The organism is Sedimentitalea todarodis (assembly GCF_032595355.1).
In the GTDB taxonomy this organism is placed as follows: domain Bacteria; phylum Pseudomonadota; class Alphaproteobacteria; order Rhodobacterales; family Rhodobacteraceae; genus Sedimentitalea; species Sedimentitalea todarodis.
In genome coordinates this window covers 1-110377 of record NZ_JASMWN010000016.1, presented here as the reverse complement: position 1 = coordinate 110377, position 110377 = coordinate 1, and the positions used below count along the sequence as shown (strand labels likewise).

119 protein-coding genes, 2 tRNA genes, 1 pseudogene and 2 riboswitches (1 of these 124 cut by a window edge) are annotated in these 110377 nt (G+C 61.1%); of the genes and pseudogenes, 79 read left to right on the top strand and 43 right to left on the bottom strand.

What is annotated here, in order from left to right; all coding sequences use genetic code 11:
* The 13 genes from QO231_RS18135 to QO231_RS18075 all read left to right on the top strand — a co-directional run.
* Nucleotides 1-19 carry the end of an HK97 family phage prohead protease gene (locus tag QO231_RS18135; RefSeq protein WP_316779642.1) on the top strand. It extends 485 nt beyond the left edge of the window, so the window shows 19 of its 504 coding nt (coding positions 486-504); its start codon lies off the left edge, out of view; it ends in the stop codon at nucleotides 17-19.
* 6 nt (nucleotides 20-25) lie between these two features.
* Nucleotides 26-1183, top strand: a complete 1158-nt coding sequence (locus QO231_RS18130) for a phage major capsid protein (RefSeq protein WP_316779639.1) — start codon at nucleotides 26-28, stop codon at nucleotides 1181-1183.
* A gap of 11 nt (nucleotides 1184-1194) precedes the next feature.
* Nucleotides 1195-1581 (top strand): hypothetical protein, encoded by a 387-nt coding sequence (locus QO231_RS18125; protein ID WP_316779637.1) that lies wholly within the window; start codon nucleotides 1195-1197, stop codon nucleotides 1579-1581.
* Between the two features lie 158 nt (nucleotides 1582-1739).
* Nucleotides 1740-2093: an HNH endonuclease gene (locus QO231_RS18120; protein WP_316779634.1), complete on the top strand. Its 354-nt coding sequence runs from the start codon at nucleotides 1740-1742 to the stop codon at nucleotides 2091-2093.
* Between the two features lie 3 nt (nucleotides 2094-2096).
* On the top strand, nucleotides 2097-2567 hold the full coding sequence (locus QO231_RS18115) for a hypothetical protein (RefSeq protein ID WP_316779631.1): 471 nt from the start codon (nucleotides 2097-2099) through the stop codon (nucleotides 2565-2567).
* Entirely contained in the window at nucleotides 2567-2884 is a 318-nt protein-coding gene (locus QO231_RS18110; RefSeq protein ID WP_316779628.1) for a head-tail connector protein, read from the top strand. The genes QO231_RS18115 and QO231_RS18110 overlap by 1 nt, the downstream gene beginning before the upstream one ends.
* The gene (locus QO231_RS18105; protein WP_316779625.1) at nucleotides 2884-3294 is read left to right on the top strand and encodes an HK97-gp10 family putative phage morphogenesis protein; all 411 of its coding nucleotides are present in this window, start codon (nucleotides 2884-2886) and stop codon (nucleotides 3292-3294) included. The genes QO231_RS18110 and QO231_RS18105 overlap by 1 nt, the downstream gene beginning before the upstream one ends.
* Complete coding sequence (locus QO231_RS18100) at nucleotides 3291-3707, top strand: DUF3168 domain-containing protein (RefSeq protein ID WP_316779623.1); 417 nt, start codon at nucleotides 3291-3293, stop codon at nucleotides 3705-3707. Before QO231_RS18105 ends, QO231_RS18100 begins: the two co-directional genes overlap by 4 nt.
* Nucleotides 3704-4024, top strand: a complete 321-nt coding sequence (locus tag QO231_RS18095) for a phage head closure protein (RefSeq protein ID WP_316779620.1) — start codon at nucleotides 3704-3706, stop codon at nucleotides 4022-4024. The genes QO231_RS18100 and QO231_RS18095 overlap by 4 nt, the downstream gene beginning before the upstream one ends.
* Nucleotides 4024-4413 (top strand): phage terminase small subunit P27 family, encoded by a 390-nt coding sequence (locus QO231_RS18090; RefSeq protein WP_316779617.1) that lies wholly within the window; start codon nucleotides 4024-4026, stop codon nucleotides 4411-4413. The genes QO231_RS18095 and QO231_RS18090 overlap by 1 nt, the downstream gene beginning before the upstream one ends.
* A complete protein-coding gene (locus tag QO231_RS18085; RefSeq protein WP_316779614.1) occupies nucleotides 4391-5995 on the top strand; it encodes a terminase large subunit in 1605 nt (534 codons plus the stop codon). The genes QO231_RS18090 and QO231_RS18085 overlap by 23 nt, the downstream gene beginning before the upstream one ends.
* Nucleotides 5996-6005: 10 nt before the next feature.
* On the top strand, nucleotides 6006-8297 hold the full coding sequence (locus QO231_RS18080) for a phage tail tape measure protein (protein WP_316779611.1): 2292 nt from the start codon (nucleotides 6006-6008) through the stop codon (nucleotides 8295-8297).
* Nucleotides 8298-8299: 2 nt separating this feature from the next.
* Nucleotides 8300-8641, top strand: coding sequence for a phage tail assembly chaperone (locus QO231_RS18075; protein WP_316779609.1), 342 nt, complete (start codon nucleotides 8300-8302; stop codon nucleotides 8639-8641).
* Between the two features lie 3 nt (nucleotides 8642-8644).
* Here the strand turns inward: QO231_RS18075 and QO231_RS18070 are convergent, their stop codons facing one another.
* From QO231_RS18070 to QO231_RS18060, 3 genes are all read right to left on the bottom strand, one after another.
* On the bottom strand, nucleotides 8645-8866 hold the full coding sequence (locus QO231_RS18070; protein WP_316779606.1) for a hypothetical protein: 222 nt from the start codon (nucleotides 8864-8866) through the stop codon (nucleotides 8645-8647).
* 64 nt (nucleotides 8867-8930) lie between these two features.
* Nucleotides 8931-9251, bottom strand: coding sequence for a hypothetical protein (locus QO231_RS18065; protein ID WP_316779604.1), 321 nt, complete (start codon nucleotides 9249-9251; stop codon nucleotides 8931-8933).
* A 14-nt stretch (nucleotides 9252-9265) separates the two neighbouring features.
* Entirely contained in the window at nucleotides 9266-9562 is a 297-nt protein-coding gene (locus QO231_RS18060) for an Arc family DNA-binding protein (RefSeq protein ID WP_316779601.1), read from the bottom strand.
* Between the two features lie 81 nt (nucleotides 9563-9643).
* On the opposite strand from QO231_RS18060, the gene QO231_RS18055 reads away from it, so the two are divergent.
* From QO231_RS18055 to QO231_RS18030, 6 genes are all read left to right on the top strand, one after another.
* Nucleotides 9644-9787, top strand: a complete 144-nt coding sequence (locus QO231_RS18055) for an Arc family DNA-binding protein (protein ID WP_316779599.1) — start codon at nucleotides 9644-9646, stop codon at nucleotides 9785-9787.
* A 16-nt stretch (nucleotides 9788-9803) separates the two neighbouring features.
* The gene (locus QO231_RS18050) at nucleotides 9804-10256 is read left to right on the top strand and encodes a hypothetical protein (RefSeq protein ID WP_316779596.1); all 453 of its coding nucleotides are present in this window, start codon (nucleotides 9804-9806) and stop codon (nucleotides 10254-10256) included.
* Nucleotides 10257-10331: 75 nt separating this feature from the next.
* A complete protein-coding gene (locus tag QO231_RS18045) occupies nucleotides 10332-10802 on the top strand; it encodes a hypothetical protein (RefSeq protein ID WP_316779594.1) in 471 nt (156 codons plus the stop codon).
* Between the two features lie 129 nt (nucleotides 10803-10931).
* The gene (locus QO231_RS18040) at nucleotides 10932-11438 is read left to right on the top strand and encodes a hypothetical protein (protein WP_316779591.1); all 507 of its coding nucleotides are present in this window, start codon (nucleotides 10932-10934) and stop codon (nucleotides 11436-11438) included.
* A 35-nt stretch (nucleotides 11439-11473) separates the two neighbouring features.
* Entirely contained in the window at nucleotides 11474-11623 is a 150-nt protein-coding gene (locus QO231_RS18035) for a hypothetical protein (RefSeq protein ID WP_316779588.1), read from the top strand.
* The gene (locus QO231_RS18030; protein ID WP_316779585.1) at nucleotides 11620-12735 is read left to right on the top strand and encodes a tyrosine-type recombinase/integrase; all 1116 of its coding nucleotides are present in this window, start codon (nucleotides 11620-11622) and stop codon (nucleotides 12733-12735) included. Before QO231_RS18035 ends, QO231_RS18030 begins: the two co-directional genes overlap by 4 nt.
* Before the next feature lie 5 nt (nucleotides 12736-12740).
* Here QO231_RS18030 and QO231_RS18025 read toward each other — a convergent pair.
* Nucleotides 12741-12817: transfer RNA gene (locus tag QO231_RS18025), tRNA-Arg, on the bottom strand.
* Nucleotides 12818-12930: 113 nt separating this feature from the next.
* On the opposite strand from QO231_RS18025, the gene QO231_RS18020 reads away from it, so the two are divergent.
* The 4 genes from QO231_RS18020 (at nucleotide 12931) to QO231_RS18005 (ending at nucleotide 16205) form a co-directional block, all read left to right on the top strand.
* Entirely contained in the window at nucleotides 12931-13956 is a 1026-nt protein-coding gene (locus tag QO231_RS18020) for a LacI family DNA-binding transcriptional regulator (protein WP_316779583.1), read from the top strand.
* Nucleotides 13953-15155, top strand: coding sequence for a winged helix-turn-helix domain-containing protein (locus tag QO231_RS18015; protein ID WP_316779580.1), 1203 nt, complete (start codon nucleotides 13953-13955; stop codon nucleotides 15153-15155). The genes QO231_RS18020 and QO231_RS18015 overlap by 4 nt, the downstream gene beginning before the upstream one ends.
* 46 nt (nucleotides 15156-15201) lie before the next feature.
* Entirely contained in the window at nucleotides 15202-15819 is a 618-nt protein-coding gene (locus tag QO231_RS18010; RefSeq protein ID WP_316779576.1) for an SOS response-associated peptidase, read from the top strand.
* 155 nt (nucleotides 15820-15974) lie between these two features.
* Nucleotides 15975-16205 (top strand): glycine zipper 2TM domain-containing protein, encoded by a 231-nt coding sequence (locus tag QO231_RS18005; protein WP_316779574.1) that lies wholly within the window; start codon nucleotides 15975-15977, stop codon nucleotides 16203-16205.
* A gap of 22 nt (nucleotides 16206-16227) precedes the next feature.
* On the opposite strand, the gene QO231_RS18000 is transcribed toward QO231_RS18005, so the two are convergent.
* From QO231_RS18000 to QO231_RS17990, 3 genes are all read right to left on the bottom strand, one after another.
* Nucleotides 16228-16304 (bottom strand) — tRNA-Arg (locus QO231_RS18000).
* A gap of 21 nt (nucleotides 16305-16325) precedes the next feature.
* The gene (locus tag QO231_RS17995; protein WP_316779571.1) at nucleotides 16326-16757 is read right to left on the bottom strand and encodes a GNAT family N-acetyltransferase; all 432 of its coding nucleotides are present in this window, start codon (nucleotides 16755-16757) and stop codon (nucleotides 16326-16328) included.
* Between the two features lie 50 nt (nucleotides 16758-16807).
* On the bottom strand, nucleotides 16808-17119 hold the full coding sequence (locus tag QO231_RS17990) for an ETC complex I subunit (protein ID WP_316779568.1): 312 nt from the start codon (nucleotides 17117-17119) through the stop codon (nucleotides 16808-16810).
* 195 nt (nucleotides 17120-17314) lie between these two features.
* On the opposite strand from QO231_RS17990, the gene uvrB reads away from it, so the two are divergent.
* Complete coding sequence (gene uvrB / locus QO231_RS17985; RefSeq protein ID WP_316779565.1) at nucleotides 17315-19507, top strand: excinuclease ABC subunit UvrB; 2193 nt, start codon at nucleotides 17315-17317, stop codon at nucleotides 19505-19507.
* Between the two features lie 418 nt (nucleotides 19508-19925).
* Here the strand turns inward: uvrB and QO231_RS17980 are convergent, their stop codons facing one another.
* The 4 genes from QO231_RS17980 to QO231_RS17965 all read right to left on the bottom strand — a co-directional run bounded on the left by QO231_RS17980 (nucleotide 19926) and on the right by QO231_RS17965 (nucleotide 23820).
* Nucleotides 19926-20978, bottom strand: coding sequence for a ketopantoate reductase family protein (locus tag QO231_RS17980; RefSeq protein WP_316779562.1), 1053 nt, complete (start codon nucleotides 20976-20978; stop codon nucleotides 19926-19928).
* Between the two features lie 225 nt (nucleotides 20979-21203).
* Nucleotides 21204-22103 carry a succinate--CoA ligase subunit alpha gene (gene sucD / locus QO231_RS17975; protein WP_316779559.1) on the bottom strand — a complete coding sequence of 300 codons (900 nt, stop codon included), beginning with the start codon at nucleotides 22101-22103 and terminating at the stop codon, nucleotides 21204-21206.
* Between the two features lie 4 nt (nucleotides 22104-22107).
* The gene (gene sucC, locus QO231_RS17970) at nucleotides 22108-23301 is read right to left on the bottom strand and encodes an ADP-forming succinate--CoA ligase subunit beta (protein ID WP_394356625.1); all 1194 of its coding nucleotides are present in this window, start codon (nucleotides 23299-23301) and stop codon (nucleotides 22108-22110) included.
* 27 nt (nucleotides 23302-23328) lie between these two features.
* The gene (locus QO231_RS17965) at nucleotides 23329-23820 is read right to left on the bottom strand and encodes an isochorismatase family protein (protein WP_316779557.1); all 492 of its coding nucleotides are present in this window, start codon (nucleotides 23818-23820) and stop codon (nucleotides 23329-23331) included.
* A 243-nt stretch (nucleotides 23821-24063) separates the two neighbouring features.
* On the opposite strand from QO231_RS17965, the gene QO231_RS17960 reads away from it, so the two are divergent.
* The 10 genes from QO231_RS17960 to QO231_RS17915 all read left to right on the top strand — a co-directional run bounded on the left by QO231_RS17960 (nucleotide 24064) and on the right by QO231_RS17915 (nucleotide 34765).
* Nucleotides 24064-24780, top strand: a complete 717-nt coding sequence (locus tag QO231_RS17960; RefSeq protein ID WP_316779554.1) for a GntR family transcriptional regulator — start codon at nucleotides 24064-24066, stop codon at nucleotides 24778-24780.
* Nucleotides 24781-24808: 28 nt separating this feature from the next.
* The gene (gene oxc, locus QO231_RS17955; protein ID WP_316779551.1) at nucleotides 24809-26572 is read left to right on the top strand and encodes an oxalyl-CoA decarboxylase; all 1764 of its coding nucleotides are present in this window, start codon (nucleotides 24809-24811) and stop codon (nucleotides 26570-26572) included.
* Nucleotides 26573-26596: 24 nt separating this feature from the next.
* Entirely contained in the window at nucleotides 26597-27871 is a 1275-nt protein-coding gene (gene frc / locus QO231_RS17950) for a formyl-CoA transferase (RefSeq protein ID WP_316779549.1), read from the top strand.
* Complete coding sequence (locus QO231_RS17945; protein WP_316779546.1) at nucleotides 27868-28800, top strand: methionyl-tRNA formyltransferase; 933 nt, start codon at nucleotides 27868-27870, stop codon at nucleotides 28798-28800. Before frc ends, QO231_RS17945 begins: the two co-directional genes overlap by 4 nt.
* A gap of 8 nt (nucleotides 28801-28808) precedes the next feature.
* Nucleotides 28809-30485 carry a formate--tetrahydrofolate ligase gene (locus QO231_RS17940; protein ID WP_316779543.1) on the top strand — a complete coding sequence of 559 codons (1677 nt, stop codon included), beginning with the start codon at nucleotides 28809-28811 and terminating at the stop codon, nucleotides 30483-30485.
* Nucleotides 30486-30496: 11 nt separating this feature from the next.
* A complete protein-coding gene (locus tag QO231_RS17935; protein ID WP_316779541.1) occupies nucleotides 30497-31351 on the top strand; it encodes a universal stress protein in 855 nt (284 codons plus the stop codon).
* A 118-nt stretch (nucleotides 31352-31469) separates the two neighbouring features.
* Nucleotides 31470-32432, top strand: a complete 963-nt coding sequence (locus QO231_RS17930) for a Bug family tripartite tricarboxylate transporter substrate binding protein (RefSeq protein WP_316779538.1) — start codon at nucleotides 31470-31472, stop codon at nucleotides 32430-32432.
* Nucleotides 32433-32474: 42 nt separating this feature from the next.
* On the top strand, nucleotides 32475-32978 hold the full coding sequence (locus QO231_RS17925) for a tripartite tricarboxylate transporter TctB family protein (protein ID WP_316779535.1): 504 nt from the start codon (nucleotides 32475-32477) through the stop codon (nucleotides 32976-32978).
* A gap of 42 nt (nucleotides 32979-33020) precedes the next feature.
* Nucleotides 33021-34535 (top strand): tripartite tricarboxylate transporter permease, encoded by a 1515-nt coding sequence (locus QO231_RS17920; RefSeq protein WP_316779533.1) that lies wholly within the window; start codon nucleotides 33021-33023, stop codon nucleotides 34533-34535.
* Between the two features lie 59 nt (nucleotides 34536-34594).
* Nucleotides 34595-34765, top strand: a complete 171-nt coding sequence (locus tag QO231_RS17915) for a hypothetical protein (RefSeq protein ID WP_316779531.1) — start codon at nucleotides 34595-34597, stop codon at nucleotides 34763-34765.
* A 52-nt stretch (nucleotides 34766-34817) separates the two neighbouring features.
* On the opposite strand, the gene QO231_RS17910 is transcribed toward QO231_RS17915, so the two are convergent.
* From QO231_RS17910 to QO231_RS17900, 3 genes are all read right to left on the bottom strand, one after another.
* Nucleotides 34818-36479, bottom strand: coding sequence for an IS1634 family transposase (locus QO231_RS17910; RefSeq protein ID WP_316779529.1), 1662 nt, complete (start codon nucleotides 36477-36479; stop codon nucleotides 34818-34820).
* Between the two features lie 222 nt (nucleotides 36480-36701).
* Complete coding sequence (locus QO231_RS17905; RefSeq protein ID WP_316779527.1) at nucleotides 36702-37226, bottom strand: porin family protein; 525 nt, start codon at nucleotides 37224-37226, stop codon at nucleotides 36702-36704.
* 108 nt (nucleotides 37227-37334) lie between these two features.
* Entirely contained in the window at nucleotides 37335-38324 is a 990-nt protein-coding gene (locus tag QO231_RS17900; RefSeq protein ID WP_316779523.1) for an NAD(P)H-quinone oxidoreductase, read from the bottom strand.
* 192 nt (nucleotides 38325-38516) lie between these two features.
* On the opposite strand from QO231_RS17900, the gene cobO reads away from it, so the two are divergent.
* Together cobO and QO231_RS17890 are read left to right on the top strand one after the other, a co-directional pair.
* Nucleotides 38517-39125: a cob(I)yrinic acid a,c-diamide adenosyltransferase gene (cobO, locus tag QO231_RS17895; protein ID WP_316779521.1), complete on the top strand. Its 609-nt coding sequence runs from the start codon at nucleotides 38517-38519 to the stop codon at nucleotides 39123-39125.
* Between the two features lie 6 nt (nucleotides 39126-39131).
* Nucleotides 39132-40577, top strand: a complete 1446-nt coding sequence (locus QO231_RS17890) for a cobyric acid synthase (protein ID WP_316779517.1) — start codon at nucleotides 39132-39134, stop codon at nucleotides 40575-40577.
* Here QO231_RS17890 and cobF read toward each other — a convergent pair.
* The 7 genes from cobF to cbiE all read right to left on the bottom strand — a co-directional run bounded on the left by cobF (nucleotide 40574) and on the right by cbiE (nucleotide 46709).
* Entirely contained in the window at nucleotides 40574-41314 is a 741-nt protein-coding gene (cobF, locus tag QO231_RS17885; RefSeq protein WP_316779516.1) for a precorrin-6A synthase (deacetylating), read from the bottom strand. The two genes, QO231_RS17890 and cobF, sit on opposite strands and share 4 nt — an antisense overlap.
* A 59-nt stretch (nucleotides 41315-41373) precedes the next feature.
* On the bottom strand, nucleotides 41374-42051 hold the full coding sequence (locus QO231_RS17880) for an energy-coupling factor ABC transporter permease (RefSeq protein ID WP_316779514.1): 678 nt from the start codon (nucleotides 42049-42051) through the stop codon (nucleotides 41374-41376).
* Nucleotides 42052-42100: 49 nt separating this feature from the next.
* Nucleotides 42101-42290: riboswitch (cobalamin riboswitch) on the bottom strand.
* A 38-nt stretch (nucleotides 42291-42328) separates the two neighbouring features.
* A complete protein-coding gene (cobA, locus tag QO231_RS17875) occupies nucleotides 42329-43048 on the bottom strand; it encodes a uroporphyrinogen-III C-methyltransferase (protein ID WP_316779512.1) in 720 nt (239 codons plus the stop codon).
* Complete coding sequence (locus QO231_RS17870) at nucleotides 43045-44367, bottom strand: cobyrinate a,c-diamide synthase (RefSeq protein WP_394356624.1); 1323 nt, start codon at nucleotides 44365-44367, stop codon at nucleotides 43045-43047. The genes cobA and QO231_RS17870 overlap by 4 nt, the downstream gene beginning before the upstream one ends.
* On the bottom strand, nucleotides 44354-45148 hold the full coding sequence (cobM, locus tag QO231_RS17865) for a precorrin-4 C(11)-methyltransferase (RefSeq protein WP_316779505.1): 795 nt from the start codon (nucleotides 45146-45148) through the stop codon (nucleotides 44354-44356). The genes QO231_RS17870 and cobM overlap by 14 nt, the downstream gene beginning before the upstream one ends.
* Nucleotides 45145-45513 (bottom strand): cobalamin biosynthesis protein, encoded by a 369-nt coding sequence (locus QO231_RS17860; protein WP_316779503.1) that lies wholly within the window; start codon nucleotides 45511-45513, stop codon nucleotides 45145-45147. The genes cobM and QO231_RS17860 overlap by 4 nt, the downstream gene beginning before the upstream one ends.
* The gene (cbiE, locus tag QO231_RS17855; RefSeq protein WP_316779501.1) at nucleotides 45510-46709 is read right to left on the bottom strand and encodes a precorrin-6y C5,15-methyltransferase (decarboxylating) subunit CbiE; all 1200 of its coding nucleotides are present in this window, start codon (nucleotides 46707-46709) and stop codon (nucleotides 45510-45512) included. The genes QO231_RS17860 and cbiE overlap by 4 nt, the downstream gene beginning before the upstream one ends.
* On the opposite strand from cbiE, the gene QO231_RS17850 reads away from it, so the two are divergent.
* A complete protein-coding gene (locus QO231_RS17850) occupies nucleotides 46708-47460 on the top strand; it encodes a cobalt-precorrin-6A reductase (RefSeq protein ID WP_316779498.1) in 753 nt (250 codons plus the stop codon). The two genes, cbiE and QO231_RS17850, sit on opposite strands and share 2 nt — an antisense overlap.
* Here the strand turns inward: QO231_RS17850 and cobJ are convergent.
* The 7 genes from cobJ to QO231_RS17815 are packed head-to-tail and all read right to left on the bottom strand — an operon-like array spanning nucleotide 47433 to nucleotide 55415.
* A complete protein-coding gene (gene cobJ, locus QO231_RS17845) occupies nucleotides 47433-48185 on the bottom strand; it encodes a precorrin-3B C(17)-methyltransferase (RefSeq protein ID WP_316779496.1) in 753 nt (250 codons plus the stop codon). The genes QO231_RS17850 and cobJ overlap by 28 nt on opposite strands.
* Nucleotides 48182-48910, bottom strand: a complete 729-nt coding sequence (locus tag QO231_RS17840; RefSeq protein WP_316779493.1) for a precorrin-2 C(20)-methyltransferase — start codon at nucleotides 48908-48910, stop codon at nucleotides 48182-48184. The genes cobJ and QO231_RS17840 overlap by 4 nt, the downstream gene beginning before the upstream one ends.
* Nucleotides 48907-49536 (bottom strand): precorrin-8X methylmutase, encoded by a 630-nt coding sequence (locus QO231_RS17835; protein WP_316779490.1) that lies wholly within the window; start codon nucleotides 49534-49536, stop codon nucleotides 48907-48909. The genes QO231_RS17840 and QO231_RS17835 overlap by 4 nt, the downstream gene beginning before the upstream one ends.
* On the bottom strand, nucleotides 49536-50663 hold the full coding sequence (locus QO231_RS17830) for a cobalamin biosynthesis protein CobG (RefSeq protein WP_316779487.1): 1128 nt from the start codon (nucleotides 50661-50663) through the stop codon (nucleotides 49536-49538). Before QO231_RS17830 ends, QO231_RS17835 begins: the two co-directional genes overlap by 1 nt.
* On the bottom strand, nucleotides 50660-53956 hold the full coding sequence (gene cobN / locus QO231_RS17825; RefSeq protein ID WP_316779484.1) for a cobaltochelatase subunit CobN: 3297 nt from the start codon (nucleotides 53954-53956) through the stop codon (nucleotides 50660-50662). Before cobN ends, QO231_RS17830 begins: the two co-directional genes overlap by 4 nt.
* Before the next feature lie 14 nt (nucleotides 53957-53970).
* Nucleotides 53971-55026 (bottom strand): cobalamin biosynthesis protein CobW, encoded by a 1056-nt coding sequence (gene cobW / locus QO231_RS17820; RefSeq protein WP_316779482.1) that lies wholly within the window; start codon nucleotides 55024-55026, stop codon nucleotides 53971-53973.
* The gene (locus QO231_RS17815; protein ID WP_316779478.1) at nucleotides 55026-55415 is read right to left on the bottom strand and encodes a DUF1636 domain-containing protein; all 390 of its coding nucleotides are present in this window, start codon (nucleotides 55413-55415) and stop codon (nucleotides 55026-55028) included. Before QO231_RS17815 ends, cobW begins: the two co-directional genes overlap by 1 nt.
* Before the next feature lie 88 nt (nucleotides 55416-55503).
* Nucleotides 55504-55698: riboswitch (cobalamin riboswitch) on the bottom strand.
* Between the two features lie 376 nt (nucleotides 55699-56074).
* Here QO231_RS17815 and QO231_RS17810 point away from each other — a divergent pair.
* Nucleotides 56075-56320: pseudogene (locus QO231_RS17810) on the top strand (DUF6552 family protein); the annotation flags it as partial.
* A 75-nt stretch (nucleotides 56321-56395) separates the two neighbouring features.
* Here QO231_RS17810 and QO231_RS17805 read toward each other — a convergent pair.
* Complete coding sequence (locus QO231_RS17805) at nucleotides 56396-57316, bottom strand: manganese-dependent inorganic pyrophosphatase (protein WP_316779477.1); 921 nt, start codon at nucleotides 57314-57316, stop codon at nucleotides 56396-56398.
* A gap of 158 nt (nucleotides 57317-57474) precedes the next feature.
* Here QO231_RS17805 and QO231_RS17800 point away from each other — a divergent pair, with 158 nt between their 5' ends.
* From QO231_RS17800 to QO231_RS17765, 8 genes are all read left to right on the top strand, one after another.
* Nucleotides 57475-58104 carry a sulfotransferase family 2 domain-containing protein gene (locus QO231_RS17800; protein ID WP_316779475.1) on the top strand — a complete coding sequence of 210 codons (630 nt, stop codon included), beginning with the start codon at nucleotides 57475-57477 and terminating at the stop codon, nucleotides 58102-58104.
* Entirely contained in the window at nucleotides 58094-58771 is a 678-nt protein-coding gene (locus QO231_RS17795; RefSeq protein WP_394356623.1) for a DUF2161 domain-containing phosphodiesterase, read from the top strand. Before QO231_RS17800 ends, QO231_RS17795 begins: the two co-directional genes overlap by 11 nt.
* 300 nt (nucleotides 58772-59071) lie before the next feature.
* Nucleotides 59072-59383, top strand: a complete 312-nt coding sequence (locus QO231_RS17790; RefSeq protein ID WP_316779472.1) for a co-chaperone GroES — start codon at nucleotides 59072-59074, stop codon at nucleotides 59381-59383.
* A 49-nt stretch (nucleotides 59384-59432) separates the two neighbouring features.
* Nucleotides 59433-61076, top strand: a complete 1644-nt coding sequence (gene groL, locus QO231_RS17785) for a chaperonin GroEL (protein ID WP_316779470.1) — start codon at nucleotides 59433-59435, stop codon at nucleotides 61074-61076.
* Between the two features lie 130 nt (nucleotides 61077-61206).
* Nucleotides 61207-62016: an isocitrate lyase/PEP mutase family protein gene (locus QO231_RS17780; RefSeq protein ID WP_316779468.1), complete on the top strand. Its 810-nt coding sequence runs from the start codon at nucleotides 61207-61209 to the stop codon at nucleotides 62014-62016.
* Nucleotides 62017-62075: 59 nt separating this feature from the next.
* Entirely contained in the window at nucleotides 62076-62942 is an 867-nt protein-coding gene (locus tag QO231_RS17775; protein ID WP_316779467.1) for a DMT family transporter, read from the top strand.
* Between the two features lies 1 nt (nucleotide 62943).
* Nucleotides 62944-63720, top strand: a complete 777-nt coding sequence (locus tag QO231_RS17770) for an alpha/beta fold hydrolase (protein WP_316779732.1) — start codon at nucleotides 62944-62946, stop codon at nucleotides 63718-63720.
* Complete coding sequence (locus tag QO231_RS17765; RefSeq protein ID WP_316779466.1) at nucleotides 63717-64865, top strand: alpha-D-ribose 1-methylphosphonate 5-triphosphate diphosphatase; 1149 nt, start codon at nucleotides 63717-63719, stop codon at nucleotides 64863-64865. Before QO231_RS17770 ends, QO231_RS17765 begins: the two co-directional genes overlap by 4 nt.
* Before the next feature lie 244 nt (nucleotides 64866-65109).
* Here QO231_RS17765 and QO231_RS17760 read toward each other — a convergent pair whose 3' ends face one another.
* From QO231_RS17760 to QO231_RS17750, 3 genes are all read right to left on the bottom strand, one after another.
* Nucleotides 65110-66192, bottom strand: a complete 1083-nt coding sequence (locus QO231_RS17760; protein ID WP_316779463.1) for a 5-(carboxyamino)imidazole ribonucleotide synthase — start codon at nucleotides 66190-66192, stop codon at nucleotides 65110-65112.
* Nucleotides 66193-66233: 41 nt separating this feature from the next.
* Nucleotides 66234-66719: a 5-(carboxyamino)imidazole ribonucleotide mutase gene (gene purE / locus QO231_RS17755; protein WP_316779461.1), complete on the bottom strand. Its 486-nt coding sequence runs from the start codon at nucleotides 66717-66719 to the stop codon at nucleotides 66234-66236.
* Nucleotides 66720-66796: 77 nt separating this feature from the next.
* A complete protein-coding gene (locus QO231_RS17750; protein WP_316779459.1) occupies nucleotides 66797-67021 on the bottom strand; it encodes a YdcH family protein in 225 nt (74 codons plus the stop codon).
* Between the two features lie 163 nt (nucleotides 67022-67184).
* Here QO231_RS17750 and QO231_RS17745 point away from each other — a divergent pair, with 163 nt between their 5' ends.
* From QO231_RS17745 to QO231_RS17705, 9 genes are all read left to right on the top strand, one after another.
* Nucleotides 67185-67598, top strand: coding sequence for an Hsp20 family protein (locus QO231_RS17745; protein WP_316779456.1), 414 nt, complete (start codon nucleotides 67185-67187; stop codon nucleotides 67596-67598).
* Nucleotides 67599-67601: 3 nt separating this feature from the next.
* Nucleotides 67602-67826, top strand: a complete 225-nt coding sequence (locus tag QO231_RS17740) for a DUF1150 family protein (RefSeq protein WP_316779453.1) — start codon at nucleotides 67602-67604, stop codon at nucleotides 67824-67826.
* Nucleotides 67827-67968: 142 nt separating this feature from the next.
* Complete coding sequence (locus QO231_RS17735; RefSeq protein ID WP_316779450.1) at nucleotides 67969-68850, top strand: PhzF family phenazine biosynthesis protein; 882 nt, start codon at nucleotides 67969-67971, stop codon at nucleotides 68848-68850.
* Nucleotides 68843-69712, top strand: coding sequence for a glycosyltransferase family 10 domain-containing protein (locus QO231_RS17730; protein ID WP_316779448.1), 870 nt, complete (start codon nucleotides 68843-68845; stop codon nucleotides 69710-69712). The genes QO231_RS17735 and QO231_RS17730 overlap by 8 nt, the downstream gene beginning before the upstream one ends.
* Before the next feature lie 145 nt (nucleotides 69713-69857).
* Entirely contained in the window at nucleotides 69858-70637 is a 780-nt protein-coding gene (locus tag QO231_RS17725) for a uracil-DNA glycosylase (protein ID WP_316779445.1), read from the top strand.
* On the top strand, nucleotides 70634-71242 hold the full coding sequence (locus QO231_RS17720; RefSeq protein ID WP_316779443.1) for a metallophosphoesterase family protein: 609 nt from the start codon (nucleotides 70634-70636) through the stop codon (nucleotides 71240-71242). The genes QO231_RS17725 and QO231_RS17720 overlap by 4 nt, the downstream gene beginning before the upstream one ends.
* 3 nt (nucleotides 71243-71245) lie before the next feature.
* Nucleotides 71246-71788 (top strand): molybdenum cofactor biosynthesis protein B, encoded by a 543-nt coding sequence (moaB, locus tag QO231_RS17715; protein ID WP_316779441.1) that lies wholly within the window; start codon nucleotides 71246-71248, stop codon nucleotides 71786-71788.
* A 94-nt stretch (nucleotides 71789-71882) separates the two neighbouring features.
* Nucleotides 71883-73337, top strand: coding sequence for an efflux RND transporter periplasmic adaptor subunit (locus QO231_RS17710; protein WP_316779438.1), 1455 nt, complete (start codon nucleotides 71883-71885; stop codon nucleotides 73335-73337).
* A gap of 6 nt (nucleotides 73338-73343) precedes the next feature.
* Nucleotides 73344-76736, top strand: coding sequence for an efflux RND transporter permease subunit (locus tag QO231_RS17705; RefSeq protein WP_316779436.1), 3393 nt, complete (start codon nucleotides 73344-73346; stop codon nucleotides 76734-76736).
* Here QO231_RS17705 and QO231_RS17700 read toward each other — a convergent pair.
* Nucleotides 76712-77158, bottom strand: a complete 447-nt coding sequence (locus QO231_RS17700; protein ID WP_316779433.1) for an NUDIX hydrolase — start codon at nucleotides 77156-77158, stop codon at nucleotides 76712-76714. The genes QO231_RS17705 and QO231_RS17700 overlap by 25 nt on opposite strands.
* The gene (locus QO231_RS17695) at nucleotides 77139-77954 is read right to left on the bottom strand and encodes a protein-disulfide reductase DsbD domain-containing protein (protein ID WP_316779429.1); all 816 of its coding nucleotides are present in this window, start codon (nucleotides 77952-77954) and stop codon (nucleotides 77139-77141) included. The genes QO231_RS17700 and QO231_RS17695 overlap by 20 nt, the downstream gene beginning before the upstream one ends.
* 156 nt (nucleotides 77955-78110) lie before the next feature.
* Between QO231_RS17695 and QO231_RS17690 the strand changes: the two genes are divergently transcribed.
* Nucleotides 78111-78665, top strand: a complete 555-nt coding sequence (locus tag QO231_RS17690; RefSeq protein WP_316779427.1) for a YqgE/AlgH family protein — start codon at nucleotides 78111-78113, stop codon at nucleotides 78663-78665.
* A gap of 110 nt (nucleotides 78666-78775) precedes the next feature.
* Here QO231_RS17690 and QO231_RS17685 read toward each other — a convergent pair whose 3' ends face one another.
* Nucleotides 78776-79729 (bottom strand): L-threonylcarbamoyladenylate synthase, encoded by a 954-nt coding sequence (locus QO231_RS17685; RefSeq protein ID WP_316779730.1) that lies wholly within the window; start codon nucleotides 79727-79729, stop codon nucleotides 78776-78778.
* 124 nt (nucleotides 79730-79853) lie between these two features.
* Between QO231_RS17685 and QO231_RS17680 the strand changes: the two genes are divergently transcribed.
* The 7 genes from QO231_RS17680 (at nucleotide 79854) to QO231_RS17650 (ending at nucleotide 86402) form a co-directional block, all read left to right on the top strand.
* Nucleotides 79854-81557, top strand: a complete 1704-nt coding sequence (locus tag QO231_RS17680; RefSeq protein ID WP_316779426.1) for an acyl-CoA dehydrogenase — start codon at nucleotides 79854-79856, stop codon at nucleotides 81555-81557.
* A 2-nt stretch (nucleotides 81558-81559) separates the two neighbouring features.
* Nucleotides 81560-82618, top strand: a complete 1059-nt coding sequence (locus tag QO231_RS17675) for an MBL fold metallo-hydrolase (protein ID WP_316779423.1) — start codon at nucleotides 81560-81562, stop codon at nucleotides 82616-82618.
* Entirely contained in the window at nucleotides 82611-83063 is a 453-nt protein-coding gene (locus QO231_RS17670) for a DUF6173 family protein (protein WP_316779420.1), read from the top strand. The genes QO231_RS17675 and QO231_RS17670 overlap by 8 nt, the downstream gene beginning before the upstream one ends.
* Nucleotides 83064-83137: 74 nt before the next feature.
* Nucleotides 83138-84982: a glycerophosphodiester phosphodiesterase gene (locus QO231_RS17665; protein WP_316779417.1), complete on the top strand. Its 1845-nt coding sequence runs from the start codon at nucleotides 83138-83140 to the stop codon at nucleotides 84980-84982.
* The gene (locus tag QO231_RS17660) at nucleotides 84969-85550 is read left to right on the top strand and encodes a hypothetical protein (protein WP_316779415.1); all 582 of its coding nucleotides are present in this window, start codon (nucleotides 84969-84971) and stop codon (nucleotides 85548-85550) included. The genes QO231_RS17665 and QO231_RS17660 overlap by 14 nt, the downstream gene beginning before the upstream one ends.
* 93 nt (nucleotides 85551-85643) lie before the next feature.
* Complete coding sequence (locus QO231_RS17655) at nucleotides 85644-85778, top strand: aa3-type cytochrome c oxidase subunit IV (RefSeq protein WP_316779413.1); 135 nt, start codon at nucleotides 85644-85646, stop codon at nucleotides 85776-85778.
* A 15-nt stretch (nucleotides 85779-85793) separates the two neighbouring features.
* The gene (locus QO231_RS17650; RefSeq protein ID WP_316779410.1) at nucleotides 85794-86402 is read left to right on the top strand and encodes a hypothetical protein; all 609 of its coding nucleotides are present in this window, start codon (nucleotides 85794-85796) and stop codon (nucleotides 86400-86402) included.
* Here the strand turns inward: QO231_RS17650 and QO231_RS17645 are convergent.
* Nucleotides 86391-86726, bottom strand: a complete 336-nt coding sequence (locus tag QO231_RS17645; protein WP_316779407.1) for an AzlD domain-containing protein — start codon at nucleotides 86724-86726, stop codon at nucleotides 86391-86393. The two genes, QO231_RS17650 and QO231_RS17645, sit on opposite strands and share 12 nt — an antisense overlap.
* Nucleotides 86717-87433, bottom strand: coding sequence for an AzlC family ABC transporter permease (locus QO231_RS17640; RefSeq protein ID WP_316779405.1), 717 nt, complete (start codon nucleotides 87431-87433; stop codon nucleotides 86717-86719). The genes QO231_RS17645 and QO231_RS17640 overlap by 10 nt, the downstream gene beginning before the upstream one ends.
* Nucleotides 87434-87449: 16 nt before the next feature.
* Here QO231_RS17640 and QO231_RS17635 point away from each other — a divergent pair, with 16 nt between their 5' ends.
* The 4 genes from QO231_RS17635 to QO231_RS17620 are packed head-to-tail and all read left to right on the top strand — an operon-like array spanning nucleotide 87450 to nucleotide 91580.
* Entirely contained in the window at nucleotides 87450-88373 is a 924-nt protein-coding gene (locus tag QO231_RS17635) for a formate dehydrogenase accessory sulfurtransferase FdhD (protein ID WP_316779402.1), read from the top strand.
* Nucleotides 88370-88990, top strand: a complete 621-nt coding sequence (mobA, locus tag QO231_RS17630) for a molybdenum cofactor guanylyltransferase MobA (RefSeq protein WP_316779399.1) — start codon at nucleotides 88370-88372, stop codon at nucleotides 88988-88990. Before QO231_RS17635 ends, mobA begins: the two co-directional genes overlap by 4 nt.
* Nucleotides 88987-89478: a molybdopterin-guanine dinucleotide biosynthesis protein B gene (mobB, locus tag QO231_RS17625; protein ID WP_316779396.1), complete on the top strand. Its 492-nt coding sequence runs from the start codon at nucleotides 88987-88989 to the stop codon at nucleotides 89476-89478. The genes mobA and mobB overlap by 4 nt, the downstream gene beginning before the upstream one ends.
* Nucleotides 89475-91580, top strand: coding sequence for a molybdopterin-binding protein (locus QO231_RS17620; RefSeq protein WP_316779393.1), 2106 nt, complete (start codon nucleotides 89475-89477; stop codon nucleotides 91578-91580). Before mobB ends, QO231_RS17620 begins: the two co-directional genes overlap by 4 nt.
* A 25-nt stretch (nucleotides 91581-91605) precedes the next feature.
* Here the strand turns inward: QO231_RS17620 and QO231_RS17615 are convergent, their stop codons facing one another.
* The 5 genes from QO231_RS17615 to QO231_RS17595 are packed head-to-tail and all read right to left on the bottom strand — an operon-like array spanning nucleotide 91606 to nucleotide 97045.
* On the bottom strand, nucleotides 91606-92565 hold the full coding sequence (locus QO231_RS17615) for a 2-hydroxyacid dehydrogenase (protein WP_316779390.1): 960 nt from the start codon (nucleotides 92563-92565) through the stop codon (nucleotides 91606-91608).
* A gap of 1 nt (nucleotide 92566) precedes the next feature.
* Nucleotides 92567-93415, bottom strand: a complete 849-nt coding sequence (locus tag QO231_RS17610) for a fumarylacetoacetate hydrolase family protein (protein WP_316779387.1) — start codon at nucleotides 93413-93415, stop codon at nucleotides 92567-92569.
* 14 nt (nucleotides 93416-93429) lie between these two features.
* Nucleotides 93430-95217, bottom strand: a complete 1788-nt coding sequence (locus tag QO231_RS17605; RefSeq protein ID WP_316779385.1) for an IlvD/Edd family dehydratase — start codon at nucleotides 95215-95217, stop codon at nucleotides 93430-93432.
* A 30-nt stretch (nucleotides 95218-95247) separates the two neighbouring features.
* Entirely contained in the window at nucleotides 95248-95988 is a 741-nt protein-coding gene (locus QO231_RS17600; RefSeq protein ID WP_316779382.1) for an SDR family oxidoreductase, read from the bottom strand.
* Nucleotides 95975-97045, bottom strand: coding sequence for an L-idonate 5-dehydrogenase (locus QO231_RS17595; RefSeq protein ID WP_316779378.1), 1071 nt, complete (start codon nucleotides 97043-97045; stop codon nucleotides 95975-95977). The genes QO231_RS17600 and QO231_RS17595 overlap by 14 nt, the downstream gene beginning before the upstream one ends.
* A gap of 121 nt (nucleotides 97046-97166) precedes the next feature.
* On the opposite strand from QO231_RS17595, the gene QO231_RS17590 reads away from it, so the two are divergent.
* Genes QO231_RS17590 through denD form a run of 3 tightly spaced genes read left to right on the top strand, consistent with a single transcriptional unit; the run spans nucleotide 97167 to nucleotide 99810 of the window.
* Nucleotides 97167-97934 carry an SDR family oxidoreductase gene (locus tag QO231_RS17590; protein ID WP_316779376.1) on the top strand — a complete coding sequence of 256 codons (768 nt, stop codon included), beginning with the start codon at nucleotides 97167-97169 and terminating at the stop codon, nucleotides 97932-97934.
* 13 nt (nucleotides 97935-97947) lie between these two features.
* On the top strand, nucleotides 97948-98832 hold the full coding sequence (locus tag QO231_RS17585; RefSeq protein WP_316779373.1) for an NAD(P)-dependent oxidoreductase: 885 nt from the start codon (nucleotides 97948-97950) through the stop codon (nucleotides 98830-98832).
* Between the two features lie 3 nt (nucleotides 98833-98835).
* Entirely contained in the window at nucleotides 98836-99810 is a 975-nt protein-coding gene (gene denD, locus QO231_RS17580) for a D-erythronate dehydrogenase (protein ID WP_316779370.1), read from the top strand.
* Here the strand turns inward: denD and QO231_RS17575 are convergent.
* Nucleotides 99780-100454: a GntR family transcriptional regulator gene (locus tag QO231_RS17575; RefSeq protein ID WP_316779367.1), complete on the bottom strand. Its 675-nt coding sequence runs from the start codon at nucleotides 100452-100454 to the stop codon at nucleotides 99780-99782. The genes denD and QO231_RS17575 overlap by 31 nt on opposite strands.
* Before the next feature lie 185 nt (nucleotides 100455-100639).
* On the opposite strand from QO231_RS17575, the gene QO231_RS17570 reads away from it, so the two are divergent.
* The 9 genes from QO231_RS17570 to QO231_RS17530 all read left to right on the top strand — a co-directional run bounded on the left by QO231_RS17570 (nucleotide 100640) and on the right by QO231_RS17530 (nucleotide 109892).
* A complete protein-coding gene (locus tag QO231_RS17570) occupies nucleotides 100640-101665 on the top strand; it encodes a TRAP transporter substrate-binding protein (RefSeq protein WP_316779364.1) in 1026 nt (341 codons plus the stop codon).
* Between the two features lie 70 nt (nucleotides 101666-101735).
* Entirely contained in the window at nucleotides 101736-102302 is a 567-nt protein-coding gene (locus tag QO231_RS17565) for a TRAP transporter small permease subunit (protein WP_316779363.1), read from the top strand.
* 30 nt (nucleotides 102303-102332) lie between these two features.
* Complete coding sequence (locus QO231_RS17560) at nucleotides 102333-103919, top strand: TRAP transporter large permease (protein WP_316779361.1); 1587 nt, start codon at nucleotides 102333-102335, stop codon at nucleotides 103917-103919.
* Nucleotides 103920-103938: 19 nt separating this feature from the next.
* The gene (locus QO231_RS17555; protein WP_316779358.1) at nucleotides 103939-104883 is read left to right on the top strand and encodes a phytanoyl-CoA dioxygenase family protein; all 945 of its coding nucleotides are present in this window, start codon (nucleotides 103939-103941) and stop codon (nucleotides 104881-104883) included.
* A gap of 33 nt (nucleotides 104884-104916) precedes the next feature.
* On the top strand, nucleotides 104917-106425 hold the full coding sequence (locus QO231_RS17550) for a UxaA family hydrolase (RefSeq protein WP_316779727.1): 1509 nt from the start codon (nucleotides 104917-104919) through the stop codon (nucleotides 106423-106425).
* On the top strand, nucleotides 106422-107462 hold the full coding sequence (locus QO231_RS17545) for a Gfo/Idh/MocA family protein (protein ID WP_316779356.1): 1041 nt from the start codon (nucleotides 106422-106424) through the stop codon (nucleotides 107460-107462). The genes QO231_RS17550 and QO231_RS17545 overlap by 4 nt, the downstream gene beginning before the upstream one ends.
* Before the next feature lie 3 nt (nucleotides 107463-107465).
* Entirely contained in the window at nucleotides 107466-108353 is an 888-nt protein-coding gene (locus QO231_RS17540) for an NAD(P)-dependent oxidoreductase (RefSeq protein WP_316779354.1), read from the top strand.
* A gap of 3 nt (nucleotides 108354-108356) precedes the next feature.
* Nucleotides 108357-109265: a DMT family transporter gene (locus tag QO231_RS17535; protein WP_316779352.1), complete on the top strand. Its 909-nt coding sequence runs from the start codon at nucleotides 108357-108359 to the stop codon at nucleotides 109263-109265.
* A 27-nt stretch (nucleotides 109266-109292) separates the two neighbouring features.
* On the top strand, nucleotides 109293-109892 hold the full coding sequence (locus tag QO231_RS17530) for a LysE family translocator (protein WP_316779350.1): 600 nt from the start codon (nucleotides 109293-109295) through the stop codon (nucleotides 109890-109892).
* Nucleotides 109893-110377 lie beyond the last annotated feature (485 nt).

The window sequence follows — 110377 nt, the reverse complement described above, 5'->3', positions numbered from 1 at the left end:
GCAACTCGCAAAGAGGTAAATTCATATGCGACACCTGAAGACAAAAGACCTGCTTGGCAGCACCGCGCTGACCTTGAAAGATGGCGACCCTGCTGATCCCGGCGATATCGTCACCAAGGCGATTGAAGACCTGACCAAGACGGTAGACACGCGCCTGGGCGAGGTCGAGAAAAAGACCGATACCAGCAAGATCGTTGATCGACTGGACAAGCTGGAAGCCAAGGCCAACCGCCCGGAAGGCGGCGAAACCGAAGACGAACCATCCGTGGAACACAAGGCATTTACGGCGTATCTGCGGTACGGCGCGAACGCCCCGGCTGCTGATTTGAAAGCGCTGACGGTTTCGAGCGATCCGCAAGGCGGCTTCCTCGCCCCGGCGGAAATGAGTTCCGAATTCATCCGCGATCTGGTCGAGTTCTCGCCCGTGCGCACGGTTGCCAGTGTCCGGCAGACAGGTGCACCGTCGGTTATGTACCCCCAACGCACCGGGGTGACGAATGCGAGGTGGAAGGGCGAGACCGAAGAGCAAGAGGCGTCAGAGCCGGGTTTCGGTCAACCCGAATTGGTTCTGAAGGAGCTCAACACCTACGTTGATATCTCGAACCAGTTGCTTGCCGATAGTGCCGGTCAGGCCGAAGCAGAAGTGCGAACCGCGCTGGCGGAAGACTTTGGCCAGAAAGAGGGCTTGGCCTTTGTGTCTGGTGACGGCGTTCTCGAACCCGAGGGGGTCATGACCCATGACGATATTGCCGAGACCGTGAATGGCCACGCGACGGTTCTTGATCCTGATCGGCTGATTCAAATGCTTTATGCGCAACCGGCGATGTATCGCAACGCGGGCGCCTGGGCGATGAACGGCACCACCCTTGGTATCGTCCGAACTCTGAAAGACGGCGATGGCCGTATGCTGTGGCAACCAAGCTATGCCGCCGGACAGCCTGAAACGCTCCTGGGCCGTCCCGTGGTTGAGATGGTCGATATGCCCGATCTGGCAAGCGGAACTTACCCGATCATCTACGGCGATTGGTCAGGCTACCGCATTGTTGACCGGGTTGGCCTGTCCACCCTGGTGAACCCCTACATTCGCGCCACCGAGGGCATTACCCGCATTCACGCAACACGCCGCGTGGCTGGCGGTGTCTTGCAGGCCGCGAAGTTCCGCAAATTGCATATGTCGACATAAGGAGAATGACCATGCGTGATCTATATTCGAATATCAAAACGGAACCGGCAATCGCTCCTGCCGTTCAGACGGCGAACGTCAACGGTACTGCTGTTGACCTCAAGGGGGCCAACCGGGTTGCCTTCGTGTTGAACACAGGGGCCGTTGCCGGTTCCGGTGTTTTCAGCGCCAAGATCCAGGAAAGCGACACCACCACATCCGGCGATTTCGCTGACGTGGCAACGTCGCATGTGGACAGCGACGCCCCGACAACCCTTGAGGCCGCATCCTGCTACCGGCTCGGCTATCGCGGTCACAAGCGCTATGTGCGGCTGGTTCTGACCAGGGCCAGCGGGACAAGCATTGCTGCCGGGGCCGCTGCGGTTCTGAGCGACCTTGCAAACCGTCCGGTAGCGTAAATGAACAGCGGCGCAAACATCCTTCTTGAGGGCGATGTGATTAGCCCGACAAAGGCAAGCTGCTCTCCCCTTTGCGCCGTCGTAGCCAACGCGGGGTCAAGGGCAGCGCGATCACTGGGGCGGGGCCAGAGGCCCCGTCCGACACTGCGAGTTTCCCCATGCCTCAAAAGCCGCCCCGAATTTGCGCCTGTGGCCATCGCGTCGCCAACGGCATTCGCTGCCCCTGTGAGCGCAAGTCCGATGCTGAGCGCAAGGCGCGGCACGACAAGAACCGCAAGAGTTCCAGCGCCCGTGGATACACCGGCACGTGGGACAAAGAGCGGAAAGAATTTCTCAAGCGGCATCCACGCTGCAAGCGGTGCGGCGGCAAAGCCGACACCGTTGACCACATCATACCGCACAGGGGCAATTCCGAGATCTTCTGGGACCGGAGAAATTGGGCTCCATTGTGCACGAACTGTCATTCCAGCGCCAAGCAACGTGAAGAGCGGCGCTCAACAAAAAGGACTTGAACCATGATCTTCGCAAGTAACGGCGCTGAGATTTCGATCTGCACCACGGCGCAATCATCCGAACCGACCCTGACCGAATACCAGGCGCTTACCTGGGTGGGAATCAACGAGGTCGAAACGCTCGGCACCTTTGGTGACACATCCGAGGAAATCGATTTTACGGCGATGACAGATGCCCGCAAGCGGCGCATCAAGGGCGTTCGGGACGCGGGCACACTCGATATGGCCATGGGCGCGGACTATTCCGACGCGGGCCAAATCGCCCTGATCGCGGCTGAAAAGACCATCTTTGACTATGCCTTCAAGGTGGTGTTCAACGATGCCCCGCAAGGCGGCACACCCAGCGAGCGCTATTTCATCGCCACTGTTGCCAGCGCCAGCGAAAGCGTCGAAACCGCCAATTCGGTTGTGATGTTGAATTGCAGCCTTTGGGTGAACTCGGCAATCACGAGGGTCGAGGCAGCTGATCCGTAATGGCAATTGTGACCATCAGGGAACTGAAAGAGCATCTGGCGTTCACCGATGATATCGGGGGCGCTGATGATGCTTTGCTGGATCGGCTGAGAGTGGCGGCGCAGAACCACGTAGAACGTCTTCTGGGCTGCAAGATCGAGGAAGAATTCGGCGGTGAGGATCAAGACCCGGTGCCCGAAGCCCTGCACCAAGCCGTCGTTATGCTGGCTGCGTGGTGGTACGATCAGCGCGAGACGGCGTTGACCGGAACAATCGTTGCCAACGTGCCGTTTGATGTTCGCGAGATCGTCAACGAATATCGGGAGTTTACATTCTGATGGGTGATGGCGGGCTTTCCAGTTTTCAACGCCGCATGAATGCGATTCCGAAAGAGGTTCGCAAAGCGGTTGAGCCTGCGCTGATGAAAGGTGCAGAGGAAATCGCCGCCGCCCAAAAATCTCTAGCGCCCGAAGATAGCGGCGATCTGATCGAGAGCATCGAAGTGACCGGGCCGGGGCAGGTGACGCCGCCCTATTCGCAGCCGGGTGGTTCTTACGTGGTGCCTGAGAACGCAGCCGTTGTGACCGCTGGCAATACGGATGTGCGCTATGCCCATCTGCCCGAATTCGGAACCGCCAATGCAGCGGCGCAACCGTATTTCTGGCCGGGGTTCCGGCTCATGCGCAAGCGCGCTGCCAATCGCGTCAAGCGGGCCATGACCAAGGCCGTCAGGGAGGCAGGTAAATGAGCGTTGATCTTGCAGTACAGAAGGCCATCCGGATGCGTCTGGTGGCCACACAGGCCATTACTGACCTTGTTCCGGCAGTCAATATCCTTGACCGTAACCAGCGCCCCGCACCATCGCCGTCGATCATCATGGGCGAGGCGCAGGCGATTGATGAGGGCACCAGTCTGAAGCGCAGGCACACGCGCGTCTATCACACCCTGCACGTCTGGAAGCGTGAACTCTCTCTGGAAGGCGTCAAGGCAATCTGTGGGGCGATCCGCTCGGCAATTCAGTTTGGCCGGCTGTTTCTCGAACCCGGTTATCATGCCGCAGATATCAAGGTTTCCAGCATCCGAACCGTGCGCGACCCGGACGGCGAAACATCGCACGGAATCGTCACAATTGATGTTTTGGTGAGCGAGGATGCGCCATGAGGTCGGGCAAGATGCGGCGTGTCATCCAGGTGCAGCGCGTGGCCAGTGAGGTCAACGATGCCGGAACACCGCAAGAGGTCTGGACAGATCACCTGCGACTGAGGGCGGAACTGGTGGAGCGCACCGCATCCGAATTCATCAATGCTCAGGGGGCAGGCGACAAGGCGTTAACCGTGTTTCGGATACGGTATGTCGAGAATGTCACCAACTCTGATCGCGTGGTGTTTGGCGGGCAGACATTCAACATCAAGGAAATCAGCGAAATCGACCACATGCGCAGTCTGGAACTGCGCTGCGAAAAGATCGGGGCCGATTGATGCGTGGAACCAAGCCCCATCTGATCGAAGACGTTGAAGCGATAACCGACGCAGCCGCGCCGCATTGGTTTTCCGAGGAAGCGGTCGAGGAATGGAACCGCGTCATGCCGATCCTGACAGAACGGCGCATTCTGACGGTTGCCGATCTTGGATCACTGGAAAACTACTGCGTTGCCATGGGGGCAGTCCGGCAGATGGAAGATCATTTGCAGGTTCATGGTCATGTCATGGACGTGGACGGCACCTTCAAGCGCAACCCTGCGGTTGGCATCCAGTCCGACGCCATGACGCGCGCAAGGCTTCTGGCGGCAGAACTTGGCCTGACCCCGGTTTCTCGATCCCGGCCAGTGATAAGGGATGATGACGATGATGATTCCCTCCTGGATTGATGATCCGGCTGAAATTCCCGACCCACTTGGATACGGTCAACGGGCTGTGGATTGGCTCAGAAAGCTGAAGCACCCGAAGAACCCGGCACCCGGCCATCCCTTTCAGCTTGACCCATGGGCCGAACAAACCATCCGCCGCATTTACGGGCCACGCAATGAAAACGGCACCCGCGTTGTTCGCCGGGTTGTCCTGTTGCTGCCGCGCGGAAATCGCAAGACCTCGCTCTGCGCAGCCATCACGCTGTTGCACCTGATCGGGCCGGAACGTGAACCTGGTGGCCTGATTGTCTCGGCTGCATCGGCGCACGAACAGGCAATGGAACTGTTCAACGAAACCGCGTTGATCGTTGATACCGACCGAAGGCTGAGCAAGCACCTGTCCATTCGGGAATATGTCAGCCGCATCGCATTCCAGAAAGAGCGCACCCGCTATATCGCGGTGGCATCTGACGGCAAGGTCCAGCACGGCAAGACGCCCAATGTGGTCATTGCCGACGAGTTGCACGCATGGGAGGGCCGCGCCGGTCTGCGCCAATGGGAGGCGCTGGACTCTGCCCTGGTCAAGGTTCCCGGCACCCTGATGATTGTCGCCAGCACGTCAGGACGGGGGCAGGAAAATCTCGCATGGAACACGGTCGAGTATGCGATCAAGGTTCAGAAAGGCGAGATAGATGACCCGGCAACGCTGCCGATCATCTTCATGGCCGAACCTGAAGATGACTGGACAGATGAAGATCTGTGGTTTGCCGTCAATCCCGGCCTGAAACACGGCTACCCGGATATTGTCGGATTTCGGGACAAGGCGCGCAAGGCGGAACACAGCCCGTTTGAACGCGCCAGCTTCCAGCAATTCAACCTGAACCGCTGGCTTGATCAAAGCACATCGCCATTCGTGGAAATGCACGTCTATGACGAGGGCGCGGGCGCGGTTGATCTGGAAGAACTGGAAATTGTTCAGGCCCCGTGTTTTCTGGGGTTCGACCTGTCCAAGAATGAGGATCTGACCTGTGTCGTGGCCTGTTTCGAGGATGGAGAGGATTACGCGGTCTATCCGTGGTTCTTCTGTCCCGAAGACAACCTGCGCGAACGCGGTGAACGGCATGGCGTGGACTATGTGTCATGGGCAGAAGACGGGTACATCATCCCGACGCCGGGCAACGTGGTTGATTTGCGGGCGGTCGAAGACCAGATTCGCGAGCTCTGTGCACGGTTCAATGTCAAAGAGATTGCGGGCGATCCGACATACGGGCGGATCATGATGGCCAATCTGAATGACGATGGCCTGCCGGTGACTGAATTTCGGCAAGGCTGGGTTTCCATGGCCCCTGCGGTCAAGGAACTGGAACGGGCAATTCTGGCGCGCAGGTTCCGGCACGGCGGACACCCAGTTCTGCGGTGGAATTTCGAGAACGTCCAGCTTCATATCGATCAGGCTGGCAACCGTTCATTCCACAAAGGCAAATCGAAAAACAAGATTGATGGCGCGGTTTCGGCTGCGATGGCCGTGGCGCGATGCGCAGCGGGTGACGTGCAGTTCGTGACTGATGCGGATTGGTTTGATGATGACATGTATCTGGCGTGAGGTTTGAGCAATGGCAGACGATAAAGAACGGTTGATCGTTCAACTTGAGGCGCGGATCAACGAATTCGAAAAGCGGATGAAGCGGGCCGAAAAGACCGGCACCCGATCCTACAAGAAACTGCGGCGCGGGTCCCGATCTGCAACCGCAGCCATGGAACGGGATATGCTGCGCTCCACCACAGCCATCAACAAGGCGCTGGCCACCACGTCCGCGCGGATCGGCACGTTCGGCAAGACCATGGCCGCAGGTTTGGCGGGTGGTCTGGTGACGGCCGCACTGGCCGGTGTCACCGGCAGTCTGACCAGCGTGGTCAAGGGCATCGCCTCTGTGGGGGACGAAGCAAAGCGGTCCGGCCTTGATGTGAAAACCTTCCAGGAGTGGAAGTTTGTCGCCGAACAGAACCGCATCGGCATCGATCAGATGGTGGACGGGTTCAAGGAACTGAACCTGCGGGCTGATGAGTTTGCAGTCACCGGCAAGGGACCTGCGGCAGAGGCATTCCAGCGAATTGGCCTGACCGGGCAGGACCTGAAACGCAAACTGAAAGACCCGTCTGCGCTGATGCTGGAAATTGTCGAGCGCATGGAAGACCTGGACAACGCCGCACAGATCAGGGTGGCGGATGAGATATTCGGCGGCAGTGCTGGTGAGCGCTTTGTCGAACTCCTGAGCCAGGGCGAAGAAGGTCTGCGGCGCACAGTGAGCCGTGCGCATGAAGTTGGCGCGGTCATGGACAGCGAAATGATTGCCAAGGCTGACGAGTTGGACCGGAAATATGGCGAACTGGCTGAACGGGCGTCCCGGATTGGCAAGAGCCTTGCCGTCGGTCTGACGACCGGCTTGTCAGGCATTCTGAGCGCCAGCAGAGACCTTGAGGGCATGTTCGGTAGCATGGAACGCGCCGAGGCTGTTCTCGGCAAGGAACTGGCAGAGAGCCTGAGCAACACCAAGGGGGCGATATCCGAACACGCGGACGATTTGCGCGACCTTCACGGCACCTATGATGAACTGTTTGCGCTGATCAACCAGATGACCGGGCCGGACGGGGTGCGGGTGTTTGAGATCGATAACGTCGAAGCCAAGTTCGCATTGTCAGATATCATGACGGGTTTGAAAGATCTGGTTGTGGAACTGGAAAACGGGCAAATCTCGGCGAATGATTTTGAGGAAGAACTCAAGGCCCTGATTGGCGATGCACAGGACGTTGCCGACGATCTGGAAGCGATAGACGATGTGGGCTTTTCCAATGTCGTCACGGCCATTGGCCATATCGGGACGGCCCTGCAAAACGCAATCAGCAAGGCGCAGGCGCTCAAGGCCGAATTGCCCGGCGATGCGGGTGGTGCGACTCTCAGGCAAGGCCCACCAACGCGGGTAGGCAAGCGCAAGCGCAGTGATCTGGCACCGACCACATCAGTCCGGCCCAAGACAGCGCCTTCGCTACTTGGTGAGCCTGATATTGTGTCTGGCGGCGGCGGTGGTGGTGGCGGTGGTTCATCCCGTGGCGATGATTATGCAAGAGAGGTTGCGCAGATCAGGGAAAAGACTGCGGCGCTTGAGGCTGAGGCCGTTGCCCTGGTAGCTGCGGGTGCCAGTGGCCAGCAATACGGCAACGCGCTGGACTATGCCCGCAAACGCGCCGAACTGCTGCACGCCGCGCAACAGGCGGGAAAGGAAATCACGCCGCAATTGCAGGCCGAGATTGACGCGCTGGCAGCGGCCTATGTCTCGGCAGGGGATGCCGCAGACGACGCGGCTGACAAGCTGCAAGAAATCGAGGATTCGGCAGAACGTGGTGCCGATGCCCTGAGCGATGTTTTTCTGGGAATCATGGATGGTTCGCGATCAGCGAAAGAGGCTGTGGCCGAACTTCTGAAAGAAATGGCGCGGATTCAGATACAAAAGGGCTTTGCCAATCTGAGCGCGGCTGGCGGTGGCGGCGGCGCTCTGGGGTTCCTGGGTAGCCTTCTGGGTTTCGCAAGCGGCGGATATACCGGGCATGGTGCGACCAATCAGATCGCGGGCGCGGTTCACAAGGGCGAGTACGTCTTTGATGCAGCTGCAACCCGGCGCATTGGTGTTGGCAATCTTGAAGCCATGCGCTCAGGCCAGCCATCCGGCGGCGCTGGACACAAGGCCAAGGATAAGCCGCAACAGGTGGAACTCGTGGTTCATGCTGACCAGGGCATCACCATTGAACAGGTTCGCGGCGAGGCCGTGCGCATTGTTCAGGCGGGTATGATGACACAGGACCGCAAGACCGGGCAGAACATCCAGAACTACTCAAGGCGGGAAGGATAGACATGGCAGGGATCGACCGACTGAAACGCCAGCTTGTCTCTGCGCTGCAAGACCACATCGCAACCGGCAGACCCGCCAACCTGCCGGTAGGCGCGCGCGTGATCTGGAACGCCTTCACGGCGTTGAGCCGGTCACGGTCCTACAGCAACATGGGACCAAACCCGATCAGCTATGTCGAGATAGAGGCATGGTGCCGACTCATGCGAATGCCGCTGCAACCACACCACGTTGATATCATCTGCGCTCTTGATCGGGCCTGGATGAATCCCGGTTCGACCGGCGAGGCAAAGCCGCAACCCCGCTCAGGGCTGACTGCGGCTGTGTTCGATGCGGTGGTGGGGTAGGGGCTACAGAGCCACGGCAGCACCTGTTGGCAGGATGCAGTCCTGATTTCTCGCCTTGAGTTCGGCATAGATCGCTTGCCGCTCAGCGCCTGATACAATCCAAGTATTTGGGTCAAGAAACGAGCAAAGCTCGCCAGACGGCATATTTTTCACTGTAGTGCTATCAACGGTTGTGCAACCAGCCGCGAGCGTCATCAGTAGCGTTAGTGAAACTGCTTTCTTCATGGCTCTATCTATCCTCTCGTTGTTCGCAATATCACCCGGTGCCCTCGAACGGCTGTGGCCGGTCTTAAATGTCGTCTATTTTCAAATCAACGACAAAGCGATATTTCACATCCTGTTCAGTTTTTCCAGAGAACGTCACGATTTTACTCTCGCGAGCCATCGCCTTGGCCGAACGGTTGAGGATTAGTTGCGCCTCGTGTTTCGCATACGCGAGGGCAATCTTTGCGACCTCATTGACATCTGCAATATTTGCACAGGCGACACATCCAGCTTGACCCTCTTCAGTGTCAGGTTTTCCGACGAAACTTATGGGTTGATTGCACGTTCCGCAAAGGACCGAGTGGCTCACGCCATTTACGGTGATTCCGATTTCTGAATCGCTCATACTACTTCCTTTCGTCAATCTCTGTCGGCCCCTTTGCGCCGATGAGATTCAAGCGCATCAATCTTGGAGATAATCATTTTCAATTGGTCTTCGATGGAACGCCTTTGGTGGGTCATATTTTCGGCCTCTGCCTTGAGTTCCTTGAGGTGCGATTCTATCGGGTCTGCCCTTTCCAGCCACTTTTCGAGAGCCGCCACGACTTCCGCGTTCATCGAGCGGTTGCTGTTGGACGCCGCCAATTTGATTTTGTCGCGCATCCCGTTGGGAAGGCGGAGTACAAACTTATCCTGATTTTGTGCTGCATCTGTCATAGTGGCACATTGCCATTATTTTCTCTTGACGCAATGGTGGCATTTAGCCATATATGGCATATAGCCACTAAGGGGGGAATCATGAAACCGATGCAGCTACGCCTGCCGGAGGGCTTGAAAGATTGGATAAAGTCCGAAGCCGACAAGAACGCATCATCGCAGAACAGTGAAGTGATCCGCGCCATTCGGGAGCGGATGGACCGCACCGAGCAACCAACAACTTAACCAGGAGAACATGACAATGACAATTTGCAACGCGGATTCCGCGAACAATACCGGCTTGCCTCACGCTGATAAAAATCCAGTAATGGAATCACACCGCCACTACGAGTTCGGAACCTTTGCCGAACGCCTTGAGCATTTCTGTATGCTCTTTGAGGTTGATCCGCCTGAGATCGTCTATGAAGACGGTGAACCAACGCTCACAAAAGCCCTCATCGAATGGTCAAGCATTCACAGCGCGAACATGAACTGGCTCATCGGCGGCAGCCCCTGCACCATGCTCAAGGACTATGCCAAAAACGTTGAGTCAAAAATCAAGCTAGTTGGGGATTTTCAAAAAATGGTGCCCGAGGTGCAGACCGGGTTCTTGGCGTATTTGCGAGCGGTGGTAATCCACGGCATCCCCATGAAGGAGGCCGAACCGCTGCTTACACAGGTTTTGGAAGAGTTTCGGGCTAGCGAGACGGCATAGCGAGAAAGTGCAAATATACCTCTTGATATTTTCAACAGGGCAGATTACCTATTGGGATAATCAAGAGGTATCAACATGACAATCAAACCCAAACTCACCACGAAAGCCGCCTGTCGCGTTGCGCGCATCGACCGCAACCGTTTCAATGAGGAAGTCGCGGCTGGCACCTACAACTGCGCGCCCAAGACAATACCTGGACGTGCGCGCCTGTTTGACCCGGATGATATGATTGCTCTGTATCTGTTCAGAGAACTTATCGAAGACGGGTATACGAAGGCCCGTGCGGGCCGGGTCGCCTGTGCGGTTTCTGAGGCCGCGCGCCAGAACCCGGATTCGCCCGCCATCACCTTTGTTGAAAGCTACTTTGGCCCCAACTCTGGTGACGCTTTTCCCGCAGAAAGTGTTCCGACGCCTGACCGGTGGGTCGAGAGGATGTTCAGTGGTTCAGATATTCGTAAAACGACTACGTTCAATATCCGCAAGATGCGCGAACTGATCGCACATTACACCGCTGAAGAGGCGGCGATCATCGGAGAGGACGACTAAGTAGATGCCGTTCGTTCCATCTGTTGCAAAAAAAGGTGGCAAGTTGGGCATCGGTTAACGCTATAGCCTTGACTGTGGTGTTGTGCCACGTATATTGGTGGTACGATACCACAAACCCGAAAGAGCGAAATGGACTGGCTTGATCATTACCTAACTCCTGCGCGCATCGAAGAGTTAACCGGAATCAGCAACGTTGAGGTGCGAGATTTACGGCGAAGAGGAATGTTCGAACATCTCGGTGGTCAGGACGCGAACAAGCGGTGGAAATACTCATTGAAAGATGCGCTGCGCCTTTGGATTTACCGTTATCTAGCGGATAATGGAATGGCGCGCGAAATTGCTGATCAAGTCGCAGAAACAACCGCGATACAGATGTTTTTTTGCGAAGAAGATAATGCATCAGTATGGGGAGAACGGGCCAATTCAAATTGGTCAACCATCCGATTTTATCTTGTATATCCAGATAATGGAATGTGGAAAATGGATATAGTCGCAGATATCCAAAATGACCATCCTGCCAAATCTGGTCTATCTTTCCTGGTGGATATGAAGGCGGTTGCAGATCTTGTGCCGCGTGATCTGGTGCACGAAATTTTGAAGGCCCTTCATTTGCAGAATGAAGGAGAAGCCTACTAATGACCGCTCGCCCCGCCACCTTCAAACAGATTGACGTGACCCGCGCAATCAAAGGCGCGGTCAATGCTGATATGGAGGTTGGCGCGGCATTCATCGACCGCGAGGGCAACATCTTGGTTATCGCCAAAGGCGAAGCCATCCCAACCGCAAAAAGCAACATCGACAAAATGTTGGGGATCACATGAGCAAGCGCAAAAATCCATTCCCTGGTGTTGGCAATAAGCCGACCGTTGATCGCCACGGTGGCAAGAGGTGGCGGTTACGCAAAACCATTAAGGGCCGCAAGATCGACGTGTATCTGGCCGGTACTTATGGGTCTGCGGAATTTCGCGCCGAATATGACGCGGCGGTCAGTCCCCCAGCGGTGACCTCGGCGTCTGGCGCTGTCCCTGGCACCTTTGATCACGTGATTACTCACTATCTGAGCGGCAAGGGCTTCAAGAGCCTAGAGGCCAGCACCCGAAAGCCTAAGCGGGGTCGGTTGGACGCAATCCGTGCGCTGATCGGAACTGCACGCCTTGCGGATCTTGAGCCCTACCACGTTGAAAACCTAATGGACCGCAAAGGTGGTCCCGAGGCTGCAAACCGCCTGCACAAAGAACTTGGCGAAATGTATCGCCATGCCCAAAAGAAGTTGGGCTACAACGGGCCGCACCCTATTGACCAGGTAGAGCGCCGAAAAATCAAGAGCACAGGCTTTCACACTTGGACAGATGAAGAGGTTCAGCAATACCGCGAACATCACCCATCTGGCACACTTGCGCGTCTGGCACTTGAATTGATCCTTGGAACCGGCGCGGCACGGCAAGACGCATGTGCGATGGGCCGTCAAAACATCAAAGGGCCGAACATCTGGTATAGACGCGGCAAGACCGGCCAGGATGTAACCCTGCCGCTGAACCTGTTGCCGGAATTGCGTCACGAACTGCGTCTTGTCCCTAGTGATCAGGCTCTGTTCTTTGTTCACAGCAAGGGCAAGCAATTCACTGTTGAGAGTTTTGGCAACTGGTTTCGGGAGCAATGCGAAGCCGCGGAACTTCCAAAAGTCTGCCGCGCCCACGGACTGAGGAAACACGGCGCAACCCGCCTAGCGGAACGTGGCGCTACGGAATTTCAAGTGATGGCATTCCTTGCGCACAAAGACCCTCGTGAGGCACGACGCTACGTCCAAGCTGCCAATCGGACAAAGATGGTGGCCGATGGTTTGGCGTTGCTGAACCTCAATAATTTGTCCAACTACTCAGAGGGGTTGGACAATACAACCCCGCAAGCAATTGAAAAGGAACGGAAAAAATGAAAGTCTGGCGACCCCGGCAGGATTCGAACCTGCAACCTGCCCCTTAGGAGGGGGCTGCTCTATCCAGTTGAGCCACGGGGCCACGCCGCCCCTCTTAGCGCGGAAAAAAGCGATTGTCATGGGGTTTGCCACAGAGTTGATCCCGGCAGCATGTTCGCGATAACATCACCTCAGCATAGATAGAAAGATTTGCCCTTGTCGCTTGATTCCAAACGCCCTCTGACACTGCGCGATGTCTCTGAAGCATCCGGTGTCTCCGAAATGACGGTCAGTCGCGTACTGCGCAACAGGGGAGACGTTTCCGACGCGACCCGCAAACGTGTGCTTGCGGCGGCCAAGGAGCTTGGCTACGTCCCCAACAAGATTGCGGGGGCGTTGGCCTCAAGCCGGGTCAATCTGGTGGCTGTCATCATTCCGTCGCTATCCAACATGGTTTTTCCCGAAGTACTGACCGGTATCAACCAGGTGCTTGAGGACACCGAGTTGCAACCCGTGGTCGGGGTCAGCGACTATATCCCGGAAAAGGAAGAGCGCGTCCTGTATGAAATGCTGTCATGGCGCCCGTCCGGCGTGATCATTGCCGGGCTTGAACATTCGGATGCCAGTCGCGCCATGCTGCGCGCCGCCGGCATTCCGGTGGTCGAGATCATGGATACCGATGGCGTGCCGGTGGATGCCATGGTCGGCATATCGCATCGCCGTGCGGGGCGCGAAATGGCAAATGCGATATTGAAGGCCGGGTATGAGCATATCGGGTTCATGGGAACCAAGATGCCACTGGACCATCGGGCGCGAAAGCGGTTCGAGGGCTTTACCGAAGTTCTGGCCAAGAGCGGTATCGAGATCGAGGATCGGGCGTTTTACTCCGGCGGATCTGCGCTTGCCAAGGGCCGCGAGATGACACAGGAAATGCTCGAACGTTCACCAGAGCTCGATTTCCTGTATTATTCCAACGATATGATCGGGGCGGGCGGGTTGCTCTATTTGCTCGATCAGGGCATCGACGTACCCGGTCAGATCGGATTGGCGGGGTTCAACGGCGTCGAACTCTTGCAGGGACTGCCACGTAGATTGGCAACGATGGATGCCTGCCGGCTGGAAATCGGGCGGAGGGCTGCCAAGATCATCGCCGATCGGTTGGCCGAGCCCGAGGGCGCGCATAGCGACAACGTCACACTGACCCCGACGATCGCATATGGCGATACTCTCAAGAGGCGATGAGCGCTGCAACTATTGGCAACCGTGCCGCGCGGCACCTGTTTCTTGACAGACATGCCTTGGCCGAACAGCCTGCTGGACCAGCCAGGGGAGAAGACCTGCTCGCGCTGATTCATCGTCTGGGGTTCGTGCAGTTGGACAGCATCAACACGCTGGCCCGCGCCCATGACATGATCCTTTATGCGCGCCGTCCGACATATCGCGCAAAGAACCTGAAGCGGCTTTATGAAACGGACCGCGCCCTGTTCGAGCATTGGACCCATGATGCCGCTGTCATCCCAATGGATTTCTATCCGCATTGGCAATTGCGATTCAGGCGTGATGCGGACCTGCTGAAACACCGATGGCGCAACTGGCGTCGGGACGGTTTCGAGCAACAGTTTCAGACGGTGTTGCAGCATGTGCGCGAATACGGGTCGGTCTGTTCCTCGGATGTTGGCAAGGATGAAAAGAAAGGCAGCGGAGGCTGGTGGGACTGGCATCCGTCCAAAACCGCGCTTGAGTTCCTGTGGCGCAGTGGGGCCCTGACGGTGGTGGGGCGCGATGGGTTTCAGAAGCGGTATGATCTGACCGAGCGCGTGATCGACAGTGCACCGGATGTTCCAGATCCCGAGGAAACGGTCGACTGGCTTTGCGGCGGCGCGATTGACCGGTTGGGGTTTGCCACATCCGGTGAAATCGCCGCGTTCTGGGATACCGTGACATCGCGGGAAGCAAAGGAATGGTGCGCCCGGGAACTGGCACGCGGAGCATTGATCCCGGTTGACATCGAAGCGCACGACGGCAAGCTGCGTTCCTGTTTCGCGCGGCCCGATGTGATGGACATGGCAGGGCAGGCACCCAAGCCGCCCGGGCGCATCCGCGTTCTGAGCCCGTTTGATCCGGCTTTGCGCAATCGCGACCGGACACAGCGGCTGTTCGGGTTTCACTATCGGATCGAGGTCTTTGTGCCCGCAGAAAAGCGCAAATTCGGCTACTACGTGTTTCCTTTGCTCGAAGGAGATCGGCTGATCGGGCGGATCGACATGAAGGCGCAGCGTGAATGCGGTCGCTTGTCCGTTACGGCGCTTTGGCCGGAACGCGGTGTGCGCTGGTCGGCGGCGCGAACCGGGCGGCTGATGGCCGAACTTGAGCGTGTGTGTCGGTTCACCGGGTTGGGTGATATCCAGATGCAAGACGGCTGGCTGCGAAACCCGCAATAGGGCACCGCTGGGCCACGTGCCTGAGAGCAAAGTGAAAGGACACGGCATGTGCGGCCGATACATAGACCCCAACCTGCGCGGGACCGAGTTCGAGCATTCAGAGGTCGGGATTGATCCGTTTGCGCGACGGTACAATATCAAGCCGACACAGGATGTGCTGATCCGTGAGACCGTCGAGGGGCAATTCTCATGGGCGCGCTGGTGGTTCATTCCGGTTTGGCACAAGGGCGATGTGAAAGCCTGGAAGGCCACAACGTTCAACGCCCGAATTGAAGAGGCCGCAGAAAAGCCCACGTTTCGCACGGCCTGGAAACACGGCCGCTGCCTGATCCCGGCTGGCGGGTATTATGAATGGACAGGGAAGAAGGGGCAGAAGACACCGCATTACATTCAAAGCGCCGGAAATGAAGAGACGCTCTGGTTCGCCGGTCTGACGTCTGTCTGGAATGACATGAGAACCTGCACCATCCTGACGCGCGCGGCCAACGCGCAGGTAGAAAGCGTGCATCATCGAATGCCAGTGATCCTGAATGCCGATGAACGAGACGCCTGGATCGCAGGGACACAGGACAGGGACTTGGGCGCACAGGCATTGCTGGGGCATCATGTGGTGACGTCGTTCGGCATCAAGGACGACGGCCCGGAACTGATCGAGAGCATCTAGGCCCGGGTTCGGCCATGGATCGGAAATAGGCGGCGAGATGACGCCGACCGTTCAGGTTTCGAGATTTGAGAATACCTTTACTGAGAATCTGCGACCCGCTAAGAGTTTCGGTACAGGCTAGATACGAACCAAAACAAAAGAAAATGGTGAAACTGATGAAACGAAGCAGCATTTTGGCGATTTTCGCGGCAATGGGACTGTTGCAAGCCTGCGCCACGACTCCGGCGCAGGAAAAACAGGTTGGTTGCGCAGGAGCAACCGTGGCGGGAGCGGTACTTGGCGGCGTTGTCGGCAACCAGTTTGGTGGCGGAAGCGGCAAGGACATCCTGACGGCCGGCGGTGCGGTTGCCGGCGGGATAGCGGCCAACAACGCGGCAGGTTGCTAGCACGCAATACATTTTGGTGCGCTGGCGGCCCCGGAAGGACTTGAACCCTCAACCTCGGACTTAGAAGGTCCTTGCTCTATCCAGTTGAGCTACGGAGCCGCTTGCCGCCACTTCTTGCTGTTATTCGCTGCGAGGATCAAGCCCCAAGCGCAGGAATACACTGTAGGGATCCGGCGCGTAGCCCGGAATTGGTCCGCACGGTGTAAAACCGAGCGAGCGATACAATGCGCGCGCGGCATCAAAGCCGGGCAGCAGGGCAGACCCGGTTTCAAGGGCCATCGCCTTGTACCCGGCGCTCCGCGCCTCGGCTTCCAGAAATGTCATGATCTGGCGCGCCAAACCTCGTCGCCGCGCAGGTTCGGCAACATGAACCGATTTGACCTCGGCTAGGCCGTTGCCCAGATCCTTGAGCGCGCCACAGCCCAAGGGCGTGTCATCTTCATACAATGCCCAGAACCGAATGCCCGGTGCGCGCAATGCATCGGCGGGCAACGCGTGAATGCTCTCTGGTGGCGTCGTTTCCCGACTATGCGCCAGATGCGCCTCGATCATTGCACGGATGGCTGGCGCACTGGGGTCGGCGGGGCGTATGTCGGCCCCGCTCAGTGGGTCCAGACCGTGCGTCGGTCAGTGGAGAAGTTCTCGGCATAGCCACCGGGCCGAATGTTCTGTTTGCGCGACCTGGGCTCGATCACGACGGCGTCGATCCCATGTGCCTCGGCATAGTCCAGCGCAGCTTCCTTGCTGGAAAAGCGCAGCCGCACCTGGCTTTGCATGTCGTCGGACGAGGTCCACCCCATCAGCGGGTCGACATCGCGTGACGTAGCGGGGGCGTAGTCCAGAACCCAGGACCGGGTCTTTGCCATGCCCGAGGTCATGGCATTCCTTGCAGGTTTGTAGATCCGTGCACGCATGGGTCGCTCCTTTGATCGTCGCAGCGTTTATCCGGGATTTGAGGGCTTTGGGCAAGCGCCGTTTCGCCGCGCCGGGCAGAAGATCAGCACCGCCTGTTGTCAATTTCTGACATGAGCGCGACCAGATCACCGAATATGGGGTTGAACCGGATCACAAAGAGAACAAGTCTGGGGAACCTGCCGCCGGAGAGCCAAATGCCCCACGTTCATACCGATAGCGCGATGCCGATGATGACAGCCCCCAGCGGGCCGCCCCGCGAGAAGCTCGAAGGGGGCAGGCGGCTCGTTATGGCGACCGATTTCGAACCCGCAGGCGACCAGCCCACGGCGATCGCGGAACTGGCGCAGGCCGTCAATGACGGTGAACGCAACCAGGTGTTGTTGGGTGCGACGGGCACCGGCAAGACCTTTACCATGGCAAAGGTCATCGAACAGACACAGCGTCCGGCCATCATACTGGCCCCGAACAAGACGCTGGCGGCCCAGCTCTATGGCGAGTTCAAGGGGTTCTTTCCGGACAATGCGGTCGAGTATTTCGTCAGCTTCTACGACTACTACCAACCCGAAGCCTACGTGGCGCGCAGCGATACCTATATCGAGAAAGAAAGCCAGATCAACGAACAGATCGACCGGATGCGTCACGCCGCGACGCGGTCACTGCTTGAACGGGATGACGTGATCATCGTGGCGTCGGTCTCGTGCATCTACGGCATCGGCTCTGTCGAAACCTATGGCGCGATGACACAGGACCTGAAGGTCGGGCAGGAATACGACCAGCGCAAGGTCATGGCCGCACTGGTGGAGCAGCAATACAAGCGCAACGATCAGGCGTTCCAGCGCGGCAGTTTCCGGGTGCGGGGAGATTCGCTTGAGATCTTTCCTGCCCACCTTGAAGACCGAGCCTGGCGGTTGTCGTTCTTCGGCGAAGAACTGGAAGGGATCACCGAGTTCGACCCGTTGACCGGCGAGCGCACCGATACCTTCGAGCAGATCCGGGTTTACGCCAACAGCCACTATGTGACACCGAAACCGACGCTCCGGCAGGCTGTGATCAACATCAAGAAGGAGTTGCGCGAACGGCTGGATCACCTTGTCGCCGATGGCAAACTGCTCGAAGCGCAGCGGTTGGAGCAGCGCACCAATTTCGACATCGAAATGATAGAGGCGCAGGGCTACTGCAACGGCATCGAAAACTATTCGCGCTACCTGACGGGGCGCGCGCCGGGTGAGCCGCCCCCGACATTGTTCGAATTCATCCCCGACAACGCCATCGTCTTTGCCGACGAGAGCCATGTTTCGGTGCCTCAGATCGGCGGCATGTACAAGGGTGACCACCGGCGCAAGTTCACACTCGCAGAACATGGCTTTCGCCTGCCGTCCTGCATGGACAACCGTCCGCTCAAGTTCGAGGAATGGGACGCGATGCGCCCGCAATCGGTGTTCGTCAGCGCCACCCCCGCAAAATGGGAGATCGAACAGACCGGCGGGGTGTTTGTCGAACAGGTGATCCGCCCCACGGGCTTGCTGGACCCGATGGTGGAAATCCGGCCGGTGGGCATGCAGGTCGACGATCTGCTGGACGAGGTGCGCAAGGTCGCCGCCGATGGCTTCCGCACGCTGGTTACCACACTGACCAAGCGCATGGCCGAAGACCTGACCGAATACATGCACGAACAGGGCATCAAGGTGCGCTATATGCATTCGGACATCGACACGCTGGAACGCATCGAGATTCTGCGCGATCTGCGGCTTGGCGCGTTTGACGTGCTGATCGGGATCAACCTCTTGCGCGAGGGGCTGGATATCCCCGAATGCGGGCTGGTCGCCATTCTGGATGCGGACAAGGAAGGGTTCCTGCGCTCTGAAACCTCGCTGATCCAGACCATCGGACGCGCAGCGCGCAACGCCGAGGGTCGGGTCATCATGTATGCCGACCGGATCACCGGTTCGATGGAACGCGCGCTTGGCGAAACCGACCGCCGCCGCGAAAAACAGATCGCCTATAACGAGGAACACGGGATCACGCCGGCAACGGTGAAAAAGAACGTCGAGGACGTGCTGGCCGGGCTCTACAAGGGCGACACGGACATGTCCCGCGTTACCGCCAAGATCGACAAACCGCTGCATGGCGCGAACCTGCAGGCCGTGCTGGAGGGGCTGCGCACCGACATGCGCAAGGCGGCGGAAAATCTCGAATTCGAAGAAGCCGCACGGTTGCGGGACGAGGCCAAACGTCTGGAAGCTGTCGATCTGGCGGTGGCCGACGACCCGCTGGCGCGGCAATACGCGGTGGAGAAGGCCACGGAAGCAGCGGTGAAGTCGCGTGGCCGGTCAACGGCTGGGCGGCCGGGGCAGCGAGGGGGGAATGTGAAGCGAAAGGGGCGGTAGAGCCAAGAATGAGAGCACCAAAACTGAGCGAACTTAAGAAACTGAGTTGCGATGAGCTTATCCAACTCTACGATGAGCATTCAGTGAACACGCTAGTAGGTACGGGTTTCTTGCTTGATGAAATTCGCAGCCGAAGTATGGAACGGCTCGCTTCTCGAATGGACAAATTCACATCCGGGATATTCTGGATGACGTTGGTCGTAACACTGATGACGATTGTTAACGTTGTCCTTTTTGTTATCGACTAGCAAGAAGGTGTTAGTCGAAGGATGTTCCGGGCCGACAGGTCATGGGCTCCAAGAACCGTGATCGATCCTGGTGTGGTCTCGGCCCGGGACGTATTCAGGTTGACGAGAACCCTGGTTCGCTTTGCAGACTCGATAATACCTTGCAGGATACTCAGCGGTCTGATGCCTGATCAGCCCGCCGCCTTCTGGTTCTCCGCCAACTTCCTATCCACCAGCGCTACCGTCGCCTCAATCCCCGCATTCGGCCGTCCACTGGCCTGAGCGACCAGCATGATCAGCTTGTCGACACGTTCGATGGCTGTTGCGCCGGCGGCGACGGCGCGGGCGGCGGAGGAGGGTTTGAGGAGGTTTTCCGCAGCGCGCGCGTATTTCTCGAACGGCACCATGTCGTCGGGTTCGGCGCCCAGGCCCACCACAAGATCATTCACCGCGCCATAGATCGCGCGGGATTTCTCGATGTCGCCATGCACCGCGTCGCGGATGGCGATGGGATCGCCCGGCTGGATGCAGCGATAGTTGCCGCATGCCAGCATCGCCCATTTCGCAAAGGGCACGAACAGCGAGTCATACACCCGCAGCTTGACCGGCACATCCTTGTCATCGACCCGGTAGTCGAGGATGCCGCGCTCCAGTTCTTCGAGCACGGCGTCGGCCTTGGCGTCGTGGAATTTGGTGACCTTGAAGTTGGTCGGCAGCCCCACATGCAGCACGTTGGCCTCTTCTTCCGGCGGGCGGAAGGCTTGTGGATCAGGCGAGCACAGGGTCATCAGGGTCGGATCGAACTTGTCCCAGATCTCCGGATCCTGAAAGGCCCCGCCAAGGCCCGAGCAATCCAGCGATGGAATGCGCCGCAGGTAGGGCAGGGGCGGCATGTTCATGATCGACATGCACGGCACCCGCGCCTCGGCCACCCGCGCCAGCAGGTCGCGTAGCGAGGGGTGCGAATATTGCGGCTCCTGCATCGCGAGACAGACCAGATCATAGTCCTGCGGCTGTGCATCCTCGGGTGTCCTGGCATCCAGCGTGCCGTCCAGATCACCGGAGAAGAAGCTGCGATGGGCGTCTTCGTCGCGCAGTTTGATCCGCACCTCGGTGCCTTTGCCGTTGATCAGCGCGGCGGTCTTGTCGCGGCAGACCAGCGTGACATCATGGCCCGCAGCAAGGAACTTGGTGCCCAGAAGTGAGCCATAGGAAGCGCCAAGAATGAGGATCTTGTAAGGCATGAGACTGTCTGCTCCGTATTTTGTGCCATCCGGCGCGCCGGATCAAAGTGGGGTCTGGATGTGGACTTGACCGGTTAGCCGACCCTGCCAGTGCGATATTGAAAGCAATCGGCCCGGGTGCGCAATATTCTATCGCATTGGCTGACTAGACTTTAGTCGCGGCGCGACGCTCCGCTGCAGAGACGGGTGTGGGCGGGGACCATGGAGGCCCCCGCCCATGAGAGATTATCCCAGCAGTTCAACCAGGGTTTCGCCCAGTTTCGCGGGCGATGGCGACACCTGGATGCCGGCGGCCTGCATTGCCTCGATCTTGTCGTCCGCACCGCCCTTGCCGCCCGAGATCACGGCACCCGCGTGGCCCATGGTGCGACCCGGAGGGGCTGTGCGTCCGGCGATAAAGCCGACGACCGGCTTCTTGCGGCCCTTCTTGGCCTCGTCGATCAGGAACTGCGCAGCGTCTTCCTCGGCGCTGCCGCCGATTTCGCCGATCATGATGATCGATTGGGTTTCCGGGTCGGCGAGGAACAGTTCGAGCACGTCGATGAACTCGGTCCCCTTGACAGGGTCACCACCGATCCCGACGGCCGAGCTTTGGCCCAGTCCCGCAACCGTGGTCTGATACACCGCCTCATAGGTCAGGGTGCCCGAGCGGGACAGAACCCCGACCGATCCCTTCTTGAAGATCGAGCCGGGCATGATGCCGATCTTGCACTCATCCGGGGTCATCAGGCCGGGGCAGTTCGGTCCGATCAGGCGGCTGGACGAGCCATCGAGCTTTTCCTTGACCCGTACCATGTCGAGCACCGGAACGCCTTCGGTGATGCAGGTGATCAACTCGATCCCCGCATCGATGGCTTCTTCGATGGCCGCAGCCGCGCCCGCAGGCGGCACATAGATCACCGACGCATTGGCGCCGGTGGCATCCTTGGCCTCGGCGACACTGGCGTAGATGGGCAGGGATTCGCCGTTTGATCCGGTCCAGTTGGTGCCGCCCTTTTTCGGGTGCGTCCCGGCGACCATCTGGGTGCCGTGATAGGCCAGCGCCTGTTCGGTGTGGAACGTGCCGGTCTTGCCGGTCAGGCCTTGAACGATGACTTTTGTGTTCTTGTCGATCAGAATGGACATGTTCTTACCCCTTCACGGCCTTGACGATTTTTTGCGCGGCGTCATCCAGATCGTCCGCTGCGATCACGTTGAGACCGCTGTCGTTGATGATGGCCTTGCCTTCTTCAACCTTGGTGCCTTCGAGTCGCACGACAAGTGGCACCTTCAGTCCAACGTCCTTGACCGCCTGAACCACGCCTTCTGCGATCACGTCACACCGCATGATGCCGCCAAAGATGTTGACCAGAATGCCCTTCACGTTTGGATCGGACGTAATGATCTTGAAGGCTGCCGTCACCTTTTCAGTCGTCGCGCCGCCGCCAACATCAAGGAAGTTGGCGGGTGAAGCGCCGTAGAGCTTGATGATGTCCATCGTCGCCATGGCAAGGCCCGCACCGTTGACCATGCAGCCGATCTCGCCGTCCAGGGCGATATAGGCCAGGTCATACTTAGACGCTTCGATTTCCTTGTCGTCTTCTTCGGTCTCGTCGCGCAGTTCCATGATGTCGGGGTGGCGGAACAGGGCGTTGCCATCAAACGAGATCTTGGCATCAAGCACCTGGATATCGCCAGCCTTGGTCACGATCAGCGGGTTGATTTCCAGAAGGCTCATGTCTTTCGAGGAAAACGCCTCGTACAGGGCCTTGAACAGCGCTGTGCCCTGCTCGCGGGTGTCGCCGGTCAGTTCATAGGCATCCGCGATCGTGTTGGCATCCGCGTCGGTCACGCCCTGCGAGGCGGTGATGCCGATGGTGTGGATCTTGTCAGGGGTCTCTTCGGCCACGGCTTCGATATCCATGCCGCCTTCGGTCGAGGCCACGAACGATGTCTTGCCGGTCTCGCGATCAACAAGGATCGACAGATATAGCTCGCGCTCGATATCCGCGCCGTCTTCGATATAGAGCCGGTTCACCTGTTTTCCGGCAGGGCCGGTCTGTTTGGTGACAAGCGTGTTGCCGAACATGTCCTTGACGTTGCTCAGCGCCTCGTCTGCCGAAAAGGACACCCGAACGCCGCCTTTGGCATCCTCGGCCAGCTCCTTGAACTTGCCCTTGCCGCGCCCGCCTGCGTGGATCTGGCTTTTTACGACCCAGACGGGACCGGGGAGCGAGGAGATGGCTGACTCTGCCTGATCTAGGCTGGTGATGGGAACGCCATTTGCAATCGGGGCACCGAATCCTTTCAGCACCTGTTTGGCCTGGTATTCGTGGATGTTCATTCGTCTCTGACTCCTTGTGTCGAAAAGTTATTTGATGAGCGGCAAAAGCTCTTTGAATGCGGGCGTACCTGCGCGGCCCAGCCATTCGGACACCACCATTTCGGCGGTCACGATGCCAACCCCCGACGCACTCAGGCGACCGAGGCAGGCGCGTTCACTTTCCAGCGTGCGCGACGCCGTCGCATCAGATACGACAAAGACGTCAAAGCCATCTTCAACACGGCTCTTAGCAGTATGTACCACGCAGATATGTGCCTCCATTCCGGCAATAACGGCCTGCTTGCGTCCGCGCGCACGAAACGCATCAACGAACGCTGGCTCTTCCATACATGAAAAATGCATCTTGGGCAGGACTTGTGCGCCTTCTGCGGCGTTTCGTACCTCGTGTACCGTTTGGCCGAGCCCCAGAGGATACTGTTCGGCCAGGGGCGCAGGCACTGCCGGGCGGTTGGCGGCGGTTAGCAGAAGGCGCGGGTTGGCAATGGTGCGCGCAAGGTCTGGAATGCCGGCACATGACATGCCTGCATATCAAATTCGATGAGCGGCGAATCCATTGCCTTTCGCAGCATTTTCTATTCCAGCCCGTAGATTCGATCAATTGGGATGTGGTATACCAGGTACGCAAATATCCGGATATTGCACTGATTTTCGAGGGAATTAAATCTGTTGACCCATCCCCTACCTGATGTATGGTATACCACATACATCGCTTCAAACCCTCTGTCAGAGAGGTTTCTGAATACCTTGGGAGGGGTGGCGCAGGTGTCGATTGGTGACAGTCTGAACCCGATTTCTGTGAACTTCACATTGAAGGATCACACGTTTGAGGTTCTGAAAGAAGCCATTCTGAACATGAATATCTATCACCCCGATGCCGATCTGCGGCTGGATGAACGCCAGTTGGCCGAGCGCTTGGCCGTGTCGAGAACGCCGATCCGTGAGGCACTGGCGCGGTTGGCGCACGAGGGGCTGGTGCAGATTGCACCCCGCCGTGGTGTCTTTGTTCTCCGCAAGTCACGTGACGAGATTCTTCAGATGGTTGTGACTTGGGCGGCGCTCGAAAGCATGGCGGCCAGAATGGCAACCAAGGCGGCCAGCGATGCCGATTTGAAAGCGTTGCGTCGCTTTGCGATGCGTCACAGCAGTGACGCGGCCCGCGCCGAACTCGAGGAATACTCGGATGCGAACATCAAGTTTCACCAGAAGATTCTGGAGCTGTCCGGTTGCGAACTGCTCAAGACAACGGCGGATGGGTTGTTCACGCACATGAAGGCGATCCGGCGGCGGGCGATGGGCGAAAGCGACCGTGCGCGCAAGTCGGTCGCGGATCACATCGAAATCCTCGAAGCGCTGGAGGCGCGGGATGCCGACCTCGCATCTCGCCGGGTGCGCGAACACACCATGAGGCTGCACGATCATATCCACAAGACCTGGACGCGGTTGGAAAACCTGGGTTCGGCAAAGACGGAAGCTGGCTAGTGATACGGAATGATATCGGAGATCGAACATGACACAATCCGCAGCCGCGCAGGATGACGCTGGAGAAGATGCGCCTCAGGCGTTGACCGACGGGTTCCACCTGTTGATCGACGCCCTGAAGCTGAACGAGATCAACACGATCTACAATGTGCCCGGAATCCCTATCACCGATCTGGGGCGATATGCGCAGGCACAGGGCATGCGCGTGATCTCGTTCCGGCATGAGCAACATGCGGGATACGCCGCGTCGGTTGCCGGATACCTGACCAAGAAACCCGGTGTTTGCATGACCGTGTCCGCACCGGGTTTCATGAACGGGCTGACCGCGCTGGCCAATGCGACGACCAACTGCTGGCCGATGATTCTGATTTCCGGCTCGTCAGAACGCGAGATCGTTGATCTGGCGCAGGGCGATTATGAAGAGATGGATCAACTCGCCATGGCGCGGCCATTTTGCAAGGCGGCGTATCGCCTGACCTATGCCGCCGATATCGGTATTGCGGTCGCGCGCGCGATCCGAAGCGCCGTCAGCGGTCGTCCGGGCGGGGTATATCTGGATATTCCGGGTGCGATGCTGGGTCAGACGATGGACGCGATCAAAGGCGCGCAATCGCTGGTCAAGGTGATTGATCCGGCCCCGCGCCAGACACCCGCGCCAGGTGCGATTGCCCGTGCCATCGCGGTGATGAAAGAGGCGAAACGGCCGCTGATCGTGATCGGCAAGGGCGCAGCCTATGACCAGTCTGATGACGTGGTTCGCGAACTGGTGGAAAAGTCGGGGTATCCCTTCCTGCCGATGTCGATGGCCAAGGGGTTGTTGCCGGACACCCATCCGCAATGCGCGGCGGCGGCACGTTCGATGGCGCTCAAGGACAGTGACGTTGTGGTCATGCTGGGCGCGCGGATCAACTGGCTGCTCAGCCACGGCAAGGGCAAGCAATGGGGAGAACCCGGCGGCAAGAAATTCATCCAGATCGACATCAATGCCGAAGAGATGGACAGCAACGTCGAAATCGCGGCGCCGCTGGTGGGTGATGTGGGATCCTGCGCGCGTGCTTTGATCGATGCGATGGAAAACGAGGGTATCGCGCCCCCCAAGGAGTGGCTGGATCAGGTGCATACCAAGGCGTCGGTCAATATGGAAAAAATGGCTTCGCGGTTGCAGAACAACAGCACCCCGATGGACTACCATGCTGCACTGGGCGTGTTGAAACAGGTCATCAACGAGCAACCCGAAACCATTCTGGTGAACGAAGGGGCCAACACGCTGGATCTGGCACGCTCGATCATCAATGTGCACAAACCGCGGCATCGGATCGATGTTGGAACGTGGGGTGTCATGGGCATCGGCATGGGGGCCGCGATCGCGGCGTCCATCGAGACCGGCAAGCGCGTTCTTGCGGTCGAGGGCGACAGCGCATTCGGGTTCTGCGGCATGGAGGTGGAAACCATCTGCCGCTACAACCTGCCGATCTGTGTCGTGGTCTTCAACAACAACGGCATCTATCGCGGCGACGGGGAAAACTGGGGTGGCGGGTGCGATCCCGCAACCACGTCCTTCGTGCCCGATGCGCGCTATGACATGATGATGGAGGCCTTTGGCGGCGTCGGTGCCTGGGTCAAGACTCCGGACGAATTGCGCCAGGCAGTGAACGCGGCGCTGACCAGCGGCAAGCCCACACTGGTCAATGCCGCCATCGACCCCGCCGCCGGCAAGGAGAGCGGCAATATCGGAAATCTCAATCCACAGTCGGTGGTGGCGCAGGCGCGCTATCCGCAGGCACGCAAGTAGTTACTCGGAACAGGAAGACACGTCATGAAAGCACTTGAAGGCATCAAGGTTCTCGATTTCACCCACGTCCAGTCGGGCCCGACCTGCACGCAACTGCTGGCCTGGTTTGGTGCCGATGTGATCAAGGTGGAACGCCCCGGCGTCGGTGATGCCACGCGCAAGCAGCTGGTCGATGTACCGGGGGCTGACAGCCTTTATTTCACGATGCTGAACCACAACAAGCGGTCGATCGAGCTCAACTCGAAGAACGAAACCGGCAAGGAGATCCTGACCCGGCTGATCCAGGAATGCGACGTGCTGGTCGAGAACTTTGCGCCGGGTGCGCTAGATCGCATGGGCTTTAGCTGGGAGAACATCCAGAAGATCAACCCGCGCATCATCATGGCCTCGATCAAGGGGTTTGGCCCGGGCAAGTATGAAGACTGCAAGGTCTATGAGAACGTCGCGCAGTGCGCGGGCGGGTCGGCTTCGACCACCGGATTCAGGGATGGCCCGCCGCTGGTGACGGGTGCCCAGATTGGCGATTCCGGCACCGGGTTGCATCTGTGTCTGGGCATCGTCACCGCCCTGTTCCATCGCGAGAAATCGGGTCGTGGGCAAAAAGTCTCTGCTGCGATGCAGGACGGGGTGCTGAACCTCGCCCGTGTCAAGTTGCGCGACCAGCAGCGGCTCGCATCCGGTCCGCTGAACGAATACAGCCAGTTTGGCGAAGGCGTGCCCTTTGGCGAAGCGACACCGCGCGCGGGCAACGATTCCGGCGGCGGGCAGCCCGGGCGCATCCTGAAATGCAAAGGCTGGGAGGACGATCCCAATGCCTATACCTATTTCATCACCCAGGCGGCGGTTTGGGAAAAGATCTGTGATGTGATCGGCGAGCCCGAATGGAAGACCAAAGAGGGCTACCAGACACCGCCCGAGCGGTTGGACAAGCTGAACGCGATCTTTTCGCGGATCGAAGAGTGGACCATGACCAAGTCCAAGTTCGAGGTGATGGACATCTGCAACCCGCTGAACATCCCCGTGGGTCCGATCCTGTCGATGAAGGAAATCGCCGAGGACGAGGGACTTTACAAGACCGGTACGCTGGTCAGGGTCGATCATCCCGAGCGGGGCGAATACATCAGCGTCGGCTGTCCGATCAAGCTGTCCGACAGCCCGGTCGAGGTCGAGCGTTCGCCTCTGTTGGGCGAGCACACCGAAGAGATCCTGTCGAGCGTGCTTGGCTATTCCGGTGAAGACCTGGAACGCGTGATCGGATCCGGTGCCGTGGGCGACGTCACCCGCAAGGCTGCCGAATGACCGGCAAACCGATGCGCATTGTCGTGATGGGCCAGCAGGCGTTCGGCAAGGATGCCCTGGCCAAGATCCTTGATGCCGGAGCCGACGAGGTTGTGGCCGTTTATTGCGAGCCTGACCGCGAGGGCAAGCCGGTCGACCCGATCAAGGAATTTGCCCTGGAGCAGGGCCTGCCGGTCAAGCAGCCCGCGCATTTCAAGGATCAGGAAACCCTGGACGAGTTGGCGACGTTCAATGCCGACCTGATGGTCATGGCCTATGTCAACGTCTTTGTCCCCGAGGCGGCGCGCGACACCCCGACCCGTGGATCGATCTGTTTTCACCCGTCACTGCTGCCGCTCTATCGCGGGCCATCGGCGGTGAACTGGCCGATCATCATGGGCGACACCAAATCCGGCTTTTCCTGGTTCTACCCCACGGACGGGCTGGACGAAGGCGATGTACTTCTGCAATGGGTTTGCGATATCGCCCCCGATGACACAGTGATCGATCTCTATTTCAAGAAAATCTACCCGGCTGCGATCGACTCGGTGCTTGAGGTGTGTGACCTGTTCCGGGCGGGCAACCCGCCGCATAGCGAACAGGACGAAAGTGCCGCGACCTATGAACGGCGCTGTGTCAAGAAACACGCCAAAATCGATTGGAACAAGCCGGTCAAGCAGGTCTATGACCTGATCCGTGGCACCAACCCGGCACCCGGCGCCTGGACGCTCCATGAGGGCGGGGAGCTTGGCATCTATGACAGCGCGCGTGTTCCGGGCGACGGCATATCCAGCCGGATCATGGAGATCAGCGATGGGGGCGTGACGGTACAGTGCGTTGGCGGGCGTATTCAGATCAAGCGAGTCAAGCCTGCTGGCGGTGGCAAGCAAGCCGCAGCAGACTGGGCCAGAAGCGCGGGTCTGACCATTGGCGACACCCTGGGAGGATAAGAGATACCATGGCCTTCAGAACGGATATCGAGATTGCGCGCGAAGCGGTCAAGAAACCGATCCAGGAGATCGGGGCAAAACTCGGGATATCGAGCGATGATCTCGTGCCTTACGGGCATGACAAGGCAAAGGTCTCTGCCGAGTTTATTGCACAGGCGCGCAGCAAGACGGACGGCAAGCTGATCCTTGTCACCGCCATCAACCCGACCCCGGCGGGCGAGGGCAAGACGACCACGACGGTGGGTCTGGGCGATGGTCTGAACCGCATCGGCAAGAAAGCGATGATCTGTATCCGCGAGGCGAGCCTTGGTCCCTGTTTCGGGATGAAGGGCGGCGCTGCGGGCGGCGGCATGGCGCAGGTGGTGCCGATGGAGGATATAAACCTCCATTTTACCGGCGATTTTCACGCGATCACCAGCGCCCATAACCTGCTGAGCGCAATGATCGACAACCATATCTACTGGGGCAATGAACTGCGCATTGACCAGCGCCGGGTGGTCTGGCGTCGCGTCATGGACATGAACGACCGGGCGCTGCGAGATATCGTGACCAGCCTTGGCGGCGTCGCCAACGGCTTCCCGCGTCAGGCGGGCTTTGACATCACCGTCGCCTCCGAGGTGATGGCGATCCTGTGCCTCGCCTCCGATCTCGACGACCTGCAGAAACGGCTCGGGGATATCATCGTCGCCTATCGGCGCGATCGCTCGCCGGTCTACGCCCGCGATATCAAGGCAGACGGGGCAATGACGGTCTTGCTGAAGGATGCGATGCAGCCGAACCTTGTGCAGACGCTCGAGCATAATCCGGCCTTTGTGCATGGCGGCCCGTTTGCCAATATCGCGCATGGCTGCAATTCGGTCGTGGCCACCACGACGGCACTGAAACTGGCGGATTACGTGGTGACAGAGGCCGGCTTTGGAGCCGATCTGGGCGCCGAGAAGTTCATGAACATCAAATGCCGCAAGGCCGGGATCGCGCCGAGCGTTGTTGTGCTGGTCGCCACCGTGCGGGCGATGAAGATGAACGGTGGTGTCGCCAAGGCTGACCTGGGCGCGGAGAACGTCGAGGCGGTGAACAAGGGTTGTGCCAACCTGGGCCGTCATATCGAGAACCTCAAAGGGTTTGGCGTGCCGGTGGTCGTGGCGATCAACCACTTTGTCACGGATACCGATGCCGAGATCGAGGCGGTCAAGGCCTATGTGCGCGGGCAGGGGGCAGAGGCGATCCTGTCGCGGCACTGGGAACTGGGCGGCAAAGGTGCCGAGGATCTTGCCAAACGGGTTGCCGAAGTAGCCGACAGTGGCGTGGCATCGTTTTCGCCGATCTACCCGGACGACATGGGGCTTCTGGACAAGATCAAGACCATCGCCAGCCGCATCTATCGTGCAGATGAAGTGCTGGCCGACAAGTCGGTCCGCGATCAGTTGAAGCAATGGGAGGAGGCCGGGTATGGGCACCTGCCGATCTGCATGGCCAAGACGCAATACAGTTTTAGCACCGACCCGAACCGGCGCGGCGCACCGAACGGGCATAGCGTTCCGGTTCGCGAGGTGCGGCTGAGTGCGGGGGCCGGCTTTGTCGTGGTGATCTGCGGCGAGATCATGACCATGCCGGGTCTGCCCAGGGTGCCCTCGTCAGAGGCCATCATGCTTAACGATCAGGGTCAGATCGACGGCCTGTTCTGAGGAATGACGCTATGATACGCAAAATTCTGGTTCCGGTGCGCGGCGACGGCAAGGGCGACAATGTACTTGCACATGCCGCCGTGCTGGCCCATCGCAGCAACAGTCACGTGGTGGTTACGCACTGCCGGGCCCGTCCCGAAGATCTGTTGCCTTTTGGGGTTCCGCTTCCGGCAATGTTTCGCAAACAGATGATGAAGCAGGCGGAAGAGCTTGCGGATGTCGAGGAAGCCGGCATGCGACAGGAGCTCAAAGCGCTCGTTGCCAAGCTTGGCCTGACGCTTGATGGTGCTCGCCATGCGGGCAAGGCGACGGCAGAATGGGTCGAGGAAACCGGCAAGCAGGTTGATGTGATCCGGCGTCACGGGCGGCTCGCCGATGTGATCGCGGTTCCACAGCCCGATGTCGACAGGAACCTCGGGGCAAACACCTTGAAGGCCGCTCTGTTCCGGACCGGTCGCCCGGTGTTGATGGTGCCCAACGGCGTGGAGCCGCCAGACAAGCTGTGCGAGCATGTGACCGTGGCCTGGAACGGGTCGATGGAGGCGTCCCGCGCGGTCACGATGACCTTGCCGATCCTGGGGGCGGCCGGGAAAGTGACGATCCTGACTTCCGGCGGAGAACCCAACGCGGCGACAGCGGCCGATCTGCAGGATTACCTTCTGGCCCATCAGATCGAGGCCGGGATTCACCGGTTCAAGGGCTCGCGCAAAGTCGGACCCGCGTTGCTCGCATCGAGCAAGGAAGTGGGCGCTGATACCCTGATCATGGGGGCCTATGGCGACAGCCACGAAAAAGAGACTGTTTTTGGCGGCAATACGCAACATATTGTCGACCAGGCGAAAATGCCCGTGATCCTGGTGCACTGATGAGCGTGCCAGGGTGCGACTGAGCGAAGAGTAGACAATAACAGATCCGCCGATTTCAACGGTGGGCGGTGCGGCGCGACACTTTCGCGTGACCTATGATTTATCCAGGGAGGATAACATGACCCTTACTAAGCGTATGTTTGTCAAACTGGCCGGCGCGACCGCGCTTGCCGGCATGCTTGCGGGCCCTGCGGCCGCGTGGGAACCGACCAAGCCGGTTGATTTCGTCATCATGGCGGGCGCTGGCGGCGGTGCTGACCAGATTGCCCGTTTTCTGCAATCGGTTGCCGAAAAGAAGGATCTCACAGGACGTCCGCTTGTGCCCAACAACAAGGGTGGCGGTTCCGGTGCCGAGGCGCTGATCGCGCTGAAGGGTGCCAGCGATCCGGATCATGCGATCCTGGTTACACTGAACTCGTTCTTCACGACGCCGCTGCGTCAGGAGAATCTGGGCATTGATGTCCAGACCTTTACGCCGGTGGCAATGATGGGCGTGGACCCGTTTGTTCTGTGGGTGCACAAGGATAGCGGGATCACCAAATTTGAGGACTGGCTCGCCAAGGTCAAGGAAGGTGGCTACATCATGGGCGGCACCGGCAAGGGGCAGGAAGACAGCCTTGTCATCACGTTCCTTGAGCAGAACTTTGATCTTGATATCAAATACATCCCTTACAAGGGTGGCGGTGCCGTGGCCAAGGATCTTGCGGGTCAGCAGATCATGGCGAGCGTGAACAACCCGGCCGAAGCAAAGGGTTTCTATCAGTCGGGCGATGTGGTTCCGCTGGTTACGTTCTCGGACGAGCGTTTGCCGGCCTATCCGGACGTCCCGACCATCAAGGAACTGGGCAAGGACTTCAGCTATTATAACCAGCGTGCCGTGGTCGGAGCGCCGGGCATGTCGGATGAAGCGGCGGCCTATTACCAGGATCTGTTCAAGACCATCTACGACACCGAGGAATGGCAGAACTACATGACGTCCGAAAGCCTGTCTCCCCTCTGGATGGCCCCTGAAGACCAGAAAGCATACTGGGCCACCCAGGTGGAACGTCACAAGGAATTGCTGGCCTCGATGGGCGAGTAGGCTCGAACGACCCGCAAAATCTCGGAGTCTAAGGAGGGCAAGATGCGCCTTGCAGAAATCGTCACCGCGGGGGTTCTTGCCCTCCTCTCCATCTACCTGATGTGGAAGAGTACCGAGTTGAACGTGGGCTACATCACAGGCGAAGGCCCCGGCGGCGGGGCCTGGCCATTCTGGTTGGCCGGTATCATGCTGATCTGCACCGTTTTGATCGCGGTCAACTGGTATCGGCAAACCTCGCCTCCATCCCGGTCAGCCGAACCGTTGCTTGACGGCTATGGCAAACGTACGCTGGTCCTGGTCGGCGGCGGGCTTCTGGGCTTTATCGCACTGATCAACATCATCTCCATGTACGGCGCGATGGCGGTGTTCCTGCTGTACTATCTGCGCTTTCTTGGGCGCCATAGCTGGACGCTGACATTGATCCTGTCCACGGCGATACCGATAGGTTTCTTCTTTTTTTTCGAGGCGTTGATGCGGATCACGCTGCCCAAGGGGATGAAGTTCACCGAACCGTTCTACAATTTTCTCTATTCGATCATCTACTGACCGGGCCTGCTCACGCGCGCACGGTAACGGAGGACTAACGCCATGGAAATTCTGGGGCTCCTGACGGACGGCATCATGACGTCGCTGATGCCGATCAACATCCTGTTGATCCTGGTCGGTGTGACGCTTGGTCTCTTCATCGGGGCGATGCCGGGGTTGGGGTCGGTGAACGGTGTGGCGATCCTGCTGCCGATCACCTTTCTGGTGCCGCCTGGGTCTGCGATCATCTTCCTCGCGGCGATCTACTACGGCGCGATGTACGGGGGCGCGATCAGCTCGATCACATTGGGCATTCCGGGGGCCTCGACGGCTGTGGCGACCACCTTTGACGGCCGACCTCTGGCGTTGAAGGGGCGTGCAAGCCTGGCATTGGTGACCGCGGCGCTTGCCTCGTTCATCGGCGGCACGGTCTCCAACGTCCTGTTCACGGTGTTCGCCCCGCTGCTGGCCCAGGTGGCGCTGATCTTTGGCCCGCCGGAGATCTTTGCGCTGATGCTTCTGGCCTTTGCCACATTCGTCGGGCTGGGTGGCGATGACATTCCCAAGACCATCCTGTCGATCTGTCTTGGCCTGGTTTTTGCCGCCGTCGGATTTGACGAAATTTCAGGCGCGCCGCGACTGGTGTTCTTTGAAATCTCGGGCTTTTTGCATGGTATCAACTTCCTTGTCCTTGCCATCGGCGTCTATGGCATCGGCGAGATGATATGGACGATCGAAAGTACAAGGGGTGAGATCACCACGACAGAGGCGAAAATGTCTGTCAAAGGCATTGTCGCAGACTCCAAGGAAGGTATGCAGCGCGGCTGGAAAGGCACTGCAATCGGCTCTATCCTGGGCTTCTTTGTCGGCATCCTTCCCGCTGCGGGCGCGACGCCGGGCTCGCTCATGTCCTACGGTGTCGCCAAGCTGGTCGCCAAGAAACCCGAAGAGTTCGGCAAAGGACATCCGGGCGGTGTTGCAGCACCTGAGGCCGCCAACAACTCGGCCTCGACCGGTGCAATGCTGCCGATGCTGACGCTGGGTATTCCCGGTTCACCCACCACTGCGATCCTGCTTGGCGGCATGGTGATCTGGGGGCTGACGCCCGGTCCGCGCCTTTTCACCGATCAGCCCGACTTTGTCTGGGGTCTGATCGGTTCGTTCTACATCTCCAACCTCTTTGCCCTGATCGTGAATCTGGCGTTTATCCCTCTGTTCATCTGGATGCTGCGCATGCCCTTCACGGTTCTCGCACCGCTGATCTTTGTGCTGTCGGTGGTGGGCGGCTTTGCCGCGACGCAGGATATGCATGACGTCTGGCTGATGCTGTTCTTTGGCTTTGGTGCGTTCTTTTTGCGCAAGCTGGATTATCCCCTTGCGCCTGCGGTTCTCGCGATTGTTCTCGGCCCGATTGCCGAGCCGACCTTGCGGCAATCGCTGCTCCTGTCCTCGGGCGATGCAACCATCTTCTTCACGCGTCCGATCGCAGGGCCGATCACCGTAGTCGCGATCATCCTGATCCTGCTTCCCTTGTTCAAGGCGATCCGTGACCGGTCGCGCCGGGCGGGTGAGGCCTAGACCCGAACCCCGCCCGCGCAACCAGCCGCAAGACCGAAGGAATTCTGGCACGGCTGGGAATGCAAAAACTAACACCGGGAGAGGTGCCCGAAGTTCTGGCCCTGGTGCAATGGAAGGACGAGGTCGACAATCCCGGAGATGCCTTCGAGCGCGCCTGTCTGCGCGGGCTTCTTGCGATCGTCGGTGGCATCGTCGGGCGACCCGCCCAAGTTCAACAGCTAAACGCGTAAGCGATTGATATTATTAAGGCGGTCTGCCTGCTTTTGCCACAACAAGGCCGTTTCAGGATGGTGTTTTCAAGCTCAGCGCTTCGAAGAGATCCAATTGCTCCGGTTGCTGTCGGGTGAGGGTTGTTTTGGTTGCGGGGCCAATGCGGGCCACGTGCTGCTGAATGCGCTCCAGCAGATCGAGCGCGGTACGCGGGCTTACTCTGTGACCCTTGGCTTTCAGACGCATGCGCATGACGCGGTAAAGGACGAGGGCCAGAAAGCAGATCATGGCATGGGCGCGGATGCGGTCGGGCAGCCTATGGTGAACCGGCGCAATCTCGATGTCGGACTTGAGCACGCAAAAGCCGCGCTCGATGTCGGCGAGGCCCTTGTAGCGCGCGACGGCGTCTGCGGCGGTGAGGTCCGGGGCATTGATGATCAGCGCGAGCTTGCCGTCGAACAGCTCGGCCTCGGCAATGGCGTCTTCGTCGACCGACCAGCTGAAGCGGTCGGCATTGAGATCGGCCTTGAGGAAGCGCGTGAGCTCGGCCTCTGCGACGGCCCGAGTGAAGCGGCTGTAGGCCCCACGGTCGGAGGCGCGGCGACCCTTGGCGGTCTTTCCGGCCTCTTGCGCGTCAAGCTCTTGCGCGTCGAGTTTGCCGACCATCTTTTCGGCCATAGCCTCCAGTTCGGCGATGCGAGCGCGACGCCGGTCGCCCTGCTCAGCGGCCCGCAAGGCGTCATGGGCGACGATCAGGCGATGACCGGCAAAGCGATCCTCGGCCAACCCGTCCTCGTCAAAGGCCATGTACCGGAAGGTCTCGACCAGAGCATTGTAGCGGCGCGCCGGGACGGCCAGGATGAACTCCAGCGCGCGCCCGCCCTGCTCTGCCAAAGATGTCAGGGCATCGATGTTATCCAGACTCAGTAGCCCGCAGTCAGCCACCAGGATCACGCGCTCGATTGGGAAGCGCTGCAGGACAGTGGCCAGCATGGCCCGAAGCGTCTTGGTCTCGGCCACGTTTCCCGGATGCACAGTGTGCATCAGGGGAAGGCCCTCAGCGGTCTGCACGACGCCCAGAACGAACTGGCGGGCGATGCCGCCCGTTTCCTTGTTCATCCCATAGGCGCGGATGTCTTCGTCGACCTCCCCTTCACCATGGATGCGCACGGTGGTCAGGTCGTAGAAGACGACCGTCAGGTCCCGATCGACCAAGGGTCGGATCTGTTTGGTCTGCTCAGCCTCCACCCGATCGACATTGTCCATGAGCGCGTCCATGGCGCGCAAGAGGTGATGATGCTCGACCTTGGCTGGCATCTCGGGCATGGCAACGGTGTGGAGCCAGCGCAGGCAGCCAAGCCTGCTTGTGGGATCACACAAGCGGTTGAATACCATAGCCCGAACAAGGGCCTCGACATCGATCTTGCGCCGTCCCGACCGCATTGCTCGCCCCAGGGCGCGGTCGAGGCCAAGGTCCATCCAAAGCTCATGCAGGGCGAAGACGTTGCCGTAGGCCTTGGAGCTTTCGATCTCGACGGGAAAAGCCGGGTTCTCGCTGCGGCCAAGCGCTCGGTTGAGGCCGCCGATCAGGGGATCAAGCTTCGCCGGTTTAAGTTCTTCGAGGCGTCCAAGGTTGGCGACGACCCGATGGCGGACCTTCCCTTGCTCGTTGCGATAGCCCTCAACCAGCTGCAGATACTGGCGCCCGCCGGATCTCGTGATCTTGGTATACATGTCGCAACGTTAATTCTCTTTCAGACATGCATTAATATCTGAAATGTCTGCGACGTGTCACAACACAACTTTCACCAAAACCCCACCCTCCGCATGCGGGAAGCCCTTATTCCATTGAACTCAGCACCGCCCAATCGGGATCAAATCCAAGACGAAGTGGCGAAGTTCGGGACCCGGCGGATGCCGCAGCACTCGAGGCCGACGCGGCCTTTCGCGTGACCCTCAAAACTGGTAGCTGACCCGCAGGCGAAGCGACGTGATGTTCATATTGATGGGCGCAAATTCAAAGGAATCCCGCAGCACTTCGGCGCCCAGTACAAGCGCATCGGTGACTTTGTAGTCAACACCGAAGCCCGCCGTGGTTCCGTCCTCGTTGTTCCCGGTTCCATCGCCGATCTCGGCATAGCCGAGGGTGCCGTAGAGCATCACATTGCCGAAATCATAGCCCAACCGTGTCTTGATCCGGCGGGCCATCAGGTCATGCTTGAACGGCATCTCCGTGTAGTTCAACTTGTCGGCGTTCAATTCTACACCCAGCACCAACTTGTTGGCGAAGGCGTGGTTGTAGCCAACGAGCAGACCGTAGGTGCCGGAATCCTCGCTCATGGTGCGACCGTAGAAAGAGATGTCGGTGTCGATTGAGCCGATTTGCGCCCCGGCATAGAAACCGGTCCAGCCCTCTGCGGCGGCAAGGGATGGTGAAATCGCAGAGATCATAAGTAAGCCCGACCTGATCAGGTTGTTCATCGGCACTTCCCCTTGAGCGGTTCTCAATAGGGGCTAGCACACCCGAGAATTGCGCGAACTTCGCCATTTATGGGGATGGTCGTGTCTTTGCCTGATCGTTTCGGAGGGTCAGTCGCAAGGCGTCAGCAGGATTTTGCCCCGGTGCGCGGCATCTTCCATCATTGTATGTGCATGGGCGGCCTGTTCAAAGGAGAACACGCGGTGGGTTTGCGCCGACAGTTGCCTCGCTGCAAACATTGGCCAGACCCTCTTACGCAGATCGGAGGCGACCTTCGTCTTGAAACTCTCGGGGCGCGATCGCAGGGTCGAGCCCGTATAGATCAGCCGTTTCAGCATGATCGGCATCAGGTTGATTTCGACCTTGGAACCGGCATTGAACGCCAGTTGCACGATCCGGGCATCCGGACTGGCGGCCTTGACGTTGCGGGCCACATAGTCTCCGCCGATGATGTCCAGAATGATATTGGCTCCGCCCGCCTCGCGCACCACATCGACAAAATCTTCGTCGTTGAAGTTTATCGCCCGTTCGGCCCCCAATCCCTCGGCATAGGCGCAATCATCTGCATTGGCACAGGTTGTGATCACCCGCATCCCGAGCGCTTTGCCAAGTTGAATGGCGGTCGACCCGATGCCGCCCGCGCCCCCATGCACCAACAGCAGTTTGCCCTCTGGGTCCGGTTGCTCAAAGAACAGGTTGCTCCAAACCGTGAAATAGGTTTCGCACAATCCCGCCGCATCCTGTTCGGCCACAGCCTCCGGGATCGGCAGGCAATGTCCCGCGTCCACGGCGACGAATTCCGCATAGCCGCCGCCATTGGTCAGGGCACAGACACGGTCCCCGACGGACCAGTCGGTGACGCCCGCGGCAATCGAACAGACTTCGCCCGATACTTCCAGACCCAGCAAATCGGATGCGCCCTTTGGCGGCGGATAGTGACCGCGCCGCTGTACCAGGTCGGGGCCATTGACGCCTGCCGCTGTCACGCGGATCAGAATTTCACCTTCCTTTGGCGTTGGCACCTCGCGCTCGCCCGTCACCAGAACTTCGGGCTTGCCCGCTTCGCGCATCTCTACCGTTTTCATGGTTTCTGGCAGCATTCGGGTTCTCCTGATCAGGCACGTCGAGTTTGAGGGAAACCCTATGATTTGCCAGCAAAAATGGCAAACGCTAAGGCGCTTGTGTCGGCCCGGCCTTGCTGTGAAATTGATGCAGTGCGCCCATCGCGTTTGTCCGGTGGCTGGTATAGAAAGAGGCGAAACCGATTTCGCCCCGACGCACAGGACAGAGCAATGGAAGACGACAACAAACGCCATCGCGAAAAGATGCGCAAGATCAAGGCCGCGCGTGACCGGATGATGGCCACCAAGACCGACAAGAAAGGGTTGATAATCGTGCACACCGGACCGGGCAAGGGGAAATCCTCGTCCGGGTTTGGCATGGTGATGCGCTGCATTGCGCATGGCATGCCCTGCGCGGTGGTGCAGTTCATCAAGGGAAACTGGAAAACCGGCGAGGCCGACTTCCTGCGCGACAGGTTCTCCGACGAATGCACCTTCGTGATTTCGGGTGAGGGCTTTACCTGGGAAACCCAGGATCGCGAACGCGATATCGCGGCGGCACAGGCGGGATGGGCGAAGGCAAAGGACCTGATTCGCAACCCCGAGATCACCTTTGTCCTGCTCGACGAAATCAACATCGCCCTGCGCTATGGTTATCTGGACATCGACGAGGTGGTCGAATTCCTGCTGACCGAGAAACCCGCGATGACACACGTTGTTCTGACCGGACGCAACGCCAAGCCCGAACTGATCGAGGCCGCCGATCTGGTGACCGAAATGACACTGGTCAAACACCCGTTCCGCGATGGTATCAAGGCACAGGCCGGCGTGGAGTTCTGACGCTCCATGCCTGCGCTGATGATACAGGGCACTGGCTCCAACGTCGGGAAATCCATGTTGGTTGCGGGGTTGTGCCGGGCGGCCCGGCGGCGGGGGATGTCGGTTGCACCGTTCAAGCCGCAGAACATGTCCAACAATGCCGCCGTCACGGTGGATGGCGGCGAAATCGGGCGCGCACAGGCGTTGCAGGCGCTGGCCTGCGGGCTGGAGCCGCATACAGACATGAACCCGGTTCTGCTCAAGCCTGAAACCGATGTCGGGGCGCATGTGGTGGTGCAGGGTCAACACCGAACGACCGTCCGTGCACGGGATTACGCGGGATTGAAACCGTCATTGATGCAGGCGGTGCTCGAAAGCTTTGCGCGGCTCAGGTCTGCGCATGATCTTGTCATCGTCGAAGGCGCAGGAAGCCCTGCGGAAGTCAATCTGCGTCAGGGCGACATTGCCAACATGGGGTTTGCGATTGCCGCCGATGTTCCGGTAATCTTGGCCGGAGATATCGACCGGGGCGGGGTCATCGCGCAGATGGTCGGCACGCAGGCGGTGCTGTCAGAGCAGGATGAGGGCACGGTTGCCGGATTTCTGATCAATAAGTTTCGCGGCGATCCCAGCCTGTTTGACGATGGCTATGCCCTGATCGAACAGCGCACACGCTGGCCGGGATTTGGCGTTCTGCCGTGGTTTCCCGATGCCTGGAAACTGCCTGCCGAAGATGCACTGGATATCACTTCGGCCTCGCATGGGGGGGCGTTTCACGTGGTCTGCCTCTGCCTGTCGCGTATCGCCAATTTTGACGATCTCGATCCGCTTGCACAAGAACCCGGCCTGACCCTGACCATGCTGCGCGCCGGCCAGCCGATCCGCGGGGATGCAGATCTGGTGATCCTGCCGGGGAGCAAATCCACACGGGGCGATCTCGCCTTTCTGCGCGCGCAAGGCTGGGACATAGACGTCGCCGCCCATGTGCGACGCGGGGGGCATGTGCTTGGCATTTGTGGGGGCTACCAGATGCTCGGGCAAACGGTGCACGATCCGCAGGGTATCGAGGGTCCGGCGGGGGAAACCCCGGGATTGGGCTTGCTGGATGTGACAACGGTGATGGAACCGGCGAAACGCCTGACACGTGTTCATGCGGAACATGTAGCGTCGGGGCAGATGTTCGACGGCTATGAAATCCACATTGGTCAGACAGCTGGGCCAGATTGTGTCCGCCCCTTTGCCCGCATCAACGGCGATGACGAAGGGGCGATCAGCAGCACAGGCCGGATCATGGGCAGCTATCTGCACGGGCTTTTCCGCCATGACGGTTTCCGCACGGCATTTCTGTCCAGCCTCGATGCCGAGAGCGCGGGCAACTCATATGACTCGGGCATCGAGGCGACGCTGGACGCGCTTGCCGACCATATCGAGGCGCATCTGGATGTGGAGAGGATATTGGCGGTCGCGCGCTAGTTCCGGCGGCGTAGCAGGTAGATGTCCATGATCCATCCATGTTCGGCGCGGGCCTGCGCGCGCGTGGTGCGGATTTGATCGGCGACCTGATCCAATGCGCCGCTTATCAGGAGTTCTTCGTCCATCCCCACATATGCCCCCCACCAGATGTCAAATTCTGCGGCGTCGAGGGTACCGAAAGAGCATTCCCCATCCAGCATGATCACGGCTGTCTCAACCCCCTGCGGCCAGCCGTTCTTGCGCAACTGCCGACCGGTGGTCACGACCAAAGGTGCTCCGATCTCGTTCACCGGGATCGCATGCGCCGCTGTCAGCGCCTGCAACGCCGTGATGCCGGGAATGACCCGGGTGCGTGGTTGGGGGTCGAGCCGTGCGGCGATGCGCAGGGAACTGTCGTAAAGCGACGGATCGCCCCAGACCAACAGCGCCACCACCTTGGCTTCCGGACTGGTCCCGATCGCCGCCTGCCACCGGGCCGCGATCGCATCGTGCCAGGCATCGACCCCACGCAAATAGCCATCGTCATCGCGCCGTTGGGGGATGTCGAAATAGGACAGTCGGGGCGGCGTATCAGTAACCGCATTGATGATCGTTTCCCGCAAGCCGGCAAGGTCTGATTTCCCGGCCCCTTTACGTGGGATGAGGATCAGGTCCGCACGGCGGATCGCACCGGCACCCTGCCGGGTGACATGATCCGGGTTTCCGGTCCCGATCCCGATCAGCAACAACTCTTGCATGGCAAACAAAAGGCCCCGTCCCGCAATCGGACGAGGCCTTTCCCCAGATGTCAGTTGATTTATGCGGCGTTATGCAGGCGGTCTGTAACCAGACCGGACCCGCGCAAACCCTTGATGGATTTGGCACCGGCGAGAACCGCGAGATCGACCAGCGGCTCGATCAGCACAACCATCATGTAGGCCATGCCAAAGCTGGTGACTGCGGCAAAGGTTTCGGCACCCACACCCTGACCATAGAACGCCCAGAACGCGACCCAGGCGACAACGCCGCCCTGATAGGCCACCGACAGTTTGAACACGTCCATGTATTTCAGATCAACATAGGCCACGTTCTGCGGCAGTGCCTTGCGCGCGAGGGCACCGATGGCGAACAGGGGCACCAACAGGGTGGTGATGTTGACGAAATACATCGGCATGTCGGTCGGAGCAAAGACCATGCCCTGTATCGCCAGTCCGGCCGCCAATCCGATCGCCGCCGGTGCAATCCCCAGAATCAACAGCAAGGTCGTGCCGAGGATGAAGTGCACTTCGGAAATGCCGACGGGAAAGTGCGGCAACAATTCAAAAAAGATCAATACCGCAGCCGTCGCGATTGCGCTGCGCGCCACAAGTGAGAGGACAGAGCGGCTCTTCAGTTCGCTGGCAATCAGCTTCAGCGAATAGCCAGCGGCCGCTGCCGCCGTTCCTACGGCCAGAATCATCTTGGCGCCGTGGACTACTCCGGGTTCGATATGCATGTTTCAATCTCCTTTTCCGCCAACCCCGGCGGGTGTGTTTGGTCATCGCTCGATCGGTTCCATCACGGCAGGTTTCCTGACTTTCGGATCGTCGCATGCGTTGTTCCTTCCCGGCATCAAGCCAGTGGTTACGTGAACGCATACTCCCCTGTTACAGTTGCGGGGGCAGTCCGGGAATTTCACCCTGTTCCCTATTATCCCAAGCCTTGCGAGCATGGGCACCGTACATTCCTTCATGGGTGACGGAGGCGTCTTGCGTCAAGTCCAAATCCGGCATTCAGATCTCTGACAGCGGCCCGTACAGGATCAGCGCAGGTGCCGTGCCGCTTTCCTTCGCTAGCCGGTCCGCCAATGTGGCTATGGTGCCGCGATGCAGGGCCTGTTCCGGCGTTCCGACCGCCTCGGCCAGCAGGGCAGGGGTATCGGCGGGCAGACCATGTTCCATCAACATACCCGCCAGCTTGGGAAAGGTCCGTTTGCCCATGAACACAACGGTGGTGGCCTGATCATCCGCCAGTGCCGCCATGTTGAGGTCTTCTGGTAACTGTCCCGCGACATCATGGCCGGTGACGAATTGCACCCGCCGCGCAGTCAGCCGCCGGGTGAGCGGAATGCCAGCCGCCGCCGCCGCCGCGCAGGCGGAGGGAACGCCGGGAATGATTTCAAAGGGGATGCCTGCCGCGCGCAGCGCGACCAGTTCTTCTTCGAGGCGTCCGAACATGCCGCCATCGCCGGATTTCAGGCGCACCACCCGCGCACCGTCCGAGGCATAGTCCACCAGCAGGCGACTCACGTGATCCTGCTTTGGCGAAGGTCGGCCCGCGCGCTTGCCGACGCCGACCAGATCGGCCCCCGGACGGGCATGGGACAGGATCGGACCAGAGGACAGGTCGTCGAACAGGATCGCATCAGCCTGCTTCATCCGATCCACGGCCTTCAGGGTCATCAATTCCGGATCTCCCGGACCCGATCCGACAAACGAGACAAACCCACTCACACCGTGGCCTCGGCGATCAGGTGAAAGAACGTTCCGGTGACGTTGCCAAGTGTCGAACCGGTCTCGGCGACTGTTGCGCCTTCGGCATCCCGCACATCGGCGAGCGGTGTATCGGGTTGGTCGAGGATGGTGGAGTAGTGGAACTCGTGCCCGCGCAGGGTGGACCCGGCGGCAAAACCGGGCATTGCTGCCGTCAGCGTCGCCTTGCGATAACCAAGGTGGAATCTCCGCTTTTCATATGAGGTCACCAGCCCGAGAAGCCCCGCCATCCGGTGCCGGTTGCCATCCTTGTCGATCAAGGCCTCACCCAAGGCCATATAGCCGCCGCACTCACCATGGACCGGGCGGCTTTCCGCGTGGCTCCGCAGCCCGTGGAGGAACCGGTTCGCTGCCGCGATTTGCCCGGCATGCAACTCCGGATAGCCACCCGGCAACCAGACCAGATCCGCATCCGGCGCGGGTGGTTCATCGGCCAGCGGCGAGAACGGGAGGATCTCGGCCCCAGCAGCGCGCCAGCCTTCCAACAGATGCGGATAGGTAAAGGAAAACGCAGCATCCTGCGCCAAGGCGATCCGTTGCGCCGGGGGGCGCGGCAGCGCGGCCGACGAGGGCCCATCCGGGCGCGAGGAGGCCGCCGCCCGGATTGCCGCAAGGTCCACATGCTCTCGCAAGAAGGCGGCATACCCGGCAATTGCGTTTTCCAGGTCCGGATGCTCCACGGCCTGGATCAGACCGAGGTGCCGCTCGGGCAATGTCAGATCTCCCCGTCGCGGCAAGACGCCCAGTACCGGCAGACCGGCCTTGTCCATCCCCAACCGGGTCAGCCGCTCGTGCCGGGGGCTGGCAACACGGTTCAGTATCACGCCGGCAAAGGGCAGATCGGGGTTGTATGTGCGAAACCCAAGCGCCGTCGCTGCTGCCGATTGCGCCTGACCGCCGACATCCAGCACAAGAACGACCGGCCAGCCCATGCGCAGCGCGGTTTCGGCGCTCGAACCGTGCCCGATCTCGCCCGGTTTTGCGACCCCGTCAAACAGGCCCATGGAGCCTTCGGCTATCACGATATCCGCGCCTTGTGCCTGTGTCGCCACCGCATCCAGCAGCGGTGCGCTCATCGCCCAACTGTCCATGTTGAACGAGGCACGTCCGGCGGCCGCCCGGTGAAAGGCCGGATCGATGTAATCCGGGCCACTCTTGAACGGCTGCACGGCCAGGCCATCCTCGGCGAGGGCGCGCAGCAGCCCCAACATGACCGTGGTCTTGCCCGTGCCCGAGGACGGTGCGGAAATCAGCAGGCCGGGGGGGTTAATCATCGCCATGGCTCCAGCTTGACCACGGGCTATCGGCGCTTTGCGGGCGATAGCGGCGGTCGTAATCTTTTGAATACAGGCAGCTTTCGGAAAACCCTTCACCTGCCAGCGCCGGGCCCACAAGGATCAGCGCCGTGCGCGAGATATCTTCATCCATCGCCGCCTTCAACGTGCCCAATGTCGCGCGGATGATCTTTTCGTCCGGCCAACTGGCACGATAGACTACCGCCACCGGACAATCGGCCCCGTAGCCTGGCATCAGGTCCGCGATCACGCGGTCCAGATTGCCAATCGACAGGTGAATCGCCAGCGTTGCCCCGGTGGCCGCGAAATTGCTCAGCGTTTCGCCCGGCGGCATCGAGGAGGCCCGCCCCGGCGTCCGCGTCAGAACCACCGATTGCGCCAGTCCCGGCAGGGTCAGCTCGGTGCCCAGCGTTGCGGCGGCGGCGGCAAAGGACGGCACGCCGGGGGTCACGCTGACGGCAATTCCCTCGGCGCGCAAGCGGCGCATCTGCTCACCCATGGCGGACCAGACCGACAAATCGCCGGAATGTAGCCGCGCGACATCCTGCCCCGAGTCCTCTGCGGCCCGACACTCGGCGATGATCGCGTCAAGATCCATCGAGGCAGTGTTGATCACGCGGGCATCCGGCGGGCAGTGCCCGAGAATCTCTTCTGGCACCAACGACCCGGCATAAAGGCAGACAGGGCAGGCGGCGATGATATCGCGCCCACGCAGGGTCAGCAGGTCGGCAGCACCCGGTCCGGCGCCGATGAAATGTACGGTCATGTCTCTTTCCCGATTGCGATGGCGCAGGTGGCCAGGCGGTCCTGCGAAATATGACGGTGCACCAGCAGCCGGGCACCCGGTCCGGCGGCGGCGAGGGCTACGGCCTCGGCAACGCTTCCGGTTCCGCGATGTGCCTGGCTCTGAGCGGATTGTGTTGCGGTGGAGACGGCCTGCAGTGCCGCGATTGAAATCGCACGCACAGGCAGGTTTCTGTCCGTCGCAAATTGTGAGAGGCACGGTGCCCCGGCCTTGTCCGCAGGGGCCGCGACCGCGCCGATGACACGATCCGGCGTGGCGCTTTCCAGCGCCGATTGCAGGCTGGCGCAACTGGCCTGTGCGCGAAATCCGAAACCGGCGACGATCATAGCATGACGCTCCACTGCACCACGGGATAAGCCGCTTTCCAGCCGCGCTTGCTCCCCAACGGCTCGGCCTGCGCCAGTTCGATGCGCAACAAATTGCCGCCGCGTTTCTCCTGTGCATCCGCCAGCAATGCCTCGCTTTCCAACGTGACGGCATTGGCCACCAGCCGGGTTCCGCCCGGCAGGTTTGCGCCCAGCCATGTCAGCATGTCGGCCGATACCCCGCCGCCGATGAACACAGCATCAGGAGGTGGCAGACCCCGCAATGCAGCGGGCGCATGTCCTTTCACGATGTCCAGACGGTCAACACCCAATTGATCGGCATTGCGCCGGATACGCGCGATTCGGTCCGGATTGGGATCAATGGTTGTTGCGCTCAGGCTGGGATGGCTCAACAGCCACTCGATGGCAACCGAGCCGCTGCCGCCGCCAATATCCCAAAGTCGCTCGCCGGGGCGCGGGGCGAGTGCCGCCAGTGTCAGCGCTCGCATCGGCCCTTTGGTGATCTGGCCGTCATTCTCGAACATCGTGTCGGGCCGGCCCGGAGTCAGCGGCAGGGCAACGCCTTGGCCTGCGACCTCAAGCCCGACACAGACCGGATGGGAAACATCCTCAAACGCAAGCGTTGCGGCATCGCTGCTGCGCAGCCGTTCGCGTGGTCCACCAAGTGCCTCGCAAACGTGAAGCGTGCTCTCGCCAAACCCCGTCGCGACCAAAAGATCGGCAAGTGCTGCGACCGCCGCCCCATCGCGCAACAGCACGATCGCGCGCTGTCCCGGCATCAGGTATGGCCGGACGCGCGTCAAGGGTGCCGCGTGCAGACCGAGCGTCAGCGTGGTGTCCAGTGGCCAGCCCAATCGTGCGACGGCAAGGGCAAACACTGACACACCGGGCAGGGCGCGCCAGTCTTCGGGTTGCAGATGACGCGCGATGACGGACCCGGCTCCGAACCAGAAGGGATCGCCCGAGGCAAGCACCACCACCGGCCGTCCCCGCAACTTCAGCAACCGTGCAATCCCGTCGGCAAAAGGGACCGGCCATTCGACCAATTCGGCCCGTATTTCTGGAAGCAGGGCGAGGTGCCGGGGCGGCCCCATCACAATTTCCGCGCGATCCAATGCTTCACGGCTTGCAGGCGACAGGCCCGCCGGTCCATCTTCGCCCAATCCAACGATGGTCAACCACGGAGCGTCAGCCATGACACCGCACCTCCTGATCCTGGGCGGCACGACCGAGGCTACCGCGCTGGCCCGCGCGGTGGCAGAGGCCGGCTTGCGCGCGGTGTTTTCCTATGCGGGTCGGGTGGACCGGCCGCGTGCGCAACCGGTCCCGGTGCGCGTTGGCGGATTTGGTGGCGCTGACGGGTTGGCGCGCTATCTGCGCGCCGAAGCCATCACCCATGTCGTTGACGCGACTCACCCCTTTGCGGCGCAGATGAGTACCAATGCCGTTGTGGCCTGCGCAATGGCCGATGTGCCGCTGATCGCACTGACCCGACCCGCATGGCAGGCTGGTCCACAAGATCGCTGGACCGTGGTGCCCGACATTGACGCCGCGGTGGCGGCGCTGGCCGGGCCGGTTCGCCGGGTTTTCCTCGCGGTCGGGCGTATGCATCTCGCGGCTTTCGCGGCACAGCCGCAGCATCGGTATCTGTTGCGGCTGGTCGATCAGCCGGACGCGCTCCCGTTGCCTGACTGTCACCTTGTTGTGGATCGCGGCCCGTTTTCGGCAGAGGCCGACAAGGCCTTGATGCAAGACCATGGCATCGAACTGGTCGTGTCCAAGAACGCAGGCGGAACGGGCGCGCGATCCAAGATTGACGCGGCGCGGGAAATGGGCCTGCCGGTCCTGATGATCGACCGCCCGCCGATCCCGCCGAGAACAGAGGTGCAAACCCCTGCGCAGGTTATCAGCTGGCTGGCTCATTCCGGCGTGGACCTTGGCGTGTAGACGATCAGGTTCCTGCTGTTTTCGACGAGCCGGGTGCGTGATGAACCGACAATGACCACCGTGCGCATATCGGCCATGCCCGGCGTCGCGTCGCCGAGTGTCGTGACAGTCAGCCGTTCCTCGGGGGTGGATACGGCCCTTGCGAAAAGGATCAGCCGATCCCTTCCGCAAGTGCTCCGCAATAGGTCCAGTGTCTTTTCGAACCCTTCGGGGCGCGACTTTGAACGTGGATTGTAGAACGCCATCGCAAAATCGCCCTCTGCCGCCAGCCGCAGGCGCTTTGCGATCAGGCTCCACGGCTTCAGATTGTCGCTCAGGTTGATGGCACAGAAATCATGTCCAAGGGGCGCGCCTGCCCGTGCGGCGGCAGCCAGCATGGCGGTGATTCCGGGCAGGACGGTGATATCAAGTTGGCGCCACGAGGCGGGCCCGGCCTCGACCGCCTCAAACACTGCTGCTGCCATCGCGAACACGCCGGGATCGCCCGAGGACACGACGACGACCCGCCGTCCCTGTGTTGCCAGATCCAGCGCATGGCGGGATCTGTCCAGCTCTACGCGGTTGTCACTGGCGTGCAGCGTCAACCCGTCGCGCGGTGCGACGCGGGCAACATAGGGGATATAGCCGATCACGTCGGTGGCCTGCGCCAGCGCCTCGGTGACTTCGGGGGTCACGAGCGAATCGTTGCCCGGCCCAAGCCCCGCAATACGCACCCACCCAGTCACGGTCTGCGCCCCTGACCATGCACGAGGATGATCGAGAAATAGGGCGCTACCTGGTTTCTGACGTCGCTCAGCGGTGTGATGGTCTGGTCGGGCATGGCGGCGCGCTCGACCAGCCAGGCCCGATCCGCAAGTCCGCTCCGCGCAAGGGCGCGGCATACCTTGTCGAAATTACGCCCGATCTTCATCACCACCAATGCGTCGGTATCCCTCATGTGACGAACAAGTGCGTCCTCGGGCAGTGTTCCCATCAGGACGGTCAGGACGTCATCACCCCAGGTGATCGGGGTGCCGGTGGCCGTCCATGCACCGGACATGCCGGTGACGGCAGGTACGACACTGATCGGGACCTTGCCGTGCAGGCGGCTGTGGAGGTGCATGAAGGACCCATAGAAGAATGGATCGCCTTCGCAGAGAACCACGACATCCTCGCCTTTGAGGGACAGCGACCTGAGATGCCCGGTACAACTGGCGTAGAATTCCGAAAGCAACTGGTTGTAACGCGGATCACTCAGCGGAATTTCGGTAGTAACGGGATATTCCATCGGAAATTCGGTCGCTTCGGCGGGCAGCAGGGCACCGGCGATGGCCCGCGCCTGCCCGACGTGGCCGGCCTTGCGGAAGTAGGCCACGTGCCGTGCGTTTCGCAGCAGGCGATCGGCCCGCACGCTCATCAGGTCAGGGTCTCCGGGACCGAGACCAACCCCGTATATCGTGCCCGAGGTCATTCCGCGCGACTGGCGATGGCGTTGACGGCGGCAACGGTGATCGCGGAGCCGCCCAGACGGCCCTTGACGATACAGCACGGCACGGGCTGCGCCTCCCACAAAGCGTTCTTGCTTTCGACAGCGCCGACAAACCCGACGGGGCAGCCGATGATCGCCGCAGGGCGCGGGCACTCCGGGTCTTCAAGCATGTTCAGGAGATGGAACAGTGCGGTTGGCGCGTTGCCGATGGCGACAACGGCCCCTTCCAGTCGCGGTCGCCACAGTTCCAGCGCGGCGGCGGAGCGGGTGTTGCCCATGCCGGCAGCCAATCCTCTGACACGTGGATCATGCAGCGTGCAGACCACTTCGTTTTCGGTGGGCAGGCGGGCACGGGTGATGCCTTCGCTGACCATGCGCGCATCGCAGAGGATCGGCGCGCCACCGTCCAATGCAGCACGGGCGGCCCCGACGAATTCGGGAGAGAAATGTATGAACTCTTCCAGTCCCACCATCCCGGCCGCATGGATCATCCGGACAGCCACCTGCTCTTCGTCGGAGGCAAACCGGGCCAGATCGGCCTCTGCACGGATGGTCGCAAAGGACTGCGCATAGATCGCTGCGCCATCGGTTTCATAGTGATAGGGCATCAGGTCAGGTCTCCCAAGCGTAGCAGGTCAGTTGCGGTCAGTGCACGCATCGTCGGCTCATCCCCTGCGCAGCCGTGTTTGACAAGGTCAAATCGCCCGTCCCGCCCGACGAGCGTGATATCCGCAGGTGTATTGCGCGCGCAGCCCTTGGCGCAGCCCGACACATGCAGGCTGCCCCTCACGCGCGGCGCGAGTTCACGGGCGGTGGCGCGGGTTTCTGCCTGCGCTTGCGGACAGTAAGGCGCGCCGGGGCAGGCATCGATGGCGAGGAGAGGATCACCGGGGGTGGTGATGAAGGCGCCAATGTCCGACCCGGTGGCGCCTTCCAGCACAAACATCCGCCATGGCGTAACGCGCAGGGCGGTTGCGTTGGTCTGGCGGATCAGCGCGGCCAGGGCCTCCGCATCCAACTGTCCGAATGGCGCGCCATAGATCATCCCGGCATCGCAAGCGCCGGGATGGCAGGGTGGCGTCACGGGGCCAGGCTCGGCACCGCGCCACGCCTCGGGCAATTCGCGTTCCTCGATCAGCCGCGCCATGCGCCGTGTCTGTGGGTCGCGTGTGGCGGCGAACCACATGGCAAGGGCAATCATCTGGTCGATCGCGTCCGCCTCGGTCACCCGGCGACCGGTCGCTGCCCCATCCGCGCGGAGAATGAGGCCACGGTCGCCACGTTCAAGGCGGATATCGGCAGAGCATCCGCACAACATTCGGGTCAGGCCGGTATCGATGGCAAAGCCGAATTTTGCGGGCAGGTCAGGCAAGTCCGCGAGGCGATCGGTCAGGTGCTGCGCCAGACGCTCTGTCAGATCGCCGGCATCGTATAGGGGTGTCATGAGGATGTTGCGCCGCATCTCAAGCGCCGGGTCCGCGTCGAGCACGCCAAGTGCGGCCAGTTCTTCAAGCAAGGCGGCGTGATCGGCCTCGACCACGCCGCGCAGTTGCAGGTTGGCGCGGTTGGTCAGATCGATTGTGCCATTGCCACGGCGGGCGGCGGCGGTGCAAAGGCCAAGCGCCTGCCGGGCGGTCAACCGGGCCAGCCGGGGTCGTACCCGCACCACCAGCCCGTCGCCAGACATCATCGGGCGGTATGCGCCGGGGCACCAACCTTTGACTTCCGGGATCATGCCCGGTCCTCGATGGCGGCGCGGATGGAGTTGCGGCGCGTGGTCCATAGCCCTGCGTCATGCAGCGCGCGGAACCTGTCCTGCATGGCCCGATGCGCTTGGGGGTTGGCTTCGGCGAGAAAGGCATCGACCTCATCATCGCCAAGGGTTGCGTCGTGGTAGAGGTCAAAAAGATGCGGGGCGACGGCATCCGCAAGATGCGCGAATGCGGCCATGTGGTCGAGAGTCGCCGCGATCTCGGCCGCCCCGCGGAAACCATGCCGCAGCATGCCTGCGATCCAGCCGGGATTGGCGGCGCGGGCATGAACCACGCGGGCGACTTCTTCGGGCAGGGTGCGGGCGCGGGGATTATCGGGGTTGGTGTTGTCCAGATGATAGAGGGCTGCCGTGCCGCCGGTCTGCGCCTTGGCGGCGGCGAACCCGGCTTCGTGCGTGGCATAGTCTGCGGCAAGCAGGATATCGGTTTCGGTCAGGTCCTGAAGATGCACAAAGGCGTCGGCCCTGGCCACCCGGTCGCGGATACCGTCGCGGTCCCGCGCGATCTCCGCCCCCTCCAGGGCAAAGGAACTGGCCTCAAGCCACGCCTGCCCGGCGGCGGCACGGGCGGTATCGGTGTAGGTGTCCGGCAAATCGTCCATACCCAGCCCATAGCTGCCCGGTGCCGGGCCGAAAACACGCGCGGCGGGCGCATGACCTGCATAGGGGTTCCAGTCGGGGGCTTCGTCGCGCGCCGACAGCGCGCGGACGGCTTGTCCGAACAGGGCCGACAGGGTCGGGAAAACGTCGCGGAACAAGCCGGAAACGCGCAAGGTGACATCCAGACGGGGCCGGTCAAGATCAGTGATCGGCAGCACCTCGATGCCCGAGACGCGTTCGCTGCCTGCGTCCCAGACCGGTTTGACGCCCAGCAGGTGCAGCGCCATGGCAAATTCCTCGCCTGCGGTGCGCATCGTGGCCGAGCCCCAAAGATCGACGATCAGCCCCTTGGGGTAGTCGCCTTCATCCTGCAGGTGACGGCGGACCAGTTCCTCGGCCAGCTTGACGCCTTGCGCATGGGCGCTGCGGGTGGGGACGGATCGCGGGTCGGTGGTGTAGAGATTGCGCCCGGTGGGCAGCACATCGTTGCGCCCCCGATAGGGCGAGCCGCTGGGGCCGGGTGCGATCCAGTGACCGCCGAGCGCGTCCAGCAGACCGTCGCGTTCGGATTGAACCGAGGTCTCGGTCGCAAAGCTGCCTTGTGCGGCGGGCGGGCGACCATAGACATGCAACCCGTCGCCAAACTGGCTTTCCTTGATGTCGCAAACAAAGCGGTCGATGCGAGTGATTGCCTCGGCGGTGCTGGTGGCCCGCTCCAGCCCCAACTCACCTTCGACGCCGATGGCTTGGGCCTCGATGCGGATATCGGATTGCAGGCGGTCACGACGTTTCGGATCCAGCCCGTCGGCGTTCGAAAATTCGTCCAGCAGGGTTTCGAGTCGCACCATCCTGTCAGGTGTGCCGCTCTGCTTCAGAGGCGGCGGGATATGGCCCAGCGTCACTGCGCCGATCCGGCGTTTGGCCTGCGCCGCCTCGCCGGGATCGTTCACGATGAAGGGATAAATCACCGGCATGTCGCCAATCAGCGCTTCGGGCCAGCAGGACCCGGACAACGCAACCGCTTTGCCCGGAAGCCATTCCAGCGTGCCATGCGCGCCGACATGGATCAGCGCATCGGCCCCGATCCGGTGGCGCAGCCAGAGGTAGAACGCGACATAGCCATGGCGCGGGGTGCGAGACAGATCGTGGTAGTCGTCCTCGCGCGTCGTGATGTGCCCGCGTTCCGGTTGCAGTGCGATGATCACCTTGCCGCGTTTCAAGGCAGAAAAGTGAAAGGCTTCCCCGGCGCAGGACGGATCATCCTGCGGATCACCCCAAACGGTTTGCAGATCGGCTTGCAGGCTGGACGGAAGCCCTGCAAGGGCCGTGCGATACTCGGTGAGCGACCACGTGATGCGGGCATTGGCCAGGTCATCGGCAGTCAGAGAGGTTTCGGTGGCATAATCCTGTGCGCCCAGATCCGCGAGTATCGCTTCTGTCGAGGCGAGCGCATCAAGACCAACCGCATGGGCCATCTGCCAATCCTTGCCGGGATAGGTGGACAGCACCAGCACCGGAATCTTGTCGGCATTGGGTTTTTGGGCCAGCCGAACCCACCCAACTACCCGGTCTGCAATAGCGTCTATCCGGTCTGGGTGCGGCTGATGAACATAGCGGGCGAATTGCAGGTCCGGGTCGCGCGGGCCGGGCTCCTTGAAGCTGGCGACACCGGTGAGGATGCGGCCATCTACCTCTGGCAGGACAACGTGCATCGCCAGATCGGCAGGCGACAACCCGCGTTCGGCATCGGCCCATGCGTTGTGCGTCGAGGTGGCCAATGCCACCTGAAACACCGGCACACCGGCGGAATCCAGCGGCGAGGTGCCGCCCTCGGTCTTGCCGGAGAAGGCGGTGGCGTTGACGATGGCAGCGGGTGTGAGCGTCTGAACCTGCCGTGCCAGCCAGCCTGCGGCCTCGGGGGCCTTGAGCGACGGGGCAAAGAGCGCGCCAACGTCAAAGCCGCGCGCGCGAAATGCGGTGAACAGTGCCTCGATCGGTGCGAGATCGGCGGCGGTCAGATAGGCGCGGTAAAAGGTGATGAGGATGCGAGGGCGGGTGCTTGTTGCGTCAAAAGTGGTCGCGGGGCAGGTGACGCCCTGTTCCGGTGTCCACGCTCCGACCTGCGGAAGGGTCTTGGCCCCGCGCACTGGTCCGGCATACAGCCCCGCCGCCAACGCGAACTGCGCGAGCGCCGCCTGTGCGGCCACGGTGCCGCCAGTGTCACAGAGAAGTTGCAGTCGCCGAAGGGTCGAGCGGGGCAGGGTGGAACAGTCGTCAAGCCGGGGATCGTGCCGCCCGTCTGCGGGCAAAACCGCCACCGCCAGCCCGTTGCGCGCGGCGAGCGACTGGACCTGTTGCAGGCCGTAGGTCCAGTAAGGCACGCCTCCGATAAGGCGGATCAGAATGCCCTTGGCGCCTTCGAGCGTCTGTTCGACATAGGTGTCGACCGAAAGCGGGTGCTTCAGCGCGGCGAGATTGGCCAACCGCAGAGATGGCATACGCCCGTCCGGACCGCCGCCACGATGCCAGCCGGACGCAAACGCGCCCAGATCGCTGTCGGAAAACGACAGAACCACCAACTCCGCCGGGCTTTGGCCCAGATCGGTCGGGGTGTCCGTTTCCTCTAGCCCGTGGCTTTCGCGAAAGACGACATGCATCGTGGCACGCTTCCCTACTCTGCCGCTGTCGGCAGGCAGGTAAGGATGTCGCGTATCGCGGCGGCATCGATGTCGTCATGTTCCGCGATGACGACAAGACGACCCTGGCGCGCCTCATCCGGCTTCCAGGCACGGTCATACTGGTGCCGCACGCGCGCTCCGACGGCCTGCACCAGCAAGCGCATGGGTTTTCCGGTGACCGCAACATAGCCTTTGACGCGCAGGATGTTGCGCTCGTTCGCCAGCTGTTCGATCCGGAAAACCAGATCGGCAGGATCGGATTGTTCGGGCAAATCCACGACAATGCTCTCAAAATCGTCGTGTTCGTGGTCATCCGCGCTGTCGTGGTGGCTGGGACGGGCATCCATGTCGTCCTCGGCGGCGGCCTCGAGCCCTAGGATCACGCGCACGTCGACGGCCCCTTCGGCAACCTCGATCACGGGCAGCGGGCGGGGCGCTTGGGCGGCGATGACGGCGCGTGCCTTTGCAACGCCGTCTGGCCCGGCAAGGTCGGGTTTGGTCAGCAGGATGATGTCGGCACAGCTGATCTGATCCTCGAACACCTCGGACAGCGGCGTTTCGTGATCGAGCGAGTCGTCAGCTGCGCGCTGGGCGTCGACGCGGGCGACGTCGGGGGCGAAACGACCTGCGGCGACGGCCTCGGCATCGGCGAGCGCGATGACACCGTCAACGGTGATGCGGCTGCGGATATCGGGCCAGTCAAACGCCTTGAGCAGCGGCTTGGGAAGTGCGAGACCCGAGGTCTCGATCAGGATATGATCCGGGCGCGGGTCCAGCGCCATCAGGGCTTCGATGGTCGGGATGAAGTCGTCGGCCACGGTGCAGCAGATGCAACCGTTGGACAGTTCCATGATGTTTTCGGCCGGGCAATCCGGGATGGCGCAGGATTTCAGGATGTCGCCATCGACGCCGACATCACCGAATTCATTGACTACCACGGCCAGACGCTTGCCTTGCGGGTTCTGCATGAGGTGGCGGATGAGGGTGGTTTTGCCAGAACCGAGAAATCCGGTGATCACGGTGACGGGCAGCTTGGACAGGTTGGACATCAGGTCTCTCCAATCGGGGGGATACGGGCGATACAGTTCTTGCGGAAATGGACAGGGCGCTCGCGCCACGGGACCAGCCCGTCGGGCGCGGCGTGATAGCGGGCAGCGACATCAAGGATCATCGGCGCGTCGGTGGTCTCGTCAAAATTGCCATAGACATAGGTCCAGCGACTTCCGCCGCCACGAAACACGATAGAGCAGCCATGATCGCAGTTGGACAGGCATTCGACCCCTCGCAGGGTGACACCCGCCGGCAGGTCTTGGCCCGCCAGTGCCTCATGCAGCATCGCGCCGGGGCGCGTGCCTTCGGTGTCGGTCGGCTGGCCACGCCGGCAGGTCAGGCAGACCAGCAACTCTACGGGCGCGACATCGGGCATCGGCTCTGTCATCCGTGTTCACCTCTTTCGGGCAGCCGGGAGGCGGGGAGATCGCGGGCAAAGCGGGTGCCGGGCCCGTGACCAAGACACCCCGCCCGGCCAACGTCATTTCGTGCTGGCAGGTCTCCCGGCTTGCGGATGTCAGAAAGCGGCGGCTTTCTGGCGGTCTGCCCGCCTTCCCGACCGATATCGGCCAGTGGCTTGGGCGACCTCTCCGGTCACGGTCGCGGGGACGGCTGCGTCAAGCATTCCCTTTTCATCTGCTTTCGCAGAAACCAACATGTTGCGGAATGACCAAGGGGCGCGGCGTTGTCAAGCGTTTGGAGCGAACCGGGTCACTTGCGCATCACCAAATGCTGTCGGTGCAGGCTGTGCTCAGATTCTGCGTCTCTGTTCAGTTGCGAGACGACACGCTCGATAGGTTGCGGCCGCCCAAATTGATGGAAAGTCGTTCATAGGAAGTAGTATTTCTATCGTCATGAAGGATCGGTTCTGGCGTGTTCAGCTGCATCATGAGGAGTATATGAGGATCAAACAGAGTATGGTGAAGTAAATGCCTGTTGAATTTATATTGGTTGATCCCGCGTATGGTTGCTGTTTCGGGGGAGGCGATCTTCTTTCGCGTTTTTACGACGCTGAAGCAACTGGGCGCGTTGAAGGAGGGTTGGGCCATGCTGGCTAATGTCGCGTTCGCGAGCCCTTCGAAGGACCGCGTCATATTTGCTGTCAAATGGGGTGCGTCGATCGTTCAGATCATGGGGTATTCAGCGACTGGCTTTGGCTGGACGCCGTGGAATCTCTACTTCTTTCTGATCGGTGTCCTGGGCTGGTTTGCCGTTGGGGCAATGTGGAAAGACAAAGCCTTGATGTTGGTTCACCTCGTTGCCCTCGGCGCCATGCTTGCTGGAATGACGAGCGGTTCGGGCGGAGATGTGGGGTCAACCCATTCAAGCAGGACCCCGGCGATTGTGACGGGGTCCTCTGACGTTCGTTCAGATCTTGAGATTGGGAATGATCTGTTTCTTGCGGCTGACGATGCCGGGCAGAACCACGCTGTCACCGGTTGCGGTGGCGTCAAAGCTCTTGGCGGCGACGGTCTTCACCAGATCGTTGGGGACCAGCAGCGTGGCTTCTTCGTTCAGGATATCGACGACAAAGAGAAGGACCTGATCAACGCCATCCTCCGACGCGACGGCGGGCATCGTCTCGATCAGGCTGGCCTTGCGGTCCAGAACCGTGGCGGGTGACGTGGTTTCCAGGACCGAGACACGAAACTTGGTGCCGTCGACCTGGTATTCCTTGCTGTCCATGCGCAGCAGTTCCGCGTCGCTGAACGAGGACACATCGGATTTGGCGGCGAACATATCGGCGGCGTAATCAGAGATCGAAATGCCCAACTCGGCGGCCAGCTTCTCGGCCACGGCCTTGTCATGCGGCGTGGTGGTCGGGCTGCGGAACTCCAGCGTGTCCGACAGGATGCATGTCAGCGCAGTGGCCTTTGCCCAGTCGGGCATCTTGGTGGCGTCGTCGCCCATCAGGTCGTGCATGATGGTTGCGGTGCAGGCCAGAGGACGGATGGTGATGTCGATCGGACCCTTGGTTTCCAGCCCGCCGACCAGCTTGTGATGGTCGATGATTGCCTGAATGTCGGCATTGTTGATGTTGGCGGGCAGTTCGGCAGGGTTGTTGGTGTCGACGATCACGACCGGCGCGTCGTCAGCGACGTCGGCGATGATGGCGGGTTTGGGCAGGTCCCAGCGTTTCAGCAAGAAGGCGGCTTCGGTGTTGGGCTCGCCCAGCAACACGGCTTCGGCGGGGGTGCCTTTGACCTCGTTCAGGTACCACGCCCAAAGGATGGGCGAGCCTGTCGAATCGGTGTCGGGGGATTTGTGTCCAAAAACCTGAATGGTCATCTGATGCATCCTGTGCAGGGGTGTAATTTGCGCGCCTTATAGGAACGTCACCCGGCGTTGTCACCCGTTGTTGCGCAGGCTGCGACCCTTGGTCAGATGAGCCTGCGTTGACTTTTTCAGACGCGGTTGGGAGGGTGCGGTCTGATCGCACGGACCTTATGATGATTTCCCATGCCCACAAGACCGTGTTCGTTCACATCCCCAAGACCGGCGGACAGAGCGTGGAGACCGTGTTTCTAAATGATCTGGATCTGGCATGGCGTGATCGTGCGGTGCTGTTGCTGCGCCAGAACGCCAACCCTAGGATGGGGCCGCAAAAACTGGCGCATCTCTATGCCGACGAATACGTGGCTCTGGGGCATATGCTGGCCGAGGATTTCGACCGCTATCTGAGATTTGCCATCGTGCGGCATCCCTATGAGAGGGCACTGTCGGAATTTCGCTACCGCGCCGGGGCAGCGGCCAAGCGCGGTCAGGTGTTGGAGTTGGACATCTTTCTGAACACCGAGATCAAGGACGACTATTCCGATGGCTCACGCCATCTTGTGCCACAGGTGCGCTATGTGACGGATGCGCGAGGGCGGGTTCTGGTCGATCGGGTGCTGCGATTCGAACGTCTTGCGCAGGACATCGCTCCGGTGTTCCGGAAGATTTTCGGCAGAGATCGACGGCTGCCGCACAAGAACCGGTCGCGGGTCGGTCTGGATGCGAGGCTTTCGCCTGTGCAGGCTGATATGCTGTTTGAACGGTATCGCGCGGATTTCGAGGCGTTCGGCTATGACCGGTGAGGCAATCACGCAGGAACAGCACCTGTATCCCCCGATCAAGGCGTTGCTTGAGCAGCAGGGCTATCAGGTCAAGGGCGAGGTAGGCGCGGCGGACGTGGTGGCGCGACGCGGCGATGAGCCGCCGGTGATCGTGGAACTGAAGTTGCGTTTTACCCTGTCGCTGTTTCATCAGGCCGTGGAGCGATTGAGGGTTGTCGACCTGGTCTATATTGCCGTGCTCAGGCCAAGCGGGCGCAGCGCGCGGCGGGCCCTGAAGGACAATCTGGCGCTGTGCCGCCGGCTGGGGCTGGGTTTGATGACGGTACGGTCGGATGGGCAGGTAGAAGTCCAGTGCGATCCCGGCCCCTATGCGCCACGCAAATCGAAGAAGCGGACGCAAAGGCTGTTGCGGGAGTTCGAAAGGTTGCGCGGCGACCCGAACGCAGGTGGCGCGACACGGCACGGTATCGTGACAGGATATCGTCAGGATGCGCTGCGCTGTGCGGCCTTTCTGGCGGAGCATGGTCCAAGCAAAGGGGCCGATGTGGCGCGCGCGGCCAAGGTGCCTGCGGCGACGCGGTTGATGTCAGACAACCACTACGGCTGGTTTGAGCGGGAAAGCCGGGGCATCTATGCATTGACGCCGATGGGAACCGACGGGCTGAAACACTGGGCCGAGAGTTGGTAGCGACAAGCTGACGGGTTTTCGCCAGCCCGCGCCGATCCTACATGCCGATTGTGTGACCCTTCGGTGCCGCCGGCAAGGTTGACTTCGGCTCGACATGCCTTGCTTTGACGATGATCGGGGCAAGGCAGACAAGAAAATGATCCCGGCGGGACGGTCGGACTATTTTTTTGTCAAACGGCCTGTTGACAGGTCTCGCACTGCCCCCTACCTATGCACCGTTATCACTCATGCGGGGTGAGTGATAATATCCCGACTGGGAGCGGAGGACCCCGAAACTTTGAGCGTTAAGGAGCTGCAAAGATGGCATTCAAACCACTTCATGACCGGGTGCTGGTGCGCCGTGTCGAAAGCGATGAAAAAACCACTGGTGGGCTGATCATTCCCGACAGCGCCAAAGAGAAGCCGGCAGAGGGCGTCGTCGTGTCGGTTGGCGAAGGCGCCCGCAAGGACAGCGGCGAGTTGATCGAAATGGCTGTATCGGCAGGCGACAAGATCCTGTTCGGCAAATGGTCCGGCACCGAAGTCACCGTCGACGGTGAAGAGCTGCTGATCATGAAAGAGAGCGACATTCTGGGCATCATCGAAGCAAACGCAGCCGCCAAAGCGGCCTGAACGCCACGCTTCGTCTGATCCCAATCCAGAAAACTAGGAGACAATCAATATGTCTGCAAAAGACGTCAAGTTTGATACCGACGCGCGCAATCGTATGCTGAAGGGTGTCAACATCCTGGCCGACGCCGTCAAGGTTACCCTGGGCCCCAAAGGCCGCAACGTGGTTATCGACAAATCCTTCGGCGCCCCGCGCATCACCAAGGACGGCGTGACCGTTGCCAAGGAAATCGAACTGGAAGACAAGTTCGAGAACATGGGCGCGCAAATGGTGAAAGAAGTCGCCAGCCGCACCAATGATGAAGCCGGCGACGGTACCACCACCGCGACGGTTCTGGCTCAGGCCATCGTCAAGGAAGGTCTGAAATCGGTTGCCGCCGGCATGAACCCGATGGACCTGAAGCGCGGTATTGATCTCGCGACCACCACCGTTGTTGAAGCGATCAAAGCGGCTGCGCGTGACGTGTCCGACAGCGCTGAGGTTGCGCAGGTTGGCACCATCTCCGCCAACGGCGAATCCGAAATCGGCCAGCAGATCGCAGACGCGATGCAGAAGGTCGGCAACGAGGGTGTCATCACCGTCGAGGAAAACAAGGGTCTGGAAACAGAGACCGATGTTGTCGAAGGCATGCAGTTCGACCGTGGCTACCTGAGCCCCTACTTTGTCACCAATGCTGACAAGATGACTGCAGAACTCGAAGACTGCATGATCCTGCTGCATGAAAAGAAACTCTCGTCGCTGCAGCCAATGGTTCCGCTGCTCGAGTCGGTGATCCAGTCGCAAAAGCCGCTCTTGATCATTGCCGAGGACGTCGAAGGCGAAGCGCTGGCAACTCTGGTTGTCAACAAACTTCGCGGCGGCCTGAAAATTGCTGCGGTCAAGGCCCCCGGGTTCGGCGATCGTCGCAAGGCGATGCTCCAGGACCTCGCAATTCTGACCGGCGGTCAGGTCATCAGCGAAGACCTGGGCATGAAGCTCGAGAATGTCACCATCGACATGCTGGGATCGGCCAAGAAGGTTTCGATCACCAAAGACGAAACCACTGTTGTTGACGGTGCTGGCGAGAAGGCCGAGATCGAGGCACGCGTTGCCCAGATCCGCAACCAGATCGAAGAAACCACCAGCGACTATGACCGTGAAAAACTGCAGGAACGCGTCGCCAAGCTGGCAGGCGGCGTTGCGGTTATCCGCGTCGGCGGCATGACCGAAGTCGAAGTGAAAGAGCGCAAAGACCGCGTTGACGATGCCCTGAACGCGACCCGTGCGGCCGTGCAGGAAGGTGTCGTCGTCGGTGGCGGTGTTGCCCTGATCCAGGCCGGCAAGAAGCTGGAAGGCCTCGAAGGCGCCAACGCCGATCAGAACATCGGTGTCCGCATCGTGCGCAAGGCTCTCGAATCGCCGCTGCGTCAGATCGCAGAGAACGCTGGCGTGGACGGTTCGGTTGTTGCGGGCAAGATCCGCGAAAGCGATGACCTGTCCTTTGGCTTTAACGCGCAGACCGAAGAATATGGCGACATGTTCAAATTCGGCGTTATCGACCCGGCCAAGGTTGTGCGCACAGCGCTTCAGGACGCCGCCTCGATTGCTGGTCTGTTGATCACCACCGAAGCGATGGTGGCCGACAAGCCTTCGAAAGATGGCGCATCTGCCGGTGGCGGAATGCCTGACATGGGCGGCATGGGCGGCATGATGTAAGTCAGCCCGTTCATTTGAACGACTGCAAAGGGGGGCCGGTTGGCCCCCCTTTTTTCGTTTGTGGAGTTGTGCCTTGTCTTTGTCTCGCCGCCCGCTAGCCTGCGCCGGTGTGATCGGGGGAGATGACGGAATGACCAACACATCCGAATTTCGGAAGCTTCATCAGGCCGAGGGCTGTTTCATCATTCCGAATCCGTGGGACGTCGGAACGGCGCGGATGCTCGAATCCATTGGCTTTCGGGCCTTGGCGACCACCAGTGCCGGCATGGCATTTTCGCTGGGACTTCGCGAAGGGCAAGCGACGCGCGATCAGGTGCTCGCCCATTGCGCCGATATCGTCTCTGCCACAGCGCTTCCGGTGTCGGCGGATCTTGAGAACGGGTTTGGCCACAGCCCGGAAAGTGCTGCAGGCACCATCGTCACGGTGGCGGCGGTCGGGTTGGCCGGAGGATCACTTGAGGATCATACCGGCGATCCTGCAAACCCGATCTACGAGTTTGAGCACGCCGTCGAACGAATCGCAGCGGCGGCGGAGGCCCGTGACGCGTTGCCCGGGGATTTTGTGCTGACCGCACGATGCGAGAATTTTCTGTGGGGACGGGCTGATCTTGACGACACGATTCGCCGCTTGCAGGCATTTGAGGCCGCCGGTGCCGATGTGCTCTATGCGCCGGGATTGCGTGACCTGACGATGATTGCCCAGGTCTGCGCCGCCGTCACCAAGCCGGTCAACGTGGTGATGGGCATGCCGGGCGCGGTGTTCACCGTGGCAGAACTGGCACAGGCCGGCGTCAAGCGTATCAGCGTCGGGTCCGCACTGGCCCGTTTGGCTTACGGAACCTTCGTCGATGCGGCCCGCGACATGCACGAGAATGGCCGCTTTGATCTTGCCGGCAAGGCGATGGGATTTGCCGAGCTTGAAGGACTGCTGCCCGACTGATCAGGCGACCGGCGCAAACGGGAGTGTTTTTCACCTCAACTTGCGGCTATGGGAGAGACATGCGCCTGTTTCTGCTCACCACATTGACCATGATTGCCTTTGCGGCGAATTCGATCCTGAACCGGCTCGCCGTTGACAGTGGCGCGATCGATCCTGCGAGTTTTGCGATCGTGCGGGTTCTGTCCGGTGCAGTGGTCCTGGTCGCGCTGGTGCTGCTTCGGGGGAGGCGAGTGCCGCTCCGTAGGCCGCGCCGCCTGATCGGGGCCGGGTCGCTCACGCTCTATATGATCGGTTTTTCATGGGGATATCTGACGCTTGAGGCGGGGCTTGGTGCCCTGTTCCTGTTCGGCGTCGTGCAACTGTCGATCTTTGCAATGGCCACGATCGGTGGCGCGCCGCCGCTGCAGCGGCAACTGGCGGGGGCTGCCATTGCCTTTGCCGGGCTGGCCTGGGTCCTTTGGCCGGAAGGGCCGGTCGAGGTGGACTACAAGGGGCTGACATTGATGCTCTTGGCCGGGATCGGCTGGGCCGTCTACACAATGGAAGGGCGCGGAGAGACCGATGCGCTTGCGGGCACGGCCGCGAATTTCTGCGTGGCGCTGCCGCTGGTGGCTGTGGCGGCGCTGGCGATGCCGGTGGCGACGATGATGACCGGGCAAGGGCTTGGGCTGGCCGTGATTTCGGGCGCGGTGACCTCGGGCATGGGGTATGCGCTCTGGTACAGCCTGGTGCCGAAATATGCGCCATCCCTGGTGGCGATCATTCAACTGGCGGTGCCGGTCATTGCACTGGTTGCCGGCATCCTGTTGCTCGGCGAGCAGGCGAGCGTGCGTCTGGTCCTGGGGACGGCGGTGATCCTCGGAGGGATCGCGCTCGCCGTCGGCAGAAAGCGTGCGAGCGGGAGGAAACGTGCGACCTCGACCTGACATGATCCGATTGGGTGCCCTGCTGTTGCTGGCATGGGCCAGCCCGCTAAGGGCCGATTGCGTGGTATTGCTGCATGGATTGGCACGAACCGAGGCATCGTTTGCCTTGATGGAAGACGTGTTGGTGCGACAAGGCTATGACGTGGTGCGGCCCGGCTATCCCTCAACTGACCTGCCAATCCCAATGCTGGCGCAACAGACGGTACCGGCAGCGGTCGAGCAATGCGGTGAGCAGACGGTCCATTTCGTATCCCATTCGATGGGCGGCATCCTGATCCGCTATGCGTTTCAGCGCGGCAAGCCGGAAAACCTGGGTCGTGTGGTGATGTTGGGTCCGCCCAACGAGGGAAGCGAACTGGTCGACGTGCTGGGCGATCTCGAGGTGTTCGGCCTGCTCAACGGGCCTGCGGGAATGCAGTTGGGCACCGGCCTTGACAGCCTGCCCCGCCGATTGCCGCCCGTGGACTTTCCGCTGGGCGTGATTGCGGGAACAAGCACATTGAACCCGGTGTTTTCTTCGCTGATCGAGGGGCCAGATGACGGCAAGGTATCGGTTCGCTCGACGTTTGTTGCCGGGATGACGGATCATATGCAATTGCCCGTGACCCATACGTTCATGATGAACAATCCAAGGGTGATCGCAGAGGCGCTCCATTTCATCGAGTACGGCCGATTTGATCCTGATATCTCGTGGCTGGATGCGGTGTTTGGTGCGATTGATGAACTCTGCCAGGGGCGAGTCTGTGGGGATACCGAGACGAGAGGGATGTCCAAATGACGGGGCTGGCACTTGATCTGATCGGGGCCGAGGTATTGTTTCCCGACGGGATCAGGCAAGGGAGGCTGTCATTTGCAGACGGTGTGATTACGGCGGACCCGGTGGGGAGATCCGTGGATTTGGACGGGTTTCTTGTTTTGCCGGGTATCATAGACCTGCATGGTGACGGATTCGAACGGCATCTTGCGCCGCGCAGGGGGGCCATGAAAGAGATGGTCGAAGGGGTGGTTTCGGCCGAAGCGGAACTGGCCGCAAACGGTGTCACCACCGGAGTGATGGCGCAGTTTTTCAGCTGGGAAGGGGGCTTGCGAGGGCCGGAATTTGCTGCCCGGGTGTTTGCAGCGATACGCGATGTTCGGGACGAGGTCGTGACCGATCTGATCCCGCAATTGCGGTTCGAGATCAATCTGTTGGATTACTATGAGGACCTGCCCGCACAGGTGGCGGAGTGGGGCGTGGACTATGTTGTGTTCAACGATCATCTGCCTCATGACAGGTTGGCGCAAGGCAAAAAGCCGCCGCGCCTGACTGGTCAGGCACTCAAGGCTGGTCGCAACCCCGAGCGTCATTGGGAGTTGCTGCAGGAGTTGCATCGTCGCAGCCCCGATGTGCCAGCGGCGCTGGACAAGCTGGTACCCGCGCTCACCGCGTCAGGAATACGCATGGGCAGCCATGATGACCACACGGCGGCGGACCGCGCGACGTGGCGGGCGAGGGGGGTCAGGATTGCCGAGTTCCCCGAGACCACGGATGCTGCGGAAGCGGCGCGCAATGAAGGCGATTCCGTGGTATTGGGTGCCCCGAACGTGGTGCGGGGCGGCTCGCACAAGGGCAATGCCAGTGCAGTGGATCTGATCACTATGGGCTTCGGCGATGCGCTGGCGTCGGACTACCACTACCCCAGCCCGCGCCGGGCCGCGCTGATGCTGGCCCGGAGTGGGATTTGTGATCTCGCCAGCGCATGGCGACTGTTGTCCGACGGGCCCGCGCGCATTCTGGGGTTGGCAGATCGTGGCCGTTTCGAGTCGGGAATGCGCGCCGACATCGTGGTGCTGGACACAGGTGATCACCGTGTCGCCGCCACGGTCTCTGCGGGACGGGTGAGTTACATCCGTGGAGAGATAGCATCGCGGCTCATCAGGTAGACGGCACCACGCCTCAGGCTCCACGAGCCCTCGTCGTGCTGCGTGAAAGCCCTTTGGGCATTCACCTGCAAACCCGCATACCGTAGCCTCGGGGGCAATGTCGCCCCGTGTGTACTTTTGGCGAAAAATGGGTCTGTTGGGTTTTTTTCTTGCCGTAAATATCCCGGGGAGCGCGAGGGGCAGAGCCCCTCGCCCGCGGCGGCGCCGAAGGCGGCGCAAAGCCTCTTGTCCAAAAAGCGCCGTGTCAGCTCTTTTGCGTGATGCGGTTGACGTGGCCCATCTTGCGGCCGGGTTTGACATCTGCCTTGCCATAGATATGAAGTGCGGTCTCCAGCTGTCTGGCTAGCTCCGGGACCCTGTTCATGTCATCGCCGATGAGGTTTTCCATCACCACATCCGCATGACGCTGGCCGTTCCCCAGGGGCCAGCCCGCAACGGCGCGAATATGTTGTTCGAACTGATCCACGGCACAGCCATTCTGGGTCCAATGGCCGGAATTGTGAACGCGTGGTGCTATTTCGTTCACGATCAACCCTCGGCCCGTCACGAAGAGCTCCACCCCAAGAACGCCGACATACTCAAGCGCGTTCAGGATGTTCGCGGCCAGCAGGATCGCGTCAGTTCGCTGTGCGGAAGACAGGCGGGCGGGAACCGTCGTGGTGCGCAGGATGCCGTCGCGATGAACATTCTCTCCCGGATCAAAACAGGCAACCGCGCCATCAATGCCCCGCGCCGCGATGACCGAGACCTCATGGCTGAACTCGACAAACCCCTCGAGCAGGGCCGGTGCGCCCGCCATCTCGGCGAGCGCGGTTTGCGCGTCCGTGGATGCACTCAGCCGGGATTGCCCCTTGCCGTCATATCCGAACCGCCGGGTCTTCAGGATCGCGGGAGTGCCGATTTCGGCGAGCGCGGCGGTCAGATCGTCGGCGCCGGCGATATCGGCGAAAGGCGCGGTCTGCAGCCCCAAGCCTTGCAGAAAGACCTTCTCGGTCAGCCTGTCCTGACTGATCCGCAAGGCTTCGCGTCCGGGCCGGATCGGGCGATGCGTTTCGAGCACGTCGAGCGCTTCGGTCGGGATGTTCTCGAACTCGTATGTGATGACGTCGGCCGATTCAGCAAATGCAGTCAGCGCCGCGTGATCTTCATAGGCGGCTGTCGTGACGCGATCTGCAACCTGGCCCGCAGGCGGATTGGCACCGGGCTCGTAGATATGGGTCACAAATCCCAGGCGGCTTGCCGCAACCGAGAGCATGCGTCCCAACTGCCCGCCGCCGAGGATGCCGATGGTTGCGCCGAGGCGCAGGGGATCAGGTGTTTGTACCATTCAAGCGGTGTCCTATCTCGGGAAGCGGGCTTTGAAGCACTTCAATCCACTGGTTCTTCAGGGATCGACGCTGAGAGGGCGTCACGCCACGCGTCCAGCCGTTGGGCCAGGGCTGGGTCCTGAAGCGCAAGAATGGCGGCGGCCATCAGCCCCGCATTGGCGGCCCCTGCCGCACCGATCGCCATTGTCGCGACCGGAAAGCCGCGTGGCATCTGCACGATGGAATACAGAGAATCGACGCCCGACAGCGCACGGGACTGAACCGGGACCCCGATCACCGGAATCCGTGTCTTGGAGGCCATCATGCCAGGGAGATGTGCCGCGCCGCCTGCACCCGCAATGATCACCCGCAGCCCGCGTGCGACAGCGGTCTTGCCATAGTCCCAAAGCCGGTCGGGCGTTCTATGCGCCGAAACGATGCGGGTTTCGTGGGCGATTTCGAGCTCGTCCAGAATGTCAGCCGCCTCTTTCATGGTGGCCCAATCGGATTGACTGCCCATGATGATGCCCACGTGAATGTCGGCCATTGTCTACCCCTGCCCAGCCAAAAGAGCGCGCACTATAGCCGGATCGCCGGGCGAGGCAATGCGATCAACGTTCGTTCTCAGGCAATGATGTCCGGGGTCAGGCGATCTTCGATCAGGGCGATCATGTCCTTGAGCCTTAGTTTCTGCTTTTTCAGGCGCTTGAGCGTAAGTTGATCTGCCGTGCCGCGTTCGGTCAAGGCGGTGATTGCCTCGTCAAGATCACGGTGTTCGCGGCGAAAAACCTCAAGTTCGACGCGCAGCACGTCTTCGGTCTTCATCGAGAGATCGGATTGAACGTTCATTTATGCGACCCAGAATCAGGACAGGATTGATGTCCAATCTACGCGGAGAAGTTGTTTTCGCCTAGACCTTGTTAAAACGCGGATTTGACCCCATATTTGTCCGGTGCGGTTGCCGAAACGGGACCGTGCGCAGCGTCGCTTTAATAGTCAAAGGACGAAGTACGTGTCAAAACTCACTCTGGCTTCATACCCACATCTTTTGGGGTTTGAGCAACTGGAACGTCTGCTGGAGCGGTCGTCCAAGAGCGGAAACGAAGGCTATCCCCCATTTAATATCGAACAGACGTCAGAGCGATCCTACCGGATCACACTGGCCGTTGCAGGGTTCGCGGAAGCCGATCTTTCGATCACCGTCGAGGACCGGCAATTGGTCATTCGTGGTCGTCAGGCGGATGACAGCGAAGGGCGAATCTACCTGCATCGCGGGATCGCTGCGCGTCAATTCCAGCGCATGTTCGTTCTGGCCGATGGAGTAGAGGTCGGCGAGGCCATCATGGAAAACGGGCTGTTGCACGTGGACCTGACCCGTGCGGCGCCGGAGACCGTAGTGCAGACAATCAGTATCAGGAAAGGGTAAGTTATGAATACGCCATTTGAATTCGACCAATCCAAGAGCCGGATCGTCTATGTGAAAACCGTGGACGTGACCGACCTGCCTCAGGAACTGCGCGCCGAGGCGGGCGATCTGGATCATCTCTACGCCGTGCATAGCGCGGATGGCCAGCAATTGGCGCTGGTGTCTGACCGACAGATGGCCTTTGTTCTGGCGCGGCAGCACGACTATTCTCCCGTGGCGGTGCACTGATCCCCTTGAGCGTGTCGCGTTTCAATTGGGTCATCTAGCATCACCCAAGGCGTTGAAACATATGATTTCAGGCAGCGCCAGGTAACTTGGGCTTAACGCGAAGTGCTCTAGACGGGTTGATCTGTCACGAACGAGGGCCGTCATGGCAACCTATCAATTCGACTGGGTGGATGCGTTCACCTCCAACCCGTTCTCGGGGAACGGCTGTGCAGTGGTCCATCAGGGCGCCGCGCTGAGCGACGATAAATGCATGGCCTATGTACGCGAGACGTCACTGGTGGAGTGCACATTTACCGGCCCATCCGAGGTGGCCGATATCCGGGTGCGCTATTTCCTGGCGAGTCGCGAAATCCCGTTTGCCGGGCACCCGACGATTGCCACGGTCGCGGCAATGCGGTCGCGCGGTTTGGTCGCGGGTGGCCGATTGATATTGGAAACCGGGGCCGGGCTGGTTGAGGTGCAACTGGACGGCGAACGGATAGAGATGACCCAGATCGCACCGGAATTCGGCGCGAAGCCAAGCCAGGCACAGGTGGCACATGTGGTCGGGCTGATGCCAGATGCGATCATTGCTCAACCACAAGTGGTTTCGACCGGACTGCCGTTCTGCATTGCGGTGCTGCGCGATCACGGCGACCTGCGCGCGGCGCGCCTGAATGTCGAGGCTTTGCGCGACATGGCGATCGATTTGGGCTATGATGGCACCGATATGATTGAGCCATTTCTTGTTACATTGACCGGCGCAACCGAAGCCGGAGATACATTTTCCCGCCTGCTGCTGGCTCCACCGAGCCCGCCGGAAGACCCGTTCACGGGGTCGGCAACCGGTGCGATGGCGGCGTATCTGTGGCGTCATGGATTGATGGACAAGGACATCTTTGTCGCGCAGCAGGGGCATTGGATGGGCCGGCCCGGTCAGGCATGGGTCAGCCGGGTTGGTCCGGTTGATGCAATGACCGGGATCCGCGTGGCCGGACAGGGTCATGTACTGATGCGCGGCGAAGTTGATATGCCCGATGGCTGAGGCCGCCGCAATCGCGATCCTGCCTTATGGCAACACGCTTGGATCTGCGCTGGCGGCGCGGCCCACGAGCGATCTGATCTGGCCAGACGGCTGTCCCAAGCGTCTTAATGGGGCCACCATCGGGGATATGTTGCCAACAGATCACCTGATCGCTTTTCCCAGAACCAGCATGCATTTCCGGCGAAACTGGGGCACGCGGGCGCGAATCTCGCTGATCATGGGCGAGCCGTCGTTTATTCACGCCAAACATATCCGGATGTTGCGACTGACATATCGGAGGTTCTTTCGCGTCCTGACCTTCAGCCAGACCTTGCTGAACACGATTCCAAACGCGGTCCTGTTTCCTCTGGGCGGCACATGGGTGTCGGACTGGCATACGCGGGACCTGACCAAGACCCGGGCCTGTTCGCTGATCGCGTCGGCCAAGAAGGACACCACCGGGCACAAGCTGCGTCATGCGGTGGTTGATCAGGTCAGGGTTCGGGGGATGGATGTACACGTCATGGGCGGCGGTTATGCGCCATTCAAGGACAAGGCCGAGGGGCTGGCGCCCTATCGCTATTCCGTCGTGATCGAGAACATGCGCGAGCAGAACTATTTTTCCGAAAAGCTGCTGGATGCGGTATTTTGCGGGACCGTTCCGATCTACTGGGGATGTCCCAACCTGCCGGACTTCATTGATCCCGACGGGATTATTCAATGCCAGAGCGAGCCCGATATCCTTGCGGCATTGGCGGATATGTCCGAGGCGGACTATGCGGCGCGGATGCCCCAGATCGACCGCCTCAAGGTTCAGTTGGAGCCCTATGCCGATATCCAGAAGCGGGCCGCGACGGCATTGCGCGCGGAAATCGCAGGATAGCGGGGAACGCATTATATCGTTTGTTGACTCGTCACGGGGATCAAAGTGCTCAGATGCGCGCGATTCCCTGATCGCACGAGAAAAGTTGCCCGGCGTGAGGCGGGGAGGGTTTTCGCCCTCTCAAACGCGGTCTAGCTTGCATCATATGGAATCAGCACTGGATCATCAGACGGCACGGGCGCTCTTGGAGTGGCAGTTTGAGCTTGGCGTGACCGACGCCATTGGTGAGGCGGCCGTTGATCGCTATGAACTACCGGATGCCGCGCCATGGCTGCAAAAGAAACGCCCGCCTGCCCGCATCGCGGAATCGCTGCCCCTGGCGGAGCGGAACGAGGATCCCGTCAGGGTTGCAGAAGCGGCGGCGCGCGGGGCGGAAACGCTGGAAGGATTGCGCGCGGCATTGGGAGCGTTTGAATTGTGCGAGCTGAAAAAGGGCGCACGCAATCTGGTGTTTTGCGATGGGGTGGCCCGCGCGCGGGTGATGATCATTGGCGAGGCACCGGGGCGTGACGAGGATCGCGAGGGGCGGCCCTTTGTCGGGCGTGCAGGGCAATTGCTTGACCGGATGCTGGCCGCTGTGAACCTGAGCCGGGAGGCATCTGTCTATATCACCAACGTGCTGCCGTGGCGGCCTCCGCAAAATCGCGATCCAAAGCCAGAAGAGATCGCAATGATGCGTCCGTTCCTGCAGAGACATGTTGAACTGGCCGCCCCGGAGCTGATTGTTCTGATGGGCAATATCAGTTGTCAGGCGGTGCTCGGCAAGCGCGGGATCACCCGGTTGCGCGGGACCTGGGCCGAAGCCTATGGGCGGCCCGTTTTGCCAATGTGGCACCCGGCCTACCTGCTGCGCGAACCCATTGCCAAGCGCGAGACCTGGGCGGATTTGCTGAGCTTGCAGGCGCGATTGAGGGAGCCGTCATGAAGGTTCTCGCATTCTCTGACCTGCACGCTTCAGCCAGCCGGGCCGCTGCGATTGTTGCAGCAAGCGACGCCGCCGATCTGGTGATCGGGGCAGGAGATTTCTGCAACATGCGTCAGGGACTGGACGAGGCGATGGCGATGCTCGCAGGGATCACCACCCCGCTGGTTCTGGTCCCGGGGAACGCCGAAAGCCATGACGAGCTGATCGCCGTCGCGCCTGAAGGAGCGACCATTTTGCACGGGCAAGGCACCGAAGTTGGTGGCTTGCGGCTCTTCGGCTTGGGTTATGGCGTGCCGGAGACCCCGTTTGGCGCGTGGTCCTGTGACCTGTCCGAGGCGCGCGCGGCCGAAATGCTGACGGCTTGCGATGTGGCGGACATCTTGGTTCTGCATTCGCCGCCCAAAGGCGTTGCTGATCTAACATCGGCGGGTCAATCGGTCGGGTCCAAAGCAATCAGCGCGGCAATCGCGCGGATACAGCCGCAGTTGGCGGTTTGTGGGCACATTCATGACAGTTGGGGCAAACGCGGCACGATCGGAGCCAGTGACGTTGTCAATCTGGGGCCAGTTCCGACCTGGTTCGAGATCGATCCTCGGGAAAGATGACACATGTCTCGAATTGATGAGAGCAAAGAGTTCATTCCGGTGCGGATTGCGGTTCTGACGGTGTCGGATACACGTACCGAATCCGACGATCGGTCGGGGCAGGTGCTGGTCGACCGGCTGACGGCTGCGGGGCATGTGCTGGCGGATCGCACGATCGTGCCGGATGAGCGCGACAGCATCTCGGCGCAGCTGCGCCACTGGATCGCGGACGGTCACGTCGACGTTGTGATCAGCACCGGTGGCACCGGCCTGACCGGACGGGATGTGACCGTCGAGGCGCACAGGGACGTGTACGAAAAGGAAATCGACGCTTTCGGCACCGTGTTCACCATGGTGTCGATGGCCAAGATCGGCACCAGCGCGGTGCAGTCCCGCGCCACCGGTGGCGTGGCCGGCGGCACCTATCTGTTCGCGCTGCCCGGTAGCCCCGGAGCCTGCAAGGATGCGTGGGACGAGATCCTGTCCCGGCAACTGGATTTTCGGCATCGTCCCTGCAATTTCGTGGAAATCATGCCGCGCTTGGATGAACATCAGCGACGGAAATAACGTCGGTGGGCGTAACACCCTTGTGGTTTGGTATTTTTTCAGGCCGCGCTAGGATATGCTATGGGTGTAACCGCGGCCCCAAGGATGTTTTGTGATGCGCTTTTTGAGACAAAGTCTGGTTGGCCTGTTGCTGGCGTCCGTAACGCTGGCGTTGATGATCTATGCGGTCAGCATGGTGATGTCGGCGGTTCAGGTGCGCATGAATGGCGACAAGGACACGCCGCAAGCCCGGGAGCGGGTGTTCGCCGTGAACGTTGTCACCGCAAGAAACGAAACCATCGCGCCGTTGTTGCAGGCCTTCGGGCAGGTCCAGAGCCGCCGGATGCTTGAATTGCGCGCCGCTGTGGCCGGGCGCATCGTGTCGTTGGCCGCGAGTTTCGAAGAAGGTGGCGAAGTACGGACCGGCGATGTTCTGGTCGAGATCGATCCGGCAGATGCACAGGCAGCGCTGGATCGGTTGCACAGCGATCAGATGGATGCCGAGGCAGAGCAGCGCGATGCGGAGCGGGTGCTGCTGTTGGCCCGCGACGAGTTGGTCGCAGCCCAGGATCAGGCCAAGTTGCGCGAGCGTGCCTTTGAACGACAGACGGACCTGCAGGAGCGCGGCGTTGGCACCGCGATGACGGTCGAGGTTGCGGAACTGGCCGCTGCATCGGCGCGGCAGGCGGTCTTGTCACGGCGTCAGGCCGTGGCGCAGGCCGAGGCCCGGGTGGATCAGGCCGCAACCGCGCTGGCGCGCGTTCGGATCATGGTGGCGACAGCCGAGCGGGATCTGGCGGAAACCACCTTGCGGGCGACCTTTGACGGCACGTTGAGCGAGGTGAGCCTGGTTGAGGGTCGGTTGGTTTCGGCGAACGAAAAGCTGGCAACGCTGGTGGACCCGAACGCGCTTGAAGTGGCGTTTCGGGTGTCGACCGCACAGTATTCGCGGCTGCTGGACGAAACCGGCAACCTGATCGCTGCAGATGTCACGGCATCATTGGACGTGACCGGTGCCGAGTTGGTGGCCCCGGGCCGGATCAGCCGCGACAGCGCGATCGCAGGCGAAGGACAATCCGGGCGTATGATCTTTGCCGGGCTGGACAGTGCGCCGGGGTTCAAACCGGGAGATTTTGTCACCGTATCGGTGCAGGAACCGCCGATCGAAAACGTCGCACGGTTGCCGGCTTCGGCGCTGGATGTAGCACAGACTGTGCTGGTGCTCGGGCCCGAGGACCGGCTCGAATCGTTGCAGGTCGAACTGGTGCGGCGGCAGGGTGATGACATCCTGGTGCGCGGTGCCGGGTTGGCCGGGCGCGAGGTCGTGGTCGGGCGCACGCCGCTGCTGGGCGCGGGTATTCGCGTGCGACCTTTGCGTGAAGAGGCGCGGGCCGAACCGGAACAGGCAATGCTGGAGCTGAGCGATGACCGCCGCGCGCGGCTGGTGGCGGTGATCGAAGCCAACGAACGGATGCCGGCAGAGGCGAAAGCACGGGTTCTTGCTCAGTTGTCAGAAACCCGTGTCCCCTCCCGGCTGGTCGAGCGGATCGAATCCCGCAGCGGCGGGTAACGCGGGATGGCGCGCGAGATACCAAGGGCGGCAGGCGGCATACTGTCCTATTTCACCCGGCACCGGACCGTCGCGAATCTGTTGCTGCTCGTTATGCTGGTCATGGGAGCGGCGGCGATTCCGAACATGCGGGCGCAGTTCTTTCCTGACGTGATCGTCGACGAAGTGACTGTCAGCGTCGAGTGGGAAGGCGCCGGACCCGAGGATGTGGACGGGGCCATCGTGCAGGTGCTCGAGCCGACGCTGCTGGCGGTGGATGGTGTCGAAAGCTCGTCTTCGTCATCGCGCGAGGGAATGGCGGTCATCGAACTGGAGTTTGAGCCGGGCTGGGACATGTCACGGGCGGCGGATGATACGCAAGCGGCGGTCGACGCGGTGACGACCCTGCCGGATGAGGCCGAAGAGCCGACGGTGCGGCGCGGGGCGTGGCGCGACCGGGTAACCGATGTGGTGATCACCGGGCCAATCGGCGCCGGACAGCTGGCTCTCTTTGCCGACGAGTTCGTCAGTCGCCTGTTCGCGGTCGGCGTGACACGGACCACCATCCGTGGCGTCGCGGCGCCGCAAACCCTGATCGAGGTGCCCTCTGCCAAGCTGATCGCCAATGATATCAGCATGACCGAGATCGCGGAAGCGGTGGCGGCGGAGGTCGACACCAATCCGGCGGGCGATGTGTCCGGGGCCAATGCACGTGTGCGCACGGGCACTGAAAAGCGTGCACCCGAGGATATCTCCGGGATCGTTCTGCGCTCAAACGCCGACGGGTCCACGCTGACTGTCGGGGATATTGCCACCATTCGGGTCGAGGGGGTGGACCGCAATCGCAGCTATTTTGTGGGCGACAATCCCGCCATGTCAATTCGTGTGGACCGATCGGATCAGGGCGATGCGATCGGCATTCAGAGGCAAGTCGAAGAGGTCGCCGCCGACGTGCTGCTGAGCTTGCCTGCCGGGGTCTCGATCGAATTGATCCGCACCCGTGCCGAAGCGATCAGCGGACGCCTGAACATACTGGTGGATAACGGCATCATGGGGTTGGGGCTGGTGGTGTGCCTGCTGTTCCTGTTCCTCAATGCGCGCACGGCGTTCTGGGTGGCGGCGGGGATTCCGGTGGCCATGTGCGCCGCAATTGCGTTGATGTACATCGGCGGGCTGACCATCAATATGGTCAGCCTCTTTGGCCTGATCATTACGCTGGGGATCGTGGTGGATGATGCCATCGTCGTCGGCGAGCACGCGGACTTCAGATCGCGGCGCTTGGGAGAGCACCCGGTCGTCGCGGCCGAAAATGCCGCACGCCGCATGGCGATGCCGGTCTTTGCCGCAACATTGACGACAGTGATCGCGTTTTTCGGCCTGACGGCAGTTGGCGGTCGGTTCGGAGATCTGATCAAGGATATCCCGTTCACCGTAATCGCGGTTCTGGCGGCGTCGCTGGTCGAGTGTTTCCTGATTCTGCCCAACCACATGTCGCACGCCATCGCCCATTCGGCGAAAGAACATTGGTATGACTGGCCCAACCGCGTGGTCAATCGCGGGTTTCGTTGGGTGCGGGACCGCCTGTTTGCCCCGTTCATGGGATGGGTGATCACCGGTCGGTATGTGGTGCTGGCGGCGGTGGTGGCGATCCTGGCCAGCCAGGTGGCGGTGTTCATCCGGGGCGACGTGCAATGGCGGTTTTTCAACGCGCCGGAGCGTGGTTCGGTGACCGGAAATTTCGCCATGGTCGAGGGGGCCACGCGCGCTGATACCTTGGACATGATGCGTGAAATGCAGCGGGCAACCGAGGCACTGGGAGAGGACTACGAGGCGCGCTATGGCACCAATCCGCTGCTCTATGTGATGGCGGAAACAGGCGGCAATTCCGGGCGACGCCTGCCGGGCGCGGATATCAAGGACAACGATTTGCTGGGCGGAATCGCGATAGAACTGATTGACGCCGATTTGCGTCCCTATTCAAGTTTCGCCTTTGTCGGTGAGTTACAGGATTCGGTGCGACGCCATCCACTTGTCGAGGTAATCTCTTTTCGCGGTTGGCGGTCGGGGCCGGGAGGCGATGCGCTGGACGTGCAGTTCTTTGGCGCTGATGTGCAGACGCTGAAGGCTGCGAGCCAGGATTTGCAGGCGGCCCTGCTGCGCTATCCCGAAGTGTCAGCGGTCGAGGATAATCTGGCCTATGACAAGGAAGAACTGATCCTTGATCTGACGCCGAAAGGGCAGGCGTTGGGCTTTACGATCGACACCTTGGGGCGCGCCTTGCGGGCACGGCTGAACGGGATCGAGGCGGCGACATATCCGGACGGGCCGCGCAGTGCAACGATCCGCGTGGAACTGCCCGAAGGGGAACTGAGCGCCGATTTTCTGGAGCGCACCTACATGCGCACACCGGGTGGTGTCTATGTGCCGCTGTCGGATGTGGTCAGCGTGCAGCAGCGCACCGGCTTTTCCACGGTACGGCGCGAAAATGGCATCCGGCTGATTTCCGTAACCGGCGACATCGCCGAGGATGACCCCGCCCGCGCTGCAGAAATCCAGATCGCACTGGAAACCGAGATTCTGCCCAGGATCGCCAGTGAACGGCAGGTGGACTGGCGCCTGTCCGGGCTCAGCGAGCAGGAAAACGATTTCCTCACCGATGCACGCAATGGTCTGATCCTGTGCCTGACCGGAATTTACCTCGTGCTGGCCTGGGTATTCGCGAGCTGGACACGACCGCTGGTGGTCATGGCGATCATTCCGTTCGGGCTTGTTGGAACGATCTGGGGGCATCACCAATGGGGCGTGCCGCTGAGCATGTTCACGGTGGTCGGTTTGCTGGGGATGACCGGAATCATTATCAACGATTCCATCGTGCTGGTTACGACGATTGACCAATACGCCCGCGAACGGGGACTGTTTCAAGCGATCATTGAGGGTGCGACGGACCGTCTACGCCCGGTGATGCTGACCACGCTGACGACCGTTCTGGGGCTGGCGCCCTTGCTGTTTGAACAGAGCCAACAGGCGCAGTTCCTGAAGCCTACGGTGATCACGTTGGTCTACGGGTTGGCATTTGGTATGATTCTGGTGCTGCTGGTGGTGCCAGCGCTGGTGGCGGCACAGCAGGACATTGCCCGCCCGCTGGCAGCGTTGCGCCGGGCCCTGCGCAGCCGGGTTCGCCCATTGCAGGGGGTGATCTGGGCCACGGGAATGCTGTTGCTGGGCTGGTTGGCGGCGACGCTTGGCATGACGGCCGCAACCGGCGTGCTGCCTGCGCAGCTGGCCGATCTTGTGCCGCCGCTGCGCGACATGGCCCCGATGCGCGCAGCACTGGTGACGTTTCTGCCGGGTGCCGTGCTGATCGTGGCGCTGGTCTGGCTGGGTGCGGTGCTGGGTTATCTGCGCAGGGCTATGGCCTGATTCAAGACGGAGGCAACGCGGTCGCTCATCGGGAGATCGCCGCGCCGCACCTGCTCAAATGGAAACCAGGCGGCATCCTCGACATCATCGGCCGCACAGGGCGTGCCGCTGACATAATCACAGAGCACGGCAACCAGCAGGTAGTGCAGCGTGGTCTGACCGCCTGCATCCCGGCCGATCACATCGATATTGGTGATGTAGTCGACTGGCGCCGCGATGACACCGGTTTCCTCAAGCAATTCGCGCGCAGCGGCGGCGAGCGCGGTTTCTCCCAACTCCACATGACCGCCCGGAAAGCCCCACAACCCGGCATCCGGCGGATTTCTGCGTTGTGCCAGCAGGACGTGGCCCTCGGATATCACCACGGCAATGGCGCCGAGCCTTGGCACCGGATTGGTCACGCTACCCTGACGTACAGCCACGGATGTCGACCGCGTGGCGCCTTCCCAGCACCGTGATGCGGACCGCCGAGCGGTCGACCGCAAGAGGGCCACCCGACACCGGAAACAGGTCGCTGACCGCCAGAAGTGTCCCGCCTTCGCGTCGCGTCTGGGTTTGCGAGGCCCATATCCGCGGGCTTCCCGGCTCTATCACTGCAACCTCTTGCCCTCCCGCCGAGGGCATCGCGATCCGCGCTTCTAGGCGCATCCCACCGTCGACGGGTGAGAGTCGACAGGTGGAAGAGGTGACGCCGCCTTCCTTTCGGGTGAAGGGGCGTTGCGCCATTGCGGCGGCTATGGCCGGGTTGCGGCCCGCCTTGGCATCGAGCTGATGATCGACGGACAGCGTACCGGGAACACAGATGTCCTTGCAGATGCCGACCTCGACCTTGCCCCGCAACCGCACCGGACGCGTGGGGTCCGCCGGGGTAATCTCGACTGGCAGGACCAGCTGGGTCTTGTAGCCGATGGACTGCATCCCATTCTGATCGAATACATGCGGCGTGGGCCATGTGATCTCCATATGCCCAAGATTCTGCGACCGACCCCAGTCAAACTGCGGCGGTATGCCGGCGTCGCCGGGCGCGCGCCAGTAGGTCTTCCACCCATCCGACAGGGAAATCCTCAGCGCGCTCATATAGGTACCGCGCTTGGTCAAACCTCCGTCGAGCATGTCGGCCTGCACCAGCTCGTCCACCTTGACCTGCGCACGCAGGGGAAGTGCGGCAAGAGCAAGCGCGGCGGCGAGCGCCAGAACGGGAAACACGCGTGAAGTCATGACACACTAAATGCGCGTTCCGGCGTGCAAAGCCAAGTCACGTTCCGGTCAATTACATGACATCCCGGCAAATCGGGCGAACAGACTCTTGCGCCGGCACGGGGCTAGGGCCATGTTGAGGGCAGAGGCGCGTATGGGACGACAGCTGGACACTACATGGATCTGACTGGAAAACTGCTGATTGCGATGCCCGGAATGGGCGACCTGCGTTTTGAACACTCGGTGATCTTCCTGTGCAGCCACAGTGCCGAGGGTGCGATGGGCCTGATCGTGAACAAGCCGGCTCAGGACGTGCGGCTGTCACATTTGCTGGAGCAGCTCGACATCGCGCCAGAACAGCCGGCACAGGACATGACCGTGTATTTTGGCGGCCCGGTCGAAAGCGCGCGCGGATTTGTCCTGCACTCGCCGGACTACCAGTCGAATCTGCAGTCCCTTGCGGTCTCCGACGAATTCAGCATGACTGCGACGTTGGACATACTCGAAGACATTGCCACGGGCAGCGGGCCGAAACGGGGGCTGATGCTTCTGGGTTATGCCGGTTGGGGCCCGGGCCAGTTGGAAGGCGAGATTGCCATGAACGGCTGGCTGACCGCAGAAGCGGATGCGGACCTCGTGTTTGATCTTGCCGATGCCGAGAAATGGGGCGCGGCATTGCAGACCTTGGGTGTAGATCCGGTGAGCCTTTCGGCAAGCGCCGGGCACGCCTGACCACAAGGCCAGACCCGCTCGTCTGGTTTTCATCTTTGTGAAAGTACTCCGGGGAGTTTGAGGGGCAGCGCCCCTCATCCGCAGCCAACCGATAGTGAAACGCCGGGGAACTACGCGTCGCGCGGCGCGGCGGCGCGGCGGAGCCGGTCGTTGATCGCCACCCCAAGGCCATGATCGGGGATCGGCGCGACCGCAATGGGACGTTCGCCCCGATCCAGCAGATGCAGACAGTCAAACAGATTGGCCGCGGCTTCGGTCAGATCCCCGTTCTGCGAGAGGTTGAGATCACAGGCGACGTCGCCAAAGCCGAGAAAGGCCTCACCGGGGCACGATGTGTCGGCGTTCAGCCTGACCGCGTGCTTCGGGGCATAATGCGACAGCAGTTGACCGGGTGCGGTGAGGTCATCGGACGCGGCATGTCGCAGCAGTTCCCGTCCAAGAGCGGCCTCGATCGGCTCTGCCGGGAGCCCCCCGGGACGAAGCAGTCGTGGCGTGTCGTTCGCAAGCCCGACAATCGTGGATTCCAGCCCGACGGCGCAGGCACCGTCGTCGATCACGGCGCCGATGCGCCCGTTCAAGCCGGCGAGGACATGGGCCGCAGCCGTTGGGCTGATTCGCCCGGAGGGGTTGGCCGAAGGAGCCGCGAGCGGCCCACCAAAGGCGTGCAGCAACGCCTGTGCCGTCGGGTGGGCGGGCACGCGAACGGCGAGCGTGTCAAGACCAGCGGTGACCAGAGACGCAATGCCGTGACCGTCGCGCAGGGGCAGAACCAGTGTCAGGGGACCTGGCCAGAACGCCTGTGCCAGCCGGTCGGCCATGTGGGACCATCTGACGAGGCGCCGCGCGGTTTCAATGTCCGGGACATGTGCAATCAGCGGGTTGAAGGCCGGTCGGCCCTTGGCCGCGTAAACCCGTGCAACAGCAGGGCCGGATCGCGCATCCCCGCCCAGCCCGTAAACCGTCTCTGTTGGAAAGGCGACGGGCTCACCCTGTGCCAGCAAATCCGCCGCCCGCGCGAGGTCGGCAGGTGAAGCGGTCAGAGTCAGTGTCGGCTTTTGGGGCATATCCGTGACGCGGCGTTCTGGTTGCGCAAGCGGGCGCACTGGTTTGCAATGGGGTCTACCCCGTCCCATAGTGGCGGCACGCGCCAATGCCAAGCCCGCCACCAACCATTTCAAGAGGTCCGTCATGTCCTATCGAGCGCCCGTTCAAGATTACGAATTCCTGTTTGACAACGTCGTCGGCTTTGATCGGGTGGCCGGGACAGCGCGTTTCGACGAGGCCAGCCCCGATATGGTGAGTGCGATCCTGACCGAGGCGGGCAAGATGTGCGAAGAGGTGATGGCCCCCTTGCAGCGTAACGGCGACCTGCATCCCGCTCACCTGGAAAACGGCGTGTTGCGCACCTCACCGGGGTTCGCGGATGGCTGGCGCGCGATTGCCGAAGGTGGCTGGATCGGGATGAGCGCAAACCCGGAGTACGGCGGCATGGGCCTGCCGATGACCCTCACCACCAGTGTCAACGAAATGATGAGTGCGGCCTGCCTGTCGCTTCAGCTTGCACCGTTGATGAGCCAGGGACAGATCGAGGCGCTGGATCATCACGCCAGCGATGCGATCAAGGATTTGTACCTGCCCAAACTGATCAGCGGCGAATGGGCTGGGACGATGAACCTGACCGAACCGCAGGCCGGCTCGGATGTGGGCGCGCTGAGTTCCAAGGCCGAACCAAACCGCGATGGCACCTATGCCGTGACTGGTCAGAAGATCTTTATCAGCTGGGGCGACAATGATTTCGCCGAGAATGTCTGTCACCTCGTGCTGGCGCGGCTGCCGGATGGGGTGCCGGGGACCAAGGGGATCAGCCTGTTCCTGGTGCCCAAGCGGTTGCCGGATGACAACGGCAATGCAGGTGTTGCCAACAGTCTCAAGGTGGTGAGCCTTGAGCACAAGATGGGTCTGCATGGCAGCCCGACCTGCGTGATGCAGTATGACGGCGCGACCGGCTGGCTGGTCGGCGAGGAACATGGCGGCATGGCGGCGATGTTCACGATGATGAACAACGCGCGGCTGGGCGTTGGCGGGCAGGGCATTGGGGCCGCCGAAGGGGCCTATCAGCACGCACTGGCCTATGCGCTGGAGCGCAAACAGGGCAGGACCCCAAGCGGCACGATCATCGATCACGCGGATGTGCGCCGGATGCTCACGACAATGAAGGCCGATCTGTTTGCCGCACGTGCCATCATGCTGGCCTGTGCCGTTGCAATCGACATGCAAACAGCGACGGGGGATGAGGAATGGGCGGCACGCGCCGCGCTGCTGACGCCGATTGCCAAGGCCTTCGGCACCGACGTGGGTATCGAGATTGCCGAGACTGGCGTGCAGGTGCATGGCGGCATGGGCTTCATCGAAGAAACCGGTGCTGCGCAGTATTACCGCGATGTGCGGGTGACGGCGATCTACGAGGGGACCAACGGCATCCAGGCGATGGATCTCGTGGCGCGCAAGATGATGGATGGTGGCGAGGCGGCGGCGCGGCTTCTGGACGAGATCGAGGCGCATGCGGAAGGCGCTCGGGGGGCGTTCCCGGAGATGGCCGAGGCAGTGTGGCAGGCCACGGAATCCCTGCGCGAGGCGACAGAATGGCTGGTGTCGCAATCCGACATGAATGACCGGTTTGCTGGTGCAGTGCCCTATCTTCGCGCCTTTGCGCGGGTTCTGGGCGGACATTTTCACCTGGCGGCAGCAATGGCCGATCAGGGCGGAGCACGGGAGAAATTGGCGCGCTGCTACATCACGCGGATGCTGCCGGAACACCTGGGGCTGCTGGTTCAGGCGCAAGCCGGGGCAGCGGATCTCTATGCGCTGGACACAGACGAGTTGAGCGCGTGAGCATGGATGGCGTCCCAACGCCGGGAATCCGCTATCCGTGGCAGAAACCGCCAGAGCGTGGGCAGGCCATCGACGTCGCAGAGGGCGTACTGTGGATGCGCCTGTCGCTGCCAATGAAGCTCGATCATGTGAATGTCTACGCGCTGGATGACGGAGATGGCTGGACCATTATCGACAGCGGTTTCGACAGCAAGCTGACCCGAGGCATCTGGGGCGATCTCATGGCCGGCCCGTTGGCGGGAAAGCCGGTGCATCGCGTGATCATCACGCATCATCACCCGGATCATGTCGGCCTCGCCGGATGGTTTCAGAGCGCGCATGGGGCAGAACTGGTGTCGACCCGGACCAGCTGGCTGTTTGCACGGATGCTGTCTCTCGACGATCAGCAGCGGCCACCACCGGAAACGCTGGAATTCTGGCGCAGCGCCGGAATGGATGCGGATCTTCTCGCGCAACGGGCACAGGAAAAGCCCTTCAACTACGCCGATATCGTCGCACCGATGCCGTTGGGGTTCACGCGGGTGAAACAGGGCGACACGATCCGAATGGGCGGGCGCAACTGGGAGGTTCATATCGGCAACGGGCACGCGCCGGAACATGCGACATTCTGGAGTCAGGATGACAACCTTGTGATTTCCGGCGATCAGATCCTGTGTTCGATCAGCCCCAATATCGGAGTCTACGCCACCGAACCTGAGGCCGACCCGCTTGCGGGCTGGCTGGAGGCCTGCGAGCGGTTCCGGCCGCTGGCGCGCGAGGATCAGTTGGTTCTCGGGGGGCACAAGATGCCCTTTACCGGGTTGCCGTTCCGGTTGCAGCAACTGATCGAGAACCATCACGGGGCGTTGCGCCGCCTGCAGGAGTTCCTCGAAACACCGCATCCGGCGGCGGCCTGTTTTCCAACGCTGTTCAAACGGCCGATCGGAGCGGGCGAATATGGGCTGGCACTGGTTGAAGCCGTGGCACATGTGAACCATCTTTATCACGCGGGTCTGGTCGGCCGCAGCCGCGGCGACGACGGCGCGTGGATGTATCAGATACGGGCAGGTTCAGATGGATGAGGATATCAAGACAACGGCCGAGGTGATCGAGGGCGATGTGTTCCCCCGGATGCACGAGGTGCATGCCAACCCGGAGAATTGTCCGGGGCCGGAGTGTGTACCGGATCGCCTGAAAGAGCCGGTGGCGGGCAAGAGCGCGGCGCAATGGGCCTATGAGCGGCTGATCATGTACATCCGTAATTTCGAGGAGCAGCTGGACAATGAGCACGAAGTCGCCATGGGCTTTGTCGGCGGCGGTGCCGGGGTTTTGCGAATCGAGGGGCTGGGGTTCTATGACCCTGATATCGTGACGTTCTACGGCAGCGACGCCTCCGGTGTCCGGACCCAGCTGATCCAGCATGTGAGCCAGTTGAGTGTGATGCTGCGCGCCTTGCCGAAACCGAGTGCGGATGTCCCGGCAAATCGGATTGGGTTTCGGCTGGCGGCGGAACTGGAAAAGACCTGAGTCGCCCTTGTGTCAGGGTGGTGAGTGGCGTTCTATGGCGCGAGAGTTCCGCACGCTGAAGGAGCATTGCGCCCATGTCGGCCCTAGCCACCTCAATCGCCGCCTATAAGGCCGCATTGTCGCGCGGACCTGTCATCATCGGACTCTATCTGGGATTGCGGTTGGCGATCTATGCCGTGCTGGCCCCTCTGCTGGGATTGCTGCTTAACCTCGCCGTGTCGCTGTCGGATCAATCGGCGCTGACCGATCAGGACATTGCCGGGTTTCTGCTGACACCGGCGGGGTTCATTGCCGCCGTAGCCGTGCTGGCGTTGGTCCTACTGGTCGAGGTTCTGGGCTTTGCTCTGATGGCGGCACTATGGCGCGCGGGCGGGACCGACCGGCTTGCGAGCGCTCGTGCCGCGCTGCTTGCGGTCGTCCGACGGATAAGGCCTCTGATTGCCTTTGCGGTGCTGTTTGTGTTGCGGGTACTGGTGATGGCGCTGCCCTTCGTGCTGGCCGGGCTGCTGGTGGCATGGCTGCTGCTGTCGGATTACGATATCAACTATTACCTGACCGAAATGCCACCCGAGGCGTGGATTGCTGGCGGAGTGATCGGCCTTATTGTCCTGGCGCTTGTTGTGCTGTTGCTGATCACATTGACCGGCTGGGCTTTGGCGCTGCATTTGGTGCTGTTTGAGGACGTTACGCCACGCCGGGCCTTTGCGGAAAGCGCGACCCGCATGTCGGGACGACGGTTCCGGTTGCAGCGTGAAGTGGTGATCTGGCTGGCCGTACGCATCGTTCTTGTAACGGGCGTCGGCATGATCGCGACCGGCATCCTGCATCTCATGCCGTTGCGCGTGGAAGGTGGATTGCGTTTGGCGTTGGCTTTGACGCTTGCTTTGGTGACAATCTGGGGTCTTGCGAATACTGCCGTATCGGCCCTCGCCTTGGGGGCGCTTGCCCATGTGATCAACGGGTTCGTCACCAAGGATGTGCGGCTGGAGACAGCGCCGGCGCGCGCAGCGGGCGGGTTGCGGCTGCGGTTGAAATGGATCGGCGCCGGACTTGCAGCCCTCGTGGCGCTTGGGTTCTGGTCGGCGGCAGCGCTGCTGGACGAGATTTCTACAGAGGACGATGTCGAGATCATAGCGCATCGCGGTGCAGCGGGCAGCCGGCCCGAGAACACCCTGGCCTCTATGGAAAAGGCGCTTGAAGAAGGTGCCGACTGGGTTGAAATCGATGTCCAGGAAACCGCCGACGGGCAGGTCGTGGTCATACATGACAGCGACTATATGAAATTGTCAGGCGTCAATCTGAAAATCTGGGATGCAACTCTGGAAGAGCTTGCTGATATCGACATCGGCGGTTGGTTCGATCCGGCCTATGCCGATCAACGGACGCCGTTGCTGCGCGACGTGCTGGAGCTTGCGAAGGGGCGATCAAAGGTTCTGATCGAGTTGAAGTATTACGGTCATGACGAGGATCTGGAGAACCGGGTTATCGGGGTCGTCAAGGAAACCGGGATGGTGGGCGAGATCGCTACAATGTCGCTGAAATACCCGGCGGTGAAAAAGATGCTGAAGCTGGAACCCGATTGGCGGACCGGTGTTCTGGCGGCGACAGCGGTTGGCAACATGGCCGGTCTGGATGGCGATTTTGTTGCATTGAGCATGAGCCGGGCGACCCCGTGGCTGACTAACAGCATTCAGGAGGCGGGCAAGGACCTCTATGTCTGGACCGTCAATGACCCGCTGGAGATGTCCAAGATGATCTCGATGGGAGCAAACGGGCTGATCACCGACGAACCGGCGCTGGCGCGACAGGTGCTCGCCATTCGGGCGGGGCTGAGCACGCCGGAGCGGTTGGTGCTTTGGATGTCCGAAGAACTGGGCCTGTCGATCCCTGCAAAGGAGTATCGCGATGCATCTCCGTAAGGCGCTTGCGCTGGCGTTGATCTTGCCTGGCAGTGTCGTTGCCCAGAGTGACGACGGCGAAAGCGACGGGATTGGACGTGCGCTGGAACTGCCTGCGCATCGGGCGCTGATCGCACGGATCGGCAAAGACGGCACCACGCTGGCCCCGTTTGAGACCGACGGGTGCAGCGGTGGGCTGTCCGGGGTCTGGCGTCTGGTGTCTTCGCAACTCCCGGACTTTGCCGCCGTTCATAAAGAGGCACCGCCGTGGGAGGCCTGTTGCGTGATCCATGACCGCGCCTATCACGCGATCGCGGGCGCGCGGACGGCAAGGGCCAGCTATGATGCACGGTTGCAGGCGGATGCGGCGCTGCGCAGCTGTGTAGTGGATACGGGAGAGAGCCGCAAAGCCCAGGTTGCTGACCATTACGAGGTGGCTGTCGAGACGGTCGAACAGGCCTATTCTGTGATCGCCGAGAGCATGTACCTGGCGGTGCGATTCGGCGGCGGACCTTGTTCCGGTTTGCCCTGGCGATGGGGCTATGGCTGGCCTGATTGCTCGATTCTAGAGCTTGGCGGGTTTGACTGACGTAGAATTGCACTGCCGTGTCTGGTTGACGCGGTGACAGGGATTTGCGAATGCGGTAGATAATGGCAACGCAACGCGAACAGGATTTCAAAGATGGCGGAATACAAGCACGGCGAGATGGACATCGAAGTTCAGACCAAAACGTTTGAGGGTTTCATGCGGTTCACCACCTGGTCCGTGATCTGCATCCTCGCGTTCCTGGTGTTTCTGGCGATCTTTGCGCGCTGATCCCGACCCTTGCACATGAAAATTGTATTCGCCTGTCTGGCCTTGATCCTTGTGGTGGCGGGTTGTTCCAAGCCGCGCGTCTATGCGGCCGATGATGTTGTCGCGCGCGCGTCCTACCGCCATTCCGGTCCACCTTCGCTGACCCTCTATACGATGATCAACAACCGCACGGGCAGCGGCGCGCATACCGGATTGCTGATCAACGCGTCGGAACGGGTGATCTTTGATCCTGCCGGTTCGTTCTTTTCCGAGGCGACGCCGGAACGGCATGACGTGCTCTTTGGAATTACGCCGGGCATGGAAAAGGGCTATCGCAGCGCCCATGCACGCAGCACCTATCACGTCGTCAGCCAGACGATTGACGTTTCGGCGACGCAGGCACAGACCGCCTATCAGCTTGCACTGCAGGCCGGGCCGGTGAATGACGCATTCTGCTCCTCCGCCACCTCGGAACTGTTGTCGCAGGTGCCCGGGTTTGGATCGATCAGAAGCGTGATGTCCCCGAACAAGCTGATGGAGCAGTTCGGGCAAATTCCCGGCGTCACCACCACGCGGTATTACGAAGACGATGATCCGGACCTGCAAAAGGCGCTGGATGAAGGCGTCAAACCGCTAACCCAGTAGATAGAGCAACCCGTAGAGCGTGCCTGCGCCTGCAAAGATGGCGGCAATCACGTTCTTGGTCAGCAGGCCGATTGCGATGGTCGAGGCCGCCGCCGCCATGCGCGGCAGATCGGGTACACCGCCGGTCGCCGCAGGCCAGATGACCAGCGGCGTGACCAGCGCGGGCAAGATCGCCACCGCCGTATAGCGCAGGTGGCGTAGCAGCCAAGGCGGCAGCGGCCGGTTTCCAACCAACCCGATAAAGACAAACCGCAGGGCAAAGCTGCCAATGGCGAGCCCGATGATGACGGTCCAGAGGGTGACGGGATCGGGGCTCATGTCCATAGCCCGCGCCGTTCGAGCCAGGCTTCGGTGCGTGCCCCGGCCATCATCGCGGCAAGTCCGGCGACCAGCAATCCGGAATTGTAAGGCAACCCGGCTGCCGCGATGGCGGTGACGATCGACACCACGGCCGCAACCATATGCGCGGGGGTGCGCAGCATCGGCGCAATCATCGCCAGAAACGCGATGGGCAGCGCAAAATCCAATGCCCAACTCTCGGGAATACGGGCCCCCATGACCGCCCCGACCAGTGTCGCGCAGTACCAGAAGGGCGCAATCAGCGCGCAGGTTCCGGCGAAATAGGCAACTCTTTCGGGCAGGGCCATGTCCTGATCGGTCTCGAACTGTACAACGGACAGGGCATAGGATTGATCGACGGTGAAATAGGCAACCAACGCCCGCTGCCACAGCGGCGCGGCCCCCAGATAGGGGGTCAACGCGGCAGAGTACATCGCCACCCTCAGGTTCACGGCGAGGGCCGAGGCCAGCACGATAAGGGTCGGTGCGTTTTCCTGCATCAGTTGCAGCGCCGCGAACTGCGCGGCCCCGGCAAAGACCGTCATCGTGAACGTCATTGTTTCAACCAGCTTCAATCCCGCCTCGGTGGCCAGAACCCCAAACAGGAGCCCGAACGGCGCGGCGACGAAGATGAAGGGGCTGCTGTCCCTTATCCCTTTCCAGAAGTACGATTTCGCGGTGGTGGACGGCATGCGTTGACCCTAGACTATGCCCGACTGCACTAGCGGCGAATGCGGAGGTTTGCAATTGGCCAAGGAACTGGACATCGCGGACTATATCATCGCGCCCGACCCTTCGGCCGCGCGGTTAACGCGTGCCGTCGAAGGCGTTGACCAGACTGGTGAAATCAGCCGGATCAACGTGGTGGAAGAGCGCCCGCTGACGATCTTTCTGAACGCGCAGGAGATCGTGACGGCGATGACCATCGGCGACTATCCCGAATATCTGGCGTTGGGGTTCCTGCGCAATCAGGGGATGTTGCTCCCGGATGACCGGATCAACGGGGTCGATTACGATGATGATCTGGAGACCGTCGTCGTGCGGACCGAACGGCAGACGAGTTACGAAGACAAGCTGAAGAAAAAGACCCGTACCTCGGGTTGTGCGGTTGGTACCGTCTTTGGAGACATGATGGAAGGGCTCGAGGATGTGCGCCTGCCCGTAACGCCGGTGCGCACGAGTTGGCTATATGCGCTGGCGGCGACGATCAACCGGACCCCGTCGCTGTACCTGCAGGCCGGGGCGATCCATGGCACGGTGCTGTGCCACGAGGATCGGCCTCTGGTCTACATGGAGGACGTGGGCCGGCATAACGCGGTCGACAAGATCGCCGGCTGGATGCTGCAAACGGGCACGGGGGCCGAGGACAAGATCCTCTACACCACCGGTCGGCTGACCTCGGAAATGGTGATCAAGACTGCGATGATGGGAATTCCGGTGCTGGCCTCGCGGTCCGGGTTTACTGCATGGGGGGTCGAGATCGCGCAACAGGTGGGGCTGACGCTGATCGGACGCATGCGCGGTCAGCGATTTGTGTGCCTTGCCGGTGATGAGCGGTTGTTGCGGGATGTCGATCCGGCCTCGGTACCGGTGGAAGAGCGCAAACATCGCAGAAAGAGTTCAGAGGCATGAGCGGCCCGCTGGGCGTGATCCTTGCCGGTGGGCTGGCGACCCGGATGGGCGGCGGCGACAAGGGGTTGCTGATGCTGGGTGGACGGCCCTTGCTGTCGCGGGTCATCGACCGGCTGGCGCCGCAGGTGACCGGCCTGGCATTGAACGCCAACGGCGATGCTGCGCGGTTTGACGATTTTGGCCTGCCGGTGTTGGCGGACAGTATCACGGGGTACGCAGGGCCATTGGCCGGGGTTCTGGCCGGGCTCGACTGGGCCGCGACACAGGGCGCGGACAGCATTGTAACAGCGGCGGCGGATACGCCGTTCTTTCCCGGTGATCTCGTCACGCGATTGCAAGAAACCGCTCGGGGAATGGATGCGCCGCTGGTTCTGGCCGCGACCCCTGATGCAAAGCGCGGTCAGTTGCGACACCCGACATTCGGGCTGTGGCCTGTGTCGTTGCGCGACGATCTGCGCACGGCGCTGAATGATGGCTTGCGCAAGGTGGTGCTTTGGACCGACCGGCATCGCGCGCGCGAGGCGGTGTTTCCGGTCAGCGATGTCGACCCGTTCTTCAACGTCAATACGCCGGATGATCTGGCCGCGGCGGAGCGGATGCGAAAGGGCGCGGCGTGAGAGTTTACGGGATCGTCGGCTGGAAGAACACCGGCAAGACCGGGTTGGTCGAGCGGTTGGTTGCAGAGATTACCGGGCGAGGTTTCACGGTTTCCACGCTGAAACACGCGCATCATGCGTTTGACATTGATCAGCCGGGCCGGGACAGCCATCGCCATCGGGTTGCCGGGGCGCAGGAGGTGTTTCTGGGTTCGGGCAAACGCTGGGCGCTGATGCACGAATTGCGGGGTGCGGACGAGCCGAGGATGGAGACGTTGCTGGCACGCTTGTCGCCGGTCGATCTGGTGCTGATCGAAGGATACAAGCGCGAGGGCCATGCCAAGATCGAAACGCATAGGGCCGAAGCGGGTCAGGGGCTGATTGCCAGTGAAGACACGACCATCCGCGCGGTGGCGAGCAACGTGCCGCTCGAGATGGATTGCCCGGTGTTCGATCTTGATGACACGGCCGGGATCGCCGATTTTGTCCTTTCCGAGGTGGGCCTGTGAGCCGGTTTGATACCTTTGTGGTCGTGGATTGGTCCGGTGGAAATGACCGGGGTCCAACAGCGAAAAAGGATGCGATCTGGGCCTGTATCGCGCGCGACGGTCAGGTAGAGGGACCAGTGTATCAGCGCAATCGTCAGGTGGCGGAAGATTGGCTGCGCGATCTAGTCGAGACAGAAATTGCGGCGGGGCGGCGCCTTTTGATCGGGTTCGATTTTCCATTCGGCTATTCCGCAGGATTCTGCCGTGCTCTCACCGGAAATGATGATCCCTTGGCCCTGTGGGATTGGATCGAGTCACGTATCGAAGATGCGCCGAAGGGCAACAACCGGTTTGACCTTGCGGGCGAGATCAATCGCAGGATCGGGAACGGGCGTGGGCCGTTCTGGGGTAATGGCTTGCGACGCGATATCGACGGTTTGCCGCGCAACAAGGCGAACTATGCGAATGACTTCGCTGAACGGCGGGCCTGTGAGACGCTTGCCAAGGGCAGTTTCAGTTGCTGGCAATTGTCCGGTGCCGGCGCAGTCGGCTCGCAGGTCCTGATGGGGGTGCCGGTGCTGGCACGGTTGCGTCGGCAATTTTCTGAGACCGTTGCCGTCTGGCCGTTTGAGCCGCTTGATACGCCGGTTGCATTGGTCGAAATCTGGCCGGGGCTGATCAATCCGGCGGTCAAGCAGGCCGAGGCCAATGGCGAATTGCGGGATGCGGCGCAGGTGAGGTTGCTGGTCCGCGCATTGTCACGGCTGGACCCCGCGACCCTTGGGGAACTGTTGGCTGTGGATGCGCCAGAGGAAGGATGGATCATGGGGTTGGGTCACGAAGAACGGTTGATGAAGGCGGCCAGCACGCCAATCGCACCTCCCCCTCTGCGCAATGATTGCTTTGCCTTGCCTGCCGGTGTCGCATGGACGCCGGTTGAGGATGCGCTGGACATGCTGCGCACGAGGCTGAGGCCAGTGACCCGCACCGAAACCATACCTCTGCAGGATGCGTCTGGCCGTGTGTTGGCACAGGACGTGATCGCCGCGCGATCCAACCCGCCACTGCCGAATTCGGCGGTGGATGGCTATGGCTTTGCCGGCGGTGCGCTTGAAGGACCGCATGTGCTGCCCCTGATCGAAGGCCGGGCCGCCGCCGGGGTGCCGTTTGATGGGATCGTGCCCGCAGGCCATGCAATCCGCATCCTGACCGGTGCGGCGGTTCCGGGCGGTGTGGATACGGTAATTCTCGAAGAGGATGTGACCTGTGATGGCCGTCAGATCGCCTTTCGGGGGCCACTGAAATCCGGTGCGAATACGCGCAAGGCGGGCGAGGATGTGGTCGCGGGCGACGTGGCGCTGCGCGCGGGTCGAGAGATTACAGCGGTGGATCTGGCATTGATGTCGGCGGTGGGTGTTGCGCACGTGCCGGTTCGCAAACGACTGCGGGTGGCGGTGCTGTCAACGGGCGACGAGCTTGTCGAGCCGGGAGAGGCGGTGGCCGCGGAGCAGATATTCGATGCAAACCGACCCATGCTCTTGTCAATGGCGCGGGCATTCGGGTTTGATCCGGTAGATTTGGGTCGGGTCGCCGATGATCGCGAGGCGCTGCGCGACCAGCTCGATGCGGCGGCAAAATCGGCGGATGTCATCCTGACCAGCGGTGGCGCTTCGGCGGGGGATGAGGACCATGTGTCGGCCCTGCTGCAACAGGCGGGCGCGATGCAGGAATGGCGGATCGCGATCAAGCCGGGGCGGCCTTTGGCGCTTGGTCTGTGGCATGGGGTGCCGGTGTTCGGGCTGCCGGGAAACCCGGTCGCGGCGATGGTCTGTACATTGGTCTTTGCGCGTCCTGCCATGAGCCTTCTGGCGGGGGCTGCGTGGCGCGAACCGCAAGGGTTTGATGTGCCCGCCGCATTCGAAAAGCGCAAGAAACCGGGGCGGCGGGAATATCTGCGCGCGCGGATGCGCGACGGTCGGGCCGAGGTGTTTGCCTCGGAAGGGTCGGGTCGGATCAGCGGGCTGAGTTGGGCCGATGGGCTGGTCGAGATTGGCGATGGCGCGCGCCACATTCGCCCCGGCGATACCGTGCGTTTCATTCCCTATGGTGGGTTCGGTCTCTAGCTCGTTGCCAGAGCCCATGCCGGTTTCAGAGGGTCTGACACTCTGGCACCGGGGTGACCGTGGTGCCGTCCTTCAGCCATTGACTGAGGTTATCACAGGTCAGATCACCCATTGCCTGCCGGGTTTCATGCGTCGCGCTGCCCACATGGGGTTGCAGGACGACGTTATCCATTGCGAGGAGATCCGCCGGGACACGCGGTTCCTGATCGAACACGTCAAGGCCCGCCCCGCCAAGACGACCGTCTTTCAAGGCCTCGACCATCGCGGTTTCGTCTACCACGGAGCCGCGCGAGACATTGACCAGAATGCCGTCGGGACCAAGCGCGTCTATCACCGGCTTGTTGATCAGGTGTTTGGTCTCGGGACCGCCCGGTGTGATGCAGATCAGAACATCGCTGTCGGCGGCCATCTCGGTCAGGTTGGCATAGTAGCGATAGCTGACGTTCTTGGGGCTGCGGGCATGATAGAGCACGGTGCTGTCAAAGACGGCGAGCCGGTCGGCGATCGCCTGCCCGATGCGACCCAGTCCGACAATGCCAACCATGCGGCTCTGAACGGAATGGGTCAGCGGGGTGTTGCCTTCGTTCTCCCAGCGTCCGGCGCGAACATAGGCATCGTTTGGCACCAAGCGGCGGCTGACCGCGAACCAGAGGAGCAAGGCGGTATTGGCGACTTCGTCATTCAGCACGTTAGGCGTGTGCGTGACGACGATGCCGCGTTCTGCCGCCGCAGTTGCATCGATGGCGTCATAGCCGACGCCATAGCTCGACACGATTTTCAGGTTCGGCAGCGCCGCCATCAGGTCGGGGCGCAGCCCGTCATGGCCGTTGGTCAGAACGGCGCTGATCGCCGCGCCGTGATCGGCCAGAAACCTGGCCTCGTCGGGCTGATCAAAGAGCGGGTGGACGGTGAATTCGGCTGTGAGTCGGGCCATCATTCGGTCGGTGACCGAGCCGATCATCAGGAGGTCGGGTTTGCCGGTCATATCAGCTGTCCTCGGTCACGGTCTGGGTCTGCTGGCCGAGACCCTCGATCCAGACATCCATCCGGTCGCCGGATTTCAGGTATACCGGCTCCGGCTTCATCCCCATACCGACACCCGGAGGCGTGCCGGTCGAGATCACGTCACCCGGATGAAGGGTCATCAGGCCCGAGAGATGCTCGATGATCTGCGCCACGGTGAAGATCATGGTGCTGGTGTTGCCGGTCTGCCTGCGCTCACCGTTCACGTCCAGCCACATGTCGAGCGCCTGCGGGTTTGGAACCTCGTCGCGGGTCACCAGCCAGGGACCGGTCGGCCCGAACGTGTCGCAGGATTTGCCCTTGGTCCACTGGCCGGTCAACTGTGTCTGAAAATACCGCTCTGACACATCGTTGACCACGCAATAGCCGGCGACATGATCGAGCGCATCGGTCTCGCTGACATATTTCGCGGTCTTGCCGATCACCACGCCCAATTCCACTTCCCAGTCGGTATGGGTCGATCCGCGTGGCATACTGACGTTGTCGTTGGGGCCCACGACGGCCGAGTTGGCCTTGAAGAACAGGATCGGGTGTTCGGGAATGTCCGCGCCGGTTTCGGCGGCGTGGTCGGAGTAGTTCAGCCCGATGCAGAGAAACTTGCCGATATTGCCAACGCAGGGGCCCAGCCGTGGGTCGCCCGAAACCGCTGGCAGGCTGGCGGCATCAAGCGCGCGCAATTTGTCGAGCGTGGCGTCATCCAGCGTTGTACCCGCGATGTCGGCCACCTGGCCGGACAGGTCGCGCAGCGTGCCGCCGCCGTCGATGAGGCCGGGTTTTTCTGCGCCGCGCTCACCGTAACGTACCAGTTTCATATCGTCGTCTCCTGTCAGTGATTGTCGCGCGGGGTCGATTTTCGCGCGATGTCTTGGAAATCTGTCGCGCCATCCAGCACCATGCCTTCCGAGAAGGGACGGACCTTTTCGCGGAATATGTCCTGCCAGGGTGACTGGCTGGGCGGCGCGAAGGGGCGGTCGGGCAGGGCGTTGCGGCGGCGTTCAAGCTCTGCGTCTTCCACCAGCATGTTGGCAGTGAAGGCGCGCAGGTCTATGCGGATGCGGTCGCCGGTCGCGACCAGCGCCAGCCCACCGCCATCGGCGGCTTCGGGCGAGGCGTTGAGAATCGAAGGGCTGCCGGAGGTGCCCGACTGGCGGCCATCACCGACGCAGGGCAGCGCATGGATGCCACGCTTGAGCAGATAGGCGGGCGGGCGCATGTTCACGACCTCGGCCCCGCCGGGATAGCCGATAGGGCCTGCGCCGCGCATGATCAGCACACAGTGTTCGTCGATCGCGAGGCTTTCATCGTCGATCCGCTTGTGAAAATCCTCTGGCCCGTCAAAGACGACTGCCCGGCCTTCGAAAGCATCCGGGTCATCGGGGTTGGAGAGATAGCGGTCGCGGAATTCCTCGGAAATTACGCTGGTTTTCATGATCGCGCTGTCAAAGAGGTTGCCCGACAGGTTGATGAATCCGGCCTCCTTGGTCATCGGCTCGGCGATCGGTTTGATCACGTCCGGGGTTTCAGTGCGCTTGTCGCCACAGTTCTCGGCCATCGTCTTGCCATTCGCGGTGATCACGTCGGGATGCGGCAAGAGGCCCGCACCCAGCAATCCGCCGATCACGGCAGGGACGCCGCCCGCGTGGAAATAGTCTTCGCCCAGATAGGCGCCCGCCGGTTGCAGGTTAACCAGCAACGGAACCTTGTGGCCAAGCCGCTGCCAGTCGTCATTGTCCAGCTCCACACCCAGGTGGCGGGCGATGGCGTTCAGGTGAATCGGCGCATTGGTCGATCCCCCGATGGCCGAATTGACAACCACCGCGTTTTCAAAGGCTTCGCGGGTCATGATGTCGGTTGGCCGCAGATCATCATGCACCATCTGCACGACTCGCTTGCCGGTTTCATAGCTGATCTGACCGCGCTTTCGGTAGGCCGCGGGAATGGCGGCAGAGCCGGGGAGTTGCATGCCAAGCGCTTCGGCCAGCGAGTTCATCGTGCTGGCGGTGCCCATGGTGTTGCAATAGCCGACCGAGGTGGCCGAAGAAGAAACCAGTTCGAGAAAGCCGTCGTCGTCGATTTCGCCCGCAGCGAGCAGTTCACGCGCCTTCCAGACGATCGTGCCCGATCCGGTGCGCTCGCCCCGGTACCAGCCGTTCAGCATCGGGCCGACCGACAGCGCAATCGCCGGAATGTTCACTGTCGCCGCCGCCATCAAGAGGGCGGGCGTGGTCTTGTCGCAACCGATGTTCAGCACGACGCCGTCAATCGGGTAGCCATACAGCGTTTCCACCAGCGACAGATAGGCGAGGTTGCGATCAAGCATTGCAGTAGGACGTTTTCCGGTTTCCTGAATCGGATGCACCGGGATTTCGATCACCGTGCCGCCTGCGGAAATGACCCCGTCACGGACGCGTTTGGACAATTCGATATGGTGCCGGTTGCAGGGGCTGAGATCGCTGCCGGTCTGGGCGATGCCGATGATCGGCTTGCCTGATTGCAGTTCCTCGCGGGTGAGGCCGTAGTTCAGATATCGCTCAAGATAGAGCGCGGTCATTTCCGGGTCGTCCGGGTTGTTGAACCATTTTTGCGACCGGAGCGGAGGTTTCTTGTCCGACATGAGGCGCTCTCCTTGCGTGAGGTTTAGGGGTCAGCCGGACCAGCCACCGTCGATGATGTGGGGCTGGCCGGTGGTAAATCCGCTTTCGTCGCTGGCGAGATACACCACGAGTGCTGCGATTTCTTCGGCCTTGGCGATCCGGCCCATGGGCTGGCGCGCGATGAAATCCTTCATCGCCTTGTCATAATCACCGGTGGCGCGCAGCCGGTCGTGCAGCGACGGGCTTTCGACAGTACCGGGGCAGATGGCATTACAGCGGATGCCGCGGGTGATGTATTCGATGGCGACCGATTTGGTCAGCCCGATCACCGCCGCCTTGGTGGTGCCATAGACAAAACGGTTCGGCGCGCCGATGACCGAGGAACAGGCCGACGACATGTTGATGATCGACCCGCCGCCGCGTTCAAGCATACCGGGAAGTGCAGCGCGAATGGTGCGGAACATGGATTTGACATTGAGATTCAGCGCGAAATCCAGATCGTCGTCGGTGGCGTCGAGGATCGATCCGGCATGGACGAAACCGGCGCAATTGAACAGCACGTCAGGTTTCGCGCGGGCGATTCCCTCTGCGACCGACTCTGCGTTCAGCACGTCCATGGCAAAGGTTTCGATCTGCCCGTCCGCCTCGTCCGCGAGGGCGGCCAGCGTGTCGGGGTTGATATCAGTTGCAAAGACCTGCGCACCTTCGGCGGCCATGGCCAGCGCAGAGGCTTTGCCGATGCCCTGGCCTGCTGCCGTTATCAATGCGCGTTTGCTGTCAAGTCGTGCCATCCGTTGCCTCGTTGTGCGGGGGTGAATTGAAATCTATCTGCACCTTCATTGCGCGGGTCCGGTCGCCTGCCAATTCAAAGGCCTGTCTGGCCCGCGCCAGGGGAAAACGCGCGCTGAGAAGCGCTTGCAGATCCAGCGTGCCGGCGTTGATCAGGGCGACGGCATCGGTGAATTCCGCGTGGAACCGGAAGGCACCGCGCAGGTCAATTTCCTTTGAAACCAACAGGTTCAATGGCAATGATGCGTCGCCGCCAAGTCCAACCTGTACCAGGACCGAGCGACGGCGCAGAACCTCAAGCCCGCTGCGCAGGGCGTGTTGATTGCCCGATGCCTCGATCATCACGTCAAAACCGGTCTCGTCGGCGCGAAAGTCCTCGATCCAGTCACTGTTTTCGGCGACGTTGATCGCGCGATCGGCACCCGTGGATTTTGCGATGTTCAGCACGTGATCGATCACGTCGGTGACAACGACCAGCGCCGCGCCGCGCGATTTGGCCGCGAGCACCGCCAGTGCCCCGATCGGGCCGCAACCGGTAATCAGGACACGCTTGCCCGCGATGTCCCCGGCGCGGTTCAGCGCGTGCAGGGCAACGGACAGCGGTTCGGCAAAGGCGGCAAGTTCGGCCGGAACCTCCGGCGCGATCACATGACATTGACTGGCATCCGCCACCAGTTCTTCGCGAAATGCGCCCTGGATATGGGGCATCGGCATGGCGCTGCCGTAAAACCGCATGTTCAGACAATGGTTGAAGAGGTCCCGCTCGCAATAACCGCAGGCATGGCACGGGCGGCTGGGTGAAACGGCGACCCGGTCGCCTGCTGCCAGACCGGTGACGCCCTCTCCGACTTCGGCAATGGTTCCGGAAATTTCATGTCCGAGGATCATCGGTTCGCGCAGCCGGACGGCCCCGAAACCACCGTCGTGATAGTAATGGAGGTCCGAGCCGCAAATACCACCAGCTTCGATGCGCACCTTAACCTGTCCTGTTAGGACCGGATCGGAAGCACATGTTTCTACGCGTAAATCCTCTGCCGCGTGGATGACCACAGCCTTCATTTTTTCTCCCAGAACCGGCCCTGAAACGCGCCGTTTTTTAATGGCCTAGTCGAAAGCGATTCAAAATACTAGGGTCCAGTTCCGTCGGGTCACCGGCGCCAGAGCTTTGGGGAGAGAGCGTTTGACGGAGAAATATTTTGACCTGACAGGCAAGAGGGCGCTGGTCACCGGCTCCAGTCTGGGGATCGGGCGCGCGCTGGCCAGAGGGTTGGCTGAACATGGTGCAGGCGTGGTGTTGAATGCCAGAAATGCCGAACGATTGAGTGAGGCTGCAGAGGCGATGCGCGCGGATGGTCTTGACGTGTCGGAGGCGGCGTTTGACGTGACCGATGGTGTCGCGGTAACCGAGAGTGTTTCCCGGATCGAGGACGAGATCGGTTCGATCGACATCCTGATCAACAACGCCGGAATGCAGCATCGCGCGCCGCTCGAGGACTTTCCGGAAGAGGCCTGGGACCGACTGCTGCGCACCAATGTGACAAGCGCCTTTTTGGTGGGCAAGGCGGTGGCCAGACACATGATCGGGCGTGGACGTGGCAAGATCATCAACATCGCCTCGGTCCAGAGCGAGTTGGCCCGCCCCGGCATCGCGCCGTATACCGCGACCAAGGGAGCAATCCGCAACCTGACACGCGGGATGGCGACCGACTGGGCGCGGCACGGATTGCAATGCAATGCGATCGCACCGGGATATTTCAAGACACCTCTGAACCAGGCGCTGGTCGATGACCCGGCGTTTACCGAATGGCTGGAACGGCGCACGCCCGCCGGGCGCTGGGGGGACGTGCACGAGCTGGTGGCGGCGGCGGTATTCCTGGCCGGGGCGGGGTCGTCATTCGTGAATGGTCAAACGCTGTTTGTCGATGGCGGCATGACCGCGTCGATTTGAAGGGAGAATGAGGATGAAACCGACAATTGCCGTTTTGGGCACGGGGCTGATGGGCGGGCCGATGGCACGCAATCTGCTGGGGGCCGGATTTCCGGTGCAGGCATGGAACCGGACGCCGGCCAAGGCCGAGGCGCTCGTGTCTGACGGTGCCACCTGTTGCCAAAGCCCGGCCGAGGCAGTGACGGGTGCCGATTTTGTCATCACCATGCTGAGCGACGGGGTGGCGACGGGTGCCATGACCCGCGATGCAGACGTGATGGCGGCATTGGCGCGCGGTGCCGTGTGGCTGGATATGAGTTCGACCAAACCGGAGGAAGCGCGTGCCCAGCAGGATCATCTGGCCAGCCTCGGTGTCGATCATCTGGACGCGCCTGTGTCTGGGGGCACCAGGGGGGCGGAGGCGGGGAGTCTTGCCATCATGGTCGGCGGAGATGCAGCCGCGTTTGAATGCGCGGTGCCGGTCTTTGAGGCCATGGGCCGTCCGGTGCATGTGGGCCCGGCAGGGGCGGGGCAACTGTCCAAGCTGGCCAATCAGGCGATTGTCGCGATCACGATCGGAGCGGTGGCCGAAGCGATGCTGCTCTTGGAAAAGGGCGGTGCGAATCCTGCGGCGGTGCGCGACGCGCTGAAGGGTGGTTTTGCCGACAGCACGATCCTGCAACAGCATGGCGCGCGGATGACCGAGCGCAATTTCGCCCCTGGTGGCTTGTCGAAAATTCAACTCAAGGATCTGGACAACCTGCTGGGCGAGGCCGCTAGCCTGAGCCTCGCGCTGCCGACCTCGCAGCATATCCGGGATCGTTTCGCCCATTTCTGCGAAGAGATGGATGGTGCGGAAAAGGACCATTCGGGCCTCTATCTGGAACTTTGCGCCCGCAACAATCTGAAGGTGGAGTGACCGATGACGAGAATATTGATCCTGGGCGGCGGCGGCATGATCGGCCAGAAGCTGGCCCATCATCTGGCAGCGGATGGGTGGCAGGGACAGCCCGCAGAGGTGATCCTGCACGACGTGGGGTTTGCGCCCGATGGTGCCGTGGCAGCGCAGCGGATGACCGGAAGCCTGACCGAACCCGGTGCCGTGGAACGGTTGGCGGCGCTCAGACCCGATGTGATCTTTCACCTTGCGGCGATCGTGTCGGGCGAGGCGGAACAGGATTTTGACAAGGGCTGGGACGTGAACATGTTTCCCACCTGGCACCTGCTGTCTGCCTTACGGGCCGAACATGTGAACAGCGGTGAAACCTATCTGCCCCGGCTTGTCTTCTCATCTTCGATCGCGGTGTTCGGTGCCCCGTTCCCGGACAAGATCGGGGATGATTTCCTGGCGGCCCCGCTGACGTCGTATGGCGCGCAAAAGGCGTGCTGCGAGTTGATGATCGGGGATTTCAGCCGCAAGGGTTTCATCAATGGCGTGTCGATTCGCCTGCCGACGATCTGTGTGCGCCCCGGCAAGCCGAACAAGGCGGCATCCGGCTTTTTCTCGGGGATCATCCGCGAGCCGCTCAATGGGCTGGATGCGGTATTGCCGGTGCCGGACACGGTGCGCCATTTGCACGCATCACCCCGGTCGGCGGTCGGGTTCCTGATGCGGGCGGGAACGATGGAACTGGATCCGCTCGGCGCGCGGCGGAGCCTGAACATGCCGGGTGTGTCCTGTACTATTGCTGAACAGATCGAGGCACTGCGGGCGGTCGCGGGCGCGGACGCGGTGGCGCATATTCGATCAGATCCGGACGAGAACATCACGAAGATTGTTGCCGGTTGGCCCCGTGATTTTGATACTGCGAGGGCGCGCGAACTCGGGTTTGTCGCTGAATCCGATTTTGCCGAGATCATCCGAACCTATATCGCGGACGAGATGACGCCCGCCTGATTGACCAACAGGTTGCGCGACAGGTGATCGTAGATCGCCTGTCGGAGACCTTCTGCGCTACCGCTAAGCGCGCACTCCACGATTCGCGAATGCTCGGCGACGTTCTTGGGAAAGTAGCCGTAGTTGCGCTCATTGGTGACAAGTTGCTGGCGGAACTGATCGTAGACGGATTGAAAGGTGCTGCGCAGCAATGGGGAATCCGAGGCGGAAACCAGCGTTTCGTGAAACTCCCATTCCGCTGCGCACCAGGGGAAGAGAACCGCGGCAATATCGCCCGCCTCGCCGATTCGGTTCTCGATATGGGAGAGTTTGTGATGCGCGGCGGTCAGGCGTGCCTCCCATTCGATGCCGCCGTTGCGCATCGACTGCGTCGCGCCTTCCTGTTCCAGCGTAATGCGAAAACTCGTGAGATCGTTTTGTTTCTGGGGCTCTGACGGCGGGACGCGAAACCCCCGCTGATCCTCGAATAGAACGAGGCCGACAGTCGACAGGCGGAACAGCACTTCGCGCACGGTGTTGGCGGATCGCCCATACAACGGCTGCAAATCGGACGGTTTGAGCTTGGCGCCCGGCGCGAAATGCGCGGTCGTAAGCTTGACCCGCAGGTCTTCGTAGATGTCCGTGGTCTCGACACGCTTGGTCATTCTGTGGCCTTGTTTGGTGTCGGACATCCCAGCACGAATTTTGAACAATTGCAATAATCTCAAAATTCCTAGAATTTCAGGTTTTTTCTTGCCGCATAGGAGGTGGGTTGCTAGGCTCTTCTTCACGGTCGCCAAGCGCGGGGCAAGAACAGCGTGAGGCCGGACACATTGTTTGGGAGGACGTAATGAAGATTTTGACCAAGGCGGCATGTGCCGTCGGAGTTGCCGCGCTGATGTCGGCAACTGCCATGACGGCAACGGCGGAAACCACAAGCCTTCGCATTCAGACGCACTATGCGCCCGAGACTGTCTCGGGCAAGCTCGCTGCTGAATTCGTGGACAACGTGCAGACGATGTCGAACGGCGAAATTGAAATTGAGATGTTCTATTCGTCATCGGTGGTGAAATCGGTCGAAACCTTTGATGCGGCAGCAACCGGCATCGTGGACTGCGACATGACCGGCGGCGCCTATCAGACCGGCAAGAACGCGGCGTTCCAGTTCGTCGGTGACATCATGGGCGGCTATGACACGCCCTATCAGCAGCTGAGCTGGCTCTACTATGGCGGTGGTCTGGAAGCGGCGCAGGAGCTCTACAACAAGTACGATATGCAGCTTGTTGGCTGGTGGGTCTACGGACAGGAGAGCTTTGCCTCGTCCAAGCCCATTGCCAATGTCGAAGACTTCAAGGACTGGAAATTCCGCTCGCCCCCGGGCATGGAAACCAAGATCTTTGAAAAGCTCGGTGCCAAGCCGATCGTGATGGATTTCACCGAGATCTTCACGGCGCTGGAAACCGGGATCATCGACGGGGCGGATGCGTCAGGTCTTGCCAACAACGTCGGATTGGGTCTGTACGATCTGGTGAAATACGCAAACTATCCGGGCTTCCATTCGATGCCGTCCGACCATCTGGCCTGCAACAAGGCAAGATGGGACGCGATGCCTGAATCGCATCGCCGGATCATGTCGGTCGCAATGGAATCGCTGGCTCTGCGCACGGCACTGACCTTCGAGAAGAAGAACGCCGAAGCCGCCGCGGAACTGCTGGAAGCGGGCGTGACCCTATCGGCATGGACGCCGGAAGAAAAGCAGAAATTCCGCGATGCCGCACAGGCAACATGGACTGAGTTCGCGACGACACCCGAGGCAGAGGCCCTCGTCGAGGCGCATCTGAGCTATCTCAGGCAACTGGGCCTGGCGTCCGAGTAACCTTTCCCTCTGCGCGGGCGACCGGAACACTGGCCGCCCGTTTTTCATCGGCTGAACTTGCGAGGCTGTCATGGTTGAACATGAACGTACGGGCTGGGTGGATGCGTTTACCTGGAGATTCAGCCGGGTGGCGATGATCCTTCCGGGCATCATTGTCGCCATCATGTTCTACGAAGTCATCATGCGGTACGTGTTCGAGCAGCCAACGCTGTGGGTGAACGAGGCGTCGTTGTGGATGGGCGGAATGGTCTATCTGTTCTCCGGCCTCTACGCGATGCAGCAGCGCAGCCACATTCGCATTTTCATCCTGTATGACATCGCGCCCAAATGGCTGCGCCACGTGTTCGACATCCTGTCGACGCTGGCGATCATCGTGTTCTGCCTTGCCGTGATCTGGGGCGGATTTGGCGAAGCCTATGCCAAGTTCATGCGATGGGAGCGGTTCGGCACCGCATGGGACCCGCCCATTCCGGCGACGATGAAGCCGCTGATCCTGATCACGTTGACGCTGGTGACCATCCAGGCGGTGTCCAACCTGATCTGCGATTGGAACAAGCCGCCGGAGTCACATGACGTGACCGATGACATCGACATCGCAATCGAAGAAGTGAAGCGCGCGCAGAGCAAGGTCCAATAGGGCCTATACTGACGCAGCAGGGGACAACGTATGGATATCGGTACAATTTCACTGGTCCTGCTGGTCGGGATGCTGGCCCTGCTGGCCATTGGCATGCCGCTGGGGTTTGCCTCGGGATTTCTCGCCGTCGTCGTGATGGTGATGAAATTCGGACCCGACCTGTTGTTCAGCAACTTCGGTTCCGGGCCGATGAATATCCTGGCGCAGCGTATGTACGGGCTGACCACCGACTACGTGTTGATATCGGTGCCGCTGTTCATCCTCATGGCAACGTTACTGGAACGATCCGGCATCGCGCGCGACATGTATACATCCCTTTCGGTCTGGTTGAACCGGACCCGTGGCGGCATCGCCCTGGTGACCTCGGTGATGGCGGTCGTGATGGCGGCGATGTCGGGGATCATCGGGGGTGAAGTCGTCCTGCTCGGTCTGATCGCGCTGCCGCAGATGTTGCGGCTGGGCTATGATCAGAACCTCGCGATTGGCACGATCTGTGCTTCGGGATCGCTGGGCACGATGATCCCGCCGTCGATTGTCCTGATCTTTTACGGGCTGATCACTGAAACTTCGATTCACGCGCTGTTCAAGGGGGCCTTCGTACCGGGGTTCATACTGGCCTCTTGCTATATGCTCTATATCATCGTGCGAACGCGGATCAATCCAAGCCTGGCACCGCTCCCCGAACCGGGGCCAGACGATATGACGGGCGCGCAAAAGGCGGTATATGGGTCCACCCTGTTGTCAATGATCGCCATCGGGTTCCTGACGATCACCCTGATCCGGTCGGGCTTTATCATCAGCATGGGGCGCGTCGACGAAGATACCACGGTTCTGAATTCGGCACAGATGATGACGCGGGCGGGGATCATCGCGGTGCTGCTCGCCTACATCTTCATCTATGTCAAACCGGCGCGGATCGCTGCCGCCTGGGATGTGGGCAAGGGGATGATTGCGCCCCTGCTGGTGGTGGGTGTCGTGCTGGGGTCGATCTATGGCGGCATCACCGGCATCACTGAGGCGGCGGGCATGGGCACCTTCGCAGTGCTGGTCCTGATCATCATGCGCGGCGAATTTTCCTGGACGCTGGTGCGCGAGGCGCTGATGCGCACGTTCAAATCGACCGGCACGATCATCTGGGTGACGTTCGGTGCGACCGCGCTCGCCGGGGCCTATACGATTGCGGGCGGGCCGACCTATGTGGCCAACCTGATTGTCGGATATGACCTGCCGACATTGGGCGTTCTGTCCGTGATGATGATCATCTTCCTGTTCCTCGGCGCATTCATGGACTGGGTCGGGATCGTGTTGCTGGTCATGCCGGTGTTTTTGCCCATTGTTCTGAAACTGCCGATTGATGAGATTGGTGTGTTTTCACCCTTGATCGAAGATCCGCGATTCCTGTCCGTGTGGTTCGGCATCCTGTTCTGCGTGAACATGCAGGTATCGTTCCTGTCGCCACCGTTTGGCCCAGCGGCCTTCTATCTGAAGTCGGTCGCGCCGCCGCATATTTCGCTGCCGGATATCTTTCGTGGGTTCCTGCCGTTCATCGCGATCCAGCTTGTGGTTCTGATGATGATCCTGTTCTTTCCCGAGTTGACCATGTTCTTCCGAGGGTGACACGACACGAGGCACAGGCATGTTGACCCAACTGCAACGCGACGGTTTTGCCCGTGACGGGTATCTCGTGGTCGAAAACGTGCTTGACGCATCGACCGTGCTGATCCCGGTGCGTCAGGAGTATGCGCAGCTTCTTGATGATCTCTATGACGGGTGGGTTGCGCAGGGGTGGGTGCCTGCAGGCGTGGCAGGATTTGAATCGCGTCTGCTTGCCAGCTATGCCGCCGGATGTGACTGGTTTCAGCCGATGGATATCTCGCTGCCGGGAGACCGGATAGCGGCGGACACCCCGATGCACTTTGGTCCGGCAGTGTTTGCGATGCTGACCAATCCGCGCCTGCTGGACCTGGTCGAGGACCTGATCGGTCCCGAAATCACATCCAACCCGATACAGCACGTGCGCATCAAGCCGCCGGTTCCACAATTGAAAGCGGATGAGATCCGCGCCCATGTGGGCGGTACGGACTGGCATCAGGACCGGGCCGTCGCCCTGGAGGAGGCGGATCAGACCGAGATGGTGACGATCTGGATCGCGATTACCGACGCGACACCGGAAAACGGATGTCTGCAAGTGATGCCGCGCAGCCATGACCGTATGCTGCCCCATTGCCCAAAGGTGCAGACCGCCATTGCCGATGGTCATCTGGACGACTCGCGGGCCGTGCCGGTGCCGGTCGGGGCAGGGGGCGTTGTCGTACTGGATCCGCTGTTGCCCCATGCGTCGCTGCCCAACCTTTCCGACGGTATCCGCTGGTCGTTTGATCTGCGCTACAATCGCAGCGGGCAACCCACGGGGCGGGCGCATTTCCCGGAATTCGTCGCGCGCTCGGCCGAACGACCGCAGGCTGTGCTTGCGGACTGGAAGGTCTGGCGCGAGATGTGGCTGGCCGCCCGCGCACGACTGGCCACGCAGCCCCATATCGACATTCACCGCTGGCAGTCTGACTCGCCATCCTGTGCCTGAGATACCGCACGGTACAAAGAAAGAAGATCGATGATAGATTTCATTCGCCTAGATGCTGACGACAACGTCGTGACTGCCACCCATGCCTTGCAAGTCGGCGTGCCGGTCGAAGAGACCTTGACCACAGGGTTGATCCCGTCGGGCCACAAGATCGCCACGCGCCAGATCGCAGAAGGTGAACAAATCCGCAAATACGCGCAGTTCATCGGGCTGGCGTCACAGGACATCGCGCCGGGGGATCACGTCCACACCCATAACGTCGCCTTTCGCAACACAGAGACCGCGTATGAATTCGGCACCGACCTGCGTCCGGTCGATCCTGTGGCAGAAGATCGGCGTGATACATTCATGGGGTTTCGGCGCGAAAGCGGCCGGGTTGGAACGCGCAACTACATCGCGGTTGTGACATCTGTGAATTGTTCTGCCACGGCGGCGCGGCGCATTGCGGATGCCTTTGGCCCCGAAGAGATGGCGCAATACCCCAATGTCGATGGGGTCGTGGCCTTTGTGCATGGCACGGGCTGTGGCATGGGCGGCGATGGCGAAGGGTTCGAGGCGTTGCAACGGGTGATGTGGGGCTATGCGCGCCATCCCAACCACGGCGGTGTTCTTATGGTCGGGCTGGGGTGTGAAATGAACCAGATCGACTGGCTGCTCGAAGCCTATGGGCTGAAACAGGGACCATTGTTCCAGACGATGAATATCCAATCGGTTGCCGGTTTGCAGCGCACCGTCGCTTTGGGCATCGAAAAGGTGCGCGCGATGCTGCCGCTGGCCAACGAGGCACGGCGCGAACCCTGTCCGGCGTCCGAGCTGATGGTGGCCCTTCAATGCGGCGGATCGGATGCGTGGTCCGGCATCACCGCGAACCCGGCGCTTGGCTATGCAAGCGACCTGCTCGCGGCACAGGGGGCCACCGGGGTTCTGGCTGAAACGCCCGAGATTTACGGTGCCGAACACCTTTTGACCCGGCGTGCAGTGGATCGCGCAACAGGCGACAAGCTGGTCGGGCTGATCCGCTGGTGGGAGGACTACACTGCCCGCAACCGGGGCAGCATGGACAACAACCCGAGCCCCGGTAACAAGAAGGGCGGGTTGACCACGATCCTTGAAAAATCGCTGGGTGCGGCGGCCAAAGGGGGCACCAGCCCGCTGATGGGCGTCTTCAAATATGCCGAGCCGGTGGCGGCGCGCGGTTTCACCTTCATGGACAGCCCAGGCTATGATCCGGCGAGCGTCACCGGGCAAATCGCCGGGGGGTGCAATCTCGTGGTGTTCACCACCGGGCGTGGATCGGCCTTTGGGTCCAAGCCTGCGCCGACGATCAAGGTGGCGACCAATACAGAGATGTATACACGGATGACCGACGACATGGACGTGAACGCAGGCGATATGCTGAGCGAAGGGGTGACGCTGGAGCAAAAGGGACACGAGATATACAACATGATCCTGCGTGTGGCATCGGGTGAGCCGAGCAAATCCGAAGCGCAGGGGCTGGGCGATTATGAATTTGTACCCTGGCAGATCGGGGCGGTGATGTGACGCGACTGCTGGTGGCGGGGGGCGGGCTGATCGGCAGCCGCCACATCGCGCATATCAACGCGCATCCACACCTGACGCTGGCGGGCGTGATCGATCCGGACGCCGCCGTTCGGTCGGGGTTCGACGCGCCCGGCTTCGCCTCGATCGACGCGGTTGACGTGCTCGCCGACGGGATTGTTCTGGCCACTCCAAGTGATCTGCATGCAGACCATGCCGAGCAATCCGCGACGCGGGGTTGGCATATGCTGATTGAAAAGCCGGTGGCGGGCACGATGGAACAGGCTGATCGCATCGTCGCGGCCACCCACGCCGCCGGGGTCAAGACATTGGTGGGGCACCACCGTCGCTATCACCCCAAGGTTGCGGCATTGAAAGATGTCCTGCAGAGCGGAGTGATCGGCGCGCCGGTGCTGGCCTCGCTGATCTGGGCGCTGAAAAAGCCGGACGCCTATTTTGATGTACCATGGCGGTCCGGGGCGCAGGGATCGCCCGTCTTGATCAATCTGGTGCACGAGGTCGATCTGCTGCGGTACCTTTTGGGCGAGATCATCCATGTTTCGGGGTTTGGCAGCCGCCATGTTCGCGGCAGGGAACGGCTTGAAAGTGGCGGCGTGACGCTTGGATTTGAAGGCGGCTGTGTTGCGACACTTGCCTTTTCCGACGCGACTCCGTCGCCCTGGGCATTCGAAGCCGGTACCGGCGAGAATCCGAATATCGCGACCACAGGGCAGGACAATCTGCGAATCGCAGGTACGGCAGGGGCCGTTGAGTTTCCGTCGCTGACAATCTGGAGTGGCGCAGACGATTGGTCGCAGGCTCCTGCTCCAGCGGTGCGCGCGGCCGATGGAGAATTGCCGCTGGTTGCGCAGCTGACGCACTTTGCCGACGTGATTGCCGGTCGGGCCGACCCGCTTGTCGATGCGCAAGAAGGACGAAAAAGCCTGGAGCAAACGCTGATGATCGAACGAGCGCTTGCCGGGACCGCCGTGCAAGACCCCGTACGGATGGGCCGCAGTTCAGAGAAACATGGAGAGTGAGAGATGAGCAAACCACATATCGGATTTATCGGCCTTGGCCTCATGGGCGCGGCGATGGTCGGGCGACTGCAGAGTAAGGGCTATCACCTGACGGTCATGGGCAACGTGACCCGCCCGCGCATTGACGCTGCGGTGGCCGCCGGGGCAACCGAGGCCAAAACGGCGGCGGAACTGGCCAGCGTGTCGGATGTCGTGATGCTGTGCATGGGGACGTCGGAGTCGGTCGAAAGCAGGATGCATGGCGACGACGGCGTGATTGCCGGGCTGCGACCGGGTGCTGTCGTGGTCGATTTCGGCACGTCTCTGCCCGGCTCGACCAAGGCGTTGGGCGCGGCCGTGGCGGAAAAGGGGGCAACCTATCTGGACGCACCGTTGGGGCGGACGCCCTCGCACGCCGTGGACGGGTTGCTGAACATCATGTGTTCCGGTGACAAGGACGCCTTTGATACCGTCGAGCCGGTGTTTCAGGACCTTGGCGAGAACGTCTTTCATCTCGGCGCGTTGGGCAATGGCCACACGATCAAGCTCATCAACAATTTCTTTGCGATGACGACCGCGAACGCGATGGCAGAAGCCTTTGCCATGGCGGATCGTGCCGGGGTCGAACGCAGCAATCTTTACGATGTGATGTCGGCGGGGCCGCTCAAATCCGGGATGATGGATTTCATCAAGGCCTATGCCGTTGACGGCGATGCCAACAACCTCGCCTTCTCGGTACGCAACGCGCGCAAGGATGTCGGGTATTATGGCCAGATGGCGGATGACCTGGGCGCGCCCACGATCATGTCCAACTGTGCGCGAGAGGCTCTGGGGCTTGCCGTCGATCAGGGGATGGGAGACGCGTTGGTGCCGGAAATGGTGGACTTCTATGTCAAACGCTTTGCAAAGTAACAAATGGCGGGGCTGAGCGCGCAGGTCAGGCAGGACCGCGCCGAACTGGGCATCGTGATGATGCTGGTCGCCTACCTCCTGTTTGCGACGCTCGATACCTCGGTGAAATGGCTGGTTGTGGGGGGGGTCCATGCCTTTCAACTGGCCTTTTTTCGCTACGTCGGTCACTTTGCGATTTCGCTGATCATGATTGGCGGCGGCGGCCTGTCGTGGTCCCGTTTCGGATCCGGTCAGATCGGGCTGGTGATACTGCGCGCCGTGTTCCTGGTCGGCTCGACGGTCCTGAATTTCGTCGCTTTGAACTATCTGACCCTGACGGTCACATCCGCGATCCTGTTCTCGGCACCGATCATCGTCTGCGCGCTGTCCATGCCATTGCTTGGCGAACGGGTTGGGCCGTGGCGCTGGTTTGCGATCCTGATGGGATTTGCCGGGGTGATGGTGATCATCCGTCCCTTTGGCGAAGCGTTTCATCCGGCGGCGCTGCTTTCGGTCGTCAATGCCATCATGATGGCGCTGTATTCGATCCTGACACGACGGCTGGCCGGGCAGATAGCGGCACAGACCATGCAATTGTACGCGGGTGCGGTCGGAACTCTTGCCTTGTTGCCCTTTGCGATCATGACGTGGCGAACGCCGCAGACAGGCCTTGAATGGGGTTTGATGATCGCGCTCGGTTTCTGGGGCTGGCTGGGGCATGAATTGCTGACCCGCGCGCATGGGTTCGCGCCTGCAGGCACGTTGATGCCCTATACCTATTCCTTCATGATCTACCTCACGATCAGCGGCTATGCGGTCTTTGGCAACCTGCCAGATCGGTGGACGGTGATCGGCGCGGCGATCGTCGTGGTGTCAGGGCTGCTGATCTGGTGGCGCGAAAAGCGGATGGAGGTTCGTCATGGCCGCGGATAGGCCGGTTTTCGGAATGGCGCACGCAGCATGCTGACATTCGCGGCGGCGGTCTTTTTTCTGATCGTGACGCCGGGACCGGGGGTTTTGTCGACCGCCGGGGTCGGGTCGGCCTTTGGCCGTGCTGCGGGAACGCGCTATGTGTTTGGTCTGTTTCTCGGGCAGAACCTGGTGTCCGCCGCCGTCATCAGCGGGCTCGCCGCCACGTTGCTTGCGGATGAGCGCTTGCGAACGGTGCTGTTTCTGATGTCGATCGCATATCTGTTCTACCTGGCGGCGCGGATTGCCCTTGCCGGATCGCGCCTTGCCTTCATCCGTCGGTCGCGCCCGCCGGGTGTTCTCGGCGGCGTGGCCCTGCAGATCATCAATCCCAAGGCCTATGCGGTCAATACCACGCTGTTTAGCGGGTTTTCATTTCTATCCGCAGACCTGTTCACGGAAACGGTGATCAAGCTTCTGATCATGAATGCGATCTGGATACCGATCCATTTCCTGTGGCTCTGGGCAGGTATCCGGCTCGGTCAGTTGGACCTGCCTGAAAGAATGCACAGAACGATCAACCTCGGCATGGCGCTCTCCATGATGCTTGTCGTGGCGCTTGCAATCGCGGCCCAGGTGCGCCCTGTATGAAAGACCTGATACTTGGCCCGATGCGTGTTTCAATAACCACCATAGACACGAGGCCCGAAAATTGTTGTATGTCGTTAGAGGACCACACAACAGTCAGAACGGAACAATGGTCGGATCTCGGGCTGAAGGCAATATAGTTCAATGCTAAACTATCAGCTATGCGCCGGTTGCAAAGAGGATATGCGTGGAGGGGGCTACGTTACGTAATATCGGAATGATAGGCACGCTTCAATCTAACGGGCTGGGCATTCTAGCTGGCCCATCTGCGGATCGGATCGAAATTTCCATCTGTAGTTTAATTCTAAACTAACTCCGGAAAGACACGGAGCAAGGGAGAGGGCACATGACAGACCACGTTCAGGACATTGATCCTGTTGAATCTCAGGAATGGCAGGAAGCGATTGAGGATGTGATTGAGCGTGATGGCGCCAATCGTGCTCATTTTCTTTTGGACAAGGCGGTTCAGCAGGCGCGGGCGGCGGGGG

What these genes read in the sequence shown, in the direction of transcription:
- QO231_RS18130 (WP_316779639.1), top strand. Translation starts at nt 26, where the DNA reads ATGCGACACCTGAAGACAAAAGACCTGCTTGGCAGCACCGCGCTGACC.
- QO231_RS18125 (WP_316779637.1), top strand. Translation starts at nt 1,195, where the DNA reads ATGCGTGATCTATATTCGAATATCAAAACGGAACCGGCAATCGCTCCT.
- QO231_RS18120 (WP_316779634.1), top strand. Translation starts at nt 1,740, where the DNA reads ATGCCTCAAAAGCCGCCCCGAATTTGCGCCTGTGGCCATCGCGTCGCC.
- QO231_RS18115 (WP_316779631.1), top strand. Translation starts at nt 2,097, where the DNA reads ATGATCTTCGCAAGTAACGGCGCTGAGATTTCGATCTGCACCACGGCG.
- QO231_RS18110 (WP_316779628.1), top strand. Translation starts at nt 2,567, where the DNA reads ATGGCAATTGTGACCATCAGGGAACTGAAAGAGCATCTGGCGTTCACC.
- QO231_RS18105 (WP_316779625.1), top strand. Translation starts at nt 2,884, where the DNA reads ATGGGTGATGGCGGGCTTTCCAGTTTTCAACGCCGCATGAATGCGATT.
- QO231_RS18100 (WP_316779623.1), top strand. Translation starts at nt 3,291, where the DNA reads ATGAGCGTTGATCTTGCAGTACAGAAGGCCATCCGGATGCGTCTGGTG.
- QO231_RS18095 (WP_316779620.1), top strand. Translation starts at nt 3,704, where the DNA reads ATGAGGTCGGGCAAGATGCGGCGTGTCATCCAGGTGCAGCGCGTGGCC.
- QO231_RS18090 (WP_316779617.1), top strand. Translation starts at nt 4,024, where the DNA reads ATGCGTGGAACCAAGCCCCATCTGATCGAAGACGTTGAAGCGATAACC.
- QO231_RS18085 (WP_316779614.1), top strand. Translation starts at nt 4,391, where the DNA reads ATGATGATTCCCTCCTGGATTGATGATCCGGCTGAAATTCCCGACCCA.
- QO231_RS18080 (WP_316779611.1), top strand. Translation starts at nt 6,006, where the DNA reads ATGGCAGACGATAAAGAACGGTTGATCGTTCAACTTGAGGCGCGGATC.
- QO231_RS18075 (WP_316779609.1), top strand. Translation starts at nt 8,300, where the DNA reads ATGGCAGGGATCGACCGACTGAAACGCCAGCTTGTCTCTGCGCTGCAA.
- QO231_RS18070 (WP_316779606.1), bottom strand. Translation starts at nt 8,866, where the DNA reads ATGAAGAAAGCAGTTTCACTAACGCTACTGATGACGCTCGCGGCTGGT.
- QO231_RS18065 (WP_316779604.1), bottom strand. Translation starts at nt 9,251, where the DNA reads ATGAGCGATTCAGAAATCGGAATCACCGTAAATGGCGTGAGCCACTCG.
- QO231_RS18060 (WP_316779601.1), bottom strand. Translation starts at nt 9,562, where the DNA reads ATGACAGATGCAGCACAAAATCAGGATAAGTTTGTACTCCGCCTTCCC.
- QO231_RS18055 (WP_316779599.1), top strand. Translation starts at nt 9,644, where the DNA reads ATGAAACCGATGCAGCTACGCCTGCCGGAGGGCTTGAAAGATTGGATA.
- QO231_RS18050 (WP_316779596.1), top strand. Translation starts at nt 9,804, where the DNA reads ATGACAATTTGCAACGCGGATTCCGCGAACAATACCGGCTTGCCTCAC.
- QO231_RS18045 (WP_316779594.1), top strand. Translation starts at nt 10,332, where the DNA reads ATGACAATCAAACCCAAACTCACCACGAAAGCCGCCTGTCGCGTTGCG.
- QO231_RS18040 (WP_316779591.1), top strand. Translation starts at nt 10,932, where the DNA reads ATGGACTGGCTTGATCATTACCTAACTCCTGCGCGCATCGAAGAGTTA.
- QO231_RS18030 (WP_316779585.1), top strand. Translation starts at nt 11,620, where the DNA reads ATGAGCAAGCGCAAAAATCCATTCCCTGGTGTTGGCAATAAGCCGACC.
- QO231_RS18015 (WP_316779580.1), top strand. Translation starts at nt 13,953, where the DNA reads ATGAGCGCTGCAACTATTGGCAACCGTGCCGCGCGGCACCTGTTTCTT.
- QO231_RS18010 (WP_316779576.1), top strand. Translation starts at nt 15,202, where the DNA reads ATGTGCGGCCGATACATAGACCCCAACCTGCGCGGGACCGAGTTCGAG.
- QO231_RS18005 (WP_316779574.1), top strand. Translation starts at nt 15,975, where the DNA reads ATGAAACGAAGCAGCATTTTGGCGATTTTCGCGGCAATGGGACTGTTG.
- QO231_RS17995 (WP_316779571.1), bottom strand. Translation starts at nt 16,757, where the DNA reads ATGATCGAGGCGCATCTGGCGCATAGTCGGGAAACGACGCCACCAGAG.
- QO231_RS17990 (WP_316779568.1), bottom strand. Translation starts at nt 17,119, where the DNA reads ATGCGTGCACGGATCTACAAACCTGCAAGGAATGCCATGACCTCGGGC.
- uvrB (WP_316779565.1), top strand. Translation starts at nt 17,315, where the DNA reads ATGCCCCACGTTCATACCGATAGCGCGATGCCGATGATGACAGCCCCC.
- QO231_RS17980 (WP_316779562.1), bottom strand. Translation starts at nt 20,978, where the DNA reads ATGCCTTACAAGATCCTCATTCTTGGCGCTTCCTATGGCTCACTTCTG.
- sucD (WP_316779559.1), bottom strand. Translation starts at nt 22,103, where the DNA reads ATGTCCATTCTGATCGACAAGAACACAAAAGTCATCGTTCAAGGCCTG.
- sucC (WP_394356625.1), bottom strand. Translation starts at nt 23,301, where the DNA reads ATGAACATCCACGAATACCAGGCCAAACAGGTGCTGAAAGGATTCGGT.
- QO231_RS17965 (WP_316779557.1), bottom strand. Translation starts at nt 23,820, where the DNA reads ATGTCATGTGCCGGCATTCCAGACCTTGCGCGCACCATTGCCAACCCG.
- oxc (WP_316779551.1), top strand. Translation starts at nt 24,809, where the DNA reads ATGACACAATCCGCAGCCGCGCAGGATGACGCTGGAGAAGATGCGCCT.
- frc (WP_316779549.1), top strand. Translation starts at nt 26,597, where the DNA reads ATGAAAGCACTTGAAGGCATCAAGGTTCTCGATTTCACCCACGTCCAG.
- QO231_RS17945 (WP_316779546.1), top strand. Translation starts at nt 27,868, where the DNA reads ATGACCGGCAAACCGATGCGCATTGTCGTGATGGGCCAGCAGGCGTTC.
- QO231_RS17940 (WP_316779543.1), top strand. Translation starts at nt 28,809, where the DNA reads ATGGCCTTCAGAACGGATATCGAGATTGCGCGCGAAGCGGTCAAGAAA.
- QO231_RS17935 (WP_316779541.1), top strand. Translation starts at nt 30,497, where the DNA reads ATGATACGCAAAATTCTGGTTCCGGTGCGCGGCGACGGCAAGGGCGAC.
- QO231_RS17930 (WP_316779538.1), top strand. Translation starts at nt 31,470, where the DNA reads ATGACCCTTACTAAGCGTATGTTTGTCAAACTGGCCGGCGCGACCGCG.
- QO231_RS17925 (WP_316779535.1), top strand. Translation starts at nt 32,475, where the DNA reads ATGCGCCTTGCAGAAATCGTCACCGCGGGGGTTCTTGCCCTCCTCTCC.
- QO231_RS17920 (WP_316779533.1), top strand. Translation starts at nt 33,021, where the DNA reads ATGGAAATTCTGGGGCTCCTGACGGACGGCATCATGACGTCGCTGATG.
- QO231_RS17915 (WP_316779531.1), top strand. Translation starts at nt 34,595, where the DNA reads ATGCAAAAACTAACACCGGGAGAGGTGCCCGAAGTTCTGGCCCTGGTG.
- QO231_RS17910 (WP_316779529.1), bottom strand. Translation starts at nt 36,479, where the DNA reads ATGTATACCAAGATCACGAGATCCGGCGGGCGCCAGTATCTGCAGCTG.
- QO231_RS17905 (WP_316779527.1), bottom strand. Translation starts at nt 37,226, where the DNA reads ATGAACAACCTGATCAGGTCGGGCTTACTTATGATCTCTGCGATTTCA.
- QO231_RS17900 (WP_316779523.1), bottom strand. Translation starts at nt 38,324, where the DNA reads ATGCTGCCAGAAACCATGAAAACGGTAGAGATGCGCGAAGCGGGCAAG.
- cobO (WP_316779521.1), top strand. Translation starts at nt 38,517, where the DNA reads ATGGAAGACGACAACAAACGCCATCGCGAAAAGATGCGCAAGATCAAG.
- QO231_RS17890 (WP_316779517.1), top strand. Translation starts at nt 39,132, where the DNA reads ATGCCTGCGCTGATGATACAGGGCACTGGCTCCAACGTCGGGAAATCC.
- cobF (WP_316779516.1), bottom strand. Translation starts at nt 41,314, where the DNA reads ATGCAAGAGTTGTTGCTGATCGGGATCGGGACCGGAAACCCGGATCAT.
- QO231_RS17880 (WP_316779514.1), bottom strand. Translation starts at nt 42,051, where the DNA reads ATGCATATCGAACCCGGAGTAGTCCACGGCGCCAAGATGATTCTGGCC.
- QO231_RS17870 (WP_394356624.1), bottom strand. Translation starts at nt 44,367, where the DNA reads ATGGCGATGATTAACCCCCCCGGCCTGCTGATTTCCGCACCGTCCTCG.
- cobM (WP_316779505.1), bottom strand. Translation starts at nt 45,148, where the DNA reads ATGACCGTACATTTCATCGGCGCCGGACCGGGTGCTGCCGACCTGCTG.
- QO231_RS17860 (WP_316779503.1), bottom strand. Translation starts at nt 45,513, where the DNA reads ATGATCGTCGCCGGTTTCGGATTTCGCGCACAGGCCAGTTGCGCCAGC.
- QO231_RS17850 (WP_316779498.1), top strand. Translation starts at nt 46,708, where the DNA reads ATGACACCGCACCTCCTGATCCTGGGCGGCACGACCGAGGCTACCGCG.
- cbiE (WP_316779501.1), bottom strand. Translation starts at nt 46,709, where the DNA reads ATGGCTGACGCTCCGTGGTTGACCATCGTTGGATTGGGCGAAGATGGA.
- QO231_RS17840 (WP_316779493.1), bottom strand. Translation starts at nt 48,910, where the DNA reads ATGACCTCGGGCACGATATACGGGGTTGGTCTCGGTCCCGGAGACCCT.
- QO231_RS17835 (WP_316779490.1), bottom strand. Translation starts at nt 49,536, where the DNA reads ATGCCCTATCACTATGAAACCGATGGCGCAGCGATCTATGCGCAGTCC.
- QO231_RS17830 (WP_316779487.1), bottom strand. Translation starts at nt 50,663, where the DNA reads ATGATCCCGGAAGTCAAAGGTTGGTGCCCCGGCGCATACCGCCCGATG.
- cobN (WP_316779484.1), bottom strand. Translation starts at nt 53,956, where the DNA reads ATGCATGTCGTCTTTCGCGAAAGCCACGGGCTAGAGGAAACGGACACC.
- cobW (WP_316779482.1), bottom strand. Translation starts at nt 55,026, where the DNA reads ATGTCCAACCTGTCCAAGCTGCCCGTCACCGTGATCACCGGATTTCTC.
- QO231_RS17815 (WP_316779478.1), bottom strand. Translation starts at nt 55,415, where the DNA reads ATGACAGAGCCGATGCCCGATGTCGCGCCCGTAGAGTTGCTGGTCTGC.
- QO231_RS17805 (WP_316779477.1), bottom strand. Translation starts at nt 57,316, where the DNA reads ATGACCATTCAGGTTTTTGGACACAAATCCCCCGACACCGATTCGACA.
- QO231_RS17800 (WP_316779475.1), top strand. Translation starts at nt 57,475, where the DNA reads ATGATGATTTCCCATGCCCACAAGACCGTGTTCGTTCACATCCCCAAG.
- QO231_RS17795 (WP_394356623.1), top strand. Translation starts at nt 58,094, where the DNA reads ATGACCGGTGAGGCAATCACGCAGGAACAGCACCTGTATCCCCCGATC.
- QO231_RS17790 (WP_316779472.1), top strand. Translation starts at nt 59,072, where the DNA reads ATGGCATTCAAACCACTTCATGACCGGGTGCTGGTGCGCCGTGTCGAA.
- groL (WP_316779470.1), top strand. Translation starts at nt 59,433, where the DNA reads ATGTCTGCAAAAGACGTCAAGTTTGATACCGACGCGCGCAATCGTATG.
- QO231_RS17780 (WP_316779468.1), top strand. Translation starts at nt 61,207, where the DNA reads ATGACCAACACATCCGAATTTCGGAAGCTTCATCAGGCCGAGGGCTGT.
- QO231_RS17775 (WP_316779467.1), top strand. Translation starts at nt 62,076, where the DNA reads ATGCGCCTGTTTCTGCTCACCACATTGACCATGATTGCCTTTGCGGCG.
- QO231_RS17770 (WP_316779732.1), top strand. Translation starts at nt 62,944, where the DNA reads ATGATCCGATTGGGTGCCCTGCTGTTGCTGGCATGGGCCAGCCCGCTA.
- QO231_RS17765 (WP_316779466.1), top strand. Translation starts at nt 63,717, where the DNA reads ATGACGGGGCTGGCACTTGATCTGATCGGGGCCGAGGTATTGTTTCCC.
- QO231_RS17760 (WP_316779463.1), bottom strand. Translation starts at nt 66,192, where the DNA reads ATGGTACAAACACCTGATCCCCTGCGCCTCGGCGCAACCATCGGCATC.
- purE (WP_316779461.1), bottom strand. Translation starts at nt 66,719, where the DNA reads ATGGCCGACATTCACGTGGGCATCATCATGGGCAGTCAATCCGATTGG.
- QO231_RS17750 (WP_316779459.1), bottom strand. Translation starts at nt 67,021, where the DNA reads ATGAACGTTCAATCCGATCTCTCGATGAAGACCGAAGACGTGCTGCGC.
- QO231_RS17740 (WP_316779453.1), top strand. Translation starts at nt 67,602, where the DNA reads ATGAATACGCCATTTGAATTCGACCAATCCAAGAGCCGGATCGTCTAT.
- QO231_RS17735 (WP_316779450.1), top strand. Translation starts at nt 67,969, where the DNA reads ATGGCAACCTATCAATTCGACTGGGTGGATGCGTTCACCTCCAACCCG.
- QO231_RS17730 (WP_316779448.1), top strand. Translation starts at nt 68,843, where the DNA reads ATGGCTGAGGCCGCCGCAATCGCGATCCTGCCTTATGGCAACACGCTT.
- QO231_RS17725 (WP_316779445.1), top strand. Translation starts at nt 69,858, where the DNA reads ATGGAATCAGCACTGGATCATCAGACGGCACGGGCGCTCTTGGAGTGG.
- QO231_RS17720 (WP_316779443.1), top strand. Translation starts at nt 70,634, where the DNA reads ATGAAGGTTCTCGCATTCTCTGACCTGCACGCTTCAGCCAGCCGGGCC.
- moaB (WP_316779441.1), top strand. Translation starts at nt 71,246, where the DNA reads ATGTCTCGAATTGATGAGAGCAAAGAGTTCATTCCGGTGCGGATTGCG.
- QO231_RS17710 (WP_316779438.1), top strand. Translation starts at nt 71,883, where the DNA reads ATGCGCTTTTTGAGACAAAGTCTGGTTGGCCTGTTGCTGGCGTCCGTA.
- QO231_RS17705 (WP_316779436.1), top strand. Translation starts at nt 73,344, where the DNA reads ATGGCGCGCGAGATACCAAGGGCGGCAGGCGGCATACTGTCCTATTTC.
- QO231_RS17695 (WP_316779429.1), bottom strand. Translation starts at nt 77,954, where the DNA reads ATGACTTCACGCGTGTTTCCCGTTCTGGCGCTCGCCGCCGCGCTTGCT.
- QO231_RS17690 (WP_316779427.1), top strand. Translation starts at nt 78,111, where the DNA reads ATGGATCTGACTGGAAAACTGCTGATTGCGATGCCCGGAATGGGCGAC.
- QO231_RS17685 (WP_316779730.1), bottom strand. Translation starts at nt 79,729, where the DNA reads ATGCCCCAAAAGCCGACACTGACTCTGACCGCTTCACCTGCCGACCTC.
- QO231_RS17680 (WP_316779426.1), top strand. Translation starts at nt 79,854, where the DNA reads ATGTCCTATCGAGCGCCCGTTCAAGATTACGAATTCCTGTTTGACAAC.
- QO231_RS17675 (WP_316779423.1), top strand. Translation starts at nt 81,560, where the DNA reads ATGGATGGCGTCCCAACGCCGGGAATCCGCTATCCGTGGCAGAAACCG.
- QO231_RS17670 (WP_316779420.1), top strand. Translation starts at nt 82,611, where the DNA reads ATGGATGAGGATATCAAGACAACGGCCGAGGTGATCGAGGGCGATGTG.
- QO231_RS17665 (WP_316779417.1), top strand. Translation starts at nt 83,138, where the DNA reads ATGTCGGCCCTAGCCACCTCAATCGCCGCCTATAAGGCCGCATTGTCG.
- QO231_RS17660 (WP_316779415.1), top strand. Translation starts at nt 84,969, where the DNA reads ATGCATCTCCGTAAGGCGCTTGCGCTGGCGTTGATCTTGCCTGGCAGT.
- QO231_RS17655 (WP_316779413.1), top strand. Translation starts at nt 85,644, where the DNA reads ATGGCGGAATACAAGCACGGCGAGATGGACATCGAAGTTCAGACCAAA.
- QO231_RS17650 (WP_316779410.1), top strand. Translation starts at nt 85,794, where the DNA reads ATGAAAATTGTATTCGCCTGTCTGGCCTTGATCCTTGTGGTGGCGGGT.
- QO231_RS17645 (WP_316779407.1), bottom strand. Translation starts at nt 86,726, where the DNA reads ATGGACATGAGCCCCGATCCCGTCACCCTCTGGACCGTCATCATCGGG.
- QO231_RS17640 (WP_316779405.1), bottom strand. Translation starts at nt 87,433, where the DNA reads ATGCCGTCCACCACCGCGAAATCGTACTTCTGGAAAGGGATAAGGGAC.
- QO231_RS17635 (WP_316779402.1), top strand. Translation starts at nt 87,450, where the DNA reads ATGCCCGACTGCACTAGCGGCGAATGCGGAGGTTTGCAATTGGCCAAG.
- mobA (WP_316779399.1), top strand. Translation starts at nt 88,370, where the DNA reads ATGAGCGGCCCGCTGGGCGTGATCCTTGCCGGTGGGCTGGCGACCCGG.
- QO231_RS17615 (WP_316779390.1), bottom strand. Translation starts at nt 92,565, where the DNA reads ATGACCGGCAAACCCGACCTCCTGATGATCGGCTCGGTCACCGACCGA.
- QO231_RS17610 (WP_316779387.1), bottom strand. Translation starts at nt 93,415, where the DNA reads ATGAAACTGGTACGTTACGGTGAGCGCGGCGCAGAAAAACCCGGCCTC.
- QO231_RS17605 (WP_316779385.1), bottom strand. Translation starts at nt 95,217, where the DNA reads ATGTCGGACAAGAAACCTCCGCTCCGGTCGCAAAAATGGTTCAACAAC.
- QO231_RS17600 (WP_316779382.1), bottom strand. Translation starts at nt 95,988, where the DNA reads ATGGCACGACTTGACAGCAAACGCGCATTGATAACGGCAGCAGGCCAG.
- QO231_RS17595 (WP_316779378.1), bottom strand. Translation starts at nt 97,045, where the DNA reads ATGAAGGCTGTGGTCATCCACGCGGCAGAGGATTTACGCGTAGAAACA.
- QO231_RS17585 (WP_316779373.1), top strand. Translation starts at nt 97,948, where the DNA reads ATGAAACCGACAATTGCCGTTTTGGGCACGGGGCTGATGGGCGGGCCG.
- denD (WP_316779370.1), top strand. Translation starts at nt 98,836, where the DNA reads ATGACGAGAATATTGATCCTGGGCGGCGGCGGCATGATCGGCCAGAAG.
- QO231_RS17575 (WP_316779367.1), bottom strand. Translation starts at nt 100,454, where the DNA reads ATGACCAAGCGTGTCGAGACCACGGACATCTACGAAGACCTGCGGGTC.
- QO231_RS17570 (WP_316779364.1), top strand. Translation starts at nt 100,640, where the DNA reads ATGAAGATTTTGACCAAGGCGGCATGTGCCGTCGGAGTTGCCGCGCTG.
- QO231_RS17565 (WP_316779363.1), top strand. Translation starts at nt 101,736, where the DNA reads ATGGTTGAACATGAACGTACGGGCTGGGTGGATGCGTTTACCTGGAGA.
- QO231_RS17560 (WP_316779361.1), top strand. Translation starts at nt 102,333, where the DNA reads ATGGATATCGGTACAATTTCACTGGTCCTGCTGGTCGGGATGCTGGCC.
- QO231_RS17555 (WP_316779358.1), top strand. Translation starts at nt 103,939, where the DNA reads ATGTTGACCCAACTGCAACGCGACGGTTTTGCCCGTGACGGGTATCTC.
- QO231_RS17540 (WP_316779354.1), top strand. Translation starts at nt 107,466, where the DNA reads ATGAGCAAACCACATATCGGATTTATCGGCCTTGGCCTCATGGGCGCG.
- QO231_RS17535 (WP_316779352.1), top strand. Translation starts at nt 108,357, where the DNA reads ATGGCGGGGCTGAGCGCGCAGGTCAGGCAGGACCGCGCCGAACTGGGC.
- QO231_RS17530 (WP_316779350.1), top strand. Translation starts at nt 109,293, where the DNA reads ATGCTGACATTCGCGGCGGCGGTCTTTTTTCTGATCGTGACGCCGGGA.